The following is a 112,773-nucleotide window of genomic DNA, read 5'->3' as shown; positions in this document are numbered from 1 at the left end:
CCCGAGTCCCGTTTCGGCGACCGCCTCCCCGAGCCCGCCGAAGCGCTCCTCCCACCGCTCGCGCGGGTCCTCCTCCAGGAACCACAGCAGGGTCAGCCGGGTGTCGACGCCCTCGACCTGCTTGACGTACGTCATCCGGTCCCCGGGCAGCGGCGTCGGCCGGAAGACGGTGACCATGGCCGCGGCCGAGCCCTTCAGCCGCTCCGGCAGATGGTCGTCGCGCAGCCACTCCAGCAACTCCAGTCGCTGGTCGGCGCTTTGGGCGTCGATCACTTCCAGTACGAGCCCCTGATAGGGGTGGTCGAGGGCGTGGAAGTCGCGCGGCCCCGACGCCCCGTCCCGGTAGACCGTCGCCTCGTGGTCCTGGAAGGCGGTGAAGACGTGGGTACGGGCCTGGTGGACGCGGTGGTCGCGGTTGAGGCGCTTGTTGATGGCGACGGTCCACTTCATGTGGTCGTCGTAGCGGCCCTCGGTGATCCAGTACGTACTGAGGTAGCACCCGGCGGTGACGGGGTCGGCGACCGCCGACTCGGCCGGGCTGCGCAGGAGTTGGAGGTCACGGGTGGCGACCCAGCGGCGCCCCGCGTACATCCAGGGCATCGCCATCGCGCCCGCCATGAAGTGGTCGTCCTCGTACCAGCGGTTGTACGCGTACTCCTGGCCCGGGTGCGGCTCGACCATGGTGATCAGCGCATGGCCGGGGCGCACCCCGTAGGGTCCTACCGCCGCCAGCTCCGCGTACGTCTCGCTCCGGGTCTCCTGGCCCATTCCCGCCCCTTCCAAGTGATGTGCGACAGACCTACTCTGACGGTCCGTCAGACAAACGGCCAGGGTCCGGAGGCAGCCAAGTGGTCAGCCAGCTCATCGAAGGAAAGACCGTCGTCGTGTCCGGCGTCGGTGCGGGACTCGGCCACCAGGTCGCCGCCGCCGTGCTCCGCGACGGCGGCAACGCGGTGCTCGGCGCCCGCACCGAGGCCAATCTCGCCAAGTCCGCCGCCGAGATCGACCCGGACGGCGGGCGCACGGCCTGGCTGCCCACCGACATCACCGACGAACGCAGCTGTGCCCGACTCGCGGCCCACGCGGTGAAGCGCTTCGGCCGGATCGACGCCGTCGTGCACGTCGCCGCGTACGACACCAGCTTCGGCGGTCTGGAGTCCGCCGACTTCACCGAGTGGCAGCGGGTCCTGGACGTCAATCTGCTGGGCACCCTGCGGATGACCCGGGCCTGCCTGCCCGCGCTGAAGGAGCGCGGCGGCTCGGTCGTGATCATCGGCACCCAGTCGGCGGTGGCCGCTCCCACCGAGGTGGAGCAGGCGGCGTACGCGGCGTCCAAGGGGGCGCTGACCTCCGCCTCGTACTCCCTCGCCCGCGAGCTGGGACCGCACCGGATCAGGGTCAACACGGTCCTGCCCGGGTGGATGTGGGGGCCGCCGGTACAGGGTTACGTGGCGTACGCGGCGCGGTCCGAGGGGGTGCCGGAGGCGGAGGTACGGGACCGGCTGACGGCCCGGATGGCCCTGCCGGAACTGGCGACGGACGGGGATGTCGCGGACGCGGTGGTCTTCTTCGCGTCGGATCGGGCGCGGGCGATTACTGGGCAGCAGTTGCTGGTGAATGCGGGGGAGCTGATGCGGTGAGTTGATGCGGGGGGCGGCCCCGCTGCCCAAGGCGGCTAGGGAGTCGGTTTTAGGGGCGCGGGGAACTGCGCGATCAGCCACGACGCGCCCGCAGGTGACCACCGGCCCCGCCCCGCCCCGCGTCCGCGCCTCACGCACGTGGGTATCGGGACAGCCAGCCCGGTGCACTGGCCGTGGGGCCGTGGAGGGCCGGGCCCTGGGTCATCTCCATGGCGAAGTCGTCGGCGAGCTGGAGGACGGTGGGCCGGCCCTCAAGCTCCGCGAGCCAGCCCGGCGGCAGCGCCGTCTCGCCGTGCATCGCGCCGAGCAGCGCCCCGCACAGCGCACCGGTGGTGGCGGACGCCCCGCCGTGGTTCACGGCGAGCCGCAGCCCGTGCCGGACGTCCTCGCCGACGAGCGCGCAGTACACGGCGACCGCGAGGACCCCCTCCGGCGTCCGCCCGTCCCCGAGTGCCTCCACCCGCTCCGGAGCCGGCATGCCCTGTCGTACGCCGCCGAGCGCGGCCTGGAGTGCGTCGGTGACGGGCTGGTGGCCGGGGCGGGCGGAGAGCTGGGCCAGCGCCCGCTGCACCGAACCGTCGAGGCTCTCGCCCCTGGCCAGCCCGTGCACGACGACGGCGAGCGCGCCGGAGGCGAGGCAGGAGGAGGGGTGGCCGTGGGTCTGGGCCGCGCATTCGACGGCCAGCTGGAAGACGAGCTGCGGTTCCCAGCCGACCAGCAGCCCGAACGGGGCGGAGCGCACGACGGCCCCCGGGTCGGTGGCGTCCGGGTTCCTCGGCCGGTCGAGGGTGCCCATGCCGGGGTCCTTGAGGCCGGTGAGGCTGGCCCGGCTGGGCGAGCGTCTCGCGTACAGCCACTCCTCGCGGGCCAGCCAGCCGTCCTCGGCACGGCGTTCGTCGGGGCCCCAGTCGTGCTGGGTGGCGGCCCACCGCAGATAGGCGCGGTGCACGTCGGTGGGCGGGTGCCAGGCGCCGGTGTCCCGGCGGACCTGGGCGCGTATCAGGCCGTCGACGGTGAACAGGGTGAGCTGGGTGGCGGCGGTGACCGCCCCGCGCACGGGCAGCAGGTCGAGGACTCCGGCGGCACCGTGGGCCTCCCGTATCGCTGCGAGCGGGAGGGTGTCGACGGCGGCACCGAGGGTGTCGCCGATCGCCCCGCCCAGCAGGGCGCCGCGCACCCTGCTGCGGAAGTCCTGCTGCTCGGCGCGGCCCCAGACACCGGTCGCGGCGGCGGTGGCGGCTGTACTGCTGCTCATGGCGCGCCACAGTAGTTGATCGGCTTGCGGCTTTTCAGGTCCCGAAAAGCCACAAGCCGGTCAGTTGCGCGCAGTTGGGTGTGTGAGTTTGGCCCGCCGGATCAGTCGCTGATCGGGATCTGACCGTTCGCCGGCGCGGGCTGCTCCGGAACTTCGGCCTTGGCCCCGGCCCCGGCCCCGGCGGACTTGGTCCCCTTCTGTGCGATCCCCTTCAGCAGGGCGGCCAGGTCGACGCCCGTGGTGGAGCTGAGGAGTTCCATGCCCTGGGCGACGTTGTCGGTGACCGTGCGGGAGAGCTGCGAGGCGCCGTCCGTGGAGATCACCGTCATCTTGTCGATGGCGCTGAGCGGCTCGGACGCCTTGGCGACGACCTGCGGCAGTGCCTCGACCAGCATCTGGATGACGGCCGCGTCCCCGTACTGGGAGAACGCGTCGGCCTTCTTCTGCATGGCCTCGGCCTCCGCCGCACCCTTCGCGGCGATCGCGGCGGCCTCGGACTCGCCCTCGATGCGTACGGCCGCCGCGAGCGCGGCACGGCGCAGCTTCTCGCCCTCACCGGTGAGCCGGGAGCGCTCGGCGTCCGCCTCGGCCTCCTTGACCTGGCTGATCCTGCGCGCCTCGGCCTCCTGCTCGGCCTGGTAGCGGGCGGCGTCGGCGGGCTTGCGGACCTTGGTGTCGAGTTCGCGGTCCGTCAGGGCGGCCTGCCGCTGGGCGACCTTCTCCTGCTCGGAGAGGACTTCCTGCTGGCGCGCCGCGTCGGCGAGCGGACCGGCCGCGTTGGCCTTGGCGGCGGCGGCCTCCGTCTCGACGCGGATCTCGGCCTGCTTCAGGTAGAAGGTCCGCTCCGCGATGGCGATCTCCTCGGCGGCCTTCAGCCGGGCCTGCTCGGAGGCCCGCTTGGCGATGGCCTCCGCGATGTCGGCCTCCTGGCGGGCGCGGGCGGCCTCGGGCCGGCCCAGGTCCTCCAGGTAGGAGCCCTCGGTGGTGATGTCGTGGATCTGGAAGGCGTCCAGGACGAGGCCCTGCCCGGAGAGGCTGGCCTCGGCCTCCTCGGCGACCTGTCCGGCGAACGCGGCCCGGTCCCGGATGATGTCCTCGACCGACATCCGGCCGACGATGGCGCGCAGTGCGCCGGACAGCACTTCCTGGGTGAAGCTGTTGACCTGGCCCTGCTGCTGGAGGAAGCGCTGGGCGGCGGCCCGGATCGCGTCCTCGTTGCCGCCGACCTTGACGATGGCGACGCCTTCGAGGTTGGCCTTCACACCGCGCAGGGTGACCGCGCCGCGCACCGAGATCGGGATCTGCCGGCTGGACAGGTCGAGCGTGGACTTCTGCTGGACGAACGGGACGACGAAGACGCCGCCGCCGACCACGACCTTCTGGCCGCTGTTGTCGGTGCTGATCCGGCCGGTGACCGGGTCGGTGGACTTCTTGCCGCGCCGCCCGGTGATGATGAACGCCTCGCTGGGCCCCGCGACCTTGTAGCGCGAGACGACGACGAGGGCGAGCAGGACGAGGAGTACGACGACTCCGACGACGGCGATGACGACTGGACTCATGGGCGTTCCCCCGATGTGGGTGTTGCGGTGCGTAAGCGTAAGAAGGTGGGCGCGGAAGCCGTACGGCTCGGGGCGCGGGGTCAGGACGTGAAGTTCAACGTGCGGCGTTCAGGACTCGGGACTGCAGGACTCAGGGCTCAGGACTCAGCGCTCAGGACTCAGGACTCAGCGCTCGACGGGGCGTACGGCGCTCAGCGCTCAGCGCTCGACGGGGCGTACGGCGACCGAGGTCGACGTCAGCGTCGCCTCGACCCACACGTCCGCACCCCGCGCCACCGGTATCGCGCTCTTCGCCGCGTACTTCACCGGCTGACCGCCGAGGTAGACCAGCACTTCCCCGTACCCCTCGGCCGGGATGGCCGTGACGACCGATCCCGAGGTCCCCACGAGGTCCTCGCCGCGCGGTGTCGCGTCCGTCTGGTCCCGCATGAGTACACGTGTGAACTTCCAGGTCAGCCAGGCCGCGACGAGCCCGGCGACGATGCCCACCCCCGTGGCGGCACCGGCACCGAGCCCGGTCGCACCGAGCGTGATCGCCCCGCCGAAGCCGAGCATCGCCGTGAATCCGGCGACGACCGGCAGCGAGAGCAACCCGTCGAACAGCCCCTCCAGTGCGGAGAACCCGCCGAAAAGACTCTCCAACAACCCGTCGAAGATCAGCGCGAAGAGCAGCAGCACCAGTCCCGCGATGCCGAGACCGAGAAACAAGGTCATGCCTGCCCCTTCCCCCGTGAACGCTGATTCGTTGACTTCACTGACCTGACTGAACCTTCGCACACGGCACTGACATTCGACATTGCCCGGTCCCGGCAGTCTTTACGCGCTCTTAATGCCGCACGGACAACGGGCGCCGAGGCCCGTCACCCACCCCGCACCCGCACGGAAACCGCACGTCGAAGGGCGCCGCCGCACCAGCGACGACGCCCCTTCGCACCCGTTCGGTTCCGGGTCAGTCCCCCAACAGCGGGAGCAGTTCCGGAAGATGGCCGTCCGAGGCGTGTGCGGCGGCAACCCGCTCCTCGGGCACCTCTCCGTACAGCGTCGTACGCGGCCGCGACGGCCGTCCGGCGGCGTCCGCGATGGCGATCAGGTCCTGGATGGAGCGGTACGAGCCGTAACTCGATCCGGCCATCCGCGAGATGGTCTCCTCCATCAGCGTGCCGCCGAGGTCGTTCGCCCCCGAGCGCAGCATCTCCGCCGCGCCCTCGGCGCCCAGCTTCACCCAGCTCGTCTGGATGTTGGTGATGTGCGGGTGCAGGAGGAGGCGGGCCATGGCGGTGACGGCCCTGTTGTCGCGGACCGTCGGTCCCGGCCTGGCGATGCCCGCCAGGTACACCGGCGCGTTCGTGTGGATGAAGGGCAGCGTCACGAACTCCGTGAAACCGCCGGTCTCCTGCTGGATCCGGGCAAGGGTCCGCAGGTGCCCGAGCCAGTGCCTCGGCTGGTCCACATGTCCGTACATCATCGTGGACGACGACCGCAGCCCCACCTCGTGGGCGGTCTTGATGACGTCGATCCACTCGGCGGTCGGCAGCTTCCCCTTCGTGAGGATCCACCGCACCTCGTCGTCGAGGATCTCGGCCGCCGTGCCCGGGATCGAGCCGAGTCCGGCCTCCTTGGCGGCGGTCAGCCACTCGCGGAACGAAAGCCCGGTCCTGGTCGCCCCGTTGACGACCTCCATCGGCGAGAAGGCGTGCACGTGCATGTCCGGTACGCGCGTCCGGACCGCCCGCGCGATGTCGAAGTACGCCGTGCCGGGCAGGTCCGGGTGGATGCCGCCCTGCATGCAGACCTCCACCGCGCCCACGTCCCACGCCTGTGCGGCGCGGTCGGCGACCTGGTCGAGGGAGAGGGTGTACGCGTCGGCGTCCGTACGGCGCTGGGCGAAGGCGCAGAAGCGGCAGCCGGTGTAGCAGACATTGGTGAAGTTGATGTTCCGCGTGACGATGTACGTGACGTCGTCGCCGACCACGTCGCGGCGCAGGGTGTCCGCGATGCGGCACAGCTCGTCGAGGGCGGGCCCGTCCGCGTGCAGCAGCGTCAGCGCCTGGGCGTCCGTGAGCTTCGTGGGGTCGGCGGCGGCCTGGGACAGCGCGGCCTTCACGTCGCCGTCGATCCGGCTGATGTCCCCGTTGATCTGGGACGGCACCATGCCGGGCGCCGCCGCCTCGCGCAGGGCCTCCCAGTCGCCGTACACCGCGTCGAAGTCGTTGCGCCGGTCGCCGGTGCGTCCTTCGGTGTCGATGGTGTGGTGCAGATCGGTGCGCCCGCTCGCGGTGAACGCCTCGTCCGGCTCCTGCCACGGCAGGCCTGCCGGCCGTACGTCCTCCTTCGCCATCCCCGTCTCCGGATCGGCCAGCGCGGAGACGTGCGGGATCAGCCGGGGGTCCAGCCAGGGCTCGCCCCGCTGGATGAACTCCGGGTAGATGGTGAGGCGTTCGCGGAGCTCGAAGCCGGACTCACGGGTGCGGTCCGCCAGTTGGTCGATGTGCGGCCAGGGGCGCTCGGGGTTCACATGGTCGGGGGTCAGCGGCGACACCCCGCCCCAGTCGTCGATGCCCGCGCCGATGATCAGCGCGTACTCGTCGTCGACGAGGTTCGGCGGCGCCTGGATGCGGGCGCCGGGGCCGAGGATGTGCCGGGCGACGGCGATGGTCGCGGCCAGCTCCTCCAGCTCCGCGTCCGGCATCCTGCCCATCGCCGTGTCGGGCTTGGCGCGGAAGTTCTGGACGATGACTTCCTGGATGCCGTGGTAGGCACGGGCGGTCTTGCGCAGCGCGAAGAGGGAGTCGGCGCGCTCCTCGTAGTCCTCGCCGATGCCGATGAGGATGCCGGTGGTGAAGGGGACGTTGGAGCGCCCCGCGTCCTCCAGTGCGCGCAGCCGGACGGCCGGCTCCTTGTCGGGCGATCCGTAGTGCGGGCCGCCGGGCTCGCTCCACAGCCGGGTCGCCGTCGTCTCCAGCATCATGCCCATCGAGGGCGCGACGGGCTTGAGCCGCTGCAGCTCCGTCCACGTCATGACCCCGGGGTTGAGGTGGGGCAGCAGCCCGGTCTCCTCCAACACCCGGATCGCCATGGCGCGCACGTACGCCAGGGTGTCGTCGTACCCCTCGGCCTCCAGCCACTCGCGCGCCTCGGGCCAGCGCTCCTCGGGCCGGTCGCCGAGCGTGAACAGGGCCTCCTTGCAGCCCGCCTCCGCCCCCGCGCGGGCGATCTCCAGCACCTCGTCCGGCGACAGGAACATCCCGTGCCCTGCGCGGCGCAGCTTGCCGGGGACGGTGACGAAGGTGCAGTAGTGACACTTGTCGCGGCACAGCCGGGTCAGCGGGATGAAGACCTTCTTGGAGTACGTGATGACGCCGGGCCGCCCCACGGCCTCAAGTCCCGCGTCCCGTACGCGCGCTGCGGAGGCGCACAGGTCGGTGAGGTTCTCGCCGCGCGCCTGGAGGAGAACGGCGGCCTCGGTGACGTCGAGGGCGACACCGGTGCGGGCACGTTTGAGGGCCCGGCGCATGGCGTTCTCCGTCGGACCTTGGCTGGTGGGCTGCGCTGCGGAGCTGGTCATCGTTTGAGGATACGTTCGACCCGCGGACGCCGTCCGCCCCAACCTCCCGTGAACCCCAGCACACTCCCGCGCGGAACGCTGCCGCGGGGCGGGTGGTCATCGTGCGGGCTGCTCGGCGCAGGGCGGCAGGTGGTCGTCGTGCGGGTACGTCGTGGCTGATCGCGCAGTTCCCCGCGCCCCTAAATGCCTGCCCCGAGCCTCCTAGCCTCCCTAAGCCCCCCCAGCCCCCCAGCCCCCAGCCCCCTTGGGCAGCGGGGCCGCCCCCCGGGGGCGGGACGGGTGGGCAAGGGGGCGGCCCTCGCGCGGAGCGCACCCTTCCGCGTCCGCTTGCCCTCGCCACCGCACCCCCGCTCCCGCGTCCGCGTACCGTGCGGGTCGGTGGGCCGCTTCGCGGATTGGGCCCCTCCCCGCCCCTCCACCTAAACCGCTCGCCGCGGGGCGGGAGGGTGGGTGGGTGGTACGTGCGGGTGCGTCGTGGCTGGTCGCGCAGTTCCCCGCGCCCCTAACGGGGCCGGTGGGCGTCGTAGCTGGTCGCGTCCGTGCGGCGGAGCCGCATGTCGAGCACAGTCCCGCGCCCCTAAAAGCCCCCTAGAGGTGCTCCGCGTACGTGTCCAGCGTGTGCAGGACTTCCCGTTCGGACGCCGGTGGCAGCTGGAGGACCACTTCCTCGATGCCAAGACCCGCGTAGTGCTCCAGCTTGCCCGCGCTCGGCAGCACCGCGTACGGCACCACGTGCAGCCGCTTCGGGTCGCGGCCGGCCGTCTCCCACACCTCCCGCAGCACCGGGATCGACTCCCCAAGACCTCGCCCGCCGATCGGCATCCAGCCGTCCGCGTACCCTGCGATGTCCGCGAAGAGCTTCGGCCCTGCCGCCCCGCCGACCAGGATGCGCGGCGCGCCGCCGCCCGGCTTCGGGTGTGCCTCGCTGGCGCGTACCGATCCGAACTCACCCTCGTAGGACGTGGGTTCGTTGGCCCACAGCGCCCGCATCAGCCCCACCCGGTCCCGTCCCAGCTCCCGCCGCGTACGCCACTCCACTCCGTGGTCGGCGGCCTCCTCCTTGTTCCACCCGAAGCCGAGCCCGAGCGTGAAGCGTCCGCCGGAGAGGTGGTCCAGTGTCGCGATCTGCTTCGCGAGGTCGATCGGGTCGTGCTGTGCGATCAGGGTGATCCCGGTCCCGAGCCCCAGCCGCTCCGTCACCGCCGCCGCCTGCCCCAGCGCCACGAACGGGTCGAGCGTGCGCCCGTACTCGCGCGGCAGTTCCCCGCCCGCCGGGTAGTCGGTCTCCCGGCCGACCGGGATGTGCGTGTGCTCGGGCAGGTAGAGACCGGCGAAGCCGCGCTGCTCCAGCTCCTGCGCGAGCCGTACCGGCGTGATCGTCTCGTCGGTCAGGAAGATCGTGGCCGAGATCCGCATGCAAACTCCTCCGTCGGGAACCTGGTAGCCGCCTCACGCTAAGGCGTACGGTGCCGAAAGCCGAGAGTCCAAGCGGGCCCGGCCCTCACGGGGAAGGGCGCATCACCATGCGCATGAACATCAGGACCACCACCACATTCCTCCTGGCGGGCACGCTGTTCCTGGGTGCCCCCGCCCTGTCGCTGTCCTCGGCGGCAGCCGCCCCCCGCACCGCGACGACCGCCGTCGCCGCGTCCGGGCAGGCACAGACGCAGGCACAGACGCGGACACAGACAGGCACGCAGGCGCTGACGCAGTCGCAGGCGTCGACTGTTCAGGCGGCCGATTCCAGGCCCAAGCCCAAGAAGAAGAAAAAGAAGAAGTCGAAGGGCATCGGGGTCGGCCTGATCATCGGCCTCGTCCTCGGCGTCCTCGTACTGATCGTCGTGGTGCTCGTCATCCTCCATCTGGTGCGCCGCAACCGCCGCGCCACCTGAGTCGGCCACTCTCGTACCCCATGACGGAGCCGCAGGAGCACACCACCAGACGCGCCCTGTTCACGGCGGGTGCCGCAGCCGCCCTCACCCTCACCTCGGTGAGCTTCGCCCGCGCGGCGGACAGCGAGGACAAGGGCCCCCTGACCCGCACCGTCCGCGGCACGCTCCCACCCGGCGCGCCCGACTTCGTCCACCTTCCCTTCGAAGTCCCGCGCGGGATCCGGCAGTTGCACGTCTCGTACTCCTACGAGCGCCCGCCCACCCCTCCCGGCACCCTCGGCAACGCCCTCGACATCGGTGTCTTCGACGAGCGCGGCACCGCACTCGGCGGCCGCGGTTTCCGGGGCTGGTCGGGCGGCGCCCGCAGCGAGTTCTTCCTGCGCGGCGACGACGCGACCCCGGGCTATCTGCCCGGCCCGGTCCGCCCCGGCACCTGGCACGTCGCGCTGGCCCCGTACACGGTGGCCCCGGAGGGCCTCCCGTACGAGGTGACGATCACGCTCACCCCCGGGCCGGCCGAGCCCACCCCGCGCCCGGTGTATCCGCCCACCCGTGCGGCGGGCCGGGGCCGGGCCTGGTACCGGGGCGACTGCCATCTGCACTCCGTCCATTCGGACGGCAGACGCACCCCCGCCGAGATCGCCGCGCTCGCCCGCGCCGCCGGGCTGGACTTCCTCACCACCACCGAGCACAACACCCCTTCCTCGCACGCCCGTTGGGAGGGGCTGTGGGGCGACGACCTGCTGATCCTCACCGGCGAGGAGATCACCACCCGTAACGGCCACGTGCTCGCCGTCGGCACGGATCCCGGCACGCACACCGACTGGCGCTACCGGGCCAGGGACAACCGGTTCGGCCGGTTCGCCCGGGAGATCCGCCGGGCGGGCGGTCTGGTCGTCCCCGCCCATCCGCACGCCAACTGCCTGGGCTGCGGCTGGCAGTTCGGGTTCGCGGAGGCGGACGCGGTGGAGGTGTGGAACGGCCCGTACACCCCGGACGACGAGGTGTCCCTCCAGGCCTGGGACAAGTCCCTGGTGCGGCAGACCGGTTGGACTCCGGCGATGGGCAACAGCGACGCGCACCGCGATCCCGACCGGATCGGTCACCCGCAGACCGTGGTCCTGGCCGACGCGCTCTCCCGCGACGCGATCCTCGCCGGGATCCGGGCCGGCCGTTCCTACGTGGCGGAGTCCGCCGCCCTCTCGCTCACCCTGACCGCCGCCGGGTCCCGGGGCCGCACCGCCACCCTGGGCGGTCGCCTCACCGCCCCGCCCGGCTCCCCGGTGACCGTCCGCCTGACGGTCACGGGCGCGGCCGCCGACTGCACGACCCACCTCGTCACCGACCAGGGCACCGTACGTTCCGGGCCCGCCACCGGCGTCGAGTGGTCGACCACCCCCTCGTACGCCGCGTACGTCCGTGCGGAGGTCCGCCGTCCGCCGACCGTTCCCGGGCTGCCCGGCCCGCTGGCGGCCTTCAGCAACCCGGTGTTCCTGCGGACGGCTCTCCCCTAGACCCGGAGGCCGCGTCTAGGCCCGGAGACCGCGCCCGGAGGCCGGTGGTTCAGTCCGCGACCACCAGCGCCGGGGTGTCCTTCGTCAGCACCTCGCCCCGGAAGAACGCCGGGCTGCGGCGCTGCATCACCAGCATGATCACGAAGCCGACGAGCAGCAGCCCGACCCCGATCACGAACACCGAGCCGACGCCGAACACCGACGAGCCGCTGCCGTACGCCGGGTCCCACATGTCGTACAGCGTCTTCGCGAAGACGGCGGCCAGCAGGGCCCCGCCCAGGACCGGGAAGACCCCCTTGAACAGGGCGTCGCGCACCGACCCGGTCAGTTCGCGCCGGAAGTACCAGGCGCAGGCGAACGACGTGAGCGCGTAGTAGAAGCAGATCATGAGGCCGAGCGCGTAGATCGTGTCGACCAGGACGTGCTCGCTGACCAGGGTCATCACGGTGTAGAAGATGCCGGTCGCCACGCCCGCCATGACCGTCGCGCGGCCGGGGCTCCTGAAGCGCGGGTGAACACGGGCGTACGAGGCGGGCAGGGCCTCGTACGCGGACATGGCGAGCACGGTCCGCGCGACCGGGATGAACGTGGTCTGCAGGCTCGCGGTCGCGGAGGCCAGGACGGCGACGAAGAGCAGGATGCCGAGGGCGGGGCCCATGACGGGTCCGGCGAGGGCGGCGAAGACGTTGTCGGAGGTGTCGGGGTTCCCGAGCCCGAGGCCCTTCTCGCCGGACCCGACGGCCATCTGCGCGGCGACGGCGGTGGCCAGGTAGGAGCCGACCAGGACGACCATCGCGATGAGGGCGGCCCGGCCGGGCGTCTTCTCGCTGCCGGTGGTCTCCTCGTTGGCGGTCAGGCAGGCGTCCCAGCCCCAATACATGAAGATCGACAGGGAGAGCCCGGCGGTGAAGGCGGCGAAGGAGCCCACCGCGAAGGGGTTGAACCAGGACCAGGAGAAGTCGACGCCGCCCGCGAACGCGGGGACCTCGCCGCCGCTGCCCGCCTTGCCGAACGCCATCACGACGAACAGCACGAGGACGACGAGCTGGAGGCCGACGAGGGCGTACTGCACGCCCTTGGTGGCGGTCATCCCCCGGTAGCTGACCAGCGTCGCCAGGGCGATCAGGGCGAGGCAGGTGAGGATGTGGACGGGTTTGCTGTCGGCGAGGTGGGCGATCCTGTCGCTGCCGGTGAGCTCGCCCGCCAGGAGCCAGAAGTACGAGGTGGCGACGCCCGCCAGGTTGGACAGCACGATGATCGTGGCGACCACCAGGCCCCAGCCGCACATCCAGCCCACCCGGGGGCCGAACGCCTTCACGGTCCAGGTGAAGGAGGTGCCGCAGTCGGGCATGACCTTGTTGAGCTCCCGGTAGGCAAAGGCCACGAGGAGCATCGGCAGGAACCCGGCGAGGAAGATCGCGGGCATCTGGAGGCCGACCTCGCCCGCGGTGGAGCCGAGGGTGGAGGTCAGGCAGTAGACGGGGGCGACGGTGGAGATGCCGATGACGGCGCTGCCGAGGAGCCCGACGGAGTTGCCGCCGAGGCCCTTGCCGCGTACGCCGTCGGAAGCTTTGCCGGACGTGCGGGGAGCGGCCCCCTCGGGGACGCCCCTTACCGGGTCTCCGGCCTGCGGCTTCGTTTCCACCTGAGTCATGAACAGGACGTTAAGTCCTGCGGTTTCCACATCCGGAAGCTGAAAGTCCGGTACAAGATCCTTGAGTTGAGAGGGACAAAGCCCTCAACGATCAAGGTTATCCAGGCGGAAAGGGAGAGTCCACCTTGTGAATACTTGAAAAGAGGGGCTCTCCCCACCATGCGAAAACCGCAGGTCCGTCCACTTTGTCCCGGTTCTAAATTTTCCCGTCCGCCTGTCCACCTGTCCGCCCGTCCGCCTGTCCGCCTCGGCAGGGCACTGGCGCACTTCACCCCGGCCAGACCACCGCCTGCACCTCGCTGTAGGCGTGCAGCGCGTACGAGCCGACGTCGCGCCCCACCCCGCTGCGCTTGAAGCCGCCGAAGGGCGCCTCCATGTTGCGGCCGATGGTGTTGATGCCGACGCCACCGGCGCGGAGCCTGCGCGCGACGCGGAAGGCACGGGCGACGTCGCCCGACCAGACGTAGTTCAGCAATCCGTACTGGCTGGCGTTGGCCAGCGCGATGCCCTCCTCCTCGTCGTCGAAGGGGACGACCACAACGACAGGACCGAAGATCTCCTCGCGGACGATCCGCATGTCGTGGGTGCAGTCGGCGAAGAGGGTGGGCGCGACGTAGAAGCCCCGCTCCAGATCCGGCCGCACTCCGCCCGCCACCAGCCTGGCCCCCTCCTTCCTGCCCAGCTCGACGTACGACTCGACGCGGTCGCGGTGCGCGGCGGAGATGAGCGGGCCGACGACGGTGCCGGGCGCGGTCGGATCCCCGACCGGCAGATACCCGATGTAGGCGACGAGCTTCTCCAACAAGGCCTCGTACACGCCCCGTTGAACGACCACCCGCGTCGGCGCGGTACAGATCTGCCCGCTGTAGAAGGAGAAGGTCGTGCCGATCCCCAGCACCGCCGAGTCCAGGTCCGCGTCGTCGAAGACGAGCGCGGCGCCCTTCCCGCCCAGCTCCATCAGCTGCCGCTTCATGGACCGGCCGCAGACTTCCGCGATGCGCTGCCCGACCTGCGTACTGCCGGTGAAGCTGACCATGTCGACGGACGGGGAGTCGACGGCGGCCTCGCCCACTCCGACCGCCGTCCCGTTGACGACATTCACGACCCCCGGCGGAATCCCCGCCTCGACCAGCGCATCGGCCATCTTGAAGACGGACAGCGGATCCTGCGGCGCGGGCTTCACGACCACCGTGTTCCCCATGGCGAGCGCAGGCGCGATCTTGCCCGCCGGATTCGCCCAGGGGTTGTTGTACGAGGTGATGCAGGTGACGACCCCGACGGGCTGGCGCACTTCGAGCGCCCCGAAGACGCCCGCCTTCCCCATCGGTCCTGCCTCGTTGATCTGCGGCGGAATCGCGGTCTCCGTCGGTTCCAGAGCACCCCGCGCGTACCGCCGGAAGCGCGCCTCGCCGACGGCGACCTGCATGCCGCGCGCGGTGCCGGTGGTGGCACCGGTCTCGGCCTGCGCCAGCTGCGCGTAGCCGGCCGCCTCGCGCCGGATGATGTCGGCTGCCCGGTCGAGGACGGCGGCCCGCTCCTCCGGTTTCGTACGGGACCAGGAGTCGAAGGCGTCGCGGGCGGCGTCGGCCGCTTCGTACACCTGATCCCTGCTCGCCTCGGGTGCGAGGCCGACGACCTCCTCGGTGGCGGGATTGATCACCTCGTAGTGCCCGCCGTCGGGCGCGACCCACTCCCCACCGATCAACAGCCCCTGCGCTCCTGTCATGTGGTGGCCACCGTCCTGGTGTCGCGCCCGGAGCGCAGAACGGTCCCGGGCACCGCACCGGTCACCTGGTCGTCGCGGATCGTCTCCACGCCGTTGACCCGCACGCTCACGATGCCGATCGCCTTGGAGTCGAGCCGCGGGCTGTCCCCGGGCAGGTCGTGGACGAGTGTGGCGGGCCCGGCCTCGATCCGCTCCGGATCGAAGAGCACCAGGTCCGCGTGGAACCCCTCCTCGATGCGTCCCCGCTCCCGCAGCCCGAAGAGCCGGGCGGGGTCGTCGGTCAGCATCTTCACGGCCGCTTCGAGGCCCACCAGCTTCCGCCCGCGCAGGCAGTCGCCGAGGAAGCGGGTGGTGTACGGGGCGCCGCACATGCGGTCCAGGTGGGCGCCGGCGTCGGAGCCGCCGAGCAGGACGTCCTCGTGCTCCCAGGTCTCGCGGCGCAGCGCCCACGAGGCGGGGTCGTTGTCGGTCGGCATCGGCCACAGCACGGTCCGCAGCTCGTCCTGCGCGCAGATCTCGACGAGACAGTGGAAGGGGTCCTGGCCGCGTTCGGCCGCGATGTCGTTGACGACGCGACCGCTGACGCCCGCCCGCCGGTTCTCCTCGCTGTACGTGTCGCCGATGACGTACCGCCCGAAGTCGGTGAGCCGCCGGAACACCCCGGCCTCCTTGGACGCAGCACGGCGCAGCATCTCGGCCCGCACCTCGGGCTCGCGCAGCTTCGCGATCCGCTCCGGCACGGGCAGGGCGAGTATCTCACCCCACCCCGGAATCAGATTCAGCGCGCAGAAGGTCCCCAGCGACATGTTCATGGGGGTCAGGATCGGCATGGTCAGCGCGACGATCCGGCCACCCGCCTTGCGGGCGCGCTCGCTGGGTACGAGCTGGCGGGGCACGCGTTCGGGAACGGCGGCGTCAATGGTCAGCACATTCCAGTTGAGGGGCCGCCCGGCCGCCGCGCTCATCTCGACGAACAGCTCGATCTCTTCGTCGTCGAACTGGTCGAGACACCCGGCGACGATGGCCTCGATCTGAGTGCCCTCGTGCTCCCCGACGGCCCTGCTGAGCGCGAGCAGCTCCGCGGGACGGGCATGCCGCGAGGCGACCGGCTTGCCGTCCCCGTCGGAGTGGGTGGAGGACTGGGTGGTGGAGAACCCCCAGGCCCCGGCCTCCATGGCCTCCTTCAACAGCCTTACGATCTCGGTGAGTTCGGCGGCAGTGGGCTGTCGGTCGGTCACGGCGTCCGCGCCCATCACATACCGGCGCAGCGCGCAGTGCCCCACCATGAACCCGGCGTTGACCGCGATCCGCCCCTCAAGCGCGTCCAGGTACTCGGCGAAGGACGACCACGACCACTCCACCCCCTCTTCGAGCGCGGCCAACGCCATGCCCTCGACCTTGGACATCATGCGGCGCGTGTAGTCGGCGTCCTCGGGCCGGTCGGGGTGGAGCGGCGCGAGGGTGAACCCGCAGTTGCCGCCCGCGACAGTGGTCACGCCGTGGTTGAGGGAGGGGGTCGCGTACGGGTCCCAGAACAACTGGGCGTCGTAGTGGGTGTGCGGGTCGACGAAACCGGGCGCGAGGACGAGCCCGGTGGCGTCCTCCTCACTACGGGCGGGCCCCTGGGCATCTGCGGCACCGGGGGCGGCGACGACGGCGATGCGCCCGTCCCGGATGCCGACGTCGGCAACCCGGGAGGGACCACCGGTCCCGTCCACGACGGTCGCGTTGCGGATGAGGTGGTCGAGCATGGGAGTCCTTTCGGGGGTGAGTCTTCTTGCCCACGGCACGGGCACGACCAGCCGCCCCTTTAGGGGCGCGGGACTGTACTGAACCTGCGGCTCCGCCGCGTGGGCGCGACCAGCCGCCCCATCAGGGGCGCGGGGCTGTACTGGATCTGCGGCTCCGCCGCGTGGGCGCGATCAGCGGCCCCGTTAGGGGCGCGGGGCTGTGCTCGATCTGCGGCTCCGCCGCGCGGGCGCGACCAGCCGCCCCTTTAGGGGCGCGGGGAACTGCGCGATCAGCCACGACGCACCCGCACGTACCACCCACCCTCCCGCCCCGCGGCGAGCGGTTTAGGTGGAGGGGCGGGAGGGGCCCAATCCGCGAAGCGGCCCACCGGCCCGCACGGGACGCGGACGCGGGAGCGGGGGTGCGGTGGCGAGGGCAAGCGGACGCGGAAGGGTGCGCTCCGCGCGGGGGCCGCCCCCTTGCCCACCCGTCCCGCCCCCGGGGGGGCGGCCCCGCTGCCCAAGGAGGCTAGGGCGGCTAGGGCGGCTAAGGGGGCGGCGGCGTCAGCCGCCCACGGGGGCTAGGGGGCAGGCAGTTAGGGGCGCGGGGAACTGCGCGGCCAGCCACGACGCACCCGCACGTACAACCCACCCGCCGGCCCCGCCCGATGGCTCCGGAAGCCAGGGGCAGAGGGGCAGAGGGGGCCGCGGCAGGGCCCCGCCACACCCCCACCCCCCTACTCCGCCTGCTGGCGCATACGCGTAGTCCGATGCACAGGATCCGTGTCAATCTTCGGAATCACATGCTCCCCGATCAGCCTGATCGAGTTCAGCGTGTCCTCCTTCGGGACCCCGATCGGCAGTCCGAAGGACAGCTGGTCCGCCCCCGCCTGTTCCCACCTCTTGCACTGCGTCAGCACCTCGTCCGGGTCCCCGCAGATCATCAGCTCCTCGGCGATGAGCAGTTCGATGATCTCCTCGCTGTACTCCGGCAGCAGCTCCGGCCACTCCGGAATCCCTTCCGGCCGGGGGAAGGTGTCGTGGTAGCGGAAGAGCAGCGACTGCAGATAGTTCAGCCCGCCGTTGACCGCCACCTGCACGGCCTTCTCGTGCGTCTCCGCACAGATCGCCGTCGAAGTCACCATGACGTTGTCGTTGACGAACGCCCCCACCGGCTGCGCTTCCTTCACCGCGTTCTTGTAGGACTCGACGACCCACTCCATGTCCGACACCTTCTGGACGCTGAAGCCGAGCACCCCGAGCCCCATCCGCCCGGCCATCGCGTACGACGTCGGCGATCCGGCCGCGTACCACATGGCCGGGTGCGCCTTCCCGTACGGCTTCGGCAGGATCTTCCGCGGCGGCAGCGACCAGTGCTTCCCCTGGAAGCCCTGGTACTCGTCCTGGAGCCACATCTTCGGGAATTCGGAGATCGTCTCTTCCCAGATCTCCTTGGTGTGGTTCATGTCCGTGATCCCGGGCATGAAGCCCAGGATCTCGTGCGACCCGGCGCCCCGCCCGCTCCCGAACTCGAACCGCCCGCCGCTGAGATGGTCCAGCATGGCCACCTTCTCCGCGACCTTCACGGGGTGGTTCACCGGCGCCAGCGGGTTGAAGATCCCCGACCCCAGATGGATCCGCTCCGTCGCGTGCGCGAGATACCCGAGGAAGACGTCGTTGGCCGAAAGGTGCGAGTACTCGTCCAGGAAGTGGTGCTCGCTCGCCCAGCCGTACTTGAACCCCGACTTGTCCGCCTGGATGACGTACTCGGTCTCCTCGATCAGAGCGTGGTGCTCTGCCTCGGGGTCGACCTTCTGGCGCGCGACAGGCACGTAACCCTGCACGAAGAGACCGAACTCCATGGAAGTCCACCGTCCTTAACGATTGCTGACGCCCCGTCAGATTCTGATGTGACCGACTGTTCCACCGCACCACGGGACCGTCAATACTGACGACCCATCAGATGCACCCTCGGTCAGGTATCAGCCGATGGACACACCCGCCAGCCATCCCCCGTCCACCACGAACGGCTGCCCGGTGATGTAGGACGAGTCGTCCGAGGTCAGGAACAGCGCCAGCGCCGCCACCTCCTCCGGCCGCCCGATCCGCCCGAGCGGCACGAGCTTCTTGTACAGCCCGGCCACCGCCGCCGCGGACTCCGCCGGATCGGCCGTCGGATCGAGCGCCGCGGGATTGGTCATCGGCGTGTCGACCGCCCCGGGACACACGGCGTTCACCCGTATCCCCTTGCCCGCGAGCTCCATCGCCGCGACCCGCGTGAGCCCCAGGATCGCGTGCTTGGTGGCCGCGTACGCACCCACGTACGCCATCCCCGTCAGCGCGGTGTACGAGGCCGTGTTGACGATCGTCCCGCCGCCTGCGGCCTCGATCTCGGGCGCGACGGTACGGATCCCGAGGAACGCCCCCACCTGGTTGACCTGGATGATCTGCTGGAACTCCTCAAGCGGCGTGTTCACCAGCTCGTTGAACCGCAGGATCCCCGCGTTGTTGACCAGCCCGTCGATCTTCCCGAAGGTGTCCTTCGCGACGCCGACGGCACGCACCCACCCCTCCTCCTGACTCACGTCGAGGTGGACGTACTTGGCCACTCCGTCGCCCAACTCCTTTGCCAACGCCTCCCCCTGGTCGTCGAGCACGTCCCCCAGCACCACCCGCGCGCCCTCCGCCGCGAACAGCCGCGCCTCCTGCTCGCCCTGCCCGCGTGCCGCACCGGTGACGATGACGACGCGCCCGTCGAGCTTGCCCATGCCAGCCACATCCCTACTGATTGAGTCCTGCCGGTCGACTACTGGTCGAGCAGGGGAGCCACGTCGGCGGCGAACGCCGCCATCTGCTCGGTGAGTTCGGCCACGCCACGGCTGCGGAACCGCACCTGGATCTGGTGCACGCCCATCGCCCGGTACGCGCGCAGGGACTCGGCGATCGCATCCGGTTTGCCGCTCAGGGTGCGCCGCCCGACGTCCCAGCCGGCGTCGCCGACGTACAGCGGCTCGGCGATGGCCCCGATCTCGATCGGACCGGGGTTCCCGGCCTCTTCGCGCAACCGCTTCAACTTCGCTATCTGGGCGGGAAGTCGGTCGCGCGGGTCGCCCTGCGGCAGCCATCCGTCCCCCCGCACGGCCGCTCTGCGCACCGCGGCGGGCGACGATCCGCCCACCCACACGGGCACCCGCTCCCGGGCCGGCCGCGGCTTCTGCCCGAGCCCGCTGAACGCGAAGCGCTCCCCCGCGAACTCCGGGAACTCCTCGGGCCCGAGCGCGGCCCGCAGCGCGTCGATCGACTCGTCGAGCACGGCCCCCCGCCCCGCGAAGTCGGCCCCCAGCGCCGCGAACTCCTCCTCGACGTGCCCGGCCCCGACCCCGAGGATCAGCCGCCCGCCACTGAGGTGGTCCAGCGTCGCGTACTGCTTGGCGCTCGCCAGGGGGTGCCGCAGCCCCACCACGGCCACGTGGCTGAGCAGTTGCACGCGCTCGGTGACGGCGGCCAGATAGGCGAGCGTCGCCACCGGGTCGTACCAGACCGTGCTCATCGCATCGGCCAGCCGACGCGGTATGGCCACGTGATCGCAGGTCGCGATGTACGCGAACCCGCTCCGGTCCGCGACCCGCGCCACCTCCGCCAGTTCCTCGGGCCCGGCGCCCGCCTCCCACTCTTCCGCATAGATCACGCTCTGCGACTGCACGGGCAGCTGCATCCCGTACGACAGCCGCCCCTCGGGCAGGACCCGCACCATGAGAAGACCCCCAGACCTGACGGACCGTCACACATTGAACGACCCGGCCATCGTCATAGCTGACGACTAGTCAGACAAGGGGTTCCGCACCGCCGATTTCCAAGCCCCGACAGGTTTCACGCGGTACGCCACATCCGTTCAACTGCCTTCTGCAACCGCAGAGTTCATGACCACGGCCGGTGCGCAGTTCGGCAGGGTGCTGCTGCCGTGGTCGGAGGTCACCCAGTTCGTGGTGGCGACCCCGCCGAACAGCCCGCACGCACTGCTCGGCGCGCAAGTACGCCCCGTCGCACGTCCAGATCGTTCTCGCCGAGCCGACGGGCGAGCGCATCGCGGCCTGGCCCGGCCCCTCGCTCCACCCGGGATCCTCGCTCTTCCGTCCGCCCCGGCCGGCTGTCCTTCCGGCCGGGGCGGACCTTCTCGCCGTCCGCTACTTCCCCAACGGCACAGGCTCCTTGTGCCGCGTGACGCCCGCCTTCTCGGCCGCCGCGTACAGCGACCGCAGGGCGATCAGCAGCACCCCGATGTCGTCGAGCAGCACCGGATCCGGCAGCAGATCGACCGGGCTCACCAGATAGACGACCGCGCCCCAGAACAGGACCTTGTTCTCCACCGGAATCCCGGCCTCGTTGAGCAGCTTCCGTGCCTTCACCATCTTGACCAGCAGAATCACGGCGACCACGACCATCGCCACGACCACGAGTCCGGCCAGGACCAGCAGAACGACTGTCCCGTCACTCATGCGCACTCCTCGTGCCACCGCCCGTCGGGCGTCCCTCTCCGTGTACCCGGAGCGAGACGGTCCGCACGGTGGACCGGCCCAGGTTCACCCACTTCACCCGCACACCGACCACCCACCTTTTTGTGCGTACTTGAGGCACGGCGGTTCCGGTACGAGGCTGGGGGCAGCCCACCTCGGGCACACCCCACCACTCCTCCGAAAGGGAACCTCCATGTCCGCGTCCCCCGCGTCCCCCGCGTCCCCCGTATCCGTCACCGTCCTCGGGCTGGGTCTGATGGGCTCTGCCCTGGCCGAAGCGCTGCTCGCCGCCGGGCACCGGGTCACCGTCTGGAACCGCACCGCGTCGAAGGCCGCCCCGCTGGTCGCACACGGGGCGGTGCAGGCGGCAACGGTCCGCGAGGCGATCGAGGCGAGCCCCCTCACGATCTCGTGCGTCCTGGACTACGACACCCAGCACGCCCTCCTCGAACCGGCCGCCGGCGCCCTGCACGGCCGTACCCTCGTCAGCCTCACCAACGGCACGCCCGCACAGGCCGGTGCGACCGAAGCCTGGGCCCACGCCCTCGGCGCGTCCTACCTGGACGGCGGCATCATGGCCGTCCCCCACCAGATCGCCACCCCCGAGGCCTTCTTCTTCTACAGCGGCGCCCAGGACCCCTTCGACGCGCACCGCACGACCCTGGCGGCACTCGGCGCCCCGAAGTACCTGGGCACGGACGTGGGCACGGCATCGCTCTACGACCTCGCCCTGCTGAGCGGGATGGACATGATGTTCGCCGGCTTCTTCCACGCCACCGCCGTCGCCACGTCCCACAAGGGCACCACCGCGTCCGGCTTCACGGAGCACCTGGTCGCCTGGCTGACGAGCATGCTCGGGATGATGCCGCTGATGGCCGCGGACATCGACTCGGACGGCCCGCCCGTCTACGAGCAGACCCTCGACCTGGTCGTGGCGGCCGCCCGCAACATGGGCGACGTGGCACGCGGGACGGGCGTCCGCCCGGACCACTTCGACCGTACGGTGGCGGAGCTCGAAGCCCGGATCGCGGCGGGCGAAACGGCCTACTCGGCCCGCGCGGCGGTCCAGCACCTGCGGGTCCCGACCCGCGGATGAGCCGCCCCCGGCACCCGCTCGGGAACCGGCCGGACAGCACACCCTCCGCACCCACCCGTCAGGGCCCGTCTCCGCCGCACGGCGGAGACGGACCCCTCCTGCGAACGACGTCGGGGGCCAAGGTCATTGACGACGATCAGGGGGCACCTCACGCCCGCCCCGACACAGGAGCCCCACATGTTGCTGAACAGGACCCTGCGCGCCACCGCCCTCCTCGCCATCGTGGCCGCCGTCGCCGCACCGGTGGCCGTCGCGGCACCCACCACGACCGCCCCGCCCTCGCCGGGAACCGCCGCCGTCTCGGCCTCCGCCCCCGCCGCCGTCTCCTCCCTCAAGGGCGACGCACGCATGGACTACCCCGTCGCCGACCAGGAGGTGCGCGTGTCCGTCGACGCCCGCTCCACGTACACCGCGGGCAGCATTCCGCAGCGCTCCTGGGGCACCTTCCGCATCTCGCACTTCCAGGACGGCAAGCTCCACTGGGGCGAGTTCAAGGTCGACTGCCTCACCACCGGCGGCCCCACCGCCACCGTCACCGGCCGGCTGGCCCGCACCAGCCCCGGCCACCCCTGGCTCACCGACCTCGACCCGCACACCCGCATGGGCGTGAGCTTCCTCGTCCCGGAGAAGCCGGGGAAGGGCGAGACCCGCATCGGCCTCTCAGGAGCCACCAAGAAGGGCGCACCCCTGCTCACCAAGTGCATGTCCCCCGCCGCCGACGCAAAGGTCGTCGACGGCGGATACACCCTGCACGACCGCGGCAACTGAGCGCCCGTCACTGCCGCTGGGACGGTCGCAGCACAATCGTGTTGACCGCCCCGGCAGGCAGTGCTTGAGTCGGCGCGTGGAGAGCACTTCTGCCAACCGGCGGTTCTGGAACCAGATCAGCAGCACCTACCAGCACGAGCACGACCCGCAGATCGGCGCAACGCCCCGGCTGTGGGGCACGTACGCCATCCCCGACGCGCACCTGCACGCCCTGGGCGACGTCACCGGCAAGCGCGTCCTCGAACTCGGTTGCGGCGCCGGCCAGTGGTCCAGGGCGCTCGCCGCCGAGGGCGCCACCGTGGTCGGGTTCGACCTGTCCGAAGCCCAGCTCGCCGCGGCGGCTCGCGCGATGGGAGCGGCCCGCTACCCGCTGGTGCAGGGCGCCGCCGAGCACCTCCCGTTCGCCGCCGACAGCTTCGACCTGGTGTTCTGTGACTACGGCGGGCTCAGCTGGGCGCCCCCGCACCTGGCCGTCCCGCAGGCCGCACGCGTCCTGCGCCGCGGTGGGCGCCTGGTGTTCAACGTCGCCAGCCCATGGTTCGAAGCCTGCTACGACGAAGCCGCCAGCCGCGCCACCACGACGCTGCACCAGGACTACTTCGGGCTGGACGCCATCGCCGAGGGCCAGGGCGCGGTCAGCTATCAGCTCACCTACGGCGGCTGGATCAGAGTCCTGCGCGGCGCGGGTCTCGTCGTCGACGACCTCATCGAGCCGCGGCCCGACCCCGGAACGGCCAACGGCTACAACCGGACCGACCCGCCCGACTGGGCACACCGCTGGCCGGCGGAAATGCTCTGGGTGACCCACAAACCGTAAGCACCGCCGCACCGAGCCGTGCGGGCATCCCCTCCCCGAGCCGCTATTTCCCGGGCCACAGCCCTTCCGCCGTCAGCCCCAGCAGCTCGATCGCGTTGCCCCGTACGATCCGGTCGACGACGTCCGGCTCCAGGTGGCCCATCTGGGCCTCGCCGACCTCCTTGGACCGGGGCCAGGTCGAGTCCGAGTGCGGGTAGTCGGTCTCGTACAGGACGTTCCCGACCCCGATCGAGTCGAGGTTCTTCAGGCCGAACGCGTCGTCGAAGAAGCAGCCGTAGACGTGTTCCGTGAAGAGTTCGGACGGCGGGCGGTGCACCTTGTCGGCGACTCCGCCCCAGCCGCGGTTCTCCTCCCAGACGACGTCGGCCCGTTCGAGGATGTACGGGATCCAGCCGATCTGGCCCTCCGCGTACATGATCCTGAGGTTCGGGAAGCGCTCGAACTTGCCGCTCATCAGCCAGTCGACCATCGAGAAGCAGCAGTTGGCGAAGGTGATGGTCGAGCCGACGGCGGGCGGGGCGTCCGCGGACGTCGACGGCATCTTCGAGGACGAGCCGATGTGCATCGCGACGACCGTGCCCGTCTCGTCGCACGCGCGCAGGAAGGGGTCCCAGTAGTCCGTGTGGATGGACGGGAGGCCCAGGTGCGGCGGGATCTCGGAGAAGGCGACCGCCCGGACGCCGCGTGCGGCGTTGCGGCGCACCTCGGCGGCGGCCAGGTCCGCGTCCCAGAGCGGGACGAGGGTGAGGGGGACGAGGCGGCCGTGGGCGGCCGGGCCGCACCACTCGTCGACCATCCAGTCGTTGTACGCGCGGACGCTCAGCAGGCCCAGTTCACGGTTGGGGGCCTCGGTGAAGGTCTGGCCGCAGAAGCGCGGGAAGGTGGGGAAGCAGAGGGCGGACTGGACGTGGTTGACGTCCATGTCGGCGAGGCGGTCCGGGACGGAGAAGGACCCCGGGCGCATCTGCTCGTAGGTGATGACTTCGAGCTTGATCTCGTCGCGGTCGTAGCCGACCGCCGTGTCGAGGCGGGTGAGGGGGCGGTGCAGGTCCTCGTACACCCACCAGTCGCCTATCGGTCCTTCGTCGCCCTTCTCCCCCATGACCGGGGCGAACTTTCCGCCCAGGAAGGTCATTTCCTTCAGGGGCGCGCGCACGATGCGCGGGCCGACGTCGAGGTACTTCTTCGGGAGCCGGTCCTGCCAGACGCCGGGGGGCTCCACCGTGTGGTCGTCCACCGAGATGATCTTCGGGAAGCTGTCCATGACCGTCACCGTACCGCCGATCTGACGATCCGTCAGGTGGGTGTGAGTGCAGTTTCTGCTCGCATCCTTGAGGTTCCTCTGAGGTTTCCGTACTGACGCGCTCGCCATGGACAGGGCAAACTGACAGTTGCCATAACGGGGTGCTACGGGAAGTAACGGCAAGGGGATTGCAATGGACGGCATACCGGGCGATGCGCCGGACGGCGCCCCCGACGCGTCCGAGCTGCGCTTCAGCCTGCTCGGACCGGTCCGGGCCTGGCGCGGCGGCGAACCGGTGCCCGCCGGGTCCCCGCAGCAACGGGCCCTGCTCGCCCTGCTCCTGCTGCGCGACGGACGGACCGCCACCGCAGCCGAACTCATCGACGGCATCTGGGGCGAGGAACCGCCTTCGCAGGCGCTGGCCGCGCTGCGCACGTACGCCTCCCGGCTGCGCAAGGCGCTCGGCGCCGACGTCCTGGTCAGCCTGGCCGGCGGGTACGCGATACGGCCGGCGGGCGGGGCGCTCGACCTGGCGGTGGCGCAGGAGCTGGCGGCGGACGCCGAGAAGGCCCGTACCGCCGGAGAACGCTGCACGGCGCGCGACCTGCTCGGAAAGGCGCTCGGGCTGTGGGACGGCGAGGTGCTGGCCTCCGTACCCGGGCCCTACGCGGAGTCGCAGCGGGCCCGGCTGGAGGAGTGGCGCCTGCAGCTCACGGAGACCCGGCTGGACCTGGACCTGGAGGTGGGCTGCCACGCGGAGGCCGTCTCGGAGCTGACCGCGCTCACAGCGGCGCACCCGCTCCGCGAACGCCTGCGCGAGCTGCTCATGCTCGCCCTCTACCGCTGCGGGCGGCAGGCGGAGGCGCTCGCCGTGTACGCGGACACCCGGCGGATGCTCGCCGACGAGCTGGGCGTGGACCCGCGCCCGGAACTCTCCCGGCTCCAGCAGCGCATCCTGGAGGCGGACGAGGAACTGGCCCGGCCCGTCGAGGCCCCGGCCGCGGCCGCCCCCGCCGTGATCCGGCCCGCCCAACTCCCGGCCTCCGTACCGGACTTCACCGGCCGCACCTCCTTCGTACGCGAACTGGGCGACCGCCTCGCGAGCGCCGAGACCAGCGTCATGGCGGTCTCCGCCCTGGCCGGCATCGGCGGCGTCGGCAAGACCACCCTCGCCGTCCACGTCGCGCACGCCGCCCGCCCGCACTTCCCGGACGGCCAGCTGTACGTCGACCTCCAGGGCGCGGGCTCGCGCGCGGCCGAACCGGAGACGGTGCTCGGGGCATTTCTGCGGGCGCTGGGCACCCCGGACACGGCGATCCCGGACTCCCTGGACGAGCGGGCGGCCCTCTACCGCTCCACCCTCGACGGCCGCCGGGTCCTCGTACTCCTCGACAACGCACGGGACGCGTCGCAGGTCAGGCCGCTCCTCCCGGGCACCCCCGGCTGCGCGGCCCTCCTCACCGCCCGCACCCGGATGGTGGACCTGGCCGGCGCACACCTCATCGACCTCGACGTCATGTCCCCCGAAGAAGCCCTCCAGCTCTTCACCCGCATCGTGGGCGAGGAGCGGGTCGCCGCCGAGCGCGAGGCCTCGCTGGACGTGGTCGGCGCGTGCGGCTTCCTCCCCCTCGCGATCCGGATCGCGGCGGCCCGGCTGGCCGCCCGCCGCACCTGGACCGTGTCCGTACTGGCGGCGAAGCTGGCCGACGAACGCCGCCGCCTCGACGAACTCCAGGCCGGCGACCTCGCGGTCAAGGCCACCTTCGAACTCGGCTACGGCCAACTGGAACCCGCCCAGGCCCGCGCCTTCCGCCTGCTGGGCCTCGCGGACGGCCCCGACATCTCCCTCGCCGCCGCGGCGGCGGTGCTGGACCTGCCCCTCTACGACACGGAGGACGTGCTGGAGTCCCTCGTCGACACCTCCCTCCTGGAGTCGGCGTCCCCGGGCCGCTACCGCTTCCACGACCTCGTACGCCTCTACGCGCGTGCATGCGCGGAACGCGACGAACACCCGGCGACGGGCCGTGAGCTGGCGCTGTCGCGGCTGCTGGACTTCTATCTGGCGACGGCGGCGGGGGTCTACGCGATCGAGCGGCCGGGGGATCGGCTGGTGGATCACCTGGAACCCGTTGGCCGGAGCGGGCTGGAGTTCACCGACCGCCACGACGCCCGGGACTGGCTGTACAGGGAGGCGGGCCCGCTACTGGCCTGCGTACGGCAGTCGACCGGGGCGGGGACCGTACGCAGGGCGGTGGATCTGCTGTGGGCAGCGCTGGACCTGGGCGAATCGGGCGCCAACGCTCGGGAGTACGAGTCGACGGCCCAGGCGGTGCGGGAGGCGGCGAAAGCGAACGGGGACGAACGGACCGAGGGGCGCGCCCTGTTGACCCTGGCCGACGTACACCACACCTCGGGCCGCTTCGAGCAGGCCGAGCAGGAAGCCGAACAGGTCATGCGGCTGGCCACTGCGGCGGAAGATCCGCTGCCCACCTGCTGGGCACCGAATGCGCGCGGCATCATGGCGCTGTACCAGAACCGGCACGCCGACGGCGAAACCCACCTCACCCTGGCGATCTCCAACTTCCGCAGCATCGGCGACCGCCCGGGCGAAGCCAGCGCCCTGTGCAACCTCTCGCGCATCCACCTCGCGATGGGCCGCACCGCGAGCGCCGTTTCCCTGGCGCAGCAAGGGCTGGACATCTACGACGGCATGGGAAACACCCTGCGCGGGGCGAACGCACGGTATGCGCTCGGCCTGGCGCTCACCCAGAACGAACAGCGCGAGGCGGCAACGGAACGGCTCTACGAAGCGTTGTCGGTCTTCCACGACAGTCGTCAGCGCTTCTGGGAAGGCATGACGCTCTTCCGACTGTCCGAGGTCGACTTGTCTGCGGAGCAACCGGCCTCGGCCGCTGCCAAGGCGGAGCAGGCGCTGACCGTTCTCCGTGGGATCGGCGGCGAATGGCGGCGCGGCAACGTCCTCACCGTGCTCGGCCGGGCACTGCACGCGGTCGGCCAGAGTGGCCGGGCGCATGTGTGCTGGCGCGAGGCATTGGCCATCTACGAAGGGTCAGGCTCACCAGAAGCCGCCGAAGTGCACAGATTGCTCGCCCTGGCCGCCGCGGCCTAGGCGTTCATCGTTCGTTTATCGCCCTCCGGCATTGTCATGGCTGTCGGATCCGTCGCGTCGGGGGGCAGACGGGACCGAGCTCAGGGCCGCGAACTAAGGTGAACGGCCCTGCGGAGTCCGCCCGATCGGCCACGGGGGAACGGACGGGCGGGCTCCACCCATCTGCCAAGCACAGACTCACCGGAGATGATGATCATGAGCGACGCCAAGAAGCCCGCGCCCGACATCAAGCCGCTCGACATGCACGCCAGCAGCGCGGACGACGAGAAGATTCAGACCAAGGACATGCACGCCTCGTCGGAGCCCGCCAAGACCGACGACATGCACGCCTCGTCGGAGCCCGCGAAGTAGACCTTCCTGTACGGGGGGATCGGCCGCGGCGGCGCGGAGGGGGAGCCGTCGCGGCCGACTCATGTCCGGGCGCGGTCCGTGCAGGCACGTACACGGGCCCCATACACGTGTCACGTACACCTACGACCCCACGCAACCCGCACCACCGTTCCGCCCTCCTCCCGTACGAGATCCGCAGGACCAGCGATCCGGACAAAATCCCAGGCCACAAGCCCGGTACGGCCGGACCACGCATCCCGCAAGGCCCCGGAAGGACCGGAATGACCGCCGCCCAGCGAAACGCCGCCGCGACCACACCCACTGCCCCCGGCAGCGAGCCCACCGACGGCCGCACCCCGCTCGTCCCCCGGCCCGACCGCACCACCGCGGGCCTGCGTTCCGCGCTCTCCCGCCTCGCTCCGCACCAGCTCCCGGACATGGAGCGGCAGATGGAGGAGGCCCTCAACCTGGCGGCCCGTTCCGGCACCCTCGCCCCGCTCACCCAGTTCCTGGACAGCTGGGCGGTGACGGTGGAGATCACCCGCGTCCCGGAGACCGCGGCACGCCTGCGCGAGGCGGAGTACACGGTCCGCACGGCCCCCGGCGACGCCCCGGCCTGGCGCACGGCCATGAACGAGATCCGCGACCTGCGCGCGGCCGCGTGGGACGCCATCGCCGCGCGCTGAAAGCGAAAGCCCGCTACCCGGCGTTCCGCTCCCGCTCCCGCTCCCGGCTCCGCAGCTCCCCCTTCAGCACCTTCCCGCTCGCGTTGCGCGGCAGGTCGGAGACGAATTCGACGGACCTCGGGACCTTGTAGTTCGCCATTTCGCGGCGGGACCAGGCGATCACGTCGTCGGCCGTGAGGGTGGTGGACGAGTGCGCGCGGCGGACCACGTACGCCTTGCCCACCTCGCCCAGGCGCGGGTCCGGGATGCCGATGACCGCGACGTCCGCTATGTCCGGGTGCAGGCCGAGGAGTTGCTCGATCTCGGCGGGGTACGCGTTGAAGCCGCCGACGATGAACATGTCCTTGATCCGGTCGGTGATGCGGAGGTTGCCGGAGGGATCGAGGATGCCCACGTCCCCGGTGCGGAGCCAGCCGTCGGGGGTGCGCGTGGCCGCCGTGCCGGTGGGGTCCTCGAAGTAGCCCTGCATGACGTTGAAGCCCCTGACCAGGACTTCTCCCGGGGTGCCCGGCGGGGCCCCGACCCGTACCTCCGTACCGGGAATCGCCCGGCCCGAGGTCGCCGCGATGACGTCCGGGGCGTCGCCGCGGCGGCACATCGTGACGATCCCGGACGCTTCGGAGAGGCCGTAGGCGGTCAGGACGGTGGCGATGTGGAGTTCGGAGCGGAGGCGTTCGACGAGTTGGAGGGGGACGACGGCGGCGCCCGTGACGACCAGGCGGAGGGCGGAGAGGTCGTGTGACGCACGGGCGGGGTGGTCCAGGAGGGACTGGTGGAGGGTCGGGGGGCCGGGGAGGACCGAGATGCGTTCGGCGGCGATGTTGGCGAGGACCGTGTCCACGTTGAAGACGGGCTGGGGGACCATCGTCGCGCCCCGGGTGAGGCAGGCGATGATGCCGGCCTTGTAGCCGAAGGTGTGGAAGAAGGGGTTCACGATCAGATAGCGGTCGCCCTCGCGGAGGCCGGCCAGGCCGGCCCAGATGTCGTAGGCCCGAAGGGTCTGGGCGTGGGTGATCACCGCACCTTTGGGGCGACCGGTGGTGCCGGAGGTGTAGATGATGTCGGAGGGATCGGAGGGGGAGACCGCCGACGCGCGCTCGCGGACTGCCGCGCCACTCACCGACTCCCCCGCCGCCAGGAAGTCCTTCCAGGTCAGGAAGTCGGACGGGACCGCGTCGTCGGCGAGGACGACCACGTCGGTGAGGTGCGGGAGGCCGGGGAGCGGGCCGCCTCCCGGATTCCCCGGACCGTCGGACCGACCGTCCCCCGGCCCGTCGGACCGACCGTCCCCCGGCCCGTCCGCCGTCGCCCGTCGCAGCGACGCCACGTACGACGTACCGAGGAAGGTGCCCGTGATGAAGAGCAGTTTCGTACGGGACTGGCGCAGGACGTACGCCGCCTCCGTGCCCTTGAAGCGGGTGTTGAGCGGGACCAGGACCGCTCCCGCCGTCACCGCGCCGAGGGCGGAGACGATCCAGTCGAGGGTGTTGGGGGCCCAGACCGCCACCCGGTCGCCCTGCCGGACGCCCCGGGCCAGGCAGGCCGCGGCCGCGCGTTCGACGCGCTCGCCGAGTTCCGCGTACGAGAGGCGGGTGCGGCCCTCGACCACCGCCTCCCGCTCCCCGTACCGGCTCGCGGCGTGCCGCACCAGCTCCGGGACGGTGTTCCACCGAGCATTCCGCCCGGCGTCGAAGTCCGCATCGAAATCCGCGTCGAACTCGGCGTCGAACTCGGCGTCGCCCTGTGCGTCGAACCGCATCGCAAGCCCTCCCACACCACTAGCTGACTATCCGTCAGATTAGCTGTAGCCTGACGCGCTGTCAGCAGTCAGGACCGTTGCGGAGGTGGCCGGGAAGCATGCCAGCAGCACTCAAGGACGCGACTGCGATAGTCGGGATAGGACAGACCGCCTTCGCCAAACAACTCCCGGGGAGCGAGAAGGAGTTGGCCTGCCGTGCCATTCTCGCCGCGCTCGACGACGCGGGCATCGATCCCGCCGAGGTCGACGGCCTCGCCTCGTACACGATGGAGGAGACCGACGAGGTCGAGGTCGCGAAGGCCGTCGGCGCCGGGGACCTCACCTTCTTCTCCAAGGTCGGCTTCGGCGGCGGCGGTTCGTGCGCGACCGTCGCACATCTGGCCTCGGCGATCGCGACGGGACAGGCGAGCGTCGGCGTCGCATGGCGCTCCCGCAAGCGCGGAAGCGGACCGAGGCCCTGGCGGAACACGGCGGTTCAGCTGCCGACGCCCGCCCAGTGGACCCGCCCCTTCGGCCTGCTCCGCCCCGCCGACGAGATCGGCATGCTCGCCCGCCGCTACATGCACGAGTACGGCGCGACCCGCGACCACCTCTTCAACGTCGCCCTCGCCTGCCGCAACCGGGCCAACCAGAATCCCGCCGCGATGATGTACGAGCGGCCGCTGACCCGCGACATGTATATGACCTCGCGCTGGATCAGCGAGCCGCTCTGTCTCTTCGACAACTGCCTGGAGACCGACGGTGCGTTGGCGTGCGTGATCGTCTCCGCCGAGCGGGCACGGGACTGCCGGCGCAAGCCCGTGTACGTCCACTCGGCCGCCCAGGGCCTGCCCGCCCAGCACCACGGCATGGTCAACTACTGGAACGACGACCCGCTGACAGGACCGGCCTGGACCGCCGCCCGACACCTGTGGAAACAGGCGGACTTCGGCCCCGACGACGTCGACGTGGCGCAGATATACGACGCGTTCACGCCGCTCATCCCGCTGTCGCTGGAGGGGTACGGGTTCTGCGGGCGCGGCGAAGGGGCCGCGTTCACCGAGGGCGGGGCGCTGGAGAGCGGCGGCAGGCTGCCGATCAACACCGGGGGCGGCGGGCTGAGCGAGGCGTACGTGCACGGCTTCAATCTGATCAACGAGGGCGTGAAACAGCTGCGCGGCACCAGCACCGCCCAGGTCCCGAACGCCGCCACCTGCCTGGTCACGGCGGGCGAGGGCGTCCCCACTTCCGCTCTGCTGCTGAGGAGTTGAGCCCTGCGATGACCACTCCCGACGATCTCCTCTCCCCCGTCGACGACCTCCTCTCCCCCGTCGTGGACGACGACGGCGCCCCCTTCTGGGAGTACGCCGCGCGCGGCGAGCTGCGCGTGCAGGCCTGCGCCGACTGCGGCGAGCTGCGCTTCCCGCCCCGGCCGTGCTGCCCGCACTGCCACTCCTTCGCTTCCGAGTGGCGGCTGATGAGCGGGAAGGGCGTGGTGTGGTCGTACGTCGTGCCCCACCCGCCCCTCCTGCCCGCCTACGCGGCCCAGGCCCCGTACAACGCGGTGATCGTGGAACTGGCGGACGCACCGCGCATCCGGCTCGTCGGGAACGTGGTCGCGGCGGCCGGCGCCGCCCTGGACTCCGTCGACCCGGCGCGGCTGCGGATCGGGGCGAAGGTGCAGGTCGCGTTCGTGGAGCTGCCGGACGGGACGACCGTGCCGCGCTGGCTGCTGGAGCGGCCGTGAGTGTGCGGGTGGAGCGTGACGAGAAGACCGGCGTCGCGGTCGTCACGCTCGACCGGCCCGAACGGCTCAACGCCATCGACCTGGTCACCGCCGCCCAACTGGCCGATGCCTGGCGGGACTTCAGGTTCGACGACACCGTGCGCGCGGTCGTCCTGACCGGTGCGGGCGCGAAGGCGTTCTGCACGGGCATCGACCGGGCCACGGACGTACCGCAGCCACCCTCCCCGTACTCGACCGACGACCCCCTCCTCACCGTCGGCCCGAAGGCGAACGACCTGTGGAAGCCGGTGATCGCGGCGGTGCGCGGCATGGCGTGCGGCGGGGCGTTCTACCTGCTGGGCGAGGCGGAGTTCGTGGTGGCGGGCGAGAGCGCGACCTTCTTCGACCCGCACACGACGTACGGAATGGTCAGCGCGTACGAAACGGCGCTGCTGGCGCAGCGGATGCCGTACGGGGAGGTGGCCAGGATGGCGCTGCTGGGGACGGCCGAGCGGATGTCGGCGCGGCGGGCGTACGAGGTGGGGCTCGTGTCGGAAGTGACCCCGGACGGGGCGGAGCTGGCGGGCGCCCTGCGCGCGGCCGAGGTGATCGCCGGGTCTCCGACGGAGGCGGTGCAGGGCACCGTACGGGCGCTGTGGGCGACGAAGGAGGCGGCGCGGGCGCAGGCGTACGCGCAGGCTCCGCATCTGATCGCGCTGGGGAATCTACCGGTGGAGCGGCAGGCGGAGCTGTTCGAGGACCGGGGGAAGCGGGGGGCCGAGTTCCGGATTCGCTGAACAGGGACCTCCCCCGCGAGGTTGTTCACAGGGGAGAAGTTGTTCGCATGGGAGGGGAACAATTCTTCCCTCATCTCCAGTTGTTCTAGTAGTATACGAACAACTGGAGGTAGCCATGACCCTGCACATGACCCCCGTCCGACTGCGCCTGGCAGCGCTGACCCTCGTGCCCTTCGCTCTGGCCCTGCTCCTCAGCCTGACCACCTTCCTGATCTTCCACAACGAGCTGCCGGACCGCCTGGCCAGCCGTTTCGACACGGCGGGGAAGCCGACCTCCTACCTCGGCAGCACCGCGGCCGCCGTCGGCTCCACCCTGCTCATCGCCCTGCTCGCCGCGGTCTGGGCCTTCACCGTCCACAAGGGAAAGCTCTCGGCCCGGGGAGTGCGCGGCATGCTGGCCGGCGGCTGGGGCATATCGGGCCTGCTCGGATACCTGATGCCGGTGAACACGCTCGCCAACCGCGGCGCGACCGACGGCTCCGACGTCCGTATGCCGATGTGGCACCTCGTGGCGGCGGCCGGCGTCGCGCTCGTCGCGGCAGCGGTGGGCCTGCTGCTCGCCCGTACGGTACCGGCGGAGGCGACCGCGCCCGCCAGGAACCACGAGACCGGCCGGATCGACCTCGCCCGGGGCGAGGTGGCGAGCTGGTCGCACCGGCTCGGCTCCGGGATGCCCCTGCTGGCGGCGGCCGCCACCCTGGCCGGGAGCGTGGCCTGCGGCTTCGCGGAGCAGTGGTACGCGGCCGGAGCGCTGCTGGTCCTCGGCCTGCTGGTGCTGGGGTTCGCGTCGGCGCACGTCATGGTGGACCGCCGCGGGCTCACGGTCGCGCCGTCGCTGCTGCCCTGGCCCGCCGTGCGCATCCCGCTCAAGGAGGTGCGGGAGGTGCACAGCCGCGAGATCAATCCCGTCGCGGACTACGGCGGCTGGGGCTACCGCGTGCGGAGCAACCGCACCGGGCTCATACTGCGCTCCGGCGAAGCAATCGTCGTACGGCGCGGGAACGGCCGGGAGTTCGCGGTCACCGTGGCAGACTCCGCGACCGGAGCCGCGCTCCTGGCCACCCTGATCGATCGCCGAGAAAGCCGCTGACCATGCTGTTCAAGTTGGACCCCGCCTCGTCCGTGCCCCTCGGCGACCAGATCGCATCCTCGGTGCGCGGCGCGATCGCCGACGGCACCGTGGAACCGGGCGAGCGCCTCCCCGCCGCCCGAGTCCTCGCCGACTCGCTCGGCATCAACGTCCACACGGTGCTGCGCGGCTACCAGCGCCTCCGCGAGGAAGGCCTGATCGAGCTGCGCCGGGGCCGGGGCGCGGTGGTCGTCGACGCCCCGGTGTCGCCGGGGCGGGCCAGGATCCTGGAGCGCATCGGCGAACTGGTGGAGGAGGCAAGGAAGTTGGGAATGCCGGAGGAGGACCTGCTGGAACTGGTCCGGGCCAACCTGGCGGGCTGAGCGCGCCCCGCGGACGTACGAAGGAGGGCCCGGTCGCCTCGTGCACGACCGGGCCCTCCGCATCCCGCTCCCGGTGTCAGGAGCTGGTGCGCGTCAGGAGCTGGTGCGCGTCACGTACTTGACCTCGCAGCGGCCGATCAGCGACTCGGTCGACTTCTTCACGAACGGGGTGGCGACGTCGATGCTCCGGGACTGACCCGGGGCGACGGCGGCGATGCTCGTCGAGCGGGTGCCGACAGTGGAGCCGCTGTTGGTGAACTTCACCATGAAGCTGTAGGTGTACGTCGACGAGGAGCTGCTGTTCGTCGCGGTGATGTTGGCGAGCATGCCGCGCGACGGGTCGTACTTGCACTCCGAGATGCGCAGGTCGCGCGAGGCGCTGCTGCTGCCGCCGGTGCCCGGGACGGAACCGGTGGTGCTGCTGGAGGAGCTGGAGTCGGTGCCGCCGGTCGTCGTGGACGAGCTGGAGCCGCCGCTCGACGAGCTGGAGCCGTCGTAGCCGCCCGTGGAGGCCTGGTAGTCGCCGCCCGAGGAGCTGGAGCTGGACGAGCTGTCGCCGCCGCTGCTGCTGGACGAGCTGGAGCTGTGACCGCCGCCGCAGCTGCCCCCGTGGGAGCCCCGGGCACCGGTGAGTGCGACGACTGCGATGCCGAAAACGGCCACTGCGCGGACATGGCGAAGCTTCATGGCTTCCAACCCCCGTGGATTTCACACTGTTTGGGACAACTCTGGCAGGAGTAAAGATCCCATAAGGACAAGTGCATGACACCTTAGCAGCGGCTGTCACATGGCAGGCCCCAAACCCCGGGCGTAGCGTCGAACCCCTGAGACCTCGACAGAACCTCGACAAGAGGAGCGCGAGATGGTCAGGAATCTCCTTGGCTCGGTCATCGCTCTCGCCGGAGCGACGATCGCCGTATGGAGCCCTTTCCGAGCCTGGTACGACGGACGTCACGGGCGCGACTACCGATTCCTGGATCTCTTCAACGGGATCACAGACGCCAGGGCGGAGCTGGCCGGTTCCCTGCTGCTGCCGTTCCTTTTCACCGCGCTGATCACGCTGGTCGGGGCGCTCCTGAGATCCCGGACGCTGATGGCGCTGGCCGGGCTGGTCACCCTCGGCTTCACGGTCTTCTGGATGGTGCGCCAGGGTCAGGCGGCATCCGGCCTGGCCGTCAACGCGGACGGCACCGGCCTCGGAATGGGCGTCGCGAGCGCACTGGGCGGCGGCGTCCTGATGCTGCTGGGCGCCCTCCTCATGACCGGCCGCGGCAGCCGCCGACGCCAGCGCCGCGAGAAGGCCGACCCATCCGCGTACGCCCCGGAGGGCGCGACGTACGACCCGCCTCCCACCCTCACGACTCCGCCGGATAGGGGCGCCCCATAGGGGCGCGGGGAACTGCGCGACCAGCCACAACGCACCCGCACGTGCACGTGCAAACCGGCCCCCTTACCGCGCCGACCGCCCCGTAGCCGTCCCCTTCACCGCGTCCAACGCGTAAACGCACCGGTCCTTGCTGCAGGCGTAGACGATCCCCGCCTCCGCCACCGGCGACCCCGTGATCTCGCCCCCGGTCTTCAGCTTCCAGCGCAGCTGGCCCCCCACCGCGTCCACGGTGTAGAGACAGTGGTCGGCGGACCCGAAGTGCACGCGCCCGTCCGCCACGACCGGCGCACCGACCAGCTCCCCGCCCGCCGCGAACCGCCACTTCGGCGTGCCCGTCACCGCGTCCAGGGTGTAGAGCGCGCTGCCGCTGCCCACGTGCACATGGCCGCCCACCACCAGCACCGGCTCGATCGACTGCCGGGACTCCGTCGCGATGCGCCAGCGGTCCTTGCCGGTGGAGGCGTCCAGCGCGTACACCGTGCCGAGGTAGTCGGCCAGGTAGACCCCGCCGCCCGTGACCGCGGGCCCGGGTGCGAAGGCGGGCGCGGACAGGAAGACCGCGGGCGCCTCGAAGTGCCAGCGGACGTGGCCCGAGCTCTGGTCGACGGCCAGGACCCGCGTCCCTGCGGAGACGTACACATAGCCGTCCTCCGCCGACGTCACCCGCACCGGGACCCCGCCGCACGACGCCGCGTCGCCCACCGGGTAGGACCAGCGCTCGATGCCGGACCGGGAGTCCAGCGCCCGCAGCCGCGCGTCCTGCCACACGTACACGGTGTCCCCGTGGACGTCGGGTCCGGCCTCCGGGGTCTCGAAGTCGGTCTGGGCGCCGGTGATTTCCCACAGCTTCTGCCCGTTGGACGCCTCCCACGCCTGTACGCCGCCGCCGCGCGTGCCCGTGACGACGGTGCCGCGGGCCGCCTTCAGCGAGTACACCCAGGCGTCGCTCTGGAGCCGCCACTTCTCGGTGCCGTCGGCGGCGTCCAGTGCGTACAGCGTCGGCCCGTCGGATGCGTGGATCCGGCCGCCGGAGACGGCCATCGCCCACGCCACGTCGCGCGTCTTGAACTGGCGGCGGCCCGAGGCCACGTCCAGGGCGTGCACCTCGAAGGAGGTGACGTAGACGAGGTCACCGGCGACGGCCGGGGTGCCCCACACGTCGTTCGACATCCGGAACCGCCACGGCCGCCACCCGGCGGGCGAGGGCCCCTCGGGGAGCGGCGGTACGGACCCGGGCTGCGGCGGTACGGTCCCGGGCGGCGAGGGGACGCCGTTGAGCGCCGCCCCGGCCGGCGGGCGCACCCAGCCGGTCGCCGGTCCCGCCGCCTCCGCGACGGCCGCGGCGGCGGCCGCCCCCTGCCCGTCGGCCACCCGGGGACCGGGTCCGATCGGCACCTTCGCCCCGGCGAGCCGTACCGGCCCGTCCGCGTACGAGGGGGGCGGCGGCGAGGCCTGCCCGGTGCGCGGGTCGCCGGCCCAGTCGCCGCGCGGCGGGTACGGCGGAGGATTCTGCGGGCGCGGCGGCGGCGAGGGGTCGGGCCTCGGCTGCACCGCGGCGGGGGCGACGGCCCGGCCGCCGCCCCTGCGCTGCTCGATCATCGCGGTGGCCCTGGTCGGCAGCCACGCCGACGCGGTGCCGCTGTCGTCGCCGCCGGAGGAGAAGAGGTGCGGGGCGAGCTGCGCCTGGAGGTCGGCGGGGCTGGGCCGCAGCGCCGCCTCCATGCCCATGCAGGAGTCGATCAGCGGACGGAGTTCGTCCGGGAGTCCTTCCAGGTCGGGGCCTTCGCGCAGCAGCATGAAGACGGTCTCGACGGGGTTCGCACCGTGGAAGGGGGCGTGCCCGGTCGCGGCGAAGACGAGGGTGGAGCCGAGCGAGAAGATGTCGCTCGCGCCGGTGACGCTCCGCGAGTCCCTGGCCTGTTCGGGGGACATGTACGCGGGCGTGCCCACGGCGACGTTCGTCATGGTCAGCCGGGTGTTGGAGACCCCGGACGCGATGCCGAAGTCGATGACGCGCGGCCCGTCCTCCACGACCAGGACGTTGGACGGCTTGAGGTCGCGGTGGACCAGGCCCGCCCCGTGGATCGACTGGAGGGCCTCGGCGATGCCCGCGGCCAGCCAGCGCACCGCGTTCGCGGGCATCGGCCCGCACTCATTCACTATTTCTTCGAGCGAGGGGGCGGGCACGTAGGCGGTCGCCAGCCACGGCACGGCCGCCCGCGGGTCGGCGTCGACGACGGCCGCCGTGTAGAAGCCGGAGACCGCGCGGGCCGCCTCGACCTCCCGCGTGAAGCGGACCCGGAACAGCTGGTCCTCGGCGAGCTCCGTCCGTACGGTCTTGATCGCCACCCGGCGTCCCGACGCGGAGCGCGCCAGATAGACGAGCCCCATCCCGCCGGCCCCGAGCCGTCCCAGCACCTCGAACGGGCCGATCCGCCGCGGATCGTGCTGCGTCAGCTGCTCCACTTGCCTGCCACCTCCCCGTACCAGGCCGCGAAACACAGCCCCGGGGGCATTCTTCCTGCCGAACGCCGCGCTGGCTAACCCGGGACCGGAATGGAATGTTTCCCCCCATTCCGTACACCTTTCGCGCAAATCTGGAACACGGGACTACGCCTTGCAGGCCCGGTTCCGCGCCTCGCGGCTCCGGTCCTGCCCCTTGAGACCCGGTTCCTACGCCTTCGGTTCAGCCAGCACCGCGAAAACCGCCCCCTGATTGTCGGCGAGGACCGCCATCCGCCCGTAGGGAATGTCGAACGGCGGCTGGGTGACCCGCCCGCCGAGCCGCTTGGCGTCCGCCACCGCCTCGTCGCAGTCCTCGACCATGAAGTACGAGAGGAAGTGGGCCGGCATCTCGGCCGGGAGCGCGTCCGTGATGACGCTCCGGCCGCCGATCGCCGTGGCCTCGCCCGGCTCGGTCCCGGCGGGCGACCAGATGCGGAAGGCGGCGCCGCTCCCGTCGGGCAGGTCCTGGCCCTCGAAGCCGAAGACCTGCGCGTAGAAGTCGTCGACGCGCTCCTTGTCCGCCTCGCGCACGTACACCTCGGTCCAGCAGAAGGCGCCGGGCTCCGCGGTCTTCTCGAAGCCCGGGTGCGTACCGCCCTGCCAGACGCCGAAGACGGCGCCGGCGGGGTCGGCGACCAGCCCCATCGTGCCGAACGGGCCGACCGGCATGGTGTCCATGACGACCTGTCCGCCCGCCTTCCGGGCGCGGGCGAGGAGCGCCGCGGTGTCGGGGGTGGCGAAGTAGACGCCCCAGGCGGTGGGCATCCGGCCGTCCGGCTTGGGGGCGAGCGCCGCGACGTTCTTCCGCTGGTCGCCCTCGCCGCTGAAGGCCTGTGTGTAGGAGCCGTACTCCTTCCCCGCGGGGTCGTCGAAGGTCCAGCCGAACAGCCCGCCGTAGAAGCGCTTGCCCGCTTCGACATCGGGGAGCGTCACATCGATCCAGCAGGGCACGCCTTCTGCGAATGCGGTCATGGACCGATCCTTCCCGCTCTCGGAAAATCCCGCTCGGAGATATCCACCGAAGTTGTCCACAGGCTGTTGATAACACTATTGGGGGACACCGTCCGACGCCCTGTCACGTACCGCCATTCGATCCCCGGCCCCGCCCCGAGGACCCCGTACGCCCCCTGTGCCGCCTCGGCCCCACCCGAATCCCGCACCCCGTCCACCACAACCGGCCCAAGATGCCTCAACTCTGGCCGGAAACCCATTTGCACTCGCCGAATCGCGCTCCGATCACCCCTCGGTAAGCTGACGGCATGACAGGACAAGTACGCACCGTCGACGGCCGCGTGGCCGGTCGACGTGGTCAGGCGACGCGGCAGAAGCTGCTCGACTGCCTCAGTGAAATGCTCAGCTCGTCCCCCTACCGGGACGTCAAAGTCATCGACGTGGCCCGCAAGGCCGGGACTTCACCCGCGACCTTCTACCAGTACTTCCCCGATGTGGAGGGCGCCGTCCTCGAAATCGCGGAGGAAATGGCAAAGGAGGGCGCGGGGTTGACCAGCCTGGTCGCCGGGCGCTCGTGGGTCGGCAAGGCCGGCGCACAGACCGCCGAGGAGCTCGTGGACGGATTCCTCGACTTCTGGCGGAAGAACGACGCGATCCTGCGGGTCGTCGACCTCGGCGCAGCAGAGGGCGACAAGCGGTTCTACAAGATCCGCATGAAGATCCTGAACTCCGTCACCAACTCCCTTACGGATTCCGTGAAGGAGCTCCAGGCGAAGGGCAAGGTCGACAAGGACATCAGCCCGGCGGCGATGGCCGGCTCCCTGGTCGCGATGCTCGCGGCCGTGGCCTCGCACCAGAAGGGCTTCACCACCTGGGGCGTCAAGCAGGCCGAACTGCGCCCGAACCTGGCGCAGTTGGTCCACTTGGGCATTACCGGCAGAAAGCCCGTCAAGTAACGCAGGCGGTACAAGCAGTATCGGTATACGCCCGCACCCGTACCGGACGAACCCCCACCAAGTCCTGTCACCCGATGGCGGATCACGCATGTGGTCCGCCATCGGCGTACCCGGGCCCCGTGGCAGCGGCAGCGGACCTCGGAACCCTCAGCGCCGCTCGATCCGGAACAGCCTGATCTCCCGCTCGATCCGCCGCTGGTACGTCGCGTACGGCGGCCAGAAGCCCAGCACCGCCCGCCACGCGTCCGCCCGCTCCTCGCCCGCGAGCAGCCGGGCCCGTACCGGAATGTCCTGTCCCGCCCAGCTGACGGAGGCCTCCGGATGGGCGAGCAGGTTGCCGGTCCAGGCGGGGTGCCCCGGGCGGCCGAAGTTGGACCCGATCAGGATCCAGGTCCCCTGCTCCGGCTCCGGCATGCAGGCCAGCGGCGTCACCCTCTCCAGCCCGCTCTTCGCACCGCGCGCGGTGAGGATCACACCGGGCAGCATTCGGGTGCTGAGCATCGTCCTGCCCCCGCTCAGCCGGTGGACGGTGCGGTCCAGGACGGGGATGACGTGCGGGGCGATCCTCGCGAAGGTACGCGTCGATGACACCTTCTGCATCAGCTTCACCCCGGCATGCGCGCCGGTGCCCGTGCTCGCCCTCGCGGCCATCAGACGGCCTCCGCCCTTCCGTCACCCGCGTGGAACATCCCCGCCAGGTCCGCCGCGTGCCCGCGCAGCCGGTGCACGGGCCCGAACAGCAGCTCGTCGGCGGCTCCCCGCTTGAAGTACAGATGTGCGTCGTGCTCCCAGTCGAAGCCGATGCCGCCGTGCAGCTGGACCGCCTCCGACGATGCGGTACGGAGCGCCTCCAGACCCTGCGCCAGGGCGAGCCGCCCGCCGCCGGCCGGGTCGTGGGCGGCGCAGTACGCGGCCGAGCGGGCGGCGGCGATCCGCACGTACACCTCGGCCAGCCGGTGCCCGGCCGCCTGGAAGGCGCCGCCGGAGCGCCCGAACCGCTCGCGCGCCTTCACGTACTCGACGGTCCGCTCCAGTGCCCGGTCGGCGGCGCCGACGGCCTCGGCGGCGAGCGCGGCGGCGGCCCCGCAGCCGGTCGCGGCCAGCGCACCCGCCACATCGGCGTCCTCACCCCCCAGCAACTCCCCTTCCACGTCCCGGAACTGAACGTCCCCCTGCGGTCGCGTCCCGTCCAGCGACACCTGCCGCACCCGCGCCAGTCCTGCGGCACTGGCTGCCCGTACGAGAAAGAGGAGTGTCCGGCTGCGCGCGAAGCCGCCGGTGTGCGCGGCGACGAGCAGCAGGTCCGCGCTGTGCCCGTCGAGCACCTGATCGGCCTGCCCGTACAGCACCCATCCGTGATCCGTACGCCGTGCCTGTACGCCGCCGGCGCGTCCGCCGCCCGCCCAGTGCGCGGCGGTGTTGTCGCCGGTCAGCCCGAGTGCGAGGGACAGCGCCGTGCCGGGCACGGCGACGGCGACGGACGTGCGGCCCGCGGCGATGTCCGGCAGCAGGGCCGCCCGCTGGGCCCCGGTGCCGAGCGCGGCGATCAGCGGTGCGGCGAGCACGGCGGTCGCGAGCAGCGGCGAGGGGAGCAGCGCGCGGCCGGTCTCCTCGCAGGCCAGGACGAGATCGGCGGGCGTGCGGCCCGCTCCCCCGTAGTCGGCGGGGAGCGCGAGCCCCGGCAGGCCGAGCTCGTCGGCGAGCTGCCGCCAGAGCTCGCGGTCGTACCCCTCGGCGGTCGCGGTGGCGGACTTGACCTCGTCCGGGCCGCAGCGTTTGGCGAGCAGGTCGTGCAGGGCGCGGCGGATCTCGTCCTGTTCCGCGGTGAAGGCGACGTCCATCTTGTGTGGTCCTCCCCTGATCTGACGGGGCGTCATGTTAGAGGCACAGCACTTCAAAGCCCATAGCGGCGCGGGCACTTGAACATCCGATGGCGCGTACCTGATGTACCGTCAGATTCATGACATCCCCCTCCGCGAAGACCCTGGGACAACGCAAGGTCGCCGTCGTCGGTGTCGCGCTCTCCGACTGCGGCCGGGTGGACGAAGCCACCCCGTACGCACTCCACGCCCAGGCCGCCCGCCGCGCACTCGCCGACTCGGGTCTCGACCGCTCCGTGATCGACGGCTTCGCGTCGGCGGGGCTCGGCACCCTCGCCCCCGTCGAGGTCGCCGAGTACCTGGGCCTGCGCCCCCGCTGGGTGGACTCCACCTCGGTGGGCGGCGCGACCTGGGAGGTGATGGCGGCCCATGCCGCGGACGCCATCGCCGCAGGTCACGCCAGCGCCGTCCTTCTCGTCTACGGGTCGACGGCCCGCGCCGACATCAAGGCGGGGCGGCGCACCTCCAACCTCTCGTTCGGCTCGCGCGGCCCGCTCCAGTTCGAGGTTCCGTACGGTCACACGCTGGTCGCGAAGTATGCGATGGCCGCGCGCCGGCACATGCACGAGTACGGGACGACGCTGGAGCAGCTCGCCCAGGTGGCGGTGCAGGCCAGGGCGAACGCGGCGACGAACCCGGACGCGATGTTCACCGCCCCGCTCACCGTCGACGAGGTCCTGGCGGGCCCGATGATCGCGGACCCGTTCACCAAGCTGCACTGCTGTCTGCGCAGCGACGGCGGCTGCGCGGTGCTGCTGGTCGCCGAGGAGTACGTACCGGACACGGCGAAGGCGCCGGTGTGGGTGCTGGGCGCGGGTGCGTCGGTGTCGCACACGACGATGTCGGAGTGGGAGGACTTCACGGTCTCCCCGGCGGCGGCGAGCGGCAGGATCGCCTACGAACAGGCCGGGTTGGGCCCGGCCGACGTGGACATCGCCGAGATCTACGACGCCTTCACCTACATGACCCTGGTCACCCTCGAAGACCTGGGCTTCTGCGCGAAGGGCGAGGGCGGGGCGTTCGTGGAGAAGGGGCGGCTGCTGCGGGACGGCGAGCTGCCGACCAATACCGACGGAGGCGGCCTTTCGGCCTGCCATCCGGGGATGCGCGGCCTGTTCCTGCTGGTGGAGGCGGTGCGGCAGCTGCGGGGCGAGGCCGGGGACGGCCAGGTCCGCAAGGCGGGCGGGCGGCTGCCGGAGGTGGCGATCGCGTCGGGGACGGGCGGCTGGTTCTGCTCGTCGGGGACGGTGCTGCTGGGGCGTTGAGGGGGTCGCGGGAAAGCCCCCTCCCGAGAATCTATACACCTGTCATAGACAGATGTCTTAAACGCTCGTACAGTCGAGTCATCGGCCGGCGCACCCACCCGCACCGGCCGACCCAACTCGCTCACGAGGAGCCCCAGATGACGCGCGCCATGAACCCCGTCACCCCTGCCCGGACCGTCCGGACCGTCCGCACCGTCCTCATCTCCGGCGCGAGCATCGCGGGCCCCGCCCTCGCCCTCTGGCTGCACCGGTACGGCTTCGAGCCGACCGTCGTCGAGCGCGCCGACGCACTGCGCGCGGGCGGTTACAAGGTCGACCTGCGCGGCACCTCGGTCGAGGTCTGCAAGCGGATGGGCATCATGGACGAGGTCCGCGCCCACTCCACGGACATGCGGACGGGCTCCTACGTCGACGAGAACAACCGCACCGTGGGCGAGATGCCGGCCGACATCTTCGGCGGGCGGGCCGGGGACGACGACGAGATCATGCGCGGCGACCTGGCCCGGATCCTCTACGAGCGCACCCGCGACGACGTCGAGTACCTCTTCGGCGACTCGATCACCTCGCTCACCGAGGACGAGGACGGCGTCCTGGCCACCTTCGAGAACTCCGCCCCCCGCCGCTTCGACCTGGTCGTCGGCGCCGACGGGATGCACTCGAACACCCGCCGCCTGGCCTTCGGCGACGAGCAGCGCTTCCGCCGCCACCTGGGCGCGTACATCTCGATCTTCACCGCGCCGAACGACCTGGGGCTCGACCGGCACGAGGCGTACCACGCGCTCCCGGACAAGCTGGTGTGCGCGTACAGCTCGCGGGGCGAGCAGACGGCGAAGAACATGTTCGTCTTCGCGTCGCCGGAGGTCGCGTACGACCACCGCGACACGGCCGCCCAGAAGCGCATCCTCACCCGGACCTTCGCCCAGGACAGGAGCTGGGAGATCCCCCGTCTGCTGACGAACGCCGAAGCCGCCGACGACTTCTACTTCGACTCGATCAGCCTGATCGAGATGGACCGCTGGTCGAAGGGGCGCATCGTGCTCCTCGGCGACGCGGCGCACTGCACGTCACCCGCCTCCGGCCAGGGCACTGGCCTCGCCCTCATCGGCGCGTACACCCTGGCAGGCGAACTGGCGGCAGCAGAGGGGGACTTCGAGCTCGCCCTCGCCGCCTACGAGCACCACATGCGTCCCGGCGTCGAGCACACCCAGTCCTTCGCGCAGAAGTTCGTCGGCGAGATGACGATGGACAGCAGGTGGAAGATCCGGCTGCGGCTGCTGATGCTGCGCTCGCTGCCGAAGATGCCGTGGCGGAACTTCATCGCGAAGAAGATCACGGAGGACGTGCAGAAGATGGCGCACTTCGTCCCGCTCAAGGAGTACGCACGCGTTCCCGCGGGGCACGCTGCCGGTCGCGCGCGGCACGCTGCCGGTCCCACGCGGCGCACGGCCTGACGGCACGTCCGGGGTCTGACGGCACGTCCGGGTCTGACAGCCCGACTTGACCTGACGGCACGTCCGGATCAGACAGCACGTCCGGATCTGACGGCACAATCGCACCATGAGCACCGACGACACCGCGTCCCGCGACTTCCGCACCCTGCTCCACTCCCTCCGGGTCTGGGACGGCGTACCGCTCCCGCCCCTCGACCCGGAGTCGGCCCCCGACTCGCCCCTCCCCCTCTTCCGCACCTGGCTGCGGGAGGCCGCGGAGGCCGGTCAGACGGAGCCGCACACGATGACCCTGGCCACCGCCGACGCGGAAGGCCGCCCCTCCGTCCGCATCCTGACGCTGCACGACGCGGACGAGGACGGCTGGCACTTCGGCACCCACAGCACCAGCCGCAAGGGCCGCGAACTGGCCGCCCGCCCGGACGCGGCCCTCGGCTTCTACTGGCCGGCCCAGGGCCGCCAGGTCCGGATCGAGGGCCAGGTCCGCTCCGGCACCCCGGAGGCGGCGACGGCCGACCTGCACGCCCGCTCGACGGGAGCCCTGGCCGCAGCGCTCACCGGCCGGATGAGCGAAGTCCTCTCCTCCACGGCCGAGTTGAGGTCCGATTCGGAGGCGTCCTGGGCCCGCGCCCAGGCGGACCCGACCCTCACCGCGCCCACCTGGACGCTGTACGCGCTGGCCGCCACCGAGGTCGAGTTCTTCCAGGGCGACGCCCGCCGCCAGCACGTACGACTGCGCTACCGACGGGACGGCGAGCGGTGGGTGCGCGACCTGCTGTGGCCGTGAGCAGCCCTGTCAGCCGCCGATGTGGAACACCGTCGGTCAGCCGCTGATCCGGAACACCGGCACCGCGTACTCCCCCGAGCCGTCCTCCCCCGCCCGGAACGTCACCTCCAGCTCCGCGCCCACCCGCAGCTCGCCCTCCGCGCAGTCCACGACCTCCGTCATCATCCGGGGCCCTTCCTCCAGGTCCACCACGGCGGCGACGTACGGGACGCGTTCACCGTACGGCGGGAGGTCGTTCCTGTGCACCACCGACCAGGTGTAGAGCGTCGCCCGGCCGCTCGCCCGCTCCCACGCGACGTCCTCGCTCCAGCAGTACGGGCAGAACTCGCGCGGGTAGTGGTGCGCGCGGGTGCAGGCCGCGCACCGCCGGAGCAGCAGCCGACCCTCGGCGGCAGCGCTCCAGTACGGGCGGGTGAAGGCGTCGATGTCGGGCACGGCCGCGTTCGCCGTCGACCTGGCCGTCGTACGGGGCGTCGTACGGCTCGTCGCGTGGGGCGTCGCGTGGGGCGTCCCCATCTGCATGTGTGCCACTCTCCCCTCCAATCACTTCTGACGGTACGTCAGTTCAACTGAAGGGGCCGCGGTGCGCAAGAGGGGTGCACCACCCCGCGTGATCAATTCGCAACCGATTCCGCCCTTGTCCGAGACCCATCAAACGGAGGCGCGGTTACGCTCACGACTCATGGCCTCTACTCCCAGTGACCCCACCCGCTCCGGCATCGCCACGACCAACGACCGCCCGGTGTACGTCGTCGGGGCGGGCCCAGGCGGTCTGGCCGCAGCGGCGGCGCTGCGCGCGCGAGGCGTACGGGCCGTGGTCCTGGAGAAGTCCGACCGGGTCGGCGCGTCCTGGCGCGCCCACTACGACCGCCTCCATCTGCACACCACCCGCCGCCTGTCCGGCCTCCCGGGCCTGAAGATGCCCCGCTCCTTCGGCCGCTGGGTCTCCCGCGACGACGTGGTCCGCTATCTGGAGAAGTACGTCGACTTCCACGAGCTGGAGATCGTCACGGGGGTCGAGGTCTCCCGCATCGACCCGGCGGCCGACGGTACGGGCTGGGTCCTGCACGCGAGCGGCGGCCGCGAGCTGACCGGCTCGGCGGTCGTGGTCGCCACCGGCTACAACCACACCCCGAACCTTCCGGACTGGGCGGGTACGGACGCGTACAAGGGTGAGCTCCTGCACGCCGCCACCTACCGCAACCCGGACCCCTACGCGGGCAAGGACGTGCTGGTCGTCGGCGTCGGCAATACGGGCGCGGAGATAGCCGCCGACCTCGCCGACGGCGGAGCGTCCCGGGTCCGCCTGGCCGTGCGCACGGCCCCGTACATCCTGCGCCGGTCCACGGCGGGCTGGCCGTCCCAGCGCACCGGCATCCTGGTGCGCCGCCTTCCGGTGAGCCTGGTCGACCGGGCGGGCGACGTCGTCTGCCGCATCTCCGTCCCCGACCTCTCCTCCCACGGCCTCCCCCGCCCCACCGCCGGCCTGTACTCCCGGGTGAACGAGGGCGCGATCCCGGTCCAGGACGTCGGCCTGATCGCCGCGATCCGCGCGGGCAAGGTCGAACCGGTCGCCGCTCTCGACTCCTTCGCCCCGGAGTCCGGCGAAGCGGTCCTCGCGGACGGGTCGCGGGTGAGCCCGGACGTGATCATCGCGGCGACGGGCTACCGCCGGTCCCTGGAGGGGCTGGTCGGCCACCTCGACGTACTCGACTCCCGGGGCCGCCCCACGGTCCACTCGGGCCGTACGTCCCCCAAGGCCCCGGACCTGCACTTCACCGGCTTCACGAACCCGATCTCCGGCAACCTCCGCGAGATGGCCATGGACGCGGAACGCATCGCGCGGGCGGTGTCGCGCAGCTCGAAGCCCTGATTCAATGACCGCCCCTCGGCTCGAAGCAGCCGTGCTCCAGGTACGGGCCGTTGGTCGACACCTGGTAATTGCTCTTCTGCACGAACGCGGTGACACACGCGTCCTTGTGCACGCGCAGACCGACCAGCGCACCTTCCGGCGTGACGTAGTGGTCGGTCTCGAAACGTGAGTCCATCTCCCGCACGGTGAGCGTCCCGCCGAGGCGCTCACCCTTCGGGCCGAGCCGCTCCTCCTCGTACCCGAGCTTGAGCAGCGCCGTACGCACGCTCTTCGGGTCCCACGTCCCCGATTTCCAGAGCCGCTTGAGTACGGGCTCGATGCGAGCGGCTTCCCTTTTCGCATCCTTCTCGCTGCCGGCCGACATCTCGCGCGGTATGCGGAAGCCGTTGTTCTCCCGGGAGTGCGGGGCTCCGTCACCGGCCCCGGGTTCCACGTACGGCGTGGCGGCGGGCGCGCCGGAAGCGGCAGGCGGGGTCGGGGCGGCGACCGCTCCCGGGCTTGTGGGGCGCTGCTGGCCGCAGGCCGTCAGGAGAAGGGCCGTACTGGTTAGGAGAGCAGCCGCAGCGACCTGTCTGCGCTGCCGAAACGTGGATATCGACATGCACACGACTTTCTCACGCGACCTCCACGGCCACGCGATCCCCACGGCCACGCGCCCTCCCGACAGCACCCCTTTTCCCGTTACCTTACGCATCACGCACCCCGCCCCATCCCCGCTCCGCGAACAGGTCCGTACCGGACTGTTCCTGACGGACCGTCAATTCAGTAATCTGACAGTGCGTCAGTGAATTGCCATTCCGGTCTCCGAACAACGAGCAGGAGCGGGCTCAGCGATGCTTGGATCAACACACGGCACCCTCACCTCCGGCCTCCGCGCCCGCGTCGTCGCCTGCGGGGACGAAGCCCGGTCCGCCGCCGTCCACGGCACCACCGCCGCAGCGACCAGGACCCCGGGAGCCCCTGGCACGCCAACAGCAGACGCCGCGGCCGCCGGATCCGCCGACCTCGACGTCAGCGGGCGCCCGCTGAACTCCCCCGTCCCCGACCTGGACCGGTTCTTCCGGCCGGAGTCCGTCGCCGTCGTCGGCGCGTCCGACGCCGAGGGCCGTCCCAACACCGGGATCACGCGGCAGCTCATCGCCTGGGCCGACCGCGTCGGTGCCCGTCTGCACCCCGTGCACCCGAGCCGCGAGTCCGTCTTCGGGCTGCCCTGTTCCCCCTCTCTCGCCGACCTGCCCGAACAGGTCGATCTCGCCGTGCTCCTCGTCAAGGACCCCCTTCCACTGATTGATCAACTGGCCGACTGCAAGGTCAGGTTCGCGGTGGCCTTCGCCTCCGGATTCGCCGAGACCGGCGAGGAGGGCGCCGCCGCCCAGGCCCGGCTCGCGGCGGCCGTCGCGAACACCGAGTCCGGGCTGCGGCTCCTCGGCCCGAACACCAACCTCAACGCCTTCGAGGAGTTCAGGGAGGATCTCGACGGTCCGGCGATCGCACTGATCACCCAGTCCGGTCACCAGGGGCGGCCCGTCTTCTCCCTCCAGCAGCTCGGTGTGCGGCTCTCGCACTGGGCCCCGACGGGCAACGAGGCGGACCTCGAAACCGCCGACTTCATCTCGTACTTCTCGCAGCAGCCCGAGGTCGGGGCGATCGCCGCGTACATCGAAGGCCTGAAGGACGGCCGCTCCTTCCTCCTCGCCGCCGACCGCGCCGCCCGCCACGGCGTGCCCGTCGTCGCCGTCAAGGTCGGGCGGACCGAGACCGGGGCCCGTACCGCCGCGTCGCACACCGGGAAGCTGACCGGCGCGGACGACGTGGCGGATGCGGCGATGCGGCAGTTCGGCGTGATCCGGGTCGACGGACTGGACGAACTCCAGGACACCGCCGCCCTGTTGGCCCGCGCGCGCAGGCCGAAGGCGGACGGCGTCGCCGTGTATTCGATCTCGGGCGGCACGGGCGCGCACTTCGCGGACCTGGCGACGGCGGCGGGGCTCGACCTTCCGACGCTGGACGCCGCCAAGCAGGCGGAGCTGCACCAGTGGATACCGGCGTACCTGAACGTCGCCAATCCGATCGACAACGGGGGTCATCCAGTGGGTGATTGGCGTGGTCGGAAGATCATCGACGCGATCCTCGCCGACCCGGCGGTGGGGGTGCTGATCTGCCCGATCACGGGTCCTTTCCCGCCGATGAGTGACAAGCTCGCCCAGGACCTGGCGGATGCCGCCGAGGCGACGGACAAGCTGGTGTGTGTGGTGTGGGGGTCGCCGGTGGGGACCGAGGCCGCATACCGCGAGACCCTCCTCGGGTCGTCGCGGCTGGCCACCTTCCGCACCTTCGGCAACTGCATCACCGCCGTACGCGCCTACCTGGAGCACCACCGGTTCGCGGCCGCCTACCGGTCGCCGTTCGACGAGGCGCCGCGCACGCCTTCGCCCTCCTTCCGCAAGGCGCAGGCACTGATGCGTCCTGGCGAGCAGCTCAGCGAGCACGCGGCGAAGCAGTTGCTGCGGGCGTACGGCATTCGCGTACCTCGCGAGCAGCTGGTGACCAGTGCGGCGGCGTCCGTGCGGTCCGCCGCCCAGGTCGGCTACCCCGTCGTCATGAAGGCGTCCGGGCCGCAGCTCGCCCACAAGACCGAACTCGGCCTGGTGAAGGTCGGGTTGACATCCGCGAGCCAGGTCCGCGACGCCTATCGCGAGCTGACCGACATCGCCGCGTACGAGGACATCCCGCTGGACGGCATCCTGGTCTGCCAGATGGTCGCGCGGGGCGTGGAGATGGTCGTGGGCGCCGGCCACGACGCACTCTTCGGCCCGACGGTCACGGTCGGTCTCGGCGGCGTGCTGGTCGAGGTGCTCGGCGACGCCGCCGTACGCGTCCCGCCCTTCGGTGAGCCCGACGCCCGCGCGATGCTCGCGGAACTGCGCGGCCACGCCCTCCTGGAGGGCGTCCGGGGGGCGCCCCCGGCAGACGTGGACGCCCTCGTCGAGGTCGTCCTCCGCGTCCAGCGCATGGCGCTCGAACTGGGCGACGACCTCTCCGAGCTGGACATCAACCCCCTGATGGTCCTCCCGCGCGGCCAGGGCGCGGTGGCCCTGGACGCACTGGCCGTCTGCCGCTGACCCGCTGCGCTCCCCGCACTCCCCACACCCCCTGCGCCTTCCGCGTCTTCCACGCCTTCCGCGCCCCCTCGTCAACCGGAGCCGTACACCCATGACTTCCTCCCCCGAAGCCTCGACGAACCCGTCACCCTCCGTGGATTCATTGATACTCCACGCCACTGACAACGGCGTCTCGTGGATCACCCTCAACCGCCCCGACGCCATGAACGCCGTCACCTGGGACCAGCGGGAACGCATCATTTCCCTGCTGGCGGACGCATCCGCGGACCCCGGTGTCCGGGCCGTCGTGATCACCGCCACGGGGAAGGGATTCTGCGCGGGGGCCGACCTCCGCGGCGGCGGCAACGTCGGCGGCAGCGGCCCGAAGGCCCCCGCCCGCGACCGCGTCCCCGGCGACGTCGCCCGTACGATCCGGTTCGGCGCGCAGCGCCTGATCACCGCGGTCCTCGACTGCGAGAAGCCGGTGATCGCCGCCGTGAACGGCACCGCGGCCGGGCTCGGCGCCCATCTCGCCCTCGCCTGCGACCTGGTCATCGCCGCCGAACAGGCCGCTTTCATCGAGGTGTTCGTACGCCGGGGACTCGTCCCCGACGGCGGCGGCGCCTATCTGCTCCCCCGCCTCGTCGGCCCGCAGCGCGCGAAGGAGCTGATGTTCTTCGGCGACGCGCTCCCCGCCCCGGAGGCGGAACGCCTGGGTCTGGTCAACCGTGTGGTCCCCCTCCCCGACCTGGAGAAGACGGCCCGCGCCTGGGCCGAACGCCTCGCCGCGGGCCCCACCCGCGCCCTCGCCCTCACCAAGCAGCTCGTCAACGCGTCGCTGGACTCCGACCGCGGCACGGCCCTGTCGGCGGAAGCCGCCGCGCAGGAGATCAACATGACGACGTCCGACGCCAACGAGGGCGTCACGAGCTTCGTCGAACGCCGCACCCCCCGCTACCGGGGCCTGTGACCGCGAGTTCGCGGCGCCCCGCCTGCCCTCCCCCGCCCCCGCCCTTCCCCGCCCTTCCCCGGCTCCCCCGACCCTTCCTATCTGACACTCCGTCAGCTTCAATGGGGAGGTGATGGGACACGCAGGGATGGCGGCCACCGCCGTCCGATACCTCAGGTCCGTCGGCGCCGCCACGGTCGCCGAGCCGCGGGCAGTGGAAGCACTGCCCCGCCCGGAGCTCCGGGCCGTCGGCGCGGACGAACGGCTTCCGCTCGACCCGGACGAATTCCGGCGCGTACTAGGGAACTTCGCGAGCGGCGTCACCGTTATCACCTCACCGGGCACCCCGGAGTCGGGGCGCGGACCGGAAGTCGAACCACCCGCCGGGTTCGCCTGCCAGTCCTTCGCGTCCCTGTCGCTCAACCCGCCGCTGGTCGTCTTCATGGTGGCCCGTACGTCGACGACCTGGCCCCGTATCGCCAGGGCCGGAGTCTTCTGCGTCAACGTCCTGGGCGCCCGCCAGGGCGAGCTGTGCCGCGGCTTCGCCCGCAGCGGTACGGACAAGTTCGCGGGCGTGGAGTACGACGCGGCGCCGGTGACGGGTTCGCCGCGCCTGGCCGGCGTACCGGCCTGGATCGACTGCACGATCCAGACCGTGCACACCGGCGGCGACCACCTGATCGTCGTCGGCCGCGTGGAAGCCCTGAGCGCCACCGCCCCGGACGCCCCGGAGAGCCCCCCGCTGCTCTTCCACCGCGGAACGTTCGGCGGTTTCAGCGGCTAGCGCGGGCAGCAGGCAGCGGCTGACGCGGGCATCGGGTAGCCGCTAGCGCGGGCAGTTGGTGGCGGGTCCGCCGAGCGGTGCCGCTACCACTGAGCCTCCACCGTCGTCTTCGCGCCGCCGAACACGACGACGTGCCCCCGGTCGCCGTACTTCTTGCGGCGCCAGTCGCCGAACGCCTTGGCCTGGGCGTCGCACTTCTCTTCCCACGGGCCGCAGTCGGATGCGATCCGGGCCTCCATGACGTCACTGTGCTCCGGCTTGCGGATCTTGATCATGCGGATGCCCACCAGGACGGCGTCGTCCGTCGTGGACGGCGTCGACTTCAGATACGCGGTGAACTCGCCCTTCATGCCGTACCAGCGGTGGGCTCCGACGGTCGGTACGCCGTTGACCCTCGGCGGCGCGGACTGCTGGTCCTTCCCGTAGTCCGGCCCCCAGCACTCGCTCGGCCCCTCCGGGAGGCCGTCGGCGGCGGCACCCGGGTCCGAGGTGAGGTCCTCGCCCGTACCACCGACGTCCTCGGAGGTCAGGTCCTCACCCGTACCGCCGACGTCGTCCGAGGTCAGGTCCTCACCCGTACCGCCCACGTCGTCCGACGTCAGATCCTCACCCGCGCCCCCGTCGCCCGTCGACGCGTTCGGTGTGCTGCCGTCCGGGCAGACGATGCCCGTGGGCGAGGCCGAACCCGCGCGGTTCGCCGGCTCCGTGCCGCAGGCCGTCAGTGCCGTGCCGCACAGGGCGAGTACCGCTGCGGCCCCCGCCGCCCGCCTCGCTGCCCGTATGCCTTCCTTCATCCTGATTCCCCCCTGTTTCCCCTGGTCAGAGGAACTATCCTGCCATCTCGGCCTGCTGGGCCGGCTGCCTTCGGATGATGAGGGCCATCAGCGCCGCGACCGCGCACAGCGCCCCCGACGCGTACCAGACCACGTCGTACGAACCGAAGAGGTCGCGCGCCACCCCGCCGAGGAAGGCGACCAGTCCCGCGCCCACCTGGTGCGAGGCCAGCACCCAGCCGAAGACGATCGCGCTGTCCTCGCCGAAGTACTCGCGACACAGGGCGATGGTCGGCGGGACGGTGGCCACCCAGTCCAGGCCGTAGAAGACGATGAAGAAGATCATCGGCGGATTGACGGTGGGAGCGAGGAGCATCGGGAGGAAGAGGAGCGAGATGCCGCGGAAGGCGTAGTAGATCGCGAGCAGGCGGCGGGCTTCGAAGCGGTCGGTGAACCAGCCCGACGCGACCGTGCCGATGATGTCGAAGATGCCGATGACCGCGAGCAGTCCCGCCGCTGCCGTGACCGGCATGCCGTGGTCGTGCGAGGCGGGGATGAAGTGGGTCTTGACCAGGCCGTTCGTCGAGGCGCCGCAGATCGCGAACGTACCCGCGAGCAGCCAGAAGGGGCCGGTGCGGGCCGCCTTGAGGAGCACCGTTATCGCGCGCCGGGCCGCGCCCATCACGGGTGCGGGCTTCGGGACGAAGTCCGGTGAACCGTACGGGGCCAGGCCCACGTCCGCCGGGTGGTCGCGCAGCAGCAGCCAGACGAAGGGGACGACGGCGAGTGCGGCGAGCGCGACGGTGATTGCTGCTGGTTCCCACTCGTACTTGTCCACCATCCAGGCCAGGACGGGGAGGAAGACCAGCTGCCCGGAAGCGCCCGCTGCCGTCAGGAGGCCGGTGACCAGGCCGCGGCGGGCCACGAACCACCGGTTGGTGACCGTCGCCGCGAAGGCCAGCGCCATCGAGCCGCTGCCCAGGCCCACCAACACGCCCCAGAACAGGATCAGTTGCCAGGCCGACGTCATCACGACGGTGAGCCCGGAGCCGACGGCTATCAGCGTCAGCGCGACCGCGACCACCTTCCGGATGCCGAACCGGTCCATCAGCGCTGCGGCGAAGGGTGCCGTCAGTCCGTACAGCGCGAGGTTGACCGACACCGCGAAGCCGATGGTGCCGCGCGACCAGCCGAACTCCTCGTTCAGCGGCTCGATGAGCAGCCCGGGAAGGGACGCGAAGGCGGCGGCTCCGATGATCGTCACGAAGGTGACGGCCGCGACGAACCACGCACGGTGGATACGGGTACGGGGGGACTTCGCGGGCGGGACAGGAACCGGCTGATCCGGAACCGACTGATCCAAAACCGGCGGCGTGTCCGTGACCTGCACGGGAGGGGGAGTCTGCGTCACGTCCCCCAGCATCCGGGCCCCGATCTTCCCGAACGAGTGGCCCGACAGACAGCATTCGATACGATCGGGCCATGGATACGGTTGCGCAAAAGCAGAAGCGGCGTCCGCACCGCATCGCCGTCCTCGCCCTCCCCGACGTCATCCCCTTCGAGCTCGGCATCCCGCACCGCATCTTCGGCCGCGCGTACTCCGCCGACGGCACGCCCCTCTACGAGGTCACCACCTTCGCCACCCGGCCCGGCCAACTCATCGACACCCAAGCCGACTTCAAGCTGCTCGTCGAGCACGGTCCGGAGGTCCTCGCCACCACCGACACGCTGATCGTCCCGGCCGCGTACGAACCCGCGTCCCTCTACGAGGAGGGCCGCCTGCCGGACGAGATCGCCGAACTCTTCCGCCACGTCCGCCCCGGCACCCGCATGGCCTCCATCTGCACCGGCGGTTTCGTGCTCGCGGCGGCCGGCTACCTCGACGGCCGCCGCGCCACCACCCACTGGTACTGGGCGGAGCGCTTCCAGCAGCTCTTCCCGTCCGTCCGCGTCGACCCCGAAGTCCTGTACGTCGACGACGGCGACGTGCTCACCTCGGCGGGGGTCGCGGCGGGCATCGACCTGTGCGTGCACATGGTGCGCCGGGACTTCGGTGCGGCGGTCGCCAATGACGTGGCACGGCGCAGCGTCGTACCGCCGCACCGGGACGGCGGCCAGTCGCAGTACATCCAACGGCCGGTTCCCGAGCCCCAGTTGGCGACCACGACCGCCGCCCGCGCATGGGCACTCGGCCATCTCCACGAGCCGATCCAGCTCCGCGACATGGCCGAGCAGGAGTCGATGTCGGTACGGAGCTTCACGCGCCGGTTCCGCGAGGAGGTCGGGGTCAGCCCCGGGCAGTGGCTGGCCCAGCAGCGCGTCGAACGCGCCCGCCACCTCCTCGAATCCAGCGATCTGTCCATCGACCAGGTCGCCCACGAGGCCGGTTTCGGCACGGCGCAGTCGATGCGCCAGCACCTACAGGCCGCACTCGGCGTCCCGCCCACGGTCTACCGCCGCACCTTCCGCACGAACCTCGCCGACACCGGATCCTTCGGCCCCAACCCGGGCTCCCGCCCCACCTGATCGCCGCCGCCGCTCCCCCACCGCCGCGACCGCCGTGAGTACGAGACACAGCCCCGCGCCCGCGAGGATCGCGGTGGACGGCGCCGCGACACTCTGAACCGCCCCTGCCAGTACGGCACTTGCTGCGTATCCCGCACCCACAGCCGCGTACATCATCGAGTACCCGGCAGCGAAGGCACTCGGGGGCAGGGCGTTCCGCAGCGACAGGCTGCGTGCGATCTGCACACCCGACTGAAGCAGCCCTGCGAGGACAAGCCCTGCCCCGATCCACCCGAGCACCGGCACCACCGCACTCGCCCCCACCACCAGCGCCACCGCGACCAGCAGCACCAGGGACTGCCGCTCGGGGCTCCCCGGCCAGGTCCTCAGCCCGTACGTGTACGCCCCGATCGCCGCGGCCAGCGAATAGGCGGCCAACAGCGGACCTGCCCACCCGACCGCCATGCCGCGCTGTTCCAGCAGGGCGGGCAGCACCAGTTCCGCCAACGCCAGCAGCGAGAGGCCCGCCGCCCCGGTCACGTACAGCGGCCACGCGGAGGCGAGCGTCCGCGCCATCGACACCCCGCGACGGTCAGCCTCGTCGGCCGACCACCCGGCGGGCAGCCCCCACAGCCCGGCCACTGTCGCAGCCATCAGTACAGCGGCGAGGAACATCGGTACGACCGGGTCGATGCCGAGCGCCAGCCAGGTGGCGAGCGCGGGCGAGGCCGCCCACACGGCATAGCTCAAAATCGCGTCCGCGCTGAACGCCTTTGCCACCGCGGCCTCTTCCACCAGCGAGGTCAGCAGCGCCCGCAGCCCGCCGGGCACCACCCCGGGCGCGGCACCGGCCACCGCGGCCAGCACCCCGAGCACCACCGGATGCGCCTGCGCGCACACCCCGAGCCCGGCGAAGGCGAGCGCCCCCATCCCCAGCCCGACGGCAAGCGCGGGCCGCGCCCGCCGGGCCTTCAGCCGGGGCCCGAGCACGGAGGCGCCGACCACCTCACCGATCACGTACACCGCAGCGAGCGCGGCACCCACGCTGTACCCACCGGGCCGCTCACGCACCAGCAGCACTACGGCGAGCGGCGCCATGGCCACCGGCAGCCGGGCGGCGACGGTGACGGCGGCCAGGGTGAGGAGGGGCCGGGTGGCCAGGGCGCGATAGCTCATGGGCCGAGGCTAGGCCGCGGGAGCCCGGACTCCCCAGCCCTTTTCCGCCGGGGCCGGGGGCCGGAGCCGTCATGCCGGTTGTCCGGGCTGCGGGCGGTGACGGAGTGCGGCGGATTCTTCGACCTCGCGCTGCCCGAGCTCGATGAGCTCGCGGACACTGGGTGGCGTACAGAGCGATGATGGCTCAATTCCCTACAGAGTCCAGTGCAGACCCGGCGGACCGGTCCGTTCCTGATGCGTCATCTGCGGCTGGACGAGCACGTAGAGCTGATCACGGGCACCAAGCGCCCCGGCTCGTCCAGCCATACCCGCTCTCTGTCGCCGTCACCGTCCACCGTCAGCCCGAACCGCCCGAAGTCGGGGCAGCCTTGACCGGCCCACCAGCGCCAAGCGGCCTCCAGTTCGTCCCACAGTCGCCGAGCCCCCGACTGGACGATCCGGAACGCCTCACTCCCCTCCGCGTAGTCCGCCGTCGCCCACGCCGTGAAGCCCGTGTCCATCAGCCACAGCCGGTACGCACCGTCCTCGCCCGGCTCGACGCGGCAGAACAGGTCCGGGACCTGCACGCCGATGGCGAACATGTGGATCCAGTCGCCCACGTCGTCCGGGGAGAGCGCCGTCTCGGACCGCACCCCGTCCCCCGGCCACTCGCCGCTGCCCAGAAACGCCCACGTCGGCGGAAGCGTCTTGCGCTGCGCGCTCATCCGCATGAACGCCGACGACCCGACGAACGGCCCCGAGGCCGAACCGTCCCCGGCCACGGTCAGCCGGACCACACCTTCCCCGCCGTACGTCGGCCCCCACGGAGTCACAATGATGCCGCCGGTCCGCGTCTGCTCCCGCCAGGCACCGGGCACGCTGCCCACCGAGCAGGTGGCAATCACGCGGTCGCACGGGGCCCGGGGCACGTACCCCTGTGCCCCGTCACCGACGTGCACGGTCGGGTGGAGTCCGGCGAGGGCCAGCCGGTTGCGGGCGTCCTGCGCGGAGTCGGGGTGCACCTCGACGGAGACGACGTTCTGCCCACCGAGCCGGTGCGTGAGCAGCGCGGCGTTCCAGCCCGTGCCGGTGCCGATCTCCAACACGGTTGATCTGTCGTCGACTTGGAGCGCATCCAGCATCGAGAAGACCATGCTGGGCATCGAGTTGGAACTGGTCGGGGCCCGACCCCTGCCGGGCCCGGTGAACCGGCCGTCGTCCCACTGCGTCGTGATCGGCGCGTCCCGGTAGACCGCCTCCCACCACAGGTCAGGCTGCTTGTCCAGGGTCACGCGATCGTCCTGCCGGTTCATCCCGGCACGGCCCGGCCAGATCGTCGCGGGCACGAACAGGTGGCGCGGCACCGCCTCGAAAGCGGGCAGCCACTCGCTTGTCAGCGCACCCGACTCCACGAGCGCGGCGGCGAGCCGTGCAGGGCCCGCCTCCTGGAGTTCGGGCGTGGTCACCTGCCGTCCGCCGGGCGCTGGCCGTCGTTGGTGTTGCCGCCCTCGTCGGACCCGCCCCCGCCGTGCTTGTTGCCGCTGTTGCTGTCGTCCTGCTGGCTTCCGCCCTGACCACTGCCGGTGCCGCCGTCGTGTCCACCGCTCATCCTGATGCACCTCCGTGGCGGAGAGCCTGTGCGAGGCGGACTGCTTCGTCGGCGCGGAGCCTGCCGAGGTCGACCATCGGGTGACCGGACGTCGCGCCGGGGAGGTCGACCTGTAGCGAGGGGAGCGTGATCTGCGCGGCGGCGAGGGACTGGGCGAGTACGTCGACGGCGTGCTGTGCTTCGTCCAGTGCGGTACGGGCGATGTTGCGGCGCACTGCGTGTGGGGTTGCCATGCCACCGACGTTAGAACTGGACAGAGTTGGCCCCAAGGAAATTGCGGAGAGTTGCGCGCCGATTCACTGGAGTGAGCCGAGGGCTTCCGTGATCAGGCGGCGGGCCGGGTCGCCGTAGACGGCGAGGTGCTGCAGTGTTCGGAAGGTCTGGACGTACTCGGCGATTTCGCCGGGGGCGGTGACGTTGACCGAGGCCGAGACCAGCTCGATCTGCACGCGTCGGTCGTCGTACACACGAAAGGACTCGACCGGCCACATGTCGCGTTCCGCCGTGAAGGGAATGACCCCGAGGCTGACGCGGGGCAGCGGCAGGACGGCGAGCAGGTGGTGCAGTTGCCCGGACATGGTCTCGGTGTCGCGGAGGCGGTAGCGGAGCACGGATTCCTCGACGAGGAAGGCGAACCGGTGGTTGCCCTCGTGGATGACACGGGTGCGGTCCATCTTGGCGGCGACGGCGCGTTCCATGTCGTCGGGGGTACGGCTGGCGCTTGCGGACCGGGACATGATCGCCCGGACGTAGTCAGCGGTCTGGAGAACGCCGGGTATGACGTCGGAGGTGTAGAAGCGGAAGGTCCTGGTCTGCTCGTACAGGGCCGAGTACGACTCCTGGAGGGTGCGCAGCCCAGTGCGTTTGAGCCGTCGCCATTCCACGTACATGCTGTCGGCCGCCCGAGAGGCGGCGATCAGATCGTCGGCCTGGTCGTCGGCTCCGCATGCTGCGCACCATGCCCGGATGTCGGCGTCGGTCGGGGTCGCTTTGGCGGCTTGGAGGCGGGTTGTCTTGGCCGGGTGCCAGCCGCACCGGACCGACAGCTCACGGCCGGTGAGTCCCGCGTCTTTGCGTAGGTCCTGAAGTCTGTCGGCAAGGGCTTTACGGGCGGCCTGCGCGCTGGACGAAGGGGAGGTGGGCGGCATGGGCTGAGGCTGTCCGGTGTTCGTGGGGGAGGCAGTCGGTCAGACGGTGAACTTCTCATGCGGGACGGCCCGTTTCCAGACGGCCTCGAACGCCGATGTGCAGAGCTGGGCCACGGCCGGTTCGGTCCGCAGTTCCTTGCCGGGATCGGCCCAGTCACCGTCACCGGTGAAGTAGTTGAAGACAACGGTGGTGCCGTCGAAGACCCAGAAGTCATTGCCCGGCAGGGCGATGTCCGAGGCCAGCCGGCGGGAAAGCCAGCGGATCTCTTCACCGGCTGCGAGGTTCACTACGGTGCCCTCGTGCAGGTAGCGGGTGTACGTGCTGACAGGCTCGGAGACGATGCGCGCTCGACGAATAACCACACCTCGGGCGACGGATGCTGCGATCTGCTCTACCCACGGGCGCCAGTAGTCGGAAGTGGGGTCGCTGTCCCGCTGCCCTGTACGTTGCCACCGCGCGAAGCCCGACGACTCGCCGCCGACGCCATATGCGTCGCGCATCTCCAAGTGCACTGCCGAGTGCCGGGCTGTTGCCAGCAATTCGTCAAAGCTGGGCACGTCGTTCTGCTTCATCGCACGCCTTCCTGAGAATTGGCACCATCCGTGCCGGAATCCGGATGACCGACTCGTGATCAGGGATGCCCGGTACGTGTCCAGGTACCCATTGCGTCTCGTGGATCTCTGCCGCCAAGTCGCCCTCGGCAGTGATGCCCTGGATAACCAGGTCGGCCGTTTCCTCGTGGACCCACACGGTCGGCGAGCCGTCCTTTTCGGTTTCCGGGTCAATTCCGACGAACTCTAGGCTCATGACGATCTCCCGCATCTGGTGGGTTGCGACTGGTTGCACGACCATCACTTGCAGGTGAGGCACCGTCAAGAGCGCACAAGTGTACGCAACTTGGCTGCGTGTGTGGCGACTCGGCGCTTGAGACCCGGGGCCGAGAGTCGAGAACTCTCGCTGGGCCGGGAACCCTCCTCCGGGTACGTCGCCCGATTCCACCCCCACCACACCCGAACTGGTCCCGAGACATCCCGTGGCTGATCAAGTGGTTCCGGCGCGACCGTTCAATCGCGCTTCCAGAAGACCTTGCCCTCTATGACCAGGCCATCACCGCAGCTCAGATCCATGCGCGAAACCCCGCCGACTCGGCGGAAGCCGAACGCGCATGGGACCGCATGCTCGAACCGATCGACGAGTTGCTCACGCGGCGGCAGGCCCGGCACCTGGACAACGTCCGTCGGGCTTCAGCCGGACAAGGCGATTTGAGCGCTTGAGATTCGAGGATCGAGGATCGATATCCAAGATGCTTTTGCTAGGAATGGGTGGTGGGACCAGTCCCCGCCACCCACCCCTTTCGCGGGCGCGGGCACGCGCGTGAGGCGCCAACTCGGCGACACAGCAGGCGAGATGACTTCTTGTGATCAGGTCGCGACCACGCGTTGCGGACGTGTACCGTGCGTCACAACAGAACGACCCCCATGCGGTGTTAGCAGCACCACACAGGGGTCTGATCACCGAGATCATGACTTTCAAGGAGTCGATCCCAATGACTGTTGCGCAGCTTAGTCGTGCCCTGCACGCGCCCGCCCACCCGATGGCAAAGCCCGGGTACGGAAAGAAGACCGCGCCCGATCAACTCCCCTTCGACGCCCGCACCTTCGCACACCTGCCCAGGCGTGAAGCAGCCATCGCCCGCTACATCGACCTCCTCCCCGACGGCTCCGACATCAGCATCAAGACCCTGGCCAAGGAGATCGAGGGCTACGGGCAGATGGCCGTCGGCTCCGCCCTGAACCACCTCTCCGCGACCGGACACCTGCGCCGCTTCCGCGAGGAGCTGTGGATCGAGCGCGAAGGGTTCCGGCACGTCACCCGGACCTACTTCTCGCGGACCGCCCGACCCGAACCCTGGTGGCGGGCCCTGCTCGTCGGCGACGTACCCGAGAGCGGGAAAGAGCAGCCTGCGGTGGACGAGCCCGGGGAGGCCGAGCGGCGCGGGTACCGGGCCCTCGCCCGGATCGCCCGTACCGAGCCCCAGCTCCCCCTGTCCGCCGCCTCGTGCGAGGCACTTGCCCCCCTCGCCGGGGAGTGGTTCGAGCGCGGCATGAGCGAGTCGCAGTTCGTGTGGAACGTGACCTTCTGCCTGCCCACCCCCGTCCGCCACCCCTTCCGCTTCGTACAGCAGCGGCTGATCAATGAGATGCCGCCCGAACTCCCCGGCCCCGTACAGGGGTTGATCACCATGGAGTGCACCGGGTGCGGGACGCCGGGGGTCGCTGACGCACTGCCCGGCGGCCTCTGCGGGCCGTGTCGGAGCGTTCCGTACGAGCGCCAGGTCGGGCTGCCCGCCGACGTCGTACGCGGCAAAGCCGACCGCATCCGGTACGACCTGCGCGGACAGCGGCAGCAGCGGCAGCCGCAGCAGCAGCCCGGCTGACCCGCCCACCGGCGCAGGCAATTGCGGGTGTTCCCCGCCTGGATTCTCGTGCTTATCGGAATAGTTGTCACACAGTCAGCCCGCTGGCCACAAGGCGGATATGGTGCGGCTCCTCGGCTCAGAAGGTGAGAACGCCCCGCGCCACCCGCCCGTGGTGCGCGTCGTCCGCCGCCTTCGCGAAGTCCTCGATCGGGTAGGTCTCCGTGACCAGTTCGTCGAGGAGCAGCCGTCCCTGCCGGTACAGCTCCGCGTACAGCGGGATGTCGAGCTGCGGGCGCGAGGAGCCGTAACGGCAACCGAGGATCGACTTGTCCAGGAACATCGCGGCGGGCAGGAAGGTCGCCTCGTCGGTCGGCGCCGTCATGCCGAGCAGCACGGCCTGACCGTGCCGGTCGAGGAGATCAATTGCCTTACGGATGAGGGCTGTTCGGCCGACGCACTCGAAGACGTGGTCCGCGCCGGTGGGCAGTACGTCGCGCACCTCGTCGGCCGAGAGGAGGAAGTCGGTGGCGCCGAACCGGCGGGCCGCCTCCTCCTTGGCCGGGTTGGTGTCGACGGCGACGATGGACGAGGCGCCCGCGATCCGGGCGCCCTGGATGACGTTGAGGCCGATGCCGCCGGTGCCGATGACGACGACGCGCTCGCCGAGGCCGACGCGGGCGCGGTTGAGGACGGCGCCGACACCCGTCACGACGCCGCAGCCCATCAGGGCGGCGGAGGTGAGGGGAATGTCCTTCGGGATCTTGATCGCCTGTACCGCCTTCACCAACGTGCGTTCCGCGAAGGCGGAGTTGGAGGCGAACTGGTAGAGGGGTGCGCCCTGCCGGGAGAAGGGCCGGCCCGGCATTCCGATGGCCTTGCGGCACATGGTGGGCCGCCCCCGGTCGCACTCCGCGCACGCACCGCAGCCCGCGAGGGTGGAGAGGGCGACGTGGTCGCCGGGTGCGACGTGCGCGACTCCGGCGCCGACCGCCTCGACCACGCCCGCACCCTCGTGGCCGAGCACCACCGGGACGGGGAACGGGATGGTCCCGTCCGTCACCGACAGGTCGCTGTGGCAGAGCCCGGCGGCGGCGATCGCCACGAGGACCTCGCCGGGGCCCGGGTCCCGTATCTCCAGATCGTCGACCACCTCGACGTGCTTCCCGTCGAAGACGACACCCCTCATCGCGATCCCCTCATCTCTCTCGGCAGGCCGAGCGGGTGCTCGGCGATGGTGTTGCGCGCTGGATTTCGTCGGAACGGTCGCGAGCGTGTGCGGTCGCGGGATGGGGCGTGCCGCAGTGGGGGGCCGCCCCCTTGCCCACCCGTCCCGCCCCCGGGGGGCGGCCCCGCTGCCCAAGAGGGCTAGGGGTCGGCGGCGTCAGCCGCCCAAGGGGCTCGGGGGCAGGCATTTAGGGGCGCGGGGAACTGCGCGACCAGCCACGACGCACCCGCACGTACAACCCACCCCCTCCCCCTCATCCCCCCGCAATCAGCCGAAGGCCCCTCACCCCGCGTTCGGACGATCCCCCCTGGACGCCGCCTCCCGCATCGCCTCCAGCTGCGCCAGCATCGGCATCGGGTCCGTGCCCACCGTCCCGGGGAGGAAGTCCGCGATCGATTCCGGGGTCCAGGACCCCGAGTCCGCGTATCCCGCCCGCAGCTCCCTCGGCTGGGCCCACACCGCGATCTTCGGGCCGGCGATCGTGTACACCTGTCCGGTGATGCCTTCCGCCCGCGCGCGCTCCGAGAGCAGGTAGACGACGAGTGCCGCCACGTCCTCCGGCTCGCCGATCTCCTTCAGCTCCATGGGTACGTTCGCGGACATCCGGGTCCGCGCGACCGGCGCGACCGCGTTCGCCGTCACCCCGTACTTGTGCAGGCCGAGCGCCGCGCTCCGGACGAGCGAGATGATGCCGCCCTTGGCCGCGCTGTAGTTCGCCTGGGCGACGCTGCCCTGGTGGTTGCCGCTGGTGAAGCCGATCAGCGTGCCCGTCCCCTGCTTGCGCATCACCGCCGACGCCGCCCGGAAGAGCGTGAACGTGCCCTTCAGGTGCGTGGCGATCACCGGGTCCCACTCCTCCTCGGACATGTTGAAGAGCATCCGCTCGCGGAGGATTCCGGCGACGCACACCACCCCGTCGATCCGCCCGAAGTTGGCGAGGGCCACGTCGACGACCCGCTGGCCGCCCGCCATCGTCGAGATGTCGTCGGCCACCGCGATCGCCTCGCCGCCCGCCGCCTCGATCTCCTTGACCACGGCCGCCGCGACCTCGCTGGTCGGCTCCGCGCCCTCCATCGAGACTCCGTAGTCGTTGACGACGACCCGGGCGCCCTGTGCCGCGCAGGCCAGCGCGACCGCGCGGCCGATGCCGCGCCCCGCTCCGGTCACCGCTATGACCTTGCCGGTCAAGAAGTTCCCCATCACCACGCCTTCCCAAGGTTTCTGACGGTCCGTTAGATTTTAGGACCCGGACAATGCTCCGGCACAAGACCCAGGAGGCTCCGCAATGTCGCTGCCCGCCGAGTTCCACGACATCGCCAAGCGTGTGAACAACTGGGGCCGTTGGGGAGCGGACGACGAGATCGGGACCCTCAACCTCATCACCGACGACGTCGTACGGGCCGCCGCGCGGACCGTCCGCACCGGGCACCGCATCCCCCTCGCACTGCCGCTCCAGCAGGACGGCGTACAGACCGGCATGATCCCGGGGCGGGTCAATCCGCTGCACTCGATGGTGCAGATCAACCAGGAGCTGTTCGGCCCCGGCACCGTCGCCACCAGCGACGACGCCGTGACGATGGGCCTCCAGGCCGGCACCCACTGGGACGCCCTGACCCATGTCTCGCACTCGGGAAGGATCTACAACGGCCGACCCGCCGACACGATCACCCCGCACACCCGCGCCGCCTTCGCCGGTATCGACAAGGCCCGGCACGTGGTCTCCCGCGGGGTGCTGCTCGACGTGGCCCGCGCCCACGGCGTCGACCGGCTGCCCGGCGACCACGCCGTGACACCCGAAGACCTGGACGCCGCCGAGGAGTTGGCGGGTACGAAGGTCGGCGCAGGGGACGTCGTACTCGTGCGGACCGGGCAGCTCCAGGTGTATCTGGGCGGCGACAAGCACGGGTACGGCTACCCGTCGCCGGGGCTCTCGATCCGGACCCCCGCGTGGTTCCACGCCCGGGACGTCGCCGCGGTCGCGAACGACACCCTCACCTTCGAGATCTTCCCGCCCGAGATCGAGAACCTGTGGCTGCCGGTGCACGCCCTCGACCTCGTCGAGATGGGAATGCTGCAGGGGCAGAACTGGAACCTGGAAGAGTTGTCCACAGCCTGTGCACAGGAGCGGCGGTACGCCTTCCTGCTGTCCGCGATGCCGGAGCCGTTCGTCGGCGGTACGGGCACGCCCGTCGCCCCGGTCGCGATCCTCTAGCCGCGGTACGGGCCACGCAGACCGTGCAGATCGCCGCACGGGCCATACGAATCTCCGCACGTATCGCCGTACGGAAAGCCGCACGTATCGCCGCACGGAAAGCCGCACGGCAGACGGCCGGCACCAGGTGCGCCGGCCGTCGCTCCGCCTCGACCCGTACTCGCCGAGGTGGGCCTGTGCCCCTCGGCGTCCCCTCGCAACGAATCGCCCGTTCCAAGGGTGAGAAGGCCTCCGGCGGCCGTCAACACCGCCCCGGCGCGATGCCTGCTATGCGAGATTTGTGACGGCGCACGACGGCTCGTACATCCCGGCCTGGGGACGGTCCGCGAGCGCCCCCTGCGGGGTCTTGCCCGCGCGGTCCACCTCGCACCAGATCCGTTTGCCCGCGCCCTCGGCCTGCCAGCCCCACCGGTCGGCGAGCCCGTCCACCAGCTCAAGGCCGCGCCCATTGGTGTCGTCGCCCTCCGCGTGCCGGGGCCTGGGCGGGCACGCGCTGGCGTCCGCGACCTCGACCCGGACCGTGCCGCTCCCGCAGCGGCCACCGCCCGAGGCGTCCACGACCGTCACGGAACCGGACCCAGAACCCGGGCCGGAGCCCGGACCGGAACCCGGGCCGGAGAACGAACCGGAACCGGAACCGAGCCCCGCGTCCTCCGTCCCGTCCCCGGGGAGGAGCATCCGCAGCACGGCCGGACAGCCCGTGTGCACGACCGCGTTGGTCACCAGCTCCGAAATGAGCAGGACCAGTGTCTCGGCAACCGGCTCGTCGGCCTTTATGCCGCATCCGACCAGCCGGGACCGTGCCCATCTCCGGGCCCGTCCCACTTCCGCGGGGTCGGCCCCGACCTCCAACTGCACCTGAAGCACCTGCACCGCTCACACCATCCGAACCGGCGGACACAACGCCTCGCGTCTCCACAGGGTCACGGAACGTGATTCCCTTGTGGGACAGCATGGTTGACGCATCGTCACCGCAACAAGCGCTTCAGGCATATTCCAGCGCGAAGGAGTACGCATCCTGCATACTGTGCGACGCACGCTGCGGAGAGTCGAACGAGAGCGCTTGTGGCGCCTCCGCCCGACGCGAGCGGCGGTTACCGACGGGCACGTCATCCGGTCCGGAGCCGCCATACAGACCGCACCAGGATTACCGCGCTCCACCACCACTCGCATCTGTCGGAGAGTACCGGAGCGCGGGCCCGACTCCGGCCCGTGACGAGTCCTGTAAAGGACACAACCCGATATCGACACAGGGTGACGTCTTCTGCCTGAAGATTCGCTCATCCCGCCGAATCCTGGTCGACTTCGTGCCCATTGCGGACAGCCACCACCGATCACCGCTGCTCAGCGGGCGGCGGCCAGCAGATCGGCGGCCAGTTCGTCCTCCGTCTGCGCCTTCGTCGGACCCCGTCCGGACCGCACCCATGCTCGCTTCAGGTGCAGGTGTACGTCGGCCTCCCAGGTGAAGCCCATGCCCCCGCAGACCTGAAGGCAGTCGCGCGCGTTGCGCACGGCCGCCTCGTCGGCGAGCAGCTTCGCCCCGGCGATCTCGGCCCGCGCGCCGGTGACCGCTGCCGCGTACACGGCGGTACGTGCCATCTCGGCGCGCACCAGCATCTGCGCACACAGGTGCTTGACCGCCTGGAAGCCGCCGACCGGCTGCCCGAACTGCTCCCGCTCGCACGCGTGTTGGACCGCCATGTCGACCGTTCGGGCCGCGCTGCCCGCCTGCTCGGCGGCCGTGAGGAGGACTGCTTCCGGAGAGGCCCACGGGGAGTGCGTGCGCGGGGCCGGGCCCGGCATCCGGTGCAGCGGGGTGAGCGGGTCCACCGGGCGGACCGGCTCGGCCGCGTCCAGCGTCGCGGGCGCCAGGTCCCGTACGACGTCGGAGTCCGCCAAGTGGGCGATCAGCAGGCCGCATTGGCTGGTGACGACCGTCTCGCCCTCGGCGGCGCCCTTCACCTCCCCGGCCGCGAGGTGCGTGTCCACGAGCGGGCCGGGCAGCAGGACCCGGCCCGCTTCCTCGAAGAGCAGAACGGCTTCCGGCAGGCCGAGCCCGACGCCGCCCTCCGACTCGGGCAGCCGCAGGGCGAAGAAGCCCGCCTCGCCGAGGTCGCGCCACAGGGTGCGGTCGAGCCCGCCGCCCCGTCCCACGGCGGCGCGCAGGGCCTCGCGGTCGAAGCGCCGCGCGAGCAGCTCTCGTACACCTGCCTGCAACGCCCGCTGGTCGTCGTTCAGTTGGAAGTCCACGGGCCCCGCTCACCGGCCTTTCGGGAGGCCGAGGATGCGCTCGGCGACGATGTTCCGCTGAATCTGGGAGGTGCCGGCGGCGATCGTGTAGGAGAGGGAGGAGAGGCGGTCGAGGGTCCATTCGTGGTCGAGGTCGAGCGCGCCCGCCGCTCCCAGCACCTCGGCCGCCGCGTCGTACAGCTCCTGGCGGGCGTGCGAGTAGCGGAGCTTGAAGACGGAGCCGCCGGCGCCGGGGACACCGCCGGTGCTCCCCCAAGGGCTTCGTCCAGGGGGTGCCCCCCGGGCCTCGGAGACGTTCCACTGGGTGAGCCGCCACAGGACCGCGAACTCGGCGTGCAGACGGCCCAGTTGACGCCGGATCGCCGGGTCGTCCCAGCACCCGTTGGCGTGTGCCTCGCGGGCGACCGCGGCGAGCGTGCGGCGGCAGGCGACGACCTCGCCGACGAAGGCGGTGCCCCGTTCGAAGGAGAGCGTGACCATGGTGACGCGCCAGCCGTCGTTCTCCGCGCCGACCCGGTTGCCGACCGGGATCCGCACCTCGTCGAGGAACATCTCGGCGAATTCGGTGGAGCCTGCGAGGGTGCGCAGCGGCCGTACGGTCACACCGGGCGCGTCCATCGGCATGGCGAGCCAGGTGATGCCCCTGTGTTTGGGGGTTTCGGGCGTGACGGGCGTGGTGCGGACGAGGAGTTCGCACCAGTCGGCGACCTCGGCGTGCGAGGTCCAGATCTTGGCGCCGCTGACGACGTACGCGTCCCCGTCGCGCACCGCTTTCGTACGGAGGGAGGCCAGGTCTGAGCCGGCGTCGGGCTCGCTGAAGCCCTGGCACCAGACCTCGTCGCCGCGCAGGATCGGCGGCAGCCAGCGCTCCCGCTGCTCGGGAGAGCCCTCGGCGGCGATCGTCGGGCCCGCGTGCAGCAGCCCGACGAAGTTCGCGCCGACGTACGGGGCCCCGGCGCGCTCGGTCTCCTCCAGGAAGATGAGGTGCTGGGTGGGGGTGGCCTCGCGCTGCAGGTCCGCGTACCCGGCGTCGTACAGCATCCGCTGCCAGGCGGTGTCGTACGTGCGCCGGCCGGGCCAGTCGAGGGGGTCGGGCTTCGCCGGCAGTCCGGGGAGCACCCGGGCCAGCCAGCCCCTCAACTCCGCCCGGAACTGCTCCTCCTGGGGCGTGTACGTCAGATCCATCGGCGGGCCCGCCGGTCCTCGGCCAGGTCCTCGTGGATCCCGTCGACGCCGATGGTGCGAGGAAGCTCGATCTGGCCCATCCGGTGTCCCTCCCGCTGCATCTGATGACCCGTCAGGTGTGAGGCTAGCCCCGCACCACTGGACCGACAAGGCGTAGCGCTCTACGCTCACGGCTAGTTCTGACTGTCCGTCAGCTACGGGGGAATCCACGTGACTTCACCGACCACGACCGCCCGCTCGCTCGGCGAATCCCGCACCCTCTGGGAGCTGGTCGCCCGCCGCGGCGACCTCACCCCGGACCTTCCGGTGCTGCTCCAGGAGGGCCGCACCCTCACCTTCGGCGAGCTGCGGACGCGGTCCGAGCGCGTGGCGGCCGGGCTGTACGAGCTGGGCGTGCGGGCCGGGAGCGTGGTCGCCTGGCAGCTGCCGACCCGGATCGAGACGGTGCTCCTCTCGCTGGCGCTGGCCCGGCTCGGCGCCGTGCAGACGCCGGTGATCCCCTTCTACCGGGACCGTGAAGTCGGCTTCGCACTCAGGGAGTCGAAGGCGGACTACTTCGCGGTGCCGGGCGAGTGGCGCGGCTTCGACCATGCAGCGATGGCCCACCGCCTGGCGCTGGAGCTGCCGCGCCCCGTGCTCGTACTGAACGCGTACGAGGACCTGCCGGACGGCGATCCGGCGCTGCTGCCGCCGCCGCCGTCCGACGGCACGTCCGTGCGGTGGATCTACTGGACCTCCGGCACGACCTCCGACCCGCGCGGCGTGCTGCACACCGACCGCTCACTGATCGCGGGCGGCTCGTGCCTGGCGCACGCGCTGGAGCTCCTCGCCGACGACGTCGGATCGGTGGCCTTCCCGTACGCGCACATCGGCGGTCCTGACTATCTGGTGATGCTGCTGCTGTACGGCTTCCCCGCGGTCCTCTTCGAGCACTTCGCGCTGCCCGCGGCTTTGGCCGAATATCGACGGCACGGAGTGACCGTGGCGGGCGGCTCGACGGCGTTCTACTCGATGTTCCTCGCCGAGCAGCGCAAGGAACCGGACGTGCCGGTACTGCCGACGCTGCGGCTGCTCGCGGGCGGGGGCGCGCCGAAGCCGCCGGAGATCTACCACGCGGTGGTGCGCGAGCTGGGCTGCCAACTCACCCACGGGTACGGGATGACGGAGGTGCCCATGATCACGATGGGGGCGCCCGGCGACACACCGGAGAACCTCGCGACGACCGAGGGGCGGCCGCCCGAAGGCATGTCGGTACGGATCACCGACCCGGAGGGCAAGCCGGTGCCGGCCGGGGTGGAAGGGGAGATCCGGCTGCGCGGGGAGGCGGTCTGCCAGGGGTACTTGGGGACGGGGCCGAATGCCGCCTTCGACCAGGACGGATACCTCGTCACCGGCGACCTGGGGCACCTCACCGCTTCCGGGCACCTGGTGCTGACCGGACGGCTCAAGGACGTGATCATCCGCAAGGGCGAGAACATTTCGGCCAAGGAGATCGAGGACCTGCTGCACCGGCACCCGCAGGTCGCCGACGCGGCGGTGATCGGGCTGCCCGACGAGGTGCGCGGCGAGCGGGTTTGCGCGGTGCTCGAACTGCGCGCGGGCGCGGGCTCGTTGACGCGGAACGAGGTCGTCTCGTACCTGCGCGGGGAAGGTCTCGCCACGCACAAGCTGCCGGAACAGGTCGAGGTGGTGGACGCGCTGCCCCGCAACGAGGCGCTGCGCAAGGTGCTCAAGTACAGGTTGAGGGAGCGGTTCGGCGCGTGAGCCGGGCGCGTGGCCGGTGCTCGGACGAACCGCTCCTCGGTGCGGGTACGCGTACGGATACGGTGCGGGTGCGGCTGTGGGTACCGGCTACTGCGGGTCCGGGCCGTCCACCGTGTAGTACATGGCGAACGCCGACAGGGTCTCGGACTCGGTGATGATGCCGTCGCCGTCCGTGTCGAGCGCCGTCGCCACCCGCTCGGCCACTTCCGGGTCCGCACCCAGGACGCGGAGCAGCCTGGTGGCCGCCCGGAGGGTGACGCCGCCGCCCTGCCCGTCCGACAGGGCCGCGATCTCGATGGCCGCGTGCAGGAAGGGGCGGGCGATCTCGGCGAACCGCTCCGGGTTGTCCCGCAGCCGCTTGACCGCACCCGTCACGAACTCGTCCCGGCTGACCCGCTGGTCGCCGTCCACGTCCGCGATGCCCGCCATGCCCTGCCAGAACGCCTCGGCGCCGCTGTACAGGGCCTGCCCCTTGTCGCAGCGTGCGGTGATGTCGAACTCGGCAAGGATGGCGGCCGCCGCGGCACTGAAGTCCTCGCGGTCGATGTATCCGTTGCCGTCCTGGTCGAAGGAGGCAAAACGGGCCGCTGTCTTGCGCTCGTACTCTGCGCTGTCCATGCAGGGGAGCGTACGTCCTGGGCGTGCGGACGATGCTGGTTATGCAGCGGAATCATCCGCGGGAGGGGCAGTTGAACATCAGGCCGACAGCGGGTGACCCGGCGGGCCGGGAGCAGTGGTGCCGTTCAGGCCGACAGCGACTGTGCCGTGTCGTCGACCGCCGTGTCCACGTCCGGGAACACCTCAAAGAGGCGGCGGACTCCGAGGGCGGCCAGCACCCGGTTCACGTGCGAGCCGTCGACCGCTCCCCGCGCGGGGAGGATCAGCCGCAGACTGCCCTGGCAGGAACGCATCAGACGACGGGCGGCGATCAGCACGCCGACTCCGCTGGAGTCGCAGAAGAGCACGTCGGAGAGGTCGAGCACGACCCGGTGACGGCCGTCCGCGACGGCGTTGTGCACATGCTGGCGCACGGCAGGTGAGGTCACCAGGTCCAGTTCGCCGGAGATGTGCAGCACGGCCCAGCTGCCGTGCTCTGCCTCTGTCACCCTCAGCGTCACGAGTCGGACCTTTCAACTAACCGGAAGTAGCCCTTCCTCATCGCGGCTGCCCTAGCCGCCACCCCATGAAACACCGCCTGCCTGTGCAAGGTGCACGCAGGAGGTACGTAATGACCGGATCACTACCATCCCGGACCGCGCCGGGGGCGCACTTGTCCGGAAGGGGCGTGCGCTGTCCACTCCTCGCACTACATTCGAAAGAGCAGGGAAACGGGCGGGGTTTCCGGCTGGGACTTCGGGCCGACCGGGTTCCGGGCCGGGATTTCGGGCCGGGATTTCAGGCTGGGATTTCGGGCTGGGGGGAACGGACATGCCGAAGGACGCACCACCGCGCTGGGACCGCAGGATGCAGCAGCGGCTCGCGCGGGGCGAGGCGGCGGCGCTCGGCGAGCTGTACGACCGTTTCGCGTCCCTGGTGCACAGCCTGGCGCACCGGGTGCTCGACGACGAGGACGCCGCCGACCAGATCACCCGCGACGTCTTCGGGCACGTCTGGGAGAACCCGCACACGTACGACCCGAAGGAAGGCTCCATGCGGGCCTGGATCGCCCGGCTCACCAACCGGCGTGCCGTGCACCGGCTGCGCCAGGCGGAGTCGGCGGCCCTCGCGGACGGCGAGGGCACCGCGGAGGAGCTGGAGCTGAAGGTGCGCCGGGCGGCGGCGGTGGCCCGCGCCGACTACATCGTCACGTCGATGCCGGCCCCGCTGCGCGAGGCCCTGGAGCTGGCGTACTTCGAGCGGCACGACTACCGCCAGACGGCGAGCAGGCTCGGCGTCACGGAGGACGAGGCCCGCCGCAGGCTGCGGCTCGGCCTGCAACTGCTGTCGACGGCCAACACCGCCGGGGGCGCGGACGCCCAGGGGTACGGGGGCGCGCTGTGAGCGGCGGTCCCGGCGACGTGCGGGGTCCCGGCGCCGCGCAAGGCCCCGACGCCGTGAAGGGTCCTGACGCCGCGCTGGGTCCTGACGCCGTACAAGGCTCCGACGCCGTGCAAGGCCCCGACGCCGTGCAAGGCCCTGACGCCGCGCAGGGTCCCGTCTGCGTCGAGAGCGGCGAGGACTCCGCCCACCGCACCCTGAAGTCCCTGCTCGGCGCCTGGGCCCTGGCGGCCTGTTCCGCCGAGGAGACCACCGCCGTCGAGGACCACCTCACCGAGTGCGCGCCCTGCGCCGACGAGGCGCTGCGGCTGCGCGACGCCGTGGGGCTGCTCCAGACGGAACGCGGGCTCGACCTCGACCCGATGCTCCGCTCCCGGGTCCTGGACACCTGCCTGGGCCGCCGCCCGGCCCGTATCCCGGTACCCGCGTGGGCCCAGCCGTACGACACGGAGACGGCCAGGCTGGACGCCCTGCTGGCCGACATCGGGCCCGGTGAGTGGCACGCACCCGTGCAGCTGCGCTGGTTCGAGAACGACGAGCCGGTACGGCGCAAGGCGACCGTCGCGGCGGTCATCGGGCACCTCATGACCGTCGACGGCCTGGTGGCCGCCGCCCTCGGCCTGGACGACCCGGTCGCGCTCGGCGGCACCGGCGACCCCACCAGCCGCACCGAGGCGTACTGGCTGGGCTCCCGCCAGCCGCCCACCCGGGCCGTCCGCACCCCGTGGCGCGAGCAGAGCCACACCCTGATCCGTACGGTGTCGTTCGCGGGCGGCGGCGCGGCCGAACTCGACGTTTCCTACGGGGCGTTCGACCTCCCCCTCAAAGAGGCGCTCCTGGAGCGGGCCTTCGAGTGCTGGGTGCACGCCGACGACATCGCGCAGGCGGTGGACTATCCGTACGAACCGCCCTCCGGCGCCCATCTGCACCAGCTGATCGGCCTGGCCGCCAGGCTGCTGCCCGGCACCCTCGCGGCCCGCCGCCGCGCCGGGCTCGCCCCGCCCGTGCAGGGGCTCGTCGCGGCGGGCTCCCCCGGGCGCACCCTGCATCTTGAGGTGGAGGGTCCCGGCGGCGGCGACTGGTGGATCGCCCTGGACTCCCCCGCCGCCGTCGCGTCGCCCGACCACAAGGTGGCGCACATCGCGATGGACGGCGTGGAGTTCTGCCAGCTGGCCGCCGGGCACGTAGCGCCTCAAGAGGCGGCTGCGGGCCGGCTCGGCGACAAGGCGGCGGTACGGGACGTGCTGTTCGCGGCGGCGTCACTGTCGCGGCTGTGACGCGCGTACCTCTATGAGGTGCTGGGCCCCATAGAGGTACTGGGCCTCATGGAGGTACCGGGCCTCATAGAGGTACTGGGCCTCATGGAGGCGCTAGGCGAAGACGACCGTACGGTGTCCGTTCAGCAGCACCCGGTGCTCGCTGTGCCACTTCACCGCGCGCGCCAGCGCCTGGCACTCCACGTCGCGGCCGATCGCGACGAGCTGCTCGGGGGTGACCTCGTGGCCGACCCGCTCGACCTCCTGCTCGATGATCGGGCCCTCGTCGAGGTCCGCCGTCACGTAGTGGGCGGTCGCACCGATCAGCTTCACACCGCGCGCGTGCGCCTGGTGGTAGGGCTTGGCGCCCTTGAAGCTCGGCAGGAAGGAGTGGTGGATGTTGATGATCCGGCCGCTGAGCTGCTTGCACAGGTGGTCGGAGAGCACCTGCATGTAGCGGGCTAGGACGACCAGCTCGACGTTCTCCGTCTCGACCAGGTCGAGCACCTGCTGCTCGGCCTGCGCCTTGGTGTCCTTCGTCACCGGGATGTGGTGGAAGGGGATGTCGTACGTGGAGACCAGCTCGCGGAAGTCCGGGTGGTTGGAGACGACGGCGGCGATCTCCACCGGCAGGGCGCCGATCCGCGAGCGGAACAGCAGGTCGTTGAGGCAGTGCCCGAACTTGCTGACCATCAGCACGATCCGCATCCGGTCCTCGGCCCGGTGGATCTGCCAGTCCATCCGGAACGAGTCCCCGATGGCGGCGAAGCTGGCGCGCAGCTTGTCGAGGGAGACCGGAGCCTCCGCGGAGAAGGCGACCCGCATGAAGAACAGGCCCGTGTCGTGGTCCCCGAACTGCCTGCTGTCCTCGATGTTGCAACCGGTCATGAAGAGATAGCTGGACACGGCGTGCACGATGCCCTGCTTGTCCGGGCAGGACAGGGTCAGGACATAACTGTCGGTCTGGGCCGTCGAGGGATCGGGCTGCGCAGCAGGCTGGGTGTCGCTCATGACCTCAGAGGATGGCACACCGCGCCCGGGTCACGCGGACCTGGTCAGGATGCGGATGACCTCAAGAGAGCGCGGCGCCGCGTCCGGATCGTCCCCGTCGCTCCCCGCCATCCGTACGTGCGCCTCGCGGGCCGCGCGTACGGCCTCGGGCCAGCCGTGGTGCGCCATGTACGCCGTCGCGTCGGCGTCCGCGCCGACCTCGTGCATGATCCGCAGGACCCGGAGCACGGCGACGTCCACGAGGGCCGCCTCGCCCGAGTCGCGGAATATCGTCCCGACGTACTTCTCGGCGGACCAGTTGTCGAGCCAGGTGTCCTCGACCAGGCGGTACACGGCATCGGTGATGTCCCCGTACCCGTCGAGGCCGGCCAGCCAGCACTCCTGGTGGAAGGCGGGGTCGGAGAGCATGTGCAGCGCGGAACGCACCTGAGTGCGCCAGCGCCACCACGGCATGTCATTCAGCGGCATGCCGCCCATGGTGGTGGAGCGACGGCCGCGACGGGAAGGGTTCGCTGAAGCTTGCACGGTTGCCGATCGTACGGGCATCCGATTTTGGTACGGACAAGCCCCCACGATCCGCCCATACGTCACGCGAAGCGCACGGGCGGTTACCCAAAGCTCCGGCCGCTACAGGTCGGTCGTCTGGTGCTCGGTGAGTTCGTACTTTCCGGCGATCGCGTTCCAGGGGCCCACGGCCCGCTTCTTGGCCTGGGACGCCTTGCCGCTCTCGCGGTCGCCGAGGCGCCGCTCGCCGGTCGCCTTCGCCTTGCCCTTCGGGCAGAACTTGCCCTTGTCGCCCGCGACCTTGTCCGCCCAGTCCGCGTAGTGGTCGTCGGCGGCGGCGGACGCCTTCCACGCGGCGTTGAGGGCCTGGGTGAGCGCGGCGTGGTCGGGCAGCTTGTCGACCTTGAGGGCCGCCAGGCGGGTCACCAGGTCGCGGCGCTGGTCGGCGGCGCCGCGCAGGTCGGTGGCGGCCTTGTCGAGCGTGGTGCAGCTGCCGATGGCCGCCACGGCGTTGACGACGGCCGAGCGGCTGTTGTTGCTGTCGGCGAGGAGCTTGTCGAGCGCCTCGGCCTGTGCCTTCGCCGGGTCGGCCGCCTTGCCGGCCGGCTTGTCGGCGGGGAGGTCGGCGGCGGCGTTCGTCGTGTCCGGGGTCGCCTTGGCCTTGTTGTCGTCACCACCGAAGTTCATCAGCGCGCCGATGCCCAGGCCGATCACGGAACAGCCGACCACCACGGCCGCGATGAGCGGCACCGGGGAGATCTTGCGCCGCTTGGGACCCTCCGGGCCGCCCGGGCCGCCCGGTCCCTGTCCCGGCTGCTGGAACTGTCCCGGCTGCTGGAACTGCTGGTAGCGCGCCTCCTCCTGCTCGGCCTCCTGCTGCCGGGGCGGCAGGAAGCGCGGCATCTGCTGGGTGGAGGACGCCGCGGCGGGGTCTTCGGCGGCCTGCGGCGGGTGCGTACGGAAGAGGTTGTCGAACTCGGCGGGCGGCTGCCGCTCCCCGGGCTCACCGGGCTGCAGGGGTGCTTCGGGACGGGGCGCGTACGCGGCCCCGGCGGGCACCGGCGGCAGGTACTGGGTGGCATCGGCGTCCGACCCGGCGGGCGGCTGCAGCGCCCGCTGCCCGAGGAACTGTGTGCCGTCGACCGGGGCGGGGGCAGGGGCGGGGGTGGAGGCAGGGGCGGGGGCACCGGGGTGGTGCGCTGCGGGCTGCTGTCCGGCGGACGGCTGCGCGGCGGGGTTCTCGGGCGGGAGCGCGCCGGGGCCCTGTGCGACGGGCGGTATGAGCTGGGTGGAGTCGGCGTCACCGGCGGGGACCTGGGGAGCACCCCAGGCGGGCTGCGGGGACTGCGGCATCTGCTGCTGCGGGGGCATCGGCTGCTGTTGCGGCGGCAGCATCTGCTGTTGCTGCTGCGGAGACGGCATCTGCTGCGGAGGCGGGGCGAGATGGAAGCTGCCGGTCTGCGACATGGCCGCCTGCTGCTGCGGGGCCTGCTGCGGCGGCACGGGCTGCTGCGGCACGGGCTGCTGGTGCATGGGCTGCTGCGGCTGCGGCGGTCCCACCTGCTGCGGTCCCACCTGCTGCGGTCCCATCTGCTGCTGCTGCGACAGCTGCTGTTGCTGCATCTGCTGCTGCGACATCGGCTGTTGATGCCGCGACGGATCCATCTGCTGTTGCACAGGCGGCTGTTGCACAGGCGGCTGTTGCACAGGCGGCTGTTGCACAGGCGGCTGTTGCACAGGCGGCTGTTGTACGGGCGGCTGTTGCACCCCCGGTCCCCACGGCTGGTCCCAGCTCTGGCCCTGTGGCGGCACCGTCTGGCCGGGCAGTTGGCCGGGCACCGGTCCGGGCCCCTGACCGTGCGTCGGCGCTCCGGGCCACTGCTGCGCGGGCTGCGCCGGGGGCAGTACTACGCCCTCGTGTGCGGGGCGCACAGCGGGATGCTGCGGCTCATCACCCTGTTCGCTCTGCGTCAACGGAGGGCTCCTGCCATCGGGATCTGGGTGGCCTCGCCACAAGAGCGAGGGACGGAATCACCGGTTCACGCTACCGGGTGAATCCGTCCCACTGCCACGCACCCGCGATCCGCGCAGGACCGCCGCACACCCACCGGCGCCCGCTGTAACGGATAGCCGGAAGTTGACGCTGTATATGCCGTCGCATTGACGCGCTACGCCGCCTGAATCTCCATCCGCGCCCCGAACTCCCGCACCGACGGCTCGTCCCGGTAGGGGTCGAGGCGCTGCTGGAAGTCCTCCAGGTACTCGGCCCCCCGGTTCGACCGCAGCGTGCTCAGCAGCTCCACCGCGCGCGTGCCCGTGTGGCAGGCCTGTTCCACCTCGCGCTGCTGCACCTGCGCCGTCGCGAGGAGTACGAGGCCGATGGCCCGCCTCCGCACCCTGCTGTCCGGATGTCCTGACAAACTCTCCTGCGCCCTGCGCGCCGCCGCGTCCGCCTGCCCCAGGTCCCGGTGGCAGTGCGCCAACTCGTCGGCCAGGTACGCCTGGTCGAAGTGCGCGATCCACACCGGGTCGTCCCCGGAGTCGCCCGCTTCGTGCGCCCGCTCCATCGCCGTCTGCGCCTTCCCCGCCACGGCCCCGCAGGTCCGCTCGTCGCCCATCAGCGCGTGCCCGCGTGCCTCGGCCGCGTAGAACATGGCCTCCGCCCGCGGTGTCACCCGCCCCCGCGCACCCTCCTGCGCGGCGCGCGCCAACTGCGAGATCTCGCGCGGGTTCCCGAGCTGCGCCGCCAGGTGGCTCATGGAGGCGGCCAGGACGTACCCCCCGTACCCGCGGTCCCCCGAGGCCTGCGCGAGCCGCAGCGCCTGGATGTAGTACCGCTGTGCAAGACCCGGCTGCCCTGTGTCGACGGCCATGTATCCGGCCAGCTCGGTCAGCCTGGCGACCGCGGCGAAGAGCTCGCGCCCCACCGCCTCCCGGTACGAGCCCGAAAGCAGCCCGGACACCACGCTGTTGAGGTAGTGCACGACGATCGGGCGCACGTGCCCGCTGCCGAAGCGGTGGTCGAGCCCCGTCAGCGCCTCGGTGGTCGCCCGTACCGCCTCCACGTCGCTGATCCCCACCCGCGATCCGGCCGTCCGCGCCACCTGGTGGTCGGCACCCGTGATCAGCCAGTCCCGGCTCGGCTCCACCAGCGCGGACGCGGCCACCGAAGAACCCGAGAGGAAGTCCCTGCGTCCCACGTCGCTGCGCCACAGCTCGCAGACCTGCTCGATCGCGCCCAGGACGGTCGGCGAGAACTGGAGCCCGATCCCGGACGCCAGGTTCTTGCCGTTCGCCATCCCGATCTCGTCGATCGTGACGGTGCGCCCCAGCTTGCGGCCGATGGCCTCCGCGATGATTCCCGGGGCCCGGCCCCTGGGCTGCTGTCCGCGCAGCCACCGCGCGACGGACGTCTTGTCGTAACGGAGATCGAGTCCGTGCTCGGCACCGCACATGTTGACCCGGCGGGCGAGACCGGCGTTGGAACAGCCGGCTTCCTGGATGAGCGCCTGGAGTCGTTCGTTGGGCTGGCGGGCGACGAGCGGCCTGGCTGCCATGTGTACCCCCTGGTGCGGGCGCTGATGAAGTCCTCGTGAATTCGCGTGAATTCGTGCGGAGATCACTGCCCGGCGGATATGCAAAGAATGCGAGTCATGCGTGTCATACGCGCACTTGCCACGTACTTGCCGGAAGGCAGAGGTATTTCCGGTACCTCCGCGCTTCCCTCTCTGTGGCTTCCCGCTCGCCGGGCCGCAGCCACCTGCGCGCCCCCGCCCGTGCACCCATGCGCCCCGTATGCAGGATCGATGCGCCATCTCCCGGACCGCCGCGCCCGTAACCGGAGGTGATGCTCGCAGTTGAGTTCTTCGTGGAAGAGACCATTGGAGTCACGGACGTCACGACCGCCGCCCAGATCCCCCAGCAGCGCGGTGATCAACTGCTCGACAGCGCCGTGCGGTACGCGGAGGAACGGCACTGGGACGTGGTCCCCGGGACCTGGCTGGAGGCCGACGAGGGGGTGGAGCGCTGCTCGTGCGGCGACGCGGCGTGCACCGCCCCCGGCGCGCACCCGGCGAAGGACGACTGGGCGACGCAGGCCACGGGCAGCGCGGTCGCGGCGCGCAGGATGTGGCAGAAGAACCCGAAGGCCTCGATCCTGCTGCCCACCGGACGCACCTTCGACGCCATCGACGTGCCCGAGACGGCCGGCTTCCTGGCACTGGCCCGCATGGAGCGCATGGAGCTCACCCTCGGCCCCGTCACCAGCACCCCCGACCGCCGTCTCCTCTTCTTCGTACTGCCGGGCGCGGGCGCGAAGATCCCGGATCTGGTACGGAAGTTGGGCTGGGTGCCGAGCGCGCTCGACCTGGTCGCACGCGGCGAGGGCGACTACGTGGCCGGCCCGCCGACCCGCATGGGCGGCATGGGCGCCGTGCAGTGGGCCCGCCGCCCCACCCCCGCGAACCGGTGGCTGCCGGACGCGGAGGAACTGATCAGCCCCCTCGCCTACGCGTGCGGGCGGGAAGCGGCCGCCGCGCGGGGGCGCGTTCGAACATAGCGGGTCATAAAGTGGGCCCCGTATCACGGGGACCACGAAAGGCAGTGCGACATGCCTGACCAGGCATTCGACCACGAAGCATTCAAACAGGCGGGCGGAGCGCATACGGCGCCGCCCGCCGCGGTACGTGTCCAGGGCTTGTGGAAGCGGTTCGGCGAGCAGATCGCCGTCGCCGGGATCGATCTCGAACTCCCGGCCGGAAAGTTCATCGGGCTCGTCGGGCCGAACGGCGCGGGCAAGACCACCACCCTCTCCATGGTGACGGGGCTGCTCCGCCCCGACCAGGGCACCGTGGAGATCGGCGGCCACGACGTGTGGCGCGACCCGGTGCGGGTCAAGTCCCGGATCGGCGTACTGCCGGAGGGACTTCGCCTCTTCGAGAGGCTCTCGGGGCGTGAACTGCTCGCGTACACCGGTCGGCTGCGGGGGCTGCCCGGCGAGGAGGTCGACAAGCGGGCGACCCAGCTCCTGGACGTGCTCGACCTGGCGGGCTCGCAGCACAAGCTCGTCGTCGACTACTCGACCGGCATGCGCAAGAAGATCGGCCTCGCCGCAGCGCTCCTCCACAACCCCGAAGTCCTCTTCCTGGACGAGCCGTTCGAAGGCGTCGACCCGGTGTCGGCACAGACCATCCGCGGCGTCCTGGAGCGGTACACGGCCTCGGGCGCGACGGTCATCTTCTCCAGCCACGTCATGGAACTGGTGGAGTCGCTGTGCGACTGGGTCGCCGTGATGGCCGCCGGCCGCATCCGCGCCCAGGGAACCCTGGCAGAGGTACGGGGCGACGCGCCGACCCTGCAGAACGCGTTCCTGGAACTGGTCGGGGCGAACGGGCGGGACGCCGGGCAGAGCCTGGACTGGCTGGGCGGCGGGGCGGCGCGATGAGTACCGACGGTGTGGTTTCCGGCGGTGCCGGTCCGGCAGGCGCGGGGCCCGACGGTACGGTTTCCGCCGGTCTGACCCCTCTCTTCGTACGGCTGAAGCTGGCGCTGCTGAAGAACGGGCTGCGGCAGTCGTCCGGGCGGAAGGCCGCGTTCGTCGTCACCGCGGTGCTGGTGCTGCTCTTCTCGGCGCTCCAGCTGGTGGCGCTGATCGCGATGCGCGGGCAGTCGTTCGCGCCGACGCTGACGCTGCTGATGGCCCTGGTCGTCGCGCTCGGCTGGACGTTCATGCCGCTGTTCTTCCCCAGCGGCGACGAGACGCTGGACCCGTCGCGGCTGGTGATGCTGCCGCTGCGGCCGAGGCCGCTGATCCGGGCGCTGCTGGTGGCGTCGCTGGTGGGGATCGGGCCGCTGTTCACGGTGTGTCTGGCGGTGGGCTCGGTGCTCGCCGTGGCGCACGGGTTCGCGGGGGTGGTGGTGGCCGTACTGGCCGCCGTGCTGACCGTCCTCACGTGTGTGGCGCTGTCCCGTACCGTCGCGACGGCGAACGTACGGCTGCTGACCAGTCGGCGCGGGCGTGACCTGGCGGTGCTGAGCGGTCTCGTCGTGGCCGTCGGCATCCAGTTCGTGAACTTCGGCTGGCAGCGGCTCTCCAACTCGGGCGGCCTTTCGGTGCTCGACCCGGTGGCGGACGTCGTGCAGTGGATTCCGCCGGCCTCGGCGGTCGGCGCGGTGCACTCGGTGAGCGAGGGGGCGTACGGGCGCGGGATCGCCCAACTGCTCATCGCGGCCGTCGCGCTGGCGGCGCTGCTGTGGGCGTGGGAGCGCGGCCTGGTCAAGCTGATGACGGCGCCTGACGGGTCGACGATCCAGGCGGCGTCGGGCCCGGCCCGCAAGGAGTCGTCGGCGGGCTGGCTCGCGCGGCTGCTGCCCGACGGCCGGACGGCGGCGACCGCGCAGCGGGTGCTGCGGTACATCTGGCGCGACCCGAAGACGAAGGGCGCGTGGATCACCGCCCTCGCCATCGGGCTGATCGTGCCGGTCTTCAACGCGTTGCAGGGCACCGGGTCGGTGTACCTGGCGTGCATGGCCACGGGCATGCTCGGCATGCAGACGTTCAACCAGTTCGGGACGGACACGTCGGCGTTCTGGATGGTCGCCACGACCATCTCGACGACGCGCGACGCGTACGAGGAGCTGCGGGCGCGGCTGCTGGCGCTGCTGGCGATCACCGTTCCGTACACAGTGCTGGTGACGGCCGTGACGGCGGCGATCGTCGACGACTGGGCGGTGCTCCCCGAGGTGCTCGGGCTGGCCTTCGCGCTGCTCGGCGCGCTGCTGGCGGCGGGGATGGTGGCTTCGGCGCGCTACCCGTACTCGGTGCCGCAGGGGGGTGCGTACAAGAACGTGGCCCCCGGGCAGGGGTCCCTCGCCTGGATGTCGCTGGCGGTCGGGCTGCTGGTGTCGACGGTGGCGTGCGCGCCGCTGATCGGGCTGACGGTGTGGCTGCACGTCGCGGGGCACGCGACGTGGCTACTGCTCCCGGTGGGTGCGGCATACGGCCTGCTGATCGCCTGGCTCGGCCTCAAGGCTGCCGCCCCGAGGACGGCGGCACGGCTGCCGGAGATTTTGGCGGCAGTGAGTAAGGGGTAGGACGGGTCGCTTGGCGCGGGCCGGTGGGGGGCTGGCGTTGCCTGCGGCGCCGGTGGTCATTGCGCGGGTGCGTCGTGGCTGATCGCGCAGTTCCCCGCGCCCCTAAAAGCCTGCCCCCTACCCCCCTAGCCCTCTTGGGCAGCGGGGCCGCCCCCCGGGGGCAGTGGGGTCTCCCCTGCTCCTTAAGAGCTTGGGGAAGGGTGGGCAAGGGGGCGGCCCCCCCACCGCGGCACGCCCCCTCCGCGACCGCACGCACGCCACCGCCGCCCCGCCGCTTACCGTGCCGAGGCCACCGTTTCCTCCAGAAACGGTTCGATCGCCTCCCGCCACCCCTCCGGCTGGTCGTAGTGCACCAGGTGCCCCGCGTCCGCCACCTCCGCGTAGCGCCCCCGTGGCAGCACCCGCACCATCTCCTGCGCCTCCGCCCTGCCCAGCTCCCCGTCCAGCCCGCGGACGACCAGCGTCGGGCACTGGACCTGGGACAGCTCGTCCCAGTGCGCGTCGTACACCCAGGTCTCCCGGGACTCCAGCATCTGGCGGCGGGAGAAGACCGGGCGCCAGCCGTCCGACCGTTCCGCCATCACTTCGGCGAAGAACTCGCCGCGGGCCGGCGAGGGCCGCTCCACCCAGGGGTCGTCCTCGCCGAACCACTTCCGTACGTCCGCGAGCGTCGCGAACGGCACCGGCCACGCCCTGAACCAGTCGCCCCACTCCCGCTGGGAGGCCGCCCCGAGGGCCGAGGCCCGCATGTCGCAGACGACCAGGGCGCGGACCAGGTCCGGTCGTTTGGCGGCGAGCTGCCAGGCCGTCAGGGCGCCCATCGAGTGCCCGATCAGGGTCACCGGGGCCAGACCGAGCTGCTCGACCGCAGCCTCCGCGTCGGCCACGTACGCATCGCGGGTGAAGGGGCCGTCCGAGGGTTTCTCGCTGCGTCCGTGACCCCGCTGGTCGAGAGCGACGGCCCGCTGCCGCTCGGAGAGCCAGCGCGCCGTGGCCGCCCAGTGCGAGGAGCGGCCCATCAGTCCGTGCAGCAATAAGACGCCGGGGACCTGCTCGGGTTCGCCGCCGTCCTTCGGCGGGTCGGCGAACTCCCAGGCGGCGAGGCGTACGCCGTCGGCTCCGGTCACGTCGATGCGCCGCACCATATGGCCTGGCACCCCCTTCTACTTCCGGTTCCGGGTGGTCGTCCCTGCCTTGATCCGGGTCTCGTCCCGGGTCCTGTCTCCGGCCTTGTTCGGGCCTGTCGTGTCCTGCCCACCAAGTTATCGAACTTGCATTCGAAAGTGTGGGTCCAGCACCCAAGACCCCTCTTTCGAGTGACAGTGCTCAAGGATTGCCTCGCGCTGCCGAGGGGAGATCTTCTGCGGGAGGCGGGCCGCTCGGGGAAGACGGTCCGCGGGGGTTGACCTTGAGAGCTCGGGGCTCCAGGTCAGCACAGGGGAGGACAGGCCCCGGCGCCTCAGGGCGCCGGGGCCCTCCTTGTGCGGTACGTAGTGCGGTACGTACGACGGGCGCATTCCCCGCCTCCTCCCCGGCCGTGCGACGGGCCCGGTCGGCAGTTCTCATTCACGTCCTGTGCCCCGGTTCATGTGCCGCAGACACAGCGTGGCACGCGATCCGTCCGGCCGCTGGGATTCCACCACGAAAGCGGGTCCCAACTCCCGTCACTCCAGGCCCGGTTGACCTTCCGGCCCCGCAGTGAGCGGACGCCGACGGCCGGTGTCAGAGCCTGGTGGCCAGAGCTTGACGTCAGCACCTGGCGCCAGAGCTTGACGTCGGCATCTGGTGTCAGCGCTTGGCGACGAAGACGTGCGACGCCGTCTCCGCGTCCAGCTCGGCCGCCTCGCCGCTGCTGCCGACCAGCACCCCGCCGGGCGACTCGGTCACACTGACCACCGAGCCGGGCTGCACGCCCGCCCTGCGCAGCGTGTACATCAGCTGGGCGTCGGTCTGGATGGGCTCGCCGATCCGCCGTACGACGACGGTCTTGCCCTCGGGACCCGGCACCAGGTCGGAGAGGCTGACCATGCCCTCGTCGAGGAACGGATCGGCCTCGGACTTCTCGCCCAGCTCCTCCAGGCCCGGGATCGGGTTTCCGTACGGCGACTCGGTCGGGTGGCGGAGCAGCTCCAGGACGCGGCGCTCGACCGCCTCGCTCATCACGTGCTCCCAGCGGCAGGCCTCGGCGTGCACCTGCTCCCACTCCAGGCCGATCACGTCGACGAGCAGGCACTCGGCGAGGCGGTGCTTGCGCATCACGCGCGTGGCGAGACGGCGGCCCTCCTCGGTGAACTCCAGGTGCCGGTCGCCCGCGACCGTCACCAGGCCGTCGCGCTCCATGCGCGCCACCGTCTGGCTGACCGTCGGCCCGCTCTGGTCCAGGCGCTCGGCGATACGGGCGCGCATGGGGACGACGCCCTCCTCCTCAAGCTCAAGGATGGTGCGGAGATACATCTCCGTGGTGTCGATCAGTCCGGACATGTGTGCCCCTCGATGCTGTGACAGAAAATCGTCGTGCGCTGGCTCGTCGTCGCTGAGAGGCGCCCGACGGATTTCCGCAGACGCCCCGGCCCGGTACCAATTCTGACGCATCGCACTGACAACCGTGCCGGACCGGGGCGCGGCCGTATTGACAGGCCCCAGGTCCAGACCGCAACGTGATCCGCGGCGCGGTCGGCATCCCCGTCCGCTACCCTCGGTAACCCCCCGGAAAGGCCCCTCTGCGATGAGCGAGAACAAACTGGCCGGTCAGTTCTTCGACGCCGCGATCGAGCTGCTCCATCGCGTACGGAACGAGGAGGCGGACTCCGTCGCGGCGGCGGGCACCGCCATCGCCGACACCGTGGCCGCCGGGGGCCGGCTCTTCGTATTCGGCGCGGGCCACTCCTCGCTCGCCGCCCAGGACGTCGTCTACCGGGCGGGCGGACTCGCCCTGATGAACCTCCTCGCCGTCCCCGGGGTCGTCGGCATCGACGTCATGCCCGCCACCCTCGGCTCCGCCCTGGAGCGCGTCGACGGCCTCGCGGGTGCCGTCCTCGACAGCAGCCCCGCCAAGTCCGGTGACGTACTCGTCGTGATCTCCCTGTCGGGGCGCAACGCGCTCCCCGTGGAGATGGCGATGAACGCGCGGGCCCTGGGCCTGAAGGTCATCGGAGTGACGTCCGTGGCGTACGCGCAGGGCACCAGGTCCCGCCACAAGTCGGGCAGCTTCCTCAAGGACCACTGCGACATCGTGCTGGACAGCAAGATCGCGGTCGGTGACGCCGAGCTCACCGCCGAAGGCATCGACGCCCCCTTCGCCCCCGCGTCGACGGTGGTCACCACGGCCCTGATGCAGGCGGTCATGGCGGCGGCGGCCGGTGAGCTCGTGGACCGCGGTATCGAACCGCCGCTGCTGCGTTCGGGCAACGTCGACGGCGGGCACGAGTGGAACGGCCGGGTGATGAGCGAGTACGGCGACCGGATCTTCTTCCGGCACTGAGCGCCTGCGCGAACCGCCACTGAGCACGTGCGCGGAGAGGGCTGCGCGTCAGAAGGCCACGCGTACCGTCAGTCCGCCCTCCGGGTTCGCCCGCGCGGTGGCCTTCGCACCGTGCGCGCGGGCGATCGACGCCACGATGGACAGACCGAGACCGGCCCCCTCGCCCGGCGCGTGGCGCCGTTCCCGCGCCCGCCGGAACGGCTCGAAGAGACGGGGCACGGCGGCCGGGTCGACGGCAGGGCCGGTGTTGGACACCTCCAGTACGCCGTCGCCGGACAGCCGGACGCGGACCGTACCGGCCGGGTGGTTGTAGCGCAGGGCGTTGCCCAGCAGGTTCTGGACGAGGTGACCGAGCAGCACCTCGTCACCCGTCACCTCTTTGAGGCGGAGGTCCGTGGTGACGGTGATGCCGTCGGGTACGGGGGTGCGTTCCAGAACTCCGGTGACGACGTCCCGCAGCGCACACGGCTCCCGGTGGCGCAGCCCCTGCTCCGAGACGGACAACAGCAACAGCCCTTCGATCAACTGCTCGCTGTCGTCGGCGACTTCGATCAGTTTGGTACGGATGCGGGCGACGCGGTCCGCATCCGGCTCCCCCGCGAGGCCGATCTCGGCGGCGGCGCGCTGCACCGCCAGGGGGGTGCGCAGCTCGTGGGCGGCGTTGGCCGCGAACCGCTGCTGCGCGGAGACGAGTTGCTCGATGCGGTCGAGCATCCCGTCGAAGGTGTCGGCGAGCTGCTTCAGTTCGCCGCCCGCGGGGGCCTTCAGGGCGATCCGTTCGCGCAGGTTGTCGCCGGAGAGCCGCCGTGCGGTCGCCGTGATCACGCCGACCGGCCGCAGCACCCGGCCGGCCAGCCACCAGGCCAGCGCGACCGACAGCACGCTGAAGACGGCGAGGGCGGCCCCGGAGACGGTCAGCATCCGGCCCAGGGCGGCGTCCTCGGCCGCCTTGCTGGCCTGCTGGGTCACCACGCGCAGGGCCGCCGACTTCGTCGTGGGGGACGCCAGCGGGAGCGCGGGAACAGCGCGGGCGGGTTCGAGGGTGGCCCACGCGCCGTCGTCCACGGGCATGCGCTGCATTGGGACCGCCGTGGTCACCGCGCTGGTGATGGTCGAGCCGAGGCCCTCCCGCACGAGGAAGTACACCAGCCCGGTGAGCAGGGCACCGGCCAGCACCAGCAGACCTCCGTACAGGGCGGTGAGCCGGGCGCGCTCGCTCATGCGCCGTGCCCCGGGCCGGTGGCGCCTGTACCTGTACCTGTACCTGTACCTGTGACGGTGCCTGTACGTGTGTCCGAGCCCGTACCCGTGCCCGTGGTGTTCGTGACGCGGTAGCCGACGCCCGGCACGGTCTCCACCACCGCGGGCGTGCCCAGCTTGGCGCGCAGCTTGCTGAGGGTCACCCGTACCGCGTTGGTGCGGTAGCTGGTGTCCTCCTCCCACACCTGCTCTATGAGGTCGTCGCCGCTGACCACCGCCCCCTGGGCCCGCAGCAGCGCCTCCAGCACGGCGAACTCCTTGCGGGACAGGAGGAGGTGGCGGCCGTCCCGTGCGGCCTGTCTGCGGGCCGTGTCCAGGACGATCCCGGCGCACTCGATCACCGGCGGGAGGGCGGGGCGCGCGCGGCGGCCCAGCGCCAGCACGCGCGCGAGGATCTCGTCGTACGCGAAGGGCTTGGTGAGGTAGTCGTCCGCGCCGAGCCCGAGGCCGTCGACGCGGTCGCGCACGGTCCCCGACGCGGTCAGCATCAGCACCCGGGTGAGCAGCCGCTGCTCGACGACCCGGCGGCACACGTCGTCGCCGTGCAGGCCCGGCAGGTCACGGTCGAGGACCAGCACGTCGTACTCGCCGAACTGAAGCTTGCGCAGGGCCTGGAGCCCGTCGCGGGCGACATCGACCGCGAGGGCGGCCCTCCGCAGCCCTTCCGCCACCATCTCCGCGAGGAATTCCTCGTCCTCCACCACCAGCACACGCATCCGCCCTTCCTATCCGACCCGCACCTTTCCTCGCTGTAAGGACCAGGGTTACGAGAAACGAAAGGCGGGACCGCGGCACGCTCCCGGCCATGACCATCCGTAGGAGCACTTCCTTCCTGGCCATGGGACTCACCTCCCTCGCCGTCCTCGCCACCGCCTGCGCGGGCTCCGCCGACAAGGGCGGGGCCGACGCCGCGGACAGGCCCGACAGCGTGAAGTCGGACTCCGCCGCCGGGTCCGGCGGCGGCACCACCTCCAAGAACAGCGACGACAAGGCGGTCAAGCACCGCCAGTGCCTGCGCGAGCACGGGCTGAAGGTGCCCGACCCCAAGCCCGGCGAGAGCGGCGTCGGCATCACCCTCGGGGAGGGCGCGCCCAAGGACACCCTCGACAAGGCGATGAAGGCCTGCGCCGGTACGTCACCCGGCGGCCCGGCCGGCGGCAGGATGACCCAGGCCGACAAGGACAAGGGCATCAAGCACGCCCAATGCATGCGCAAGAACGGCTTCAACATGCCCGACCCGGACTACGAGGGCGGCAGCATGCGCGCGATGAAGATCCCCAAGGGCGAGGAGCTGAAGAAGTTCGAGAAGGCCTCCAAGGCGTGCGCGGGGATCTACCGGTGAGGCGCGGCACGAAGGTCGGCGTCGCGGCCGTCGCGGTGCTCGCCGTGGTGGGCGGCGGGGTCGCCCTCAGCACCGTGCGGGCCTCCGGCAAGAGCGAGGCCGGCAGCGGCCGCACCGGACTGCCGCCCGCCACCGCGGCCGTGGAGCGCGGCGACCTCAGCGACTCCACCCAGGTCGAGGGCGTCCTCGGGCACGCGGGCACCCACAAGGTCAACGCGGGCGCCACGGGCACCCTCACCTGGTCGCCGTCCGTCGGCTCCACCGTGCGGCGCGACGGCCGCCTCTATGAGGTGAACGGGAAGCCCGTGCGCCTGATGTACGGGGCGGGGCCCATGTACCGGGTCATGAAGCCCGGCGACGAGGGCCCGGACGTGAAGCAGCTGGAGCGGAACCTCCAGGCGCTGGGGTTCGCGCCCGGTCTCGCCGTCGACGAGAAGTACACGAAGGGCACCGCCGACGCCGTGCGCAGGTGGCAGGAGTCCCACGACCTCAAAGAGACGGGCACGGTCGGCCCCGACCAGATCGCTTTCGCACCGGGCGCCGTACGGGTCAAGGACAGGCCCGCGGCGGCCGGCGACCAGGTCGGTCCCGGGCGGCAGGTGCTCACCACGACCGGGTCGGAACGCATCGTGTCGTTCCACCTGGAGGTCTCGATGAGCACTCTGGCCAAGGAGGGCACCAAGGTGACGGTGAACCTGCCGGACGGCTCCACCGCGCCCGGCCGGATCTCCTCCGTGGGCAAGACAGCCGCGCCCGGCGACGACCCCACCGACAAGACGCCCAAGGTGTCCCTCACGGTCGCCTTCGACGCCCCCGACAAGGTGCGGGCGGTCGACCAGGCGCCGGTCACCGTGAACCTCACCGGCGAGACCCGTACGGGCGTCCTGACCGTCCCCGTGAACGCGCTGCTCGCGCACCCGAAGGGCGGGTTCGGCGTGCAGGTGGTGTCGGGCGGCTCCGTACGGGACGTACGGGTGGAGCTCGGCATGTTCGGGCAGGGCGGCCGAGTCGAGATCAGCGGGGGCGCCCTGCGCGAGGGCATGAAGGTGGGCGTGCCCAAGATATGAGCGCATCCCCTGCCCCCGAAGCCGTGGGGCTGCCGGACGCTCCCGCGAGCGTCGCCGTCGCCGCCCCGTCGGGATCCCCTCCCGCGGCCGTCGTCGAGCTGGCCGGTGTCACCAAGGAGTATCCGGGCGGTGTCGCCGCCCTGCGCGGGATCGACCTGCGGGTCCACGAGGGCGAACTCCTGGGCATCGTCGGCCCGTCCGGTTCCGGCAAGTCGACGCTGCTGCACATCGTCGGCACCCTGGACCGCCCGTCCGCCGGTACGGTCGCCATCGCCGGGCACGACATCGCCGCCCTGTCCGACCGGAAGCTCTCCTCTTTGAGGGCGCGCCACGTGGGCTTCGTCTTCCAGTCGTTCCACCTGGTGCCGGGCGTCAGCGCCCGGGACAACGTCGCGGAGGGTCTGCTCTACTCCGGCCTGCCCCGTGCCGTACGGCGCAGGCGGGCGGCGGAGGCGCTGGCCAGGGTCGGTCTGGCCGACCGGATGGGCCACCGCCCGCACGAACTGTCCGGCGGGCAGAAGCAGCGTGTGGCGATCGCCCGCGCGGTCGTCGGCCGGCCCGCCCTGCTGCTCGCCGACGAACCGACCGGAGCGCTGGACTCCGAGTCGGGGGAGGCGGTCATGGCGCTGCTGCACGAACTCAACTCGGAAGGCGCCACGATCGCCGTCATCACGCACGACACGGAGATCGCGGAGAGCCTGCCCCGGCAGGTCCGGCTCCGGGACGGCCGCATCACGGCCGACACCGGAGCCGACCGCGACACGGCCGGCCCGGGAGGTGGTCCCCGATGACCGCCCGTCGCTCCCCCGCCCGGCTCGGTCCCGCCCGGCTCGGTCCCCGTGACGTCCTGCACGTCGGTTCCGCCGGGCTGCGCAGCCGCCCCGTGCGGGTCGTGCTGTCCGCGCTGGGCATCGCCATCGGGATCGCCACGATGATCGCCGTGGTCGGCATCTCCGCGTCCAGCAAGGCCCAACTGATGCGACAGCTCGACCAGTTGGGTACGAACATGCTGGTCGCGACGCCCGGTGAGTCCATGTTCAGCGGTGCGAAGGTCACCCTTCCGGAGTCCGCGACCGGCATGGTCGGCCGCATCGAAGGCGTCGAGGACGTCGGCGCCACGGGCCTCCTCAAAGAGAGCGTGCGGCGCAGCGAGAAGATCCCCGAGGACGAGACCGGCGGCATCAGTGTCCAGGCGGCCACCGAGGGCCTGCTGAAGACGCTGCGCGGCTCCGTCGCCTCCGGCCGCTGGCTCAACGCGGCCTCCGGCCGCTACCCGGCCGTCGTCCTCGGTCATGTCGCCGCCGAACGCCTCGGCATCGCGACGCCCGGCTCCCAGGTGTGGATCGGCGGCCGGCACTTCACCGTCACCGGCATCCTCGCCCCGCTGCCGCTGGCACCCGAGGTCGAGCGTTCGGCCCTGACCGGCTGGGAGGGCGCGAAGAAGCACCTGGGCTTCGACGGCCACCCGACCTCGCTGTACGAGCGCTCCACGGACGCCTCCGTACCGCAGGTGCGGTCGCTGATGGCACCGACGATCGACCCGAAGAGCCCGGAGAACGTCCTGATCACGGACCCGTCCACGGCCCTGCGCACCAAGGCGGCCACCGAGGGCGCGTTCAACGGGCTGCTGCTGGGGCTCGGCGGGATCGCCCTGCTCGTGGGCGGTGTCGGGGTCGCCAACACCATGATCATCTCGGTGTTGGAGCGGCGTTACGAGATCGGCCTGCGCCGCTCCATGGGCGCGACCAGGGGCCAGATCCGCATCCAGTTCGTCACGGAGTCCCTGATGCTGTCCGCGCTCGGCGGACTGGTCGGCATCGCTCTGGGGGCCGCCGCGACGGGTGTCTACGCGGCGCTCGGCCCGATGCCCTGGGTGGTGCCGATGTGGGCGGTCGGCGGCGGCTTCGGCGCGACCCTCGCCATCGGCACCGTCGCGGGCCTCTACCCGGCGGTGCGGGCGGCAAGGCTGTCGCCGACGCTGGCGCTGCACGCGGCGTGACCCCGGTGCGGCGGCGCGCACCGTACCGCCGCACCACCCCCCGTACAGGGGCGGGCGACGAAATCCCCCCTCCTCGCCCGCCCCCTCCCCTTTGCTCCGCTCTCCTAGCCGCTGTCGCGCACCGTCTGCGCCAGGTCCACCGAAGCCGCCACCCGTACCGCGATGCTCTCCGCGTACGTCGCGTCCGGGCGCTCGAAGGCGGGGCGGCTCGCACCGCGCAGGAAGGTCACCGTGCCCAGGGTGCGGCCCCGGCTGCGCAGCACCGTACAGAGCGCGTGGACGGCGTCCGCGGGCCACTGGCGGTCGGCGGCCCAGACCACGGCGTCGGCGCGAGCGCCCGCACTCGCCCGCACCGCACCGGTCCGCTCCAGCGCCTGGAGGGCGGGGTGGCCCTCCCCGTAACGCACCGGAATGCCCGCCTCCGCGTTCTCCTGGAGGCAGGGTCCCGGCTCTCCGGCGGGCGTGGCGGCGGCCCGTACGAGACGGTCGCCCGCGAGTACGTCGACGAGCGCGTGGTCGGCGAACCCGGCGAGACCGAAGTCCAGATAGGCCGCCGCGGCCTCCATGGGGTCCTCGCACTCTGCGGCGGCCCTGGCCGCCCGGTGCAGCTGGTTGCCCCTGAACCGCAGCCTGGCGGCGTCCTGTTCGGCGGTCTTGGCGTCGGTGACGTCCTGGAAGAGCCAGCCCACGCCCAGCGGCACCGGCTCCTCCGCGAGGGGCGAGGCCAGCCGCAGGAAGCCGCTGCGCCAGCAGCGCCGCCGCTCCCCCTCCGCGGTGCGCAGCGTCACCCACAGGTCGACGGGGGCCGGTGGGGTGCCCTCGGCAAGTACGTACTGGAGGGCGCCCTCCAGCTCGTCGACGCCCTGGACGACGGTCTCGCCGAGCGGGCGGCCCAGCAGCGTGGTGCGGCCGCCGCCTAGGGCGCGGGCGGCGTGCACGTTGACGACGGTGGGGCGCAGGTCGACGTCGACGAGGACCACGCCCCACGACGCGTCCTCAAAGAGGACCTCGCTGAGCGCGATGGCCCGTTCCAGGTCGATCTGCGCGTGCACCTCGCCGAACGCGCTGTAGACCCCGGCCGCCCTGCCGTCCGTGCCGGTGACCGCTGCCGACTGCGTCCGTACCAGGACCCGGCCGCCGTCCTTGCGCAGCAGCGCGAACTCGTGGACCTGCCGGCCGCCGCCGCGCATGGCCGCCATCAGCCGCCCCTGCACCTCGTCGGCGTCGGCGGTGCGCACCGCCCAGCCCGCCAGACCGCGCCTGCCCACCGCGTCGGCGGCGCTCCAGCCGAGGATCCGCTCGGCCTCGCGGTTCCAGTGGGTGACGACGCCGTCGGCGTCGAAGGCGCAGAGGGCCGCGTCCATGCCGTCCAGAAGCGCGGTGAGAAGGTCGGCCCCCGACCCCGACCCCGCTCCCGCCACCGGCTCAGGCTCGGCGGTCCCACTGCTCAGAGAAGCACTCACCCGGCACCCCCCACAGGTGTTCGCCCGTGCTGCACGTTCGGATCATTCAACTCCAACGTGACCCAGCCCACACGGAGTTCGGCGAAATCGAAGGGCCCCGTTAATTCGGTTGAGGTGCCCGGAGGGGGCTCCTAGTGTGAGGCCCACGCTGAAAGGAGGTGATTCGGAAGTGATTTCTTTCCGGACTCGTGAGGTGACTGCGGGCTAGTTGCCCGTCGTCGCACTCAGTGCGGTGCCGGCGCAGCCGGTTCCAATCCAAGCAGTCACCGCCCCGCGGGCTCGCCGGTACGTCCGGCCGGCCCCCTCTCCGGAGGGGACCAGAGCCCGCGGGGTTTCTGCGTTGAGGACCCGCTCAAGGGTTCAGCCGCTCCACCGACCAGCCCCCTTCGTCCGTCCTGGCATATCGCAGCCGGTCGTGCAGTCGGTTCTCGTGTCCCTGCCAGAACTCCACCGTCTCCGGCACGACCAGGTAGCCGCCCCAGTGCGGCGGCACCGGCACCTTCTCGCCCTCGGGGTAGCGCGCCTCCAGGTCGGCATACGAGGCGGTCAGCGCGTCGCGCGAGGCGACGACCCGGGACTGGTCGCTCGCCCAGGCGCCGAGCTGCGAGCCGTGCGGGCGGGTGCGGAAGTACGCGGCCGTCTCGGCGCGGGAGACGCGGGCGGCGGTGCCGGTGACGATGACCTGGCGGGCGATCTGGTGCCAGGGGAAGAGCAGCGAGACGTGCGGGTTCGCGGCCAGTTCGCCGCCCTTGCGGGACTGGTAGTTGGTGAAGAAGACGAAGCCCCTCTCGTCGTACGCCTTCAGCAGCACCGTCCGCGTGCTGGGGCGGCCGTCGGGGGTGGCCGTGGCGACGACCATGGCGTTCGGCTCGTGCAGCCCGCCGTCGACGGCCTGTCGGAACCAGCGGGCGAACTGGTCCATGGGGGCGGGCGCCAGCGCGCCCTCGGCGAGCACTTCGGAGCGGTACTGCTCGCGCATGGCGGCGGGGTCGACGTCGGGCCCGCCGGCTTCGGGATCTGTGTTCGGCACGGGGCCATCCTGCCGCAGGCCCCGTGGCGGCCCGGCAGGGAGGGTGGCGGGAGCGCAGCCGCAGTGTTCCCCTCCTCAACTCCCGCTAATCCTCTCGGAAGTGGGTCGGGCAGTGTGCCTGTTCTCACGCTTCCCCGCATCGGTGGAACCCGCCAAAATCCCCGGTGGGGAGCCTGTCGCTTCTCTACAGCAGGGGTATCGTTCCTGCCTCCCGTCGCTTGCCGCACACGCCTTGCGTGCACATCTTGAGGAGCCGCCTGATGTCCGACTTCGTACCCGGACTTGAGGGAGTCGTCGCGTTCGAGACGGAGATCGCCGAACCGGACAAGGAGGGCGGCGCCCTTCGCTACCGGGGCGTCGACATCGAGGACCTCGTCGGGCACGTCTCCTTCGGGAACGTCTGGGGCCTGCTGGTCGACGGCGCGTTCAACCCGGGCCTGCCGCCCGCCGAGCCGTTCCCGATCCCGGTGCACTCCGGTGACATCCGGGTCGACGTGCAGTCGGCGCTGGCGATGCTCGCCCCCGTGTGGGGTCTGAAACCGCTCCTGGACATCGACGAGGCCACCGCTCGCGACGACCTCGCGCGGGCCGCCGTGATGGCGCTCTCGTACGTCGCCCAGTCGGCGCGCGGGCAGGGCCGGCCGATGGTGCCGCAGAGCGAGATCGACAAGGCGGACTCGGTGGTCGAGCGGTTCATGATCCGCTGGCGCGGCGAGCCGGACCCCAAGCACGTCAAGGCGGTCGACGCCTACTGGACGTCGGCGGCCGAGCACGGCATGAACGCCTCCACCTTCACCGCCCGCGTCATCGCCTCCACCGGCGCGGACGTCGCCGCCGCCCTCTCCGGTGCGGTGGGCGCCATGTCGGGCCCGCTGCACGGCGGCGCCCCCTCCCGCGTACTGGGCATGATCGAGGAGATCGAGCGCACCGGGGACGCGCGCGCGTTCGTCCGCAAGGCCCTCGACAAGGGCGAGCGCCTGATGGGCTTCGGTCACCGCGTGTACCGCGCCGAGGACCCGCGGGCCCGGGTCCTGCGCCGTACGGCCAGGGAGCTGGCCGCGCCGCGCTTCGAGGTCGCCGAGGCCCTGGAGAAGGCGGCCCTTGAGGAGCTGCACGCGCGCAGGCCCGACCGGGTGCTGGCGACGAACGTGGAGTTCTGGGCGGCGATCGTGCTGGACTTCGCGGAGGTCCCGGCGCACATGTTCACGTCGATGTTCACCTGTGCCCGTACGGCAGGCTGGTCGGCGCACATCCTGGAGCAGAAGCGCACGGGCCGCCTCGTCCGTCCGTCCGCGCGGTACGTGGGCCCGGGCAGCCGGAACCCGCGCGAGGTGTCCGGCTTCGAGGACATCGCGGGCTGACCGAGCACTACGACGGTAAGGGGCGCCCTCCGGGAGGGCGCCCCTTACCCGTGCTCGCCCAGCGCCCTCTCCAGCAGCTCCGACCACTGCGCCACCACCCGGTCCCGCCGTACGGCGTCGTCGGTGAGGAGATTGGCGAGTCCGAGTCCGCGGGCCATGTCGAGGAAGCCCTGGACGATCTCGCGCACGCCGGGGCGGGACTCGTCGGCGTGCAGCAGCTCGACGGCCATGCGGTGGGTCTCTCGGCCGACCCTGGCCTCCAACTCAGTGACCCGTGCGCGCAGTTGATCCTCGTTGGAGGCGGCCACCCACAGGTGCAGGGCCGCCCGGAACAGCGGCCCCGTGTACAGGTCGACCATCGCGCCGACGACTGCGGCCACGTGGTGGCCGGGAAGTGCGCGCAGCGCGGTGGAGCGTTCCTCGGCGACGTACTCGACGGCGGCGGTGAAGAGGTCCTCGCGGGTCGGGAAGTGGTGCTGGGCGGCGCCCCGCGACACCCCGGCCCTCTCCGCGACGACGGACACCGTGGAGCCCGCCCAGCCACGTTCGGCGAGGCAGGCCACGGCGGCCTCCAGCAGGCGCTGCCGGGTAGCACGGCTGCGGTCCTGCTTTGGGCCTGTCCGGGGGCCGGTCACAACAGCCATGCGGGGTCCCGTCGTTCGAGGTGTGCGGTGACGCCCTCGCGTGCCTCGGCGGACGCGAACAGCGCTGCCGAGCGTTGTACCAGGTCCTCCGCATCACGGTCGAAGGCGGCCCTGACCTCGGCCGTCAGAAGCCGCTTGGATTCCGCGAGGCCCTGCGGGGAGGCCCTGCGCAGTGCGTCAAGCACGGGTGCGAGCGCGGCGTCCACGTCGGGTGCCGTCGCGGTGAGCAGCCCGATGTCCCGGGCGCGCGGCCCGTCGAAGACCTCCCCGGTGAGGAAGTACCGGGACGCGGCGCGGGGGTCCAGCCGGGGCAGCAGGGGGATCGAGATGACGGCGGGCGCGACCCCGATCCGTACCTCCGAGAAGGCGAAGTCGGACGTCTCGGTGGCGAACGCCATGTCGCACACCCCGAGCAGCCCGAGCCCGCCCGCGCGCGCGTGCCCGTCGACGCGTGCGAGGACGGGCTTGGGCAGTTCGGCGATCTGCCGCAGCACCTCGACGAAGGCGTACGGGCTCGCGGGCACCTTGAGGTCGGCGCCCGCGCTGAAGGTGTTGCCGGTGTGGGCGAGCACGACCGCCCGCACCGAGGGGTCCTTGCCGCACCGCAGCAGCGCCCGCCCCAACTCGTCGACGAGGGACGCCGAGAGGGCGTTGCGGTTCGCCGGCGAGTCGAGGGTGAGGGTGGTGATGCCGCGCTCGTGGGTGGTGGGGACCAGGGCCTGCCGTGTCATGCACGTTCCCTTTCTCGCAGCTCCCGCCGCAGGATCTTGCCGGAGGCCGCCCGGGGCACTCCGGCGACGAATTCGACGCGGCGCACCTTCTTGTACGGTGCGACGCGCTCGGCGACGTATGCCATGACGTCCGCCTCTTTGAGGTCGTGGGCGTGCGCCTGCCGTACGACGAAGGCCTTGGGGACCTCGTTGTTGTCCTCGTCGTACACCCCGATCACGGCGGCGTCCGCGATGCCCTCATGGGTCAGCAGGAGCGCTTCGAGTTCGGCGGGTGCGACCTGGAAGCCCTTGTACTTGATCAGTTCCTTGACGCGGTCGACCACGTAGAGCCAGCCGTCGGCGTCGACCCGGCCGATGTCGCCGGTGTGCACCCAGTCGTCCGCGTCGATCATCGCGGCGGTGTCCTCGGGGCGCCCGAGGTAGCCCTTCATCCGCTGCGGCCCGCGGATGGCGATCTCGCCCTCCTCGCCGACCCCCAGGTCCTTGCCGGGGGTCTCCAGGGACAGGATCCGCATCTCGGTGCGCGGGACGAGCTTGCCGACGGTGCCCGGGGGCGGGTTCTCGGCGCTCAGCGGCACCAGGTGCGTCCCCGGGGAGAGTTCGGTCATCCCGTACGCCTGGAGGACCGTCGGGAGCCCCAGGCGGGCCGCACAGGCCTGCGCGAGGTCCGCGTCGAGGGGCGCGGCCGCGCTGACGATGTACTCCAGCGACGACAGGTCGTACTGGGCGACGGCGGGGTGCTTGGCCAGTGCGAGGACGATCGGCGGGGCGACGTACAGGGCGGTGATGCGCTGGTCCTGGACGGTCCGCAGGAACTGGTCCAGTTCGAAGCGGGGCAGGGTGACGACGGTCGCGCCGTGCGACAGGGGCTGATTGATCAGCGCCATCTGCCCGTAGATGTGGAAGAACGGGAGCACCGCCAGCAGCCGGTCGCCGGGCTTCATCGGGATGAACGGGTTCAGCTGGGCGATGTTGGTGGCGATGGAGTGGTGGGTGAGCATCACTCCCTTGGGGACACCGGTGGTGCCGGACGAGTACGGGAGCACCGCGACGTCCTCGCGGGGGTCGATGTCGATCTGCGGCTCGGGGTCCGCGCAGGTGAGCAGGTCGAGTACGGAGCGGTGGCCCGGCGCGCTGTCGCAGACGAGGATCTCCCGCACTCCGCCGACGATCTCGGCGGCCCTGCGGGCGGTCCCCAGGAGCGGCGAGACGGTGACGATCCAGCGGGCCGACGAGTCGCGGAGCTGTTTGGCGAACTCCTCGGCGGTGGACAGCGGATGCACGGTGGTGACGGACGCCCCCGCACGCGTGGCGGCGAAGAACACCGCCGGGTAGGCGATCGTGTTGGGGCTGTGCAGGGCGAGCACGTCGCCCTTGCGCAGCCCGGACGCGGCCAGCGCGGCGGCGATCCTGCGGTGGTACGTGTCGAGCTGGGCGTACGTGAGGGTGGTGCCGTTCGTCCCGTCGACGAGCGCGGGGGCGTCGCCGTACTGGGCGGCGTGTCCGAGGACCGCCTCGTGGATGGGCAGTTCTACGTCGGGTACATCGGCGTACTCGCTGTGGAACACCATGGTGACGGTCCCCTTCGGCGCGGTGTCGGCGACGCTGTTGCGGCGGCGTGGTGCAACGGTGCGGACGGACAGAGTCGCGCGGACTAGTACGACTTGGGGAGACCCAGGGACTGATGGGAAACGTAATTCAGGATCATCTCGCGGCTGACCGGGGCGATCCGGGCCACCCGTGAGGCCACTATCAAAGAGGCGAGGCCGTACTCGCGGGTGAGGCCGTTTCCGCCGAGGGTGTGCACGGCCTGGTCGACGGTCTTCACACAGGCCTCGGCCGCCGCGTACTTCGCCATGTTCGCGGCCTCTCCCGCACCCGTGTCGTCGCCCGCGTCGTACAGGGCGGCGGCCTTGAGCATCATGAGGCGGGCGAGCTCGATCTCGATGTGCGCCTGTGCGAGGGGGTGGGCGAGGGCCTGGTGGGCGCCGATGGGCGTCTTCCAGACCGTGCGCTCCTTGGCGTACTGGACGGCCCTGGCGAGGGCGTAACGGCCCATGCCGAGGGCGAACGCGGCGGTCATGACGCGCTCGGGGTTGAGGCCGGCGAAGAGCTGGAGGAGGCCCGCGTCCTCGTCGCCGACGAGGGCCTCGGCGGGGAGGCGCACGTCGTCGAGGACGAGCTCGAACTGCTTCTCCGGGGCCTGGAGTTCCATGTCGATCTTCGAGCGCCGGAAGCCGGGGGCCTCGCGCGGGACGATGAACAGGCAGGGCTTCAGGCTGCCCGTCCTCGCGTCCTCGGTGCGGCCGACGATGAGGGTGGCGTCGGCGATGTCGACGCCTGACACGAACACCTTGCGGCCGTTGAGGATCCAGCCGTCGCCGTCCCTGCGGGCGGTGGTGGTGATGCGGTGGGAGTTGGACCCGGCGTCGGGTTCGGTGATGCCGAAGGCCATGGTGAGGCGGCCGTCGGCGAGGCCGGGCAGCCACTTGGCCTTCTGGGCCTCGGTGCCGAAGCGGGCGATGACGGTGCCGCAGATGGCGGGCGAGACGATCATCATGAGGAGCGGGCAGCCGGCCGCCCCCAACTCCTCGAGGACGATGGAGAGTTCGGTGATGCCGCCGCCTCCGCCGCCGTACTCCTCGGGGAGGTTGACGCCGAGGTAGCCGAGCTTGGCGGCCTCCGCCCACAGCTCCTGGGGATGGCCTTCGGCGGCGACGACACCGGTGAGGTAGTCGCGCCCGTAGCGCTTGCCGAGTGCGGCGACGGCGGCGCGGAGCGCCTGGTGCTCTTCGGTCTCGACAACGGTGGTGTTCATGCTTCCGGTTCCTCCTGTGCTTCCTGTGCTTCCTGTACGACGGCGAGCAGGGCGCCGACCTCGACCTGGCGGCCGGGGGCGACGTGGAGCGCGGTGAGCGTGCCGGAGGCGGGAGCGGAGACGCGGTGCTCCATCTTCATGGCCTCCAGCCACAACAGGGGCTGCCCCGCGACCACCCGGGAGCCCTCCGCGAGCCCTTCGGCGATGCGGACGACCGTGCCCGGCATGGGGGCGAGCAGGGAGCCGGGGGCGGTGCGGGCGGTGGGGTCGGGGAAACGGGGGTCGGGGGTGAGGGCGTGGGATCCCGTGGGGGTGTCGACGTACACCCGGTCCCCGTGCACCTCTATGAGGAAGCGCTTCCGTACGCCCGCCACTTCGAGGGTGACGCGGTCGGGGGCGACGGAGACCACCCGGTCCACTCCCTCGGCGTCCCAGCCGTCGCGGTCGCGCCGGTAGCGCACCTCGTGGCCGCTGTACGACTTGGTCTGCGGCTGCGAGGGAACGTTGCGCCAGCCGCCCCCGAACCGGCTGCCCCTGCGGGCGGCGTCCGCGAGGGCCGCGGCGACGGCGGCCAGTTCCTCGCCCGGCTGCTCCTCGGTCAGTGCCGCGAGGTGGCGGTCGTAGAACCCGGTGTCCTGATGTCCTGACATGAAATCGGGGTGGCGCAGCGACGCCACGAGGAGGTCCCGGTTGGTGACGGGGCCGTGCACCCGGGCGCGTACGAGCGCACGGGCGAGCTTGCGGACGGCCTCCGCCCGCGTCGGCGCCCGCGCGACGACCTTGGCGAGCATCGGGTCGTAGTGGATGCCGACGGTGTCGCCGCCGACGTACCCCGTGTCGAGGCGCAGCCCCGGCTCCTCGGGGATCTCCAGGGCGTGCAGCGGGCCGGTCTGTGGCTGCCAGTCCTGCGCCGGGTCCTCGGCGTACAGGCGGGCCTCCACGGCGTGCCCGGACGGGGCGGGCGGCTCGGCGGGAAGGGGCTCCCCCTCCGCGATCCGGATCTGGAGGGCGACCAGGTCGACGCCGAACACGGCCTCGGTGACGGGGTGTTCGACCTGGAGGCGGGTGTTCATCTCCAGGAAGTACGCGCGTCCTTCCGTGTCGACGAGGAACTCGACCGTGCCGGCGCCGACGTACCCGACGGCCCGTGCGGCGGCGGTCGCCGCGGCGTGGAGGGACGTACGGAGACCGTCGGGCAGGCCGGGTGCCGGGGCCTCCTCGATCACCTTCTGGTGGCGGCGCTGGAGCGAGCAGTCGCGGGTGCCGAGCGCCCATACGGTGCCGTGCGTGTCGGCGAGGACCTGCACCTCTATGTGGCGTCCTCGCTCGACGTACGGCTCGGCGAAGACCTCGCCGTCGCCGAAGGCGGACCGGGCCTCGGCCGCGGCTGCCGTCAACTCGTCCTCAAGATGCGCGAGTTCCCGTACGACGCGCATGCCGCGTCCGCCGCCGCCCGCCGCCGCTTTGAGGAGCAGGGGCAGATCGGCCTCGGTGGCGGTCGCGGGGTCGACGGGGGCGAGGAGCGGCACCCCGGCCTTCGCCATCAGGTCCTTGGCGCGGGTCTTGGACGCCATGGCCTCGATGGCCTCGGGCGGCGGTCCGATCCAGGTGAGGCCGGCGCCCTGGACCGCGCGGGCGAAGTCGGCGTTCTCGGAGAGGAAGCCGTACCCGGGGTGCACGGCGTCCGCGCCGGCGGCGAGGGCGGCCTTCACGACGAGTTCGCCGCGCAGGTAGGTGTCGGCGGGCGCCGCGCCCGGGAGGCGCACCGCGGCGTCGGCGGTGCGCGTGTGGAGGGCGTCGGCGTCCGGGTCGGAGTGCACGGCGACGGTGGAGACGCCGAGCTCCGCGCACGTACGGAAGACGCGGCAGGCGATTTCGCCGCGGTTGGCGACGAGCAGGGAAGTGATCACTTGGTTCTCCGGGGTCACGGGGCTCTCACATCCGGAAGACGCCGAAGCCGCCGCGCACGCCCTCGACGGGGGCCGTGTGGATCGCGGACAGGCACAGGCCGAGGACGGTGCGGGTGTCGCGCGGGTCGATGACCCCGTCGTCGTACAGCCGCCCGGACAGGAACATCGGCAGGGACTCCGACTCGATCTGCTGCTCCACCATGGCGCGCAGCCCCGCGTCGGCCTCGTCGTCGTACGGCTGCCCCTTCGCCGCGGCCGATGCCCTGGCGACGATCGAAAGGACGCCTGCGAGCTGCTGGGGCCCCATCACGGCGGACTTGGCGCTGGGCCAGGCGAACAGGAAGCGCGGGTCGTAGGCGCGCCCGCACATGCCGTAGTGCCCGGCCCCGTACGAGGCGCCGATCAGGACGGACAGGTGCGGGACCCTGGAGTTCGAGACGGCGTTGATCATCATCGCGCCGTGCTTGATGATGCCGCCCTGTTCGTACTCCTTGCCGACCATGTAGCCGGTGGTGTTGTGCAGGAAGACCAGCGGGATGTCGCGCTGGTTGGCGAGCTGGATGAACTGGGCGGCCTTCTGCGACTCCGCGCTGAACAGCACCCCTTGGGCGTTGGCGAGGATGCCGACGGGATAGCCGTGCAGGGTGGCCCAGCCGGTGGTCAGGCTCGGCCCGTACAGCGGTTTGAACTCGTCGAAGTCGGAGCCGTCGACGAGGCGGGCGATCACTTCGCGCGGGTCGAAGGGCGTCTTGAGGTCGCCGGGGACGATCCCGGCCAGCTCCTCCGTGTCGTACTTGGGCGGCTCCGCCTCAAGAGGGTCCGCCTGCGCCTTGCGCCAGTTGAGGCGGGCGACGATCCGGCGGGCCTGCCGCAGGGCGTCCGGCTCGTCCACCGCATAGTGGTCGGCGAGCCCCGACACCCGTGCGTGCATCTCGGCGCCGCCCAGGGACTCGTCGTCGCTCTCCTCGCCGGTGGCCATCTTCACCAGGGGCGGGCCGCCGAGGAAGACCTTCGACCGCTCCTTGATCATCACGGTGTGGTCGGACATGCCGGGGACGTACGCCCCGCCGGCCGTGGAGTTCCCGAAGACGACGGCGATCGTGGGGATGCCTGCCGCCGAGAGCCGGGTGATGTCGCGGAAGAGCGCCCCGCCCGGAATGAAGATCTCCTTCTGGGAGGGCAGGTCGGCGCCGCCCGACTCGACCAGGCTGATGCACGGCAGCCGGTTCTCGTACGCGATCTGGTTGGCGCGCAGGGCCTTCTTGAGGGTCCACGGGTTGGAGGCGCCGCCGCGCACGGTGGGGTCGTTGGCGGTGATCAGGCACTCGACGCCCTCGACGACGCCGATGCCGGTGACCATGGACGCGCCCACGGGATAGTCGCTGCCCCATGCGGCGAGCGGCGACAGTTCCAGGAACGGGGTGTCGGGGTCGAGCAGCAGCTCGATGCGCTCCCGGGCGAGCAGCTTGCCGCGCTTCCGGTGCCGGGCGACGTACTTCTCGCCGCCGCCCGCGAGGGCTTTCGCGTGCGCCTCTTTGAGGTCGTCGAGCTTGTCGAGCATGGCGGTGCGGTGGGCGGCGTACTCGGGGCTCGTGGGGTCGAGCGAGGAGGCGAGCACGGTCACAGCAGAACCTCCGGTATCGCGGTCACAGGAGAACCTCCGGTATGTCGAGGTGGCGCGAGCGCAGCCACTCGCCGACCGCCTTGGCCTGCGGGTCGAAGCGGGCCTGGGCGGCGACGCCCTCCCCGAGGAGTCCCTCGACGGTGAAGTTGAGGGCGCGCAGGTGGGGCAGGACGGTGCGGGTCACGGTCAGGTCGGCTGTTTCGGGCAGCAGCTGACGCAGCCGCGCCACCGTCAGCTCGTGGGCGAGCCACCGCCACGCGTCGTCGGTGCGCACCCACACGCCCACGTTGGCGTCGCCGCCCTTGTCCCCGCTGCGGGCACCCGCGACGAGGCCGAGAGGGGCGCGGCGGACGCATCGCCGGGGCAGCGGTTCCGGAAGAGCGGGATCCGGTACGGGGGCGAGGGGCCTGGTCCGTACGGGCGCGGGGATCCGCCGGGTGCCGCCGTCGGGCAGCACCGCCGTGTGGGGCACGCCGGCCGCGTCCACGTGACGGGCCTCGAAGACGCCGTACGGCGCGCCCTTCCCCGGCGGGGCCGTGACGTGGAAGCCGGGGTAGCTGCCGAGGGCCAGCTCCACGGCCGCCCCGCTGACGGCACGGCCGACGGTCTCGGCGTCCGGGTCGCGGACGACGAGCCGCAGCAGGGCGCTCGCGCACTCCTCGGTGTCGGCGTCCTCGCGGTCGGTCCTGGCCAGGGTCCACCGCACCTCCGCCGGACGCCTCTTGGCGGCTCCGATGGCGTCCTCGACCTGCTCCCGCACCAGCTCCGCCTTCTCGTCGGCGTCGAGCCCGGTGAGCACGAACACGACCTCGTTGCGCCAGCCGCCGAGCCGGGTGAGCCCCGCCTTGAGGGTGGGCGGCGGCTCCTCGCCCCGTACGCCGGTGATGCGCACCCGGTCGGGGGCCTCCTGCTCCAGCCGTACGGTGTCGAGCCGGGCGGTGACGTCGGGGCCCGCGTAGCGCGCGCCGCCCGTCTCATAGAGGAGCTGGGCGGTGACGGTGCCGGTGTCGACGACGCCGCCCGTGCCGGGGTGCTTGGTGATGACGGACGAGCCGTCGGCACGGATCTCCGCGAGGGGGAAGCCGGGGCGGCGCACGTCGTGGGCGCCGAAGAAGGAGTAGTTGCCACCGGTGGCCTGGGTGCCGCACTCCAGGACGTGCCCGGCGACGACCGCACCCGCCAGTTCGTCGTACGCCTCGGGGCCCCAGCCGAACCAGTGCGCGGCGGGACCGGTCACCAGGGCGGCGTCCGTGACCCGGCCGGTGACGACGACGTCCGCGCCGGCGTCGAGACAGGCGGTGATGCCGGCGCCGCCGAGGTAGGCGTTGGCGGTGAGCGTCCCGTCCGGCCACCGGTGGTCGGGCTGACCGTTTCCGATCAGGTCGTCCCCCTGTACGTGACCGACCTTGACCGGTATCCCTAACCGCCCGGCCAACTCCCGCACTGCGGTGGCGAGTCCGGCGGGGTGGAGCCCGCCCGCGTTGGCGACGATCTTCACGCCCTTGTCGTGGGCGAGCCCGAGGCCGTCCTCCAGCTGCCGCAGGAAGGTCTTGGCGTAGCCCTTGGAGGGGCCCTTCAGGCGGTCGCGGCCGAGGATCAGCATGGTCAGCTCGGCGAGGTAGTCCCCGGTGAGGACGTCGAGTTCGCCGCCGGTGAGCATCTCGCGCACGGCGTCGAAGCGGTCGCCGTAGAAGCCGGAGGCATTGCCGATGCGGAGGACTTCGGGACGGACGGGGACTTCGGGGCGAGCGGGGACTTCGGGGCGGTCCGGGACTTCGGGGCGAGCGGGGACTTCGGGGCGGTCCGGGCCGGGGAAGCCCGTCATGCCGCCCCGCCCTTCGGCCTGCGCCCTTCGCCCGCAGGGCCCGCGAAGGCCTGGGCGATGTCCAGCCAGCGGTCCGCGTCGGCGCCCTCCGCGCGCAGGGCGAGGTCGTCGCGGTGGGCGCGCTGGGTGGTCAGGAGGCAGAAGTCCAGGGCGGGCCCGGTCACGCGCTGGGCGGCGTCCTCGGGCCCGTACGCCCAGAGCTCCCCGCCCGGCCCGGTCAGCTCCACGCGGAACTGCTCGACGGGCGCGGGCAGCCCCCGCACGAAGAAGGCGTAGTCGCGGGCCCGTGCCCCGATCCGGGCGACCTGCCGCAGCCGGGCGGTCGGCACGCGCCGCACCCCCAGGGTGTCGGCGACGTCCTGGCCGTGCGCCCAGGTCTCCATGAGGCGGGCGGTGGCCATCGAGGCGACGCTCATCGGCGGCCCGTACCAGGGGTAGCGGGTGCCGGCCGGAGCGAGCTTGAGCACCTGCCACAGCCGGTCGCGGCCGGTCCGCCAGCGGGCCAGCAGCTCGGCGGGCGGGAGCAGGGCGCCCGCGTCGGCGCCGTCGTCGACGAAGCCTTCGGGGTTCGCCTCCGCCTTGGCCGCCTCGGCACCGAACGCCTCCGGGTCGGTCGCCGCCAGCAGGGCCGCGGCGTCGGTCCAGGCGAGGTGGGCGATCTGGTGGGCGAGGGTCCAGCGGGCGGCGGGGGTGGGCAGACGCCACTGGGCATCCGCCAAGTCCGCCACGAAGCTGTCGAGTTCGGCGCTCTCGTCGTGCAAGTCCTGCAGTACGGCGTCGAGTTCGGACACGTTGCGCTCCCATCGGGGCGTGGCTGCGTGTCCGGAGCATGGCAGCCCCCGAGGAAACAAGCAAGCATGCTTGAATTCCTTGGGGGCTGTATTTGGGGGCTACCCGGGGTGCGTTCGGGTTGATCTTGGGCGTTGTTCGGGGTGTCCGGGGCGTCTGGGCAGTTAGTCGGCCGGGACGCGCGGGGTCTTCTGCCGGGTCTGGCTGCGTACCGCGCCCACGCTCGCACCGATGACCAGCGCGATCGCCAGCGCGTCGACCAGCGACAACGCCTGGTGCAGGATGAGGAATCCGGCACCGGCCGCGATCGCGGGCTCCAGGCTCATCAGCACGGCGAAGGTCGGCGCGGGCATCCTGCGCAGGGCGACGAGTTCGAGGGTGTACGGCAGGACGGAGGACATCAGCGCGACGGCCGCACCCAGGCCGAGGGTCACCGGGTCGATCAGCTTCGCGCCCGCTTCGAACACGCCGAGGGGCAGGCTCAGCAGGGCCGCGACGGCCATCGCGAGGGCGAGGCCGTCGGCCTGCGGGAAGCGGCGGCCGGTCTTCGCACTGAAGACGATGTACGCGGCCCAGCACGCGCCCGCGGAGAGCGCGAAGGCGGCGCCGACGAGGTCCAGGCCGCCGAACCCGGCCGCGCCCAGCAGCCCCACCCCGGCGAGGGCGAGGCCCGCCCACAGCACGCTGGCCCACTGGCGGGAGGCGAAGACCGAGAGCGCGAGCGGGCCGAGCACTTCGAGGGTGACGGCGGCACCGAGCGGGATGCGGTCGCTGGCCTGGTAGAAGAGCGTGTTCATGCCGGCCATGGCGACACCGAAGACGAGGATGGTGCCCCAGTCCCTGCGGGTGTAGCCGCGGACGGACGGGCGGCACACGAGGAGCATCACGACGGCCGCGACGGCGAGCCGGAGAGTGACGACGCCGAGGGCGCCGGTCCTCGGCATGATCAGGACGGCGAGGGCGGAACCGAACTGCACCGAGAGGCCGCCGGCGACAACGAGGGCCACGGGGGCGAGGCGGGAGCCCTTGAGTTTGGCCGCGGCCCTGGCCGCACCACTGGCCGCGCTGACGGCGGAGGTCGCCTCGGCATCTATGAGGGAGGCGGGGGCGGGCTTGGCCTGGGGCTCGACCTCGTTCACTGTGGTGCACCTCGTGTTCAATGGGATGTACTTCCCATGATGGCATGGGGGATTGGGCGTGGGATGCGGGTCTGCGGGCATCGCACCCCGTGCGGCTGGGTGGGCCGCTTCGCGGATTCGGCCCCTCCCCGCCCCTTCACCGCTGTGACATTTGCGGCTCCGCCGCGCGGCGCTGGCCGCGGGGCAAAGACGGTTCACGGCTGGCGCCGGTGGGGGTGGGCGTCCCGGGCTGCGCCCGGTGCACGGCTGCGCCGCGCGTCCTCAAACTCCCCCAAGGTCTTAAGGACCAGGGGGTACCCCCTCGACGGGCTGGATTACCCCAGCCCCTCCGCGAGCACCTCCGCCAAGTGCCTCGCCCGGGCGCCTGTCCCCAGTTGCTCGATCTGTGTTCGGCAGGAGTAGCCGTCCGCCAGGACCTCGCCTCCCTCGGGGAGTGCCCTCACCGCAGGCAGCAGCTGTTCCTCCGCGCACGCCTTCGACACCTCGTAGTGGCCCTTCTCGAAGCCGAAGTTGCCCGCCAGGCCGCAGCAGCCGCCCGAGAGGGGGCCCGTCAGGCCCGCCTTCGCGCGCAGGCGGCGTTCCGCTTCGTCGCCCAGGACCGCGTGCTGGTGGCAGTGGGTCTGACCGGCGGTCGGGCGGCTCAGGAGCGGTGGGGTCCAGTCGGGGGCGTACTCCTCCAGGGTTTGTGCGAATGTCCGGACATTCGCAGCCAGTTGGGGTGCGCGGGGGTCGTCCCCGAGCAGTTCCGGGAGGTCGCTCTTGAGGGCTGCGGCGCAGCTGGGTTCCAGGACGACCAGAGGGGTGTCCGGCGACACCGCCGCCAGCGTGCGGCGCATGACCGTGCGGGCCCGGTCCAGCTGGCCGGTCGAGACGTGGGTGAGGCCGCAGCACAGGCCCGCACGCGGGAGGCGTACCCGCAGGCCCGCCGCTTCCAGGACGCGTACGGCCGCGATGCCCACCGACGGCGAGAGGTGGTTCGTGAAGGTGTCCGGCCAGAGGGTGACCAGGGGGGACGAAGGCGGGGCGGGTGGGCGCGTGCACCCGCGTGCCCAGCGGCGGAAGGTCTGGGGGGCGAGGCGGGGGATCGGGCGTTCGGGGGTGATGCCGGCCGCCCGCTTGGCGAGGGAGGCCAGGGGGGTGAGGGAGGCGGCCGAGTTGATGAGAGGGGCCAGCGGTGCTGCCAGGCGCAGCCACTCCGGCAGGCGGCCGAGTGCGTAGTGCGAGGCGGGGCGCACCCGGCCCGCATAGTGGTGGTGCAGGAACTCCGCCTTGTACGTGGCCATGTCGACGCCCACCGGGCAGTCGCTGCGGCATCCCTTGCAGGACAGGCACAGGTCGAGGGCGTCCTTGACCTCTTTGGAGCGCCACCCGTCCTCGACGACCTCGCCCGCGAGCATCTCGTGCAGCAGTCGCGCGCGCCCGCGCGTGGAGTGCTGTTCGTCGCCGGTGACCCGGTAGGACGGGCACATCACACCGGTGCCGCCGTCCGGCGCCGACGACGTACGGCACTTGGCCACGCCCACGCAGCGGCGCACGGCGGCCGAGAAGTCGCCGCCGTCGTGCGGGTAGGCGAAGGCGACGTCACGGACGGGTTCGGCCGGGAGGACGGTGAAGCGGAGGTTCTCGTCGAGACGGGCGGGGCGGGCGAGCATCCCCGGATTCATGCCACCGGCCGGGTCCCAGACGTCCTTGAACTCGTGGAAGAGGCCGACCAGTTCGGACCCGTACATCCGCGGAAGGAGTTCGGCGCGCGCCTGGCCGTCGCCGTGTTCGCCGGAGAGCGAGCCGCCGTGGGCGACGACGAGGTCCGCGAGATCCTCGGAGAAGCGGCGGAAGCGGGCGACACCCTCGCTCCTCAAGAGGTCGAAGTCGATACGGACGTGGATGCAGCCGTCGCCGAAGTGCCCGTACGGCGTCCCGCGCAGTCCGTGGGCGCCCAGCAGGGACCGGAAGTCACGGAGGTAGGCGCCGAGCCTGGCGGGCGGCACCGCGCAGTCCTCCCAGCCCGGCCACGCCTCGCTGCCGTCGGGCATCCGGGTCGCCGTCCCGCTGGCGTCCTCCCGGATGCGCCACAGGGCGCGCTGTCCTGCCGCGTCCGCCACGACGTCACCGTCGAGCGCCTCCGCGCCCCGGACGATCTCCTCCGCCCGCGCACGGGCCTCGGCCGCGCTCCCGCCGCCCGTCTCGACGAACAGCCAGGCCGCCCCGCGCGGCAGCAGCGCACGCTCGCGCTCCGGCACGAGGTCGGCCGCCATGCCCTCCACGGTCAGCGGCCCGTACGGCAGGATGCCCGGAGCCGCCTCCGCCGCCGCGCTCTCGTCGGCGTAGCCGAGGACGGCGAGGGCACGCGCGCGGGGTGCTTCCACCAGCCCGACGACGGCCTCGGTCACCACTCCGAGCGTGCCCTCGCTGCCGCAGAAGGCGCGGGCGAGGTCGACGCCGTTCTCCGGGAGGAGCGCGTCGAGGGCATATCCCGAAATGCGGCGCGGGAGTTCCGGGAATCCCGTCCTCAAGAGGGCGAGGTCTTTCATCAACAGGGTGTTCAGTTCCGTACGGAGAGTGGCGGGAACGGTGTCCCAGCCGCCGCGCGACAGTCGCAGTTGTTCGCCGCCGTATGTCAGGACATTCAGTTCCCGCACCTGATCCGCCGTCGTGCCCCAGGCGACCGAATGGGAACCGCAGGAGTTGTTGCCGATCATTCCGCCGAGGGTGCAGCGGCTGTGCGTGGACGGGTCGGGCCCGAAAGTCAGTCCGTACGGCGTCGCCGCCGCCCGCAGGTCGTCGAGTACGACCCCGGGCCCGACCACCGCGGTACGGGCACCGGGGTCCAGGTCGACGATCGACCGCAGGTGCCGCGTGGTGTCCAGGACGACGCCGGTGCCGGTCGCCTGGCCCGCGATGGACGTACCGCCGCCGCGCGGCACCACCGGCACCCCGTACGCCCGGCAGACGGCCAGGGCGGCGGCGATGTCATCGGCGTCGCGCGGGGCCACGACCCCCAGCGGGACCCTCCGGTAGTTGGAGGCGTCCATCGTCATGAGGGCCCGTGCGGCGGCGTCGAAGGACACCTCCCCGCGCACGGCCGCCCTCAGGTCTGCTGCCAACTCGGTCGTCTCGCGCCGTTGTTCAGCCATGAATCAAGCATGCACGGTGTGGCGAATCGGGCAGATCAAGTCGACTTGCCTCGCACATGCACAAGAAAAGCGAACAGGATCTTTCCCAACCGATCATCAGTTCTTTTATAGTGAGCACTCTTTCAGGAGGCCTCACTTCCATGTCCTTGCGCCGAGCGTCCGCACTCGCACTGTCGATCTCGGCGGCCGTCTCCGGCCTGCTGCTCCTGTGGGCGGTGCTCGCCGCCCCCGAGCAGACACGGACCCCGCTGGCCTGGTGCGGCGGCGCCGCCGCGGTGCTGCTGACCGCCGCGGTCACCGTCGCCGCGCACGCCACGGCCAGGGCGCGCGAGCTGCGGGAGACTCTGGCCGCCGCCCGCCGCGACTCCGAGCGGTTCGCCCGGGAGACCGTTCCCGGCCTGGTCGCCAGGTTGCGCTCCGGCGACTCGGCCTCCACCGCTCTCGCCGCCACGAAGCGCACGCTGGGAACGCTGGACGACGAGCCCGCACGAGCGGTGCTCGCCACGCTCGCCACCGAGGTCGGCCGCGGCGAGGCCTCCCGCGCGGCAGCGATGTCCGCGTGCGCGAACGCGGCGGGCCGCATGCAGGCGCTCGCCACGGGCATGCTGGCCGACCTCCGCGAGATGGAGCACCGGCACGCCGACGAGGACGTCCTGGGCGACCTGCTGCACCTGGACCACCGCACCGCCCAGGCCGGCCGTCTCGCGGACAGCATCGCCATCCTCACGGGTGCGCGTTCCGGTCGCAGATGGGCAAAACCGATCGTGATGGAGTCCGTTCTGCGCGGCGCGATGGGCCGCATCAACGGCTACCAGCGCGTCCGGCTGCACTCCACCAGTGAGATGGCCGTCGCCGGTCACGCGGCGGAGGGCGTCATGCACGCCCTCGCCGAGCTCCTCGACAACGCGGCGAACTTCTCGCCGCCGACGGCCGAGGTGCACGTGTACGTGGAGGAGGTCCCGGCGGGCCTGATCATCACCGTCGAGGACAGCGGACTCGTCATGAGCGACGTGCAGCTGCGCCGGGCCGAGCGCGCGGTGTGCGCGTCGACGCCGCTGGACCTGACGAGCCTCTCGGGCACCCGGCTCGGCCTCGCGGTCGTCGGCTGCCTCGCCCGCAAGCACCAGCTGAAGGTGTCCTTCCGGCCGTCGGCGCGCGGCGGCACGGGCGCGCTGATGCTGCTGCCGCAGGAACTGCTGACCCAGCCGGCCGTCCCGGCCTCGCGCCACGACACCGGTTCGACGCGGCTGCCGAGGCCCGTACCGGCAGAGACCGCACCGACGAAGAACGCACCGACGGTGCCTCTTGAGGCGGCGGCCGATGCGGCTGTCGTACGTACGGCGGACCCCGTACGGGAGGACCACGCGGAACTCCCCGTACGGGACCGCGAAGCCACCCCCGACCACGCGCTCGCGGAGTCGGCGGCACCGGCCGATCGGACGGCCCCCTCCGACTCACCCTCCGACTCCCCCTCCTCCGAAACCACCGGCAACATCCCCCAGTTCGGCGAGAGCGGGCTGCCCAAGCGCCGCCGGGGCCGGACCCTGGCCGCCGCGCACCCGGCCGGGCCGGACGCACCGCCCAGGCCCGTACCGCCCAAGCCGGCACGGACCGAGCCGGCGCTCACCAAGCCACCACGGACCGACCCGGCGCTCACCGACCCGGCGCTCACCGAGCCCGCGCGCACCGAGCCCGCCGCCCGGCCGGCCGCGGCGGACCGTTTCAGCACGTTCCGCCGGGCGGTCCAGGGCCAGGACAAGAGCCAGGACACGGGACAGCACCCGCTCCCCCCGACAGCCCCCTCCCCCCACTCGCACCCGGAAGGCAACGAGAACCGATGACCGCCACCACCGACGAGAAGCTCAACTGGCTGCTGGAGAACCTGCTGGAGCGCACCCCCGGCGCCCGTCACGCCCTCGTCCTCTCCCGGGACGGCCTCAAGCTCTGCCGCACGCCCGAGCTCTCCGTCGACCAGGCCGACCAGCTGGCCGCCATCGCCGCGGGCATCCAGAGCCTGACGCACGGGGCGTCGATGGAGTTCGGCGACGGCAGCGGCGGGGTCCGGCAGGCGATGGCCGAGTTCTACGGCGGCATCCTGTTCATCGTCGAGGCGGGCGCGGGCGCACACCTCGCGGTCGTCGCGGCCGAGGACTCCGACGTCGGCCTCATCGGCCACAACATGAGCGAACTCATCGAGCAGCTCGGCGAACACCTCGCCGCGGAACCCCGCTCGACCGGCAAGGGCGCCAACAGCACCCCCGCCGCATGAGCACGCCGGCCCGCCCGCACCGCCCCGGCCGCGACGACTCCCCGGACCGGCTCTACACCCTC

At 71.6% G+C, this 112,773-nt stretch carries 99 protein-coding genes (2 of these 99 only partly in view); 41 read left to right on the top strand and 58 right to left on the bottom strand.

Annotated features, from left to right (window positions below; translation table 11 throughout):
* Window positions 1–768, bottom strand: the 5' portion of a protein-coding gene (locus tag ACH4SP_RS30220) for a hypothetical protein (protein WP_398419423.1). The gene continues 72 nt to the left of window position 1, outside the view; the window shows 768 of its 840 coding nt (coding positions 1–768); the start codon lies at window positions 766–768; the stop codon falls past the left edge of the window.
* A gap of 80 nt (window positions 769–848) precedes the next feature.
* Between ACH4SP_RS30220 and ACH4SP_RS30215 the strand changes: the two genes are divergently transcribed.
* Window positions 849–1,640 (top strand): SDR family oxidoreductase, encoded by a 792-nt coding sequence (locus tag ACH4SP_RS30215; RefSeq protein ID WP_398419421.1) that lies wholly within the window; start codon window positions 849–851, stop codon window positions 1,638–1,640.
* A 130-nt stretch (window positions 1,641–1,770) separates the two neighbouring features.
* Here ACH4SP_RS30215 and ACH4SP_RS30210 read toward each other — a convergent pair whose 3' ends face one another.
* From ACH4SP_RS30210 to ACH4SP_RS30190, 5 genes are all read right to left on the bottom strand, one after another.
* A complete protein-coding gene (locus ACH4SP_RS30210) occupies window positions 1,771–2,895 on the bottom strand; it encodes an ADP-ribosylglycohydrolase family protein (protein WP_398419419.1) in 1,125 nt (374 codons plus the stop codon).
* A 101-nt stretch (window positions 2,896–2,996) separates the two neighbouring features.
* Window positions 2,997–4,454, bottom strand: a complete 1,458-nt coding sequence (locus tag ACH4SP_RS30205; RefSeq protein WP_398419418.1) for a flotillin family protein — start codon at window positions 4,452–4,454, stop codon at window positions 2,997–2,999.
* Window positions 4,455–4,652: 198 nt separating this feature from the next.
* A complete protein-coding gene (locus tag ACH4SP_RS30200) occupies window positions 4,653–5,168 on the bottom strand; it encodes a hypothetical protein (RefSeq protein ID WP_398419416.1) in 516 nt (171 codons plus the stop codon).
* A 235-nt stretch (window positions 5,169–5,403) separates the two neighbouring features.
* Window positions 5,404–8,019, bottom strand: coding sequence for a bifunctional FO biosynthesis protein CofGH (locus ACH4SP_RS30195; RefSeq protein WP_398419414.1), 2,616 nt, complete (start codon window positions 8,017–8,019; stop codon window positions 5,404–5,406).
* A gap of 588 nt (window positions 8,020–8,607) precedes the next feature.
* Complete coding sequence (locus ACH4SP_RS30190; RefSeq protein WP_398419411.1) at window positions 8,608–9,435, bottom strand: LLM class F420-dependent oxidoreductase; 828 nt, start codon at window positions 9,433–9,435, stop codon at window positions 8,608–8,610.
* A 113-nt stretch (window positions 9,436–9,548) separates the two neighbouring features.
* On the opposite strand from ACH4SP_RS30190, the gene ACH4SP_RS30185 reads away from it, so the two are divergent.
* Both ACH4SP_RS30185 and ACH4SP_RS30180 read left to right on the top strand, forming a co-directional pair.
* A complete protein-coding gene (locus ACH4SP_RS30185) occupies window positions 9,549–9,911 on the top strand; it encodes a hypothetical protein (protein WP_398419409.1) in 363 nt (120 codons plus the stop codon).
* 20 nt (window positions 9,912–9,931) lie between these two features.
* Window positions 9,932–11,425, top strand: coding sequence for a CehA/McbA family metallohydrolase (locus ACH4SP_RS30180; RefSeq protein ID WP_398419407.1), 1,494 nt, complete (start codon window positions 9,932–9,934; stop codon window positions 11,423–11,425).
* A gap of 49 nt (window positions 11,426–11,474) precedes the next feature.
* Here the strand turns inward: ACH4SP_RS30180 and ACH4SP_RS30175 are convergent, their stop codons facing one another.
* From ACH4SP_RS30175 to ACH4SP_RS30145, 7 genes are all read right to left on the bottom strand, one after another.
* Window positions 11,475–13,079, bottom strand: coding sequence for an APC family permease (locus ACH4SP_RS30175; protein ID WP_398419405.1), 1,605 nt, complete (start codon window positions 13,077–13,079; stop codon window positions 11,475–11,477).
* A gap of 268 nt (window positions 13,080–13,347) precedes the next feature.
* A complete protein-coding gene (locus ACH4SP_RS30170; RefSeq protein WP_398419403.1) occupies window positions 13,348–14,805 on the bottom strand; it encodes an aldehyde dehydrogenase family protein in 1,458 nt (485 codons plus the stop codon).
* A complete protein-coding gene (locus ACH4SP_RS30165) occupies window positions 14,802–16,556 on the bottom strand; it encodes an amidohydrolase family protein (protein ID WP_398419402.1) in 1,755 nt (584 codons plus the stop codon). Before ACH4SP_RS30165 ends, ACH4SP_RS30170 begins: the two co-directional genes overlap by 4 nt.
* Window positions 16,557–17,272: 716 nt before the next feature.
* Window positions 17,273–18,397: an LLM class flavin-dependent oxidoreductase gene (locus ACH4SP_RS30160; protein ID WP_398419401.1), complete on the bottom strand. Its 1,125-nt coding sequence runs from the start codon at window positions 18,395–18,397 to the stop codon at window positions 17,273–17,275.
* Window positions 18,398–18,517: 120 nt separating this feature from the next.
* Window positions 18,518–19,303 carry an SDR family NAD(P)-dependent oxidoreductase gene (locus ACH4SP_RS30155; protein ID WP_398419399.1) on the bottom strand — a complete coding sequence of 262 codons (786 nt, stop codon included), beginning with the start codon at window positions 19,301–19,303 and terminating at the stop codon, window positions 18,518–18,520.
* Window positions 19,304–19,341: 38 nt separating this feature from the next.
* On the bottom strand, window positions 19,342–20,289 hold the full coding sequence (locus tag ACH4SP_RS30150) for an LLM class F420-dependent oxidoreductase (RefSeq protein ID WP_398419397.1): 948 nt from the start codon (window positions 20,287–20,289) through the stop codon (window positions 19,342–19,344).
* Window positions 20,290–20,719: 430 nt separating this feature from the next.
* Window positions 20,720–21,031: a YkvA family protein gene (locus ACH4SP_RS30145; RefSeq protein WP_398419396.1), complete on the bottom strand. Its 312-nt coding sequence runs from the start codon at window positions 21,029–21,031 to the stop codon at window positions 20,720–20,722.
* Between the two features lie 211 nt (window positions 21,032–21,242).
* On the opposite strand from ACH4SP_RS30145, the gene ACH4SP_RS30140 reads away from it, so the two are divergent.
* The 3 genes from ACH4SP_RS30140 to ACH4SP_RS30130 all read left to right on the top strand — a co-directional run bounded on the left by ACH4SP_RS30140 (window position 21,243) and on the right by ACH4SP_RS30130 (window position 23,730).
* On the top strand, window positions 21,243–22,145 hold the full coding sequence (locus tag ACH4SP_RS30140; protein ID WP_398419394.1) for an NAD(P)-dependent oxidoreductase: 903 nt from the start codon (window positions 21,243–21,245) through the stop codon (window positions 22,143–22,145).
* A 177-nt stretch (window positions 22,146–22,322) separates the two neighbouring features.
* Window positions 22,323–22,913, top strand: coding sequence for a hypothetical protein (locus ACH4SP_RS30135; RefSeq protein ID WP_398419392.1), 591 nt, complete (start codon window positions 22,323–22,325; stop codon window positions 22,911–22,913).
* Window positions 22,914–22,989: 76 nt separating this feature from the next.
* Window positions 22,990–23,730, top strand: coding sequence for a class I SAM-dependent methyltransferase (locus ACH4SP_RS30130; protein ID WP_398419390.1), 741 nt, complete (start codon window positions 22,990–22,992; stop codon window positions 23,728–23,730).
* A 43-nt stretch (window positions 23,731–23,773) separates the two neighbouring features.
* Here ACH4SP_RS30130 and ACH4SP_RS30125 read toward each other — a convergent pair whose 3' ends face one another.
* A complete protein-coding gene (locus ACH4SP_RS30125) occupies window positions 23,774–24,994 on the bottom strand; it encodes an amidohydrolase family protein (RefSeq protein ID WP_398419389.1) in 1,221 nt (406 codons plus the stop codon).
* 172 nt (window positions 24,995–25,166) lie between these two features.
* Between ACH4SP_RS30125 and ACH4SP_RS30120 the strand changes: the two genes are divergently transcribed.
* The 3 genes from ACH4SP_RS30120 (at window position 25,167) to ACH4SP_RS30110 (ending at window position 29,119) form a co-directional block, all read left to right on the top strand.
* On the top strand, window positions 25,167–28,103 hold the full coding sequence (locus ACH4SP_RS30120; RefSeq protein WP_398419387.1) for a BTAD domain-containing putative transcriptional regulator: 2,937 nt from the start codon (window positions 25,167–25,169) through the stop codon (window positions 28,101–28,103).
* A gap of 195 nt (window positions 28,104–28,298) precedes the next feature.
* Complete coding sequence (locus ACH4SP_RS30115; protein WP_398419385.1) at window positions 28,299–28,454, top strand: hypothetical protein; 156 nt, start codon at window positions 28,299–28,301, stop codon at window positions 28,452–28,454.
* A 260-nt stretch (window positions 28,455–28,714) separates the two neighbouring features.
* Window positions 28,715–29,119, top strand: coding sequence for a DUF6247 family protein (locus ACH4SP_RS30110; RefSeq protein ID WP_398419383.1), 405 nt, complete (start codon window positions 28,715–28,717; stop codon window positions 29,117–29,119).
* 13 nt (window positions 29,120–29,132) lie between these two features.
* Here ACH4SP_RS30110 and ACH4SP_RS30105 read toward each other — a convergent pair whose 3' ends face one another.
* Window positions 29,133–30,878 (bottom strand): fatty acid--CoA ligase family protein, encoded by a 1,746-nt coding sequence (locus ACH4SP_RS30105; protein WP_398419381.1) that lies wholly within the window; start codon window positions 30,876–30,878, stop codon window positions 29,133–29,135.
* Window positions 30,879–30,976: 98 nt separating this feature from the next.
* On the opposite strand from ACH4SP_RS30105, the gene ACH4SP_RS30100 reads away from it, so the two are divergent.
* The 5 genes from ACH4SP_RS30100 to ACH4SP_RS30080 all read left to right on the top strand — a co-directional run bounded on the left by ACH4SP_RS30100 (window position 30,977) and on the right by ACH4SP_RS30080 (window position 34,832).
* On the top strand, window positions 30,977–32,128 hold the full coding sequence (locus tag ACH4SP_RS30100) for a lipid-transfer protein (RefSeq protein WP_398419380.1): 1,152 nt from the start codon (window positions 30,977–30,979) through the stop codon (window positions 32,126–32,128).
* 8 nt (window positions 32,129–32,136) lie between these two features.
* The gene (locus ACH4SP_RS30095) at window positions 32,137–32,604 is read left to right on the top strand and encodes a Zn-ribbon domain-containing OB-fold protein (RefSeq protein ID WP_398419378.1); all 468 of its coding nucleotides are present in this window, start codon (window positions 32,137–32,139) and stop codon (window positions 32,602–32,604) included.
* Window positions 32,601–33,380: an enoyl-CoA hydratase/isomerase family protein gene (locus ACH4SP_RS30090; protein ID WP_398419376.1), complete on the top strand. Its 780-nt coding sequence runs from the start codon at window positions 32,601–32,603 to the stop codon at window positions 33,378–33,380. The genes ACH4SP_RS30095 and ACH4SP_RS30090 overlap by 4 nt, the downstream gene beginning before the upstream one ends.
* Before the next feature lie 115 nt (window positions 33,381–33,495).
* Window positions 33,496–34,470 (top strand): DUF1648 domain-containing protein, encoded by a 975-nt coding sequence (locus tag ACH4SP_RS30085; protein ID WP_398419374.1) that lies wholly within the window; start codon window positions 33,496–33,498, stop codon window positions 34,468–34,470.
* Window positions 34,471–34,472: 2 nt separating this feature from the next.
* Window positions 34,473–34,832 carry a GntR family transcriptional regulator gene (locus ACH4SP_RS30080; RefSeq protein ID WP_398419372.1) on the top strand — a complete coding sequence of 120 codons (360 nt, stop codon included), beginning with the start codon at window positions 34,473–34,475 and terminating at the stop codon, window positions 34,830–34,832.
* Between the two features lie 93 nt (window positions 34,833–34,925).
* On the opposite strand, the gene ACH4SP_RS30075 is transcribed toward ACH4SP_RS30080, so the two are convergent.
* On the bottom strand, window positions 34,926–35,519 hold the full coding sequence (locus ACH4SP_RS30075; protein ID WP_398419370.1) for a hypothetical protein: 594 nt from the start codon (window positions 35,517–35,519) through the stop codon (window positions 34,926–34,928).
* Between the two features lie 175 nt (window positions 35,520–35,694).
* Here ACH4SP_RS30075 and ACH4SP_RS30070 point away from each other — a divergent pair, with 175 nt between their 5' ends.
* A complete protein-coding gene (locus ACH4SP_RS30070) occupies window positions 35,695–36,219 on the top strand; it encodes a hypothetical protein (RefSeq protein ID WP_398419368.1) in 525 nt (174 codons plus the stop codon).
* A 63-nt stretch (window positions 36,220–36,282) separates the two neighbouring features.
* Here the strand turns inward: ACH4SP_RS30070 and ACH4SP_RS30065 are convergent, their stop codons facing one another.
* Window positions 36,283–38,685 (bottom strand): PQQ-binding-like beta-propeller repeat protein, encoded by a 2,403-nt coding sequence (locus tag ACH4SP_RS30065; RefSeq protein WP_398419366.1) that lies wholly within the window; start codon window positions 38,683–38,685, stop codon window positions 36,283–36,285.
* Between the two features lie 207 nt (window positions 38,686–38,892).
* Window positions 38,893–39,696: a VOC family protein gene (locus tag ACH4SP_RS30060; protein WP_398419364.1), complete on the bottom strand. Its 804-nt coding sequence runs from the start codon at window positions 39,694–39,696 to the stop codon at window positions 38,893–38,895.
* A 287-nt stretch (window positions 39,697–39,983) separates the two neighbouring features.
* Here ACH4SP_RS30060 and ACH4SP_RS30055 point away from each other — a divergent pair, with 287 nt between their 5' ends.
* Window positions 39,984–40,631: a TetR family transcriptional regulator gene (locus ACH4SP_RS30055; RefSeq protein ID WP_398419363.1), complete on the top strand. Its 648-nt coding sequence runs from the start codon at window positions 39,984–39,986 to the stop codon at window positions 40,629–40,631.
* 147 nt (window positions 40,632–40,778) lie between these two features.
* Here the strand turns inward: ACH4SP_RS30055 and ACH4SP_RS30050 are convergent, their stop codons facing one another.
* Both ACH4SP_RS30050 and ACH4SP_RS30045 read right to left on the bottom strand, forming a co-directional pair.
* Window positions 40,779–41,282, bottom strand: coding sequence for a nitroreductase family deazaflavin-dependent oxidoreductase (locus ACH4SP_RS30050; RefSeq protein WP_398419361.1), 504 nt, complete (start codon window positions 41,280–41,282; stop codon window positions 40,779–40,781).
* Window positions 41,282–42,472, bottom strand: coding sequence for an acyl-CoA dehydrogenase family protein (locus ACH4SP_RS30045; RefSeq protein ID WP_398419359.1), 1,191 nt, complete (start codon window positions 42,470–42,472; stop codon window positions 41,282–41,284). The genes ACH4SP_RS30050 and ACH4SP_RS30045 overlap by 1 nt, the downstream gene beginning before the upstream one ends.
* Window positions 42,473–42,591: 119 nt before the next feature.
* Between ACH4SP_RS30045 and ACH4SP_RS30040 the strand changes: the two genes are divergently transcribed.
* From ACH4SP_RS30040 to ACH4SP_RS30030, 3 genes are all read left to right on the top strand, one after another.
* Window positions 42,592–43,776 (top strand): thiolase C-terminal domain-containing protein, encoded by a 1,185-nt coding sequence (locus tag ACH4SP_RS30040; RefSeq protein ID WP_398419358.1) that lies wholly within the window; start codon window positions 42,592–42,594, stop codon window positions 43,774–43,776.
* A gap of 137 nt (window positions 43,777–43,913) precedes the next feature.
* Complete coding sequence (locus ACH4SP_RS30035; RefSeq protein WP_398419356.1) at window positions 43,914–45,227, top strand: FAD-dependent monooxygenase; 1,314 nt, start codon at window positions 43,914–43,916, stop codon at window positions 45,225–45,227.
* 106 nt (window positions 45,228–45,333) lie between these two features.
* Window positions 45,334–46,011, top strand: a complete 678-nt coding sequence (locus ACH4SP_RS30030) for a pyridoxal 5'-phosphate synthase (RefSeq protein ID WP_398419355.1) — start codon at window positions 45,334–45,336, stop codon at window positions 46,009–46,011.
* Between the two features lie 36 nt (window positions 46,012–46,047).
* On the opposite strand, the gene ACH4SP_RS30025 is transcribed toward ACH4SP_RS30030, so the two are convergent.
* The gene (locus ACH4SP_RS30025; protein ID WP_398419766.1) at window positions 46,048–46,533 is read right to left on the bottom strand and encodes a Zn-ribbon domain-containing OB-fold protein; all 486 of its coding nucleotides are present in this window, start codon (window positions 46,531–46,533) and stop codon (window positions 46,048–46,050) included.
* A 160-nt stretch (window positions 46,534–46,693) separates the two neighbouring features.
* Between ACH4SP_RS30025 and ACH4SP_RS30020 the strand changes: the two genes are divergently transcribed.
* Entirely contained in the window at window positions 46,694–47,884 is a 1,191-nt protein-coding gene (locus tag ACH4SP_RS30020; RefSeq protein ID WP_398419354.1) for a flavin-containing monooxygenase, read from the top strand.
* Between the two features lies 1 nt (window position 47,885).
* On the opposite strand, the gene ACH4SP_RS30015 is transcribed toward ACH4SP_RS30020, so the two are convergent.
* A complete protein-coding gene (locus tag ACH4SP_RS30015; protein WP_398419353.1) occupies window positions 47,886–48,485 on the bottom strand; it encodes a hypothetical protein in 600 nt (199 codons plus the stop codon).
* 232 nt (window positions 48,486–48,717) lie between these two features.
* Here ACH4SP_RS30015 and ACH4SP_RS30010 point away from each other — a divergent pair, with 232 nt between their 5' ends.
* The 3 genes from ACH4SP_RS30010 (at window position 48,718) to ACH4SP_RS30000 (ending at window position 52,718) form a co-directional block, all read left to right on the top strand.
* Window positions 48,718–51,006, top strand: coding sequence for an acetate--CoA ligase family protein (locus tag ACH4SP_RS30010; protein ID WP_398419352.1), 2,289 nt, complete (start codon window positions 48,718–48,720; stop codon window positions 51,004–51,006).
* A 91-nt stretch (window positions 51,007–51,097) separates the two neighbouring features.
* A complete protein-coding gene (locus ACH4SP_RS30005; protein WP_398419351.1) occupies window positions 51,098–51,955 on the top strand; it encodes an enoyl-CoA hydratase/isomerase family protein in 858 nt (285 codons plus the stop codon).
* A gap of 127 nt (window positions 51,956–52,082) precedes the next feature.
* On the top strand, window positions 52,083–52,718 hold the full coding sequence (locus ACH4SP_RS30000) for a flavin reductase family protein (RefSeq protein WP_398419764.1): 636 nt from the start codon (window positions 52,083–52,085) through the stop codon (window positions 52,716–52,718).
* An 83-nt stretch (window positions 52,719–52,801) separates the two neighbouring features.
* Here the strand turns inward: ACH4SP_RS30000 and ACH4SP_RS29995 are convergent, their stop codons facing one another.
* Together ACH4SP_RS29995 and ACH4SP_RS29990 are read right to left on the bottom strand one after the other, a co-directional pair.
* Window positions 52,802–53,512, bottom strand: a complete 711-nt coding sequence (locus tag ACH4SP_RS29995) for a hypothetical protein (protein ID WP_398419350.1) — start codon at window positions 53,510–53,512, stop codon at window positions 52,802–52,804.
* A 34-nt stretch (window positions 53,513–53,546) separates the two neighbouring features.
* The gene (locus tag ACH4SP_RS29990) at window positions 53,547–54,914 is read right to left on the bottom strand and encodes an MFS transporter (RefSeq protein WP_398419348.1); all 1,368 of its coding nucleotides are present in this window, start codon (window positions 54,912–54,914) and stop codon (window positions 53,547–53,549) included.
* A gap of 59 nt (window positions 54,915–54,973) precedes the next feature.
* Between ACH4SP_RS29990 and ACH4SP_RS29985 the strand changes: the two genes are divergently transcribed.
* A complete protein-coding gene (locus ACH4SP_RS29985) occupies window positions 54,974–56,017 on the top strand; it encodes a GlxA family transcriptional regulator (RefSeq protein ID WP_398419345.1) in 1,044 nt (347 codons plus the stop codon).
* Here ACH4SP_RS29985 and ACH4SP_RS29980 read toward each other — a convergent pair.
* The 7 genes from ACH4SP_RS29980 to ACH4SP_RS29950 form a co-directional block, all read right to left on the bottom strand.
* Complete coding sequence (locus tag ACH4SP_RS29980; RefSeq protein WP_398419343.1) at window positions 55,910–57,172, bottom strand: MFS transporter; 1,263 nt, start codon at window positions 57,170–57,172, stop codon at window positions 55,910–55,912. The genes ACH4SP_RS29985 and ACH4SP_RS29980 overlap by 108 nt on opposite strands.
* Window positions 57,173–57,411: 239 nt before the next feature.
* Window positions 57,412–58,617 (bottom strand): methyltransferase domain-containing protein, encoded by a 1,206-nt coding sequence (locus ACH4SP_RS29975; protein WP_398419341.1) that lies wholly within the window; start codon window positions 58,615–58,617, stop codon window positions 57,412–57,414.
* A complete protein-coding gene (locus ACH4SP_RS29970) occupies window positions 58,614–58,760 on the bottom strand; it encodes a hypothetical protein (RefSeq protein WP_398419340.1) in 147 nt (48 codons plus the stop codon). Before ACH4SP_RS29970 ends, ACH4SP_RS29975 begins: the two co-directional genes overlap by 4 nt.
* Window positions 58,757–58,993, bottom strand: a complete 237-nt coding sequence (locus ACH4SP_RS29965; RefSeq protein ID WP_398419339.1) for a hypothetical protein — start codon at window positions 58,991–58,993, stop codon at window positions 58,757–58,759. The genes ACH4SP_RS29970 and ACH4SP_RS29965 overlap by 4 nt, the downstream gene beginning before the upstream one ends.
* A gap of 63 nt (window positions 58,994–59,056) precedes the next feature.
* Entirely contained in the window at window positions 59,057–59,908 is an 852-nt protein-coding gene (locus ACH4SP_RS29960; RefSeq protein ID WP_398419337.1) for a helix-turn-helix domain-containing protein, read from the bottom strand.
* Window positions 59,909–59,947: 39 nt separating this feature from the next.
* Window positions 59,948–60,481: a DUF6879 family protein gene (locus tag ACH4SP_RS29955; protein ID WP_398419335.1), complete on the bottom strand. Its 534-nt coding sequence runs from the start codon at window positions 60,479–60,481 to the stop codon at window positions 59,948–59,950.
* Window positions 60,453–60,716, bottom strand: a complete 264-nt coding sequence (locus ACH4SP_RS29950) for a hypothetical protein (RefSeq protein WP_398419763.1) — start codon at window positions 60,714–60,716, stop codon at window positions 60,453–60,455. Before ACH4SP_RS29950 ends, ACH4SP_RS29955 begins: the two co-directional genes overlap by 29 nt.
* 739 nt (window positions 60,717–61,455) lie before the next feature.
* Between ACH4SP_RS29950 and ACH4SP_RS29945 the strand changes: the two genes are divergently transcribed.
* Complete coding sequence (locus ACH4SP_RS29945) at window positions 61,456–62,346, top strand: hypothetical protein (protein WP_398419333.1); 891 nt, start codon at window positions 61,456–61,458, stop codon at window positions 62,344–62,346.
* Window positions 62,347–62,464: 118 nt separating this feature from the next.
* Here ACH4SP_RS29945 and ACH4SP_RS29940 read toward each other — a convergent pair whose 3' ends face one another.
* Window positions 62,465–63,514 (bottom strand): Zn-dependent alcohol dehydrogenase, encoded by a 1,050-nt coding sequence (locus ACH4SP_RS29940; protein ID WP_398419331.1) that lies wholly within the window; start codon window positions 63,512–63,514, stop codon window positions 62,465–62,467.
* 321 nt (window positions 63,515–63,835) lie between these two features.
* Entirely contained in the window at window positions 63,836–64,753 is a 918-nt protein-coding gene (locus tag ACH4SP_RS29935; protein WP_398419330.1) for an SDR family oxidoreductase, read from the bottom strand.
* Between the two features lie 85 nt (window positions 64,754–64,838).
* On the opposite strand from ACH4SP_RS29935, the gene ACH4SP_RS29930 reads away from it, so the two are divergent.
* Window positions 64,839–65,765: a cyclase family protein gene (locus ACH4SP_RS29930; RefSeq protein ID WP_398419328.1), complete on the top strand. Its 927-nt coding sequence runs from the start codon at window positions 64,839–64,841 to the stop codon at window positions 65,763–65,765.
* Between the two features lie 267 nt (window positions 65,766–66,032).
* On the opposite strand, the gene ACH4SP_RS29925 is transcribed toward ACH4SP_RS29930, so the two are convergent.
* The 3 genes from ACH4SP_RS29925 to ACH4SP_RS29915 all read right to left on the bottom strand — a co-directional run bounded on the left by ACH4SP_RS29925 (window position 66,033) and on the right by ACH4SP_RS29915 (window position 69,200).
* Window positions 66,033–66,638: an ATP-binding protein gene (locus ACH4SP_RS29925; RefSeq protein ID WP_398419327.1), complete on the bottom strand. Its 606-nt coding sequence runs from the start codon at window positions 66,636–66,638 to the stop codon at window positions 66,033–66,035.
* 471 nt (window positions 66,639–67,109) lie between these two features.
* On the bottom strand, window positions 67,110–68,015 hold the full coding sequence (locus tag ACH4SP_RS29920) for an acyl-CoA dehydrogenase family protein (protein ID WP_398419325.1): 906 nt from the start codon (window positions 68,013–68,015) through the stop codon (window positions 67,110–67,112).
* Between the two features lie 9 nt (window positions 68,016–68,024).
* On the bottom strand, window positions 68,025–69,200 hold the full coding sequence (locus tag ACH4SP_RS29915; protein WP_398419323.1) for an acyl-CoA dehydrogenase family protein: 1,176 nt from the start codon (window positions 69,198–69,200) through the stop codon (window positions 68,025–68,027).
* A gap of 210 nt (window positions 69,201–69,410) precedes the next feature.
* On the opposite strand from ACH4SP_RS29915, the gene ACH4SP_RS29910 reads away from it, so the two are divergent.
* Window positions 69,411–70,964: an AMP-binding protein gene (locus tag ACH4SP_RS29910; RefSeq protein WP_398419321.1), complete on the top strand. Its 1,554-nt coding sequence runs from the start codon at window positions 69,411–69,413 to the stop codon at window positions 70,962–70,964.
* An 87-nt stretch (window positions 70,965–71,051) separates the two neighbouring features.
* Here ACH4SP_RS29910 and ACH4SP_RS29905 read toward each other — a convergent pair whose 3' ends face one another.
* Together ACH4SP_RS29905 and ACH4SP_RS29900 are read right to left on the bottom strand one after the other, a co-directional pair.
* Entirely contained in the window at window positions 71,052–71,582 is a 531-nt protein-coding gene (locus ACH4SP_RS29905; protein ID WP_398419319.1) for an EF-hand domain-containing protein, read from the bottom strand.
* Window positions 71,583–71,707: 125 nt separating this feature from the next.
* Entirely contained in the window at window positions 71,708–72,082 is a 375-nt protein-coding gene (locus ACH4SP_RS29900; protein ID WP_398419318.1) for an STAS domain-containing protein, read from the bottom strand.
* 310 nt (window positions 72,083–72,392) lie between these two features.
* Between ACH4SP_RS29900 and ACH4SP_RS29895 the strand changes: the two genes are divergently transcribed.
* Together ACH4SP_RS29895 and ACH4SP_RS29890 are read left to right on the top strand one after the other, a co-directional pair.
* Window positions 72,393–72,965 carry a sigma-70 family RNA polymerase sigma factor gene (locus ACH4SP_RS29895; RefSeq protein WP_398419316.1) on the top strand — a complete coding sequence of 191 codons (573 nt, stop codon included), beginning with the start codon at window positions 72,393–72,395 and terminating at the stop codon, window positions 72,963–72,965.
* Entirely contained in the window at window positions 72,962–74,239 is a 1,278-nt protein-coding gene (locus tag ACH4SP_RS29890) for a zf-HC2 domain-containing protein (RefSeq protein ID WP_398419314.1), read from the top strand. The genes ACH4SP_RS29895 and ACH4SP_RS29890 overlap by 4 nt, the downstream gene beginning before the upstream one ends.
* A 93-nt stretch (window positions 74,240–74,332) precedes the next feature.
* Here ACH4SP_RS29890 and purU read toward each other — a convergent pair whose 3' ends face one another.
* From purU to ACH4SP_RS29870, 4 genes are all read right to left on the bottom strand, one after another.
* Window positions 74,333–75,229, bottom strand: a complete 897-nt coding sequence (gene purU / locus ACH4SP_RS29885) for a formyltetrahydrofolate deformylase (RefSeq protein WP_398419313.1) — start codon at window positions 75,227–75,229, stop codon at window positions 74,333–74,335.
* Window positions 75,230–75,259: 30 nt separating this feature from the next.
* Window positions 75,260–75,706 (bottom strand): hypothetical protein, encoded by a 447-nt coding sequence (locus tag ACH4SP_RS29880; RefSeq protein ID WP_398419761.1) that lies wholly within the window; start codon window positions 75,704–75,706, stop codon window positions 75,260–75,262.
* A gap of 150 nt (window positions 75,707–75,856) precedes the next feature.
* Window positions 75,857–77,371 (bottom strand): hypothetical protein, encoded by a 1,515-nt coding sequence (locus ACH4SP_RS29875; RefSeq protein ID WP_398419311.1) that lies wholly within the window; start codon window positions 77,369–77,371, stop codon window positions 75,857–75,859.
* Between the two features lie 530 nt (window positions 77,372–77,901).
* On the bottom strand, window positions 77,902–79,290 hold the full coding sequence (locus tag ACH4SP_RS29870; RefSeq protein WP_398419309.1) for a transcriptional regulator: 1,389 nt from the start codon (window positions 79,288–79,290) through the stop codon (window positions 77,902–77,904).
* A 290-nt stretch (window positions 79,291–79,580) separates the two neighbouring features.
* Here ACH4SP_RS29870 and ACH4SP_RS29865 point away from each other — a divergent pair, with 290 nt between their 5' ends.
* From ACH4SP_RS29865 to ACH4SP_RS29855, 3 genes are read left to right on the top strand one after another with little or no spacing between them, the layout of a single operon-like run.
* Window positions 79,581–80,291: a bifunctional DNA primase/polymerase gene (locus ACH4SP_RS29865; protein ID WP_398419307.1), complete on the top strand. Its 711-nt coding sequence runs from the start codon at window positions 79,581–79,583 to the stop codon at window positions 80,289–80,291.
* A gap of 51 nt (window positions 80,292–80,342) precedes the next feature.
* A complete protein-coding gene (locus ACH4SP_RS29860; RefSeq protein ID WP_398419305.1) occupies window positions 80,343–81,176 on the top strand; it encodes an ABC transporter ATP-binding protein in 834 nt (277 codons plus the stop codon).
* A complete protein-coding gene (locus ACH4SP_RS29855) occupies window positions 81,173–82,825 on the top strand; it encodes a transporter (RefSeq protein WP_398419303.1) in 1,653 nt (550 codons plus the stop codon). Before ACH4SP_RS29860 ends, ACH4SP_RS29855 begins: the two co-directional genes overlap by 4 nt.
* A 275-nt stretch (window positions 82,826–83,100) precedes the next feature.
* Here ACH4SP_RS29855 and ACH4SP_RS29850 read toward each other — a convergent pair whose 3' ends face one another.
* Together ACH4SP_RS29850 and ACH4SP_RS29845 are read right to left on the bottom strand one after the other, a co-directional pair.
* Window positions 83,101–83,970 carry an alpha/beta fold hydrolase gene (locus ACH4SP_RS29850; RefSeq protein ID WP_398419302.1) on the bottom strand — a complete coding sequence of 290 codons (870 nt, stop codon included), beginning with the start codon at window positions 83,968–83,970 and terminating at the stop codon, window positions 83,101–83,103.
* Window positions 83,971–84,613: 643 nt separating this feature from the next.
* On the bottom strand, window positions 84,614–85,306 hold the full coding sequence (locus ACH4SP_RS29845; RefSeq protein WP_398419301.1) for a metal-dependent transcriptional regulator: 693 nt from the start codon (window positions 85,304–85,306) through the stop codon (window positions 84,614–84,616).
* A gap of 244 nt (window positions 85,307–85,550) precedes the next feature.
* Here ACH4SP_RS29845 and ACH4SP_RS29840 point away from each other — a divergent pair, with 244 nt between their 5' ends.
* Window positions 85,551–86,306, top strand: a complete 756-nt coding sequence (locus tag ACH4SP_RS29840) for an SIS domain-containing protein (protein ID WP_398419299.1) — start codon at window positions 85,551–85,553, stop codon at window positions 86,304–86,306.
* 48 nt (window positions 86,307–86,354) lie between these two features.
* Here the strand turns inward: ACH4SP_RS29840 and ACH4SP_RS29835 are convergent, their stop codons facing one another.
* Both ACH4SP_RS29835 and ACH4SP_RS29830 read right to left on the bottom strand, forming a co-directional pair.
* On the bottom strand, window positions 86,355–87,527 hold the full coding sequence (locus tag ACH4SP_RS29835; RefSeq protein WP_398419297.1) for a sensor histidine kinase: 1,173 nt from the start codon (window positions 87,525–87,527) through the stop codon (window positions 86,355–86,357).
* Window positions 87,524–88,282: a response regulator transcription factor gene (locus ACH4SP_RS29830; protein ID WP_398419295.1), complete on the bottom strand. Its 759-nt coding sequence runs from the start codon at window positions 88,280–88,282 to the stop codon at window positions 87,524–87,526. Before ACH4SP_RS29830 ends, ACH4SP_RS29835 begins: the two co-directional genes overlap by 4 nt.
* Before the next feature lie 89 nt (window positions 88,283–88,371).
* On the opposite strand from ACH4SP_RS29830, the gene ACH4SP_RS29825 reads away from it, so the two are divergent.
* The 4 genes from ACH4SP_RS29825 to ACH4SP_RS29810 are packed head-to-tail and all read left to right on the top strand — an operon-like array spanning window position 88,372 to window position 91,974.
* Window positions 88,372–88,908, top strand: a complete 537-nt coding sequence (locus tag ACH4SP_RS29825) for a hypothetical protein (RefSeq protein WP_398419293.1) — start codon at window positions 88,372–88,374, stop codon at window positions 88,906–88,908.
* Window positions 88,905–89,975 (top strand): peptidoglycan-binding protein, encoded by a 1,071-nt coding sequence (locus ACH4SP_RS29820; RefSeq protein WP_398419291.1) that lies wholly within the window; start codon window positions 88,905–88,907, stop codon window positions 89,973–89,975. Before ACH4SP_RS29825 ends, ACH4SP_RS29820 begins: the two co-directional genes overlap by 4 nt.
* Entirely contained in the window at window positions 89,972–90,766 is a 795-nt protein-coding gene (locus ACH4SP_RS29815; protein ID WP_398419290.1) for an ABC transporter ATP-binding protein, read from the top strand. Before ACH4SP_RS29820 ends, ACH4SP_RS29815 begins: the two co-directional genes overlap by 4 nt.
* Complete coding sequence (locus ACH4SP_RS29810) at window positions 90,763–91,974, top strand: ABC transporter permease (protein WP_398419288.1); 1,212 nt, start codon at window positions 90,763–90,765, stop codon at window positions 91,972–91,974. Before ACH4SP_RS29815 ends, ACH4SP_RS29810 begins: the two co-directional genes overlap by 4 nt.
* Window positions 91,975–92,078: 104 nt before the next feature.
* On the opposite strand, the gene ACH4SP_RS29805 is transcribed toward ACH4SP_RS29810, so the two are convergent.
* Both ACH4SP_RS29805 and pdxH read right to left on the bottom strand, forming a co-directional pair.
* Entirely contained in the window at window positions 92,079–93,437 is a 1,359-nt protein-coding gene (locus ACH4SP_RS29805; protein WP_398419286.1) for a PAS domain-containing protein, read from the bottom strand.
* A 352-nt stretch (window positions 93,438–93,789) separates the two neighbouring features.
* A complete protein-coding gene (gene pdxH, locus ACH4SP_RS29800; RefSeq protein WP_398419759.1) occupies window positions 93,790–94,416 on the bottom strand; it encodes a pyridoxamine 5'-phosphate oxidase in 627 nt (208 codons plus the stop codon).
* A 311-nt stretch (window positions 94,417–94,727) separates the two neighbouring features.
* Here pdxH and ACH4SP_RS29795 point away from each other — a divergent pair, with 311 nt between their 5' ends.
* A complete protein-coding gene (locus ACH4SP_RS29795) occupies window positions 94,728–95,828 on the top strand; it encodes a citrate synthase 2 (protein ID WP_398419285.1) in 1,101 nt (366 codons plus the stop codon).
* A 44-nt stretch (window positions 95,829–95,872) separates the two neighbouring features.
* Here ACH4SP_RS29795 and ACH4SP_RS29790 read toward each other — a convergent pair whose 3' ends face one another.
* From ACH4SP_RS29790 to ACH4SP_RS29745, 10 genes are all read right to left on the bottom strand, one after another.
* Window positions 95,873–96,472, bottom strand: coding sequence for a TetR/AcrR family transcriptional regulator (locus ACH4SP_RS29790; protein ID WP_398419283.1), 600 nt, complete (start codon window positions 96,470–96,472; stop codon window positions 95,873–95,875).
* Window positions 96,460–97,203: an enoyl-CoA hydratase family protein gene (locus ACH4SP_RS29785; protein WP_398419282.1), complete on the bottom strand. Its 744-nt coding sequence runs from the start codon at window positions 97,201–97,203 to the stop codon at window positions 96,460–96,462. Before ACH4SP_RS29785 ends, ACH4SP_RS29790 begins: the two co-directional genes overlap by 13 nt.
* The gene (locus ACH4SP_RS29780; RefSeq protein ID WP_398419280.1) at window positions 97,200–98,774 is read right to left on the bottom strand and encodes an AMP-binding protein; all 1,575 of its coding nucleotides are present in this window, start codon (window positions 98,772–98,774) and stop codon (window positions 97,200–97,202) included. The genes ACH4SP_RS29785 and ACH4SP_RS29780 overlap by 4 nt, the downstream gene beginning before the upstream one ends.
* Window positions 98,775–98,857: 83 nt before the next feature.
* Window positions 98,858–100,021 carry an acyl-CoA dehydrogenase family protein gene (locus ACH4SP_RS29775; RefSeq protein WP_398419278.1) on the bottom strand — a complete coding sequence of 388 codons (1,164 nt, stop codon included), beginning with the start codon at window positions 100,019–100,021 and terminating at the stop codon, window positions 98,858–98,860.
* On the bottom strand, window positions 100,018–101,931 hold the full coding sequence (locus ACH4SP_RS29770; protein ID WP_398419276.1) for an acetyl/propionyl/methylcrotonyl-CoA carboxylase subunit alpha: 1,914 nt from the start codon (window positions 101,929–101,931) through the stop codon (window positions 100,018–100,020). The genes ACH4SP_RS29775 and ACH4SP_RS29770 overlap by 4 nt, the downstream gene beginning before the upstream one ends.
* Before the next feature lie 25 nt (window positions 101,932–101,956).
* Window positions 101,957–103,555 carry an acyl-CoA carboxylase subunit beta gene (locus ACH4SP_RS29765; RefSeq protein WP_398419274.1) on the bottom strand — a complete coding sequence of 533 codons (1,599 nt, stop codon included), beginning with the start codon at window positions 103,553–103,555 and terminating at the stop codon, window positions 101,957–101,959.
* 22 nt (window positions 103,556–103,577) lie between these two features.
* Complete coding sequence (locus ACH4SP_RS29760) at window positions 103,578–105,380, bottom strand: acyclic terpene utilization AtuA family protein (RefSeq protein ID WP_398419272.1); 1,803 nt, start codon at window positions 105,378–105,380, stop codon at window positions 103,578–103,580.
* On the bottom strand, window positions 105,377–106,171 hold the full coding sequence (locus tag ACH4SP_RS29755) for a TIGR03084 family metal-binding protein (protein WP_398419270.1): 795 nt from the start codon (window positions 106,169–106,171) through the stop codon (window positions 105,377–105,379). Before ACH4SP_RS29755 ends, ACH4SP_RS29760 begins: the two co-directional genes overlap by 4 nt.
* A 162-nt stretch (window positions 106,172–106,333) precedes the next feature.
* Window positions 106,334–107,308 (bottom strand): EamA family transporter, encoded by a 975-nt coding sequence (locus tag ACH4SP_RS29750; RefSeq protein ID WP_398419268.1) that lies wholly within the window; start codon window positions 107,306–107,308, stop codon window positions 106,334–106,336.
* A 314-nt stretch (window positions 107,309–107,622) separates the two neighbouring features.
* Window positions 107,623–110,442, bottom strand: a complete 2,820-nt coding sequence (locus ACH4SP_RS29745) for an FAD-binding and (Fe-S)-binding domain-containing protein (RefSeq protein ID WP_398419267.1) — start codon at window positions 110,440–110,442, stop codon at window positions 107,623–107,625.
* A gap of 140 nt (window positions 110,443–110,582) precedes the next feature.
* Here ACH4SP_RS29745 and ACH4SP_RS29740 point away from each other — a divergent pair, with 140 nt between their 5' ends.
* The 3 genes in view from ACH4SP_RS29740 to ACH4SP_RS29730 are tightly spaced (each overlapping or abutting the next) and all read left to right on the top strand, a layout consistent with a single transcriptional unit that may run on beyond the window.
* Window positions 110,583–112,283, top strand: coding sequence for an ATP-binding protein (locus ACH4SP_RS29740; RefSeq protein WP_398419265.1), 1,701 nt, complete (start codon window positions 110,583–110,585; stop codon window positions 112,281–112,283).
* Window positions 112,280–112,711 (top strand): roadblock/LC7 domain-containing protein, encoded by a 432-nt coding sequence (locus tag ACH4SP_RS29735; RefSeq protein WP_398419263.1) that lies wholly within the window; start codon window positions 112,280–112,282, stop codon window positions 112,709–112,711. The genes ACH4SP_RS29740 and ACH4SP_RS29735 overlap by 4 nt, the downstream gene beginning before the upstream one ends.
* Window positions 112,708–112,773 carry the 5' end (the start) of a DUF742 domain-containing protein gene (locus ACH4SP_RS29730; RefSeq protein WP_398419261.1) on the top strand. The gene runs 309 nt beyond the window's last position, so 66 of the gene's 375 nt are visible here — the first part of the coding sequence; it begins with the start codon at window positions 112,708–112,710; its stop codon lies off the right edge, out of view. Before ACH4SP_RS29735 ends, ACH4SP_RS29730 begins: the two co-directional genes overlap by 4 nt.

This window comes from Streptomyces sp. NPDC021093 (genome assembly GCF_044333135.1).
In the GTDB taxonomy this organism is placed as follows: domain Bacteria; phylum Actinomycetota; class Actinomycetes; order Streptomycetales; family Streptomycetaceae; genus Streptomyces.
Note: the sequence above shows the minus strand (reverse complement) of the source record. Positions and strands in the feature narration are given on the sequence as shown.

Coding starts and splice junctions, on each gene's coding strand:
- ACH4SP_RS30210 (WP_398419419.1), bottom strand. CDS start 2,895: ATGAGCAGCAGTACAGCCGCCACCGCCGCCGCGACCGGTGTCTGGGGC.
- ACH4SP_RS30205 (WP_398419418.1), bottom strand. CDS start 4,454: ATGAGTCCAGTCGTCATCGCCGTCGTCGGAGTCGTCGTACTCCTCGTC.
- ACH4SP_RS30200 (WP_398419416.1), bottom strand. CDS start 5,168: ATGACCTTGTTTCTCGGTCTCGGCATCGCGGGACTGGTGCTGCTGCTC.
- ACH4SP_RS30195 (WP_398419414.1), bottom strand. CDS start 8,019: ATGACCAGCTCCGCAGCGCAGCCCACCAGCCAAGGTCCGACGGAGAAC.
- ACH4SP_RS30190 (WP_398419411.1), bottom strand. CDS start 9,435: ATGCGGATCTCGGCCACGATCTTCCTGACCGACGAGACGATCACGCCG.
- ACH4SP_RS30185 (WP_398419409.1), top strand. CDS start 9,549: ATGAACATCAGGACCACCACCACATTCCTCCTGGCGGGCACGCTGTTC.
- ACH4SP_RS30180 (WP_398419407.1), top strand. CDS start 9,932: ATGACGGAGCCGCAGGAGCACACCACCAGACGCGCCCTGTTCACGGCG.
- ACH4SP_RS30175 (WP_398419405.1), bottom strand. CDS start 13,079: ATGACTCAGGTGGAAACGAAGCCGCAGGCCGGAGACCCGGTAAGGGGC.
- ACH4SP_RS30170 (WP_398419403.1), bottom strand. CDS start 14,805: ATGACAGGAGCGCAGGGGCTGTTGATCGGTGGGGAGTGGGTCGCGCCC.
- ACH4SP_RS30165 (WP_398419402.1), bottom strand. CDS start 16,556: ATGCTCGACCACCTCATCCGCAACGCGACCGTCGTGGACGGGACCGGT.
- ACH4SP_RS30160 (WP_398419401.1), bottom strand. CDS start 18,397: ATGGAGTTCGGTCTCTTCGTGCAGGGTTACGTGCCTGTCGCGCGCCAG.
- ACH4SP_RS30155 (WP_398419399.1), bottom strand. CDS start 19,303: ATGGGCAAGCTCGACGGGCGCGTCGTCATCGTCACCGGTGCGGCACGC.
- ACH4SP_RS30150 (WP_398419397.1), bottom strand. CDS start 20,289: ATGGTGCGGGTCCTGCCCGAGGGGCGGCTGTCGTACGGGATGCAGCTG.
- ACH4SP_RS30145 (WP_398419396.1), bottom strand. CDS start 21,031: ATGAGTGACGGGACAGTCGTTCTGCTGGTCCTGGCCGGACTCGTGGTC.
- ACH4SP_RS30140 (WP_398419394.1), top strand. CDS start 21,243: ATGTCCGCGTCCCCCGCGTCCCCCGCGTCCCCCGTATCCGTCACCGTC.
- ACH4SP_RS30135 (WP_398419392.1), top strand. CDS start 22,323: ATGTTGCTGAACAGGACCCTGCGCGCCACCGCCCTCCTCGCCATCGTG.
- ACH4SP_RS30125 (WP_398419389.1), bottom strand. CDS start 24,994: ATGGACAGCTTCCCGAAGATCATCTCGGTGGACGACCACACGGTGGAG.
- ACH4SP_RS30120 (WP_398419387.1), top strand. CDS start 25,167: ATGGACGGCATACCGGGCGATGCGCCGGACGGCGCCCCCGACGCGTCC.
- ACH4SP_RS30115 (WP_398419385.1), top strand. CDS start 28,299: ATGAGCGACGCCAAGAAGCCCGCGCCCGACATCAAGCCGCTCGACATG.
- ACH4SP_RS30110 (WP_398419383.1), top strand. CDS start 28,715: ATGACCGCCGCCCAGCGAAACGCCGCCGCGACCACACCCACTGCCCCC.
- ACH4SP_RS30105 (WP_398419381.1), bottom strand. CDS start 30,878: ATGCGGTTCGACGCACAGGGCGACGCCGAGTTCGACGCCGAGTTCGAC.
- ACH4SP_RS30100 (WP_398419380.1), top strand. CDS start 30,977: ATGCCAGCAGCACTCAAGGACGCGACTGCGATAGTCGGGATAGGACAG.
- ACH4SP_RS30095 (WP_398419378.1), top strand. CDS start 32,137: ATGACCACTCCCGACGATCTCCTCTCCCCCGTCGACGACCTCCTCTCC.
- ACH4SP_RS30085 (WP_398419374.1), top strand. CDS start 33,496: ATGACCCTGCACATGACCCCCGTCCGACTGCGCCTGGCAGCGCTGACC.
- ACH4SP_RS30080 (WP_398419372.1), top strand. CDS start 34,473: ATGCTGTTCAAGTTGGACCCCGCCTCGTCCGTGCCCCTCGGCGACCAG.
- ACH4SP_RS30075 (WP_398419370.1), bottom strand. CDS start 35,519: ATGAAGCTTCGCCATGTCCGCGCAGTGGCCGTTTTCGGCATCGCAGTC.
- ACH4SP_RS30070 (WP_398419368.1), top strand. CDS start 35,695: ATGGTCAGGAATCTCCTTGGCTCGGTCATCGCTCTCGCCGGAGCGACG.
- ACH4SP_RS30060 (WP_398419364.1), bottom strand. CDS start 39,696: ATGACCGCATTCGCAGAAGGCGTGCCCTGCTGGATCGATGTGACGCTC.
- ACH4SP_RS30055 (WP_398419363.1), top strand. CDS start 39,984: ATGACAGGACAAGTACGCACCGTCGACGGCCGCGTGGCCGGTCGACGT.
- ACH4SP_RS30050 (WP_398419361.1), bottom strand. CDS start 41,282: ATGGCCGCGAGGGCGAGCACGGGCACCGGCGCGCATGCCGGGGTGAAG.
- ACH4SP_RS30045 (WP_398419359.1), bottom strand. CDS start 42,472: ATGGACGTCGCCTTCACCGCGGAACAGGACGAGATCCGCCGCGCCCTG.
- ACH4SP_RS30040 (WP_398419358.1), top strand. CDS start 42,592: ATGACATCCCCCTCCGCGAAGACCCTGGGACAACGCAAGGTCGCCGTC.
- ACH4SP_RS30035 (WP_398419356.1), top strand. CDS start 43,914: ATGACGCGCGCCATGAACCCCGTCACCCCTGCCCGGACCGTCCGGACC.
- ACH4SP_RS30030 (WP_398419355.1), top strand. CDS start 45,334: ATGAGCACCGACGACACCGCGTCCCGCGACTTCCGCACCCTGCTCCAC.
- ACH4SP_RS30025 (WP_398419766.1), bottom strand. CDS start 46,533: ATGCAGATGGGGACGCCCCACGCGACGCCCCACGCGACGAGCCGTACG.
- ACH4SP_RS30020 (WP_398419354.1), top strand. CDS start 46,694: ATGGCCTCTACTCCCAGTGACCCCACCCGCTCCGGCATCGCCACGACC.
- ACH4SP_RS30015 (WP_398419353.1), bottom strand. CDS start 48,485: ATGTCGATATCCACGTTTCGGCAGCGCAGACAGGTCGCTGCGGCTGCT.
- ACH4SP_RS30010 (WP_398419352.1), top strand. CDS start 48,718: ATGCTTGGATCAACACACGGCACCCTCACCTCCGGCCTCCGCGCCCGC.
- ACH4SP_RS30005 (WP_398419351.1), top strand. CDS start 51,098: ATGACTTCCTCCCCCGAAGCCTCGACGAACCCGTCACCCTCCGTGGAT.
- ACH4SP_RS30000 (WP_398419764.1), top strand. CDS start 52,083: ATGGCGGCCACCGCCGTCCGATACCTCAGGTCCGTCGGCGCCGCCACG.
- ACH4SP_RS29995 (WP_398419350.1), bottom strand. CDS start 53,512: ATGAAGGAAGGCATACGGGCAGCGAGGCGGGCGGCGGGGGCCGCAGCG.
- ACH4SP_RS29990 (WP_398419348.1), bottom strand. CDS start 54,914: ATGCTGGGGGACGTGACGCAGACTCCCCCTCCCGTGCAGGTCACGGAC.
- ACH4SP_RS29985 (WP_398419345.1), top strand. CDS start 54,974: ATGGATACGGTTGCGCAAAAGCAGAAGCGGCGTCCGCACCGCATCGCC.
- ACH4SP_RS29980 (WP_398419343.1), bottom strand. CDS start 57,172: ATGAGCTATCGCGCCCTGGCCACCCGGCCCCTCCTCACCCTGGCCGCC.
- ACH4SP_RS29970 (WP_398419340.1), bottom strand. CDS start 58,760: ATGAGCGGTGGACACGACGGCGGCACCGGCAGTGGTCAGGGCGGAAGC.
- ACH4SP_RS29965 (WP_398419339.1), bottom strand. CDS start 58,993: ATGGCAACCCCACACGCAGTGCGCCGCAACATCGCCCGTACCGCACTG.
- ACH4SP_RS29960 (WP_398419337.1), bottom strand. CDS start 59,908: ATGCCGCCCACCTCCCCTTCGTCCAGCGCGCAGGCCGCCCGTAAAGCC.
- ACH4SP_RS29955 (WP_398419335.1), bottom strand. CDS start 60,481: ATGAAGCAGAACGACGTGCCCAGCTTTGACGAATTGCTGGCAACAGCC.
- ACH4SP_RS29950 (WP_398419763.1), bottom strand. CDS start 60,716: ATGAGCCTAGAGTTCGTCGGAATTGACCCGGAAACCGAAAAGGACGGC.
- ACH4SP_RS29945 (WP_398419333.1), top strand. CDS start 61,456: ATGACTGTTGCGCAGCTTAGTCGTGCCCTGCACGCGCCCGCCCACCCG.
- ACH4SP_RS29940 (WP_398419331.1), bottom strand. CDS start 63,514: ATGAGGGGTGTCGTCTTCGACGGGAAGCACGTCGAGGTGGTCGACGAT.
- ACH4SP_RS29935 (WP_398419330.1), bottom strand. CDS start 64,753: ATGGGGAACTTCTTGACCGGCAAGGTCATAGCGGTGACCGGAGCGGGG.
- ACH4SP_RS29930 (WP_398419328.1), top strand. CDS start 64,839: ATGTCGCTGCCCGCCGAGTTCCACGACATCGCCAAGCGTGTGAACAAC.
- ACH4SP_RS29915 (WP_398419323.1), bottom strand. CDS start 69,200: ATGGATCTGACGTACACGCCCCAGGAGGAGCAGTTCCGGGCGGAGTTG.
- ACH4SP_RS29905 (WP_398419319.1), bottom strand. CDS start 71,582: ATGGACAGCGCAGAGTACGAGCGCAAGACAGCGGCCCGTTTTGCCTCC.
- ACH4SP_RS29895 (WP_398419316.1), top strand. CDS start 72,393: ATGCCGAAGGACGCACCACCGCGCTGGGACCGCAGGATGCAGCAGCGG.
- purU (WP_398419313.1), bottom strand. CDS start 75,229: ATGAGCGACACCCAGCCTGCTGCGCAGCCCGATCCCTCGACGGCCCAG.
- ACH4SP_RS29880 (WP_398419761.1), bottom strand. CDS start 75,706: ATGGGCGGCATGCCGCTGAATGACATGCCGTGGTGGCGCTGGCGCACT.
- ACH4SP_RS29875 (WP_398419311.1), bottom strand. CDS start 77,371: ATGTCGCAGCAGCAGATGCAGCAACAGCAGCTGTCGCAGCAGCAGCAG.
- ACH4SP_RS29870 (WP_398419309.1), bottom strand. CDS start 79,290: ATGGCAGCCAGGCCGCTCGTCGCCCGCCAGCCCAACGAACGACTCCAG.
- ACH4SP_RS29865 (WP_398419307.1), top strand. CDS start 79,581: ATGCTCGCAGTTGAGTTCTTCGTGGAAGAGACCATTGGAGTCACGGAC.
- ACH4SP_RS29860 (WP_398419305.1), top strand. CDS start 80,343: ATGCCTGACCAGGCATTCGACCACGAAGCATTCAAACAGGCGGGCGGA.
- ACH4SP_RS29855 (WP_398419303.1), top strand. CDS start 81,173: ATGAGTACCGACGGTGTGGTTTCCGGCGGTGCCGGTCCGGCAGGCGCG.
- ACH4SP_RS29850 (WP_398419302.1), bottom strand. CDS start 83,970: ATGGTGCGGCGCATCGACGTGACCGGAGCCGACGGCGTACGCCTCGCC.
- ACH4SP_RS29845 (WP_398419301.1), bottom strand. CDS start 85,306: ATGTCCGGACTGATCGACACCACGGAGATGTATCTCCGCACCATCCTT.
- ACH4SP_RS29840 (WP_398419299.1), top strand. CDS start 85,551: ATGAGCGAGAACAAACTGGCCGGTCAGTTCTTCGACGCCGCGATCGAG.
- ACH4SP_RS29835 (WP_398419297.1), bottom strand. CDS start 87,527: ATGAGCGAGCGCGCCCGGCTCACCGCCCTGTACGGAGGTCTGCTGGTG.
- ACH4SP_RS29830 (WP_398419295.1), bottom strand. CDS start 88,282: ATGCGTGTGCTGGTGGTGGAGGACGAGGAATTCCTCGCGGAGATGGTG.
- ACH4SP_RS29825 (WP_398419293.1), top strand. CDS start 88,372: ATGACCATCCGTAGGAGCACTTCCTTCCTGGCCATGGGACTCACCTCC.
- ACH4SP_RS29815 (WP_398419290.1), top strand. CDS start 89,972: ATGAGCGCATCCCCTGCCCCCGAAGCCGTGGGGCTGCCGGACGCTCCC.
- ACH4SP_RS29810 (WP_398419288.1), top strand. CDS start 90,763: ATGACCGCCCGTCGCTCCCCCGCCCGGCTCGGTCCCGCCCGGCTCGGT.
- pdxH (WP_398419759.1), bottom strand. CDS start 94,416: ATGCGCGAGCAGTACCGCTCCGAAGTGCTCGCCGAGGGCGCGCTGGCG.
- ACH4SP_RS29795 (WP_398419285.1), top strand. CDS start 94,728: ATGTCCGACTTCGTACCCGGACTTGAGGGAGTCGTCGCGTTCGAGACG.
- ACH4SP_RS29790 (WP_398419283.1), bottom strand. CDS start 96,472: ATGGCTGTTGTGACCGGCCCCCGGACAGGCCCAAAGCAGGACCGCAGC.
- ACH4SP_RS29785 (WP_398419282.1), bottom strand. CDS start 97,203: ATGACACGGCAGGCCCTGGTCCCCACCACCCACGAGCGCGGCATCACC.
- ACH4SP_RS29780 (WP_398419280.1), bottom strand. CDS start 98,774: ATGGTGTTCCACAGCGAGTACGCCGATGTACCCGACGTAGAACTGCCC.
- ACH4SP_RS29775 (WP_398419278.1), bottom strand. CDS start 100,021: ATGAACACCACCGTTGTCGAGACCGAAGAGCACCAGGCGCTCCGCGCC.
- ACH4SP_RS29760 (WP_398419272.1), bottom strand. CDS start 105,380: ATGACGGGCTTCCCCGGCCCGGACCGCCCCGAAGTCCCCGCTCGCCCC.
- ACH4SP_RS29745 (WP_398419267.1), bottom strand. CDS start 110,442: ATGGCTGAACAACGGCGCGAGACGACCGAGTTGGCAGCAGACCTGAGG.
- ACH4SP_RS29740 (WP_398419265.1), top strand. CDS start 110,583: ATGTCCTTGCGCCGAGCGTCCGCACTCGCACTGTCGATCTCGGCGGCC.
- ACH4SP_RS29735 (WP_398419263.1), top strand. CDS start 112,280: ATGACCGCCACCACCGACGAGAAGCTCAACTGGCTGCTGGAGAACCTG.